This is a genomic window from Nocardia sp. NPDC050408 (assembly GCF_044458905.1).
Taxonomy (GTDB): Bacteria; Actinomycetota; Actinomycetes; order Mycobacteriales; family Mycobacteriaceae; genus Nocardia.
Genome location: NZ_JBITIL010000011.1, coordinates 63,042 through 178,384 on the forward strand (window position 1 = coordinate 63,042; position 115,343 = coordinate 178,384).

Genomic DNA, 115,343 nt, shown 5'->3' on the forward strand with positions numbered 1-115,343 from the left:
GCTCCCGGGCACAACACTCCCGAGCGCGCCATTCGCACCACCCGACAACGCGCCCTCGCGCGAAATATCGCCGCCAGGCAGCACGCTCCCGGGCACAACACTCCCGAGCGCGCCATTCGCACCACCCGACAACGCGCCCTCGCGCGAAATATCGCCGCCAGGCAGCACGCTCCCGGGCACGGCACTCTCAGGCGCGCCATTCGCACCACCGGACAACGCGCCCTCGGGGGATATGTTGCCTCCGGGCAGCACGCTTGAAGGCGCACCATTCGCGCCAGGCGGCGCCGCGCTTCCGGGTAGCACGCTTTCAGGTAAACCGCTCGCACCACCATCGGGCACAGCACTCTTGGGTGCGCTATTCGCGCCGGGCGGTGTGGCGCGCTCGTTGCTGCCCGGCGGGGCGGTGCTGCGCGGCTTGTCCTCACGTGTGTCCGGCACCAGCTGCATCAGCGTCGTGAAGTCGACGACCTGGGCGCCGAGCGTCGGCGTCGCGATGATGACGCCGTTGGTGAAAAGCCGGTAGGTGCCGGCGTTTTGGGGTAGGGCGAGCTCTGGGCCGAGTGGCTGGCCGACCGGACTGCTCGCGCCGCCGATCCGGCGGTATTCGGCATCGATCGGAGATTCGGCGACGAGAGATTGCTTGCGCGGATCCACGGGTGTTGCTGCGCCGACCACCGGGATGCCGAGCTCGGCGGGGGTCGGTCCGACATCGAAGGCGTAGATATCGGCAGGCTCTCCACCGTCCGGTGCACAGGAGTACTCCGAACGCAGAATTCGGCCGTCGCGCAATAGCACCGTTCCCGCGGTCGACGCGATGACAGCAGTCGCGCGCGGATCCTCCTTGGCGGTGCCGGGATACTCCTGGCAGTCGGTGCTATCACAGGTCTGCGCGTACGAGTAACGGTGTTCGGCAAGCGCATACGAACGTGCCGCGATCGCCTGTGCGCGAAGAGCTTCCGTCGCGCCCTTGTCGACCCAGTTGGCCTGCACCTCGGCCGGGACGACGCCGAGCAGATAGTCCTCGACATCGACGCGATTCACCGTGCGCGCCTTACCGTTTTCCATCGCGACACCGAGTGAGCCGCGATATGCCGAACCGCCGCACAGGGTCAGATGTTCGGCGGCGGGACGGTTCGGACGCGGGTTGAGCGGGTAGATCCACGGGTCGGCGGTCGCCCGCTGCCACAGCACCTCACCGTCACAGCCCGCCGTGACAACCACATTCGCGCCGCCGTCGGGCAGCGCGGTGAGATGCGCGACCTGGCCTCGCGGCAGCATTTGGCCCGCGACCCGCAATCCGGCGTCGGCATAGGCGTCCAGCGTCGAGTCGTCCTGGGCGAACAGCCGCACCCCGACGGTGGTCGCCGAGACTTTGCCGAGCGTCGCGCCCGGGTAGTAGTGATCGAGGATTCGCTCGGCGGCCCAGCCCTCGAGGGCGCTGTCGAACGCGCCGACCTGACTCATCCCGCGCCCGTGGCCCGGCCCCGCCATCGGCCGGACATGGGCGTCGCCCGGCCAGACCCAGAACGCGAGTACGGTGCCGACCAACACGGCCGCACCACCGGTGACCAGCGCCGGACGGATGGAAATCGGAGTTCCTGATATCCGCCGCCGACCAATTCGGTCGCGCGGCGCACTCGTTTTCAGTCGCAATTTTCGCTCCCCCCGCGTCGTGTCATTCCGGTGCCGTTTGCTTCGCATCCGTTCACTCCCACGGTTTCCGGGACCTGGTCGGTTCGATACCCGTCGGCATGTCGTTCCATCTGGTCGCAAATCGAGAGCTACATTCGAGCAATCAAATAATAATCCTCAACCAGAGGTTTAGATATGTGACAGTTGTGAACTAGTGTGGTTGTTGATGCATCAGGAAGCAACCCTGACATCCATGCAGATGATCGCTCGGTTCGACCTGATTGGAGATGCTCGTGCCGTACCGCAAACCGAAACGTTCCTACGTACTCCCGGTTGTCACCACACTTGCGGTAGCGGCCCCGCTCGCGACTTTCACGCTGAGCGACTCGACCGATTACCGTCCGACAACTGGTAGCGATCCCGCCGCAATCCCCGCGCAATTGGCCGAGGTGGTCCTGACCACGGTCCCCGACATCACCCTTCCGCTGCGCGAACTCACCGGTCTCGACCTGCCTGATCTGCATCTTTCGGATCTACGCATGCTGCCGATTCCGGAATCCATTCCGGTTCCCGAAGGTTTGCCGCTGCCACCCGGCGTCGAGCTACCGAAGGAAATTCCACTACCCAAGCTCGATTCCGGACAGAGCACACCGAGCCAATCGGTACCCGGCCAAAACGTTCCCGGCCAATCGCTACCCGGCCAAACAGTTCCGGGCGGAAGCACCCCCGGTCAATCGCTTCCCGGTCAAACCACGCCAGGTCAATCGACAACCGGCCAAACCATCCCGGGCCAAAACACCCCCACCCAGTCACTGCCCGGCCAAACAATTCCGGGCCAAGATACCCCCCGCCAATCGCTTCCCGGTCAATCCACACCTGGTCAATCGACAACCGACCAGATCATCCCGGGTCAATCGACTCCAGACCAGAGCATCCCAGCTCAGACCCCCTCACCAACTCAGGGCACCACTGGTCAACCACCCCAAAGCCGTTCCACAGCCGCTTTCATCGCCGATCCCACCCAGGTCGAGCCCGACGTCACCCCCGACACGCCGGCACTGGCACCCGGCGCCGTCCCGCCGGAACTCCTCAGCCAGGTCGGCGCACAGGTCAAGGAAGTCAGCCGCGATACCCCGTTCAGCGTGGTCGCACTGACCGCGCACGATCTGGTGAATACCAAGGCATTGGTGCGGGCCCGCCAGTCCGATGGCACCTGGGGTTCCTGGTACGACACCGAAGCCGTCGACACCCGTCGCAACGATCGGGCGACCGGCGGCTCCACCGGCACCGAACCGATCTACGTCGGCAATACCAAGTCCGTGCAGATCCTGGTGACCCGCAAGCCGGCCGTGGCGAACGTGCCTCATCCCCCCGTCGCGGGTGACGCGGAGGGCGCCGTGCCGATGCTGCCCACCCCGGCCGCCGGGCGCTCGGATGATCCGGCCCAGACCGCCGCCGAACTGACGGCCGTGCTGATCGATCCGGGCCGCGGCGCGATCGACGGAACGCTCAACAATGTCGCCGCGGCGCTGCCCGGCGGCGGACCCAATGTCATCAGCCGATCCCAGTGGGGCGCGGACGAATCCATCCGCTGCGAAGAACCCACCTACGACGACCAGCTCGGCGGCCTCACCGTGCACCACACCGCGGGCCGCAACGACTACACCCCGGCCGAATCGGCGGGCATCGTCCGCGCGATCTACACGTATCACGCAAAAACGTTGGGCTGGTGCGATATCGGCTACAACGCGCTGGTCGACAAGTACGGCCAGATCTTCGAGGGCCGTTTCGGCGGACTTGATCGCCCGGTGCAGGGCGCGCACGCGGGTGGATTCAACGAGAACACCGCAGGCGTCGCGCTGATGGGCAACTACGAGTCCGAGGAACCGTCGGAAGAGGCGATCAATGCGATCGGCCGGTTCATCGGGTGGCGGTCCAAGATCGCCGGGCTGGATCCCAAGGGGTACACCACGATGTATTCCGAGGGCACCGATTTCACCTCCTATGCGCAGGGTGAGGCGGTTCGGTTGCCGGTGGTGTTCGCGCACCGCGACGTCGGCAATACCAGCTGCCCCGGTGACTCCGCCTACGCGGATATGGACCGCATTCGGGATATCGCGGCGGGCATATCGGCATCATCCGGCACCGCCACCAAGCCACAACAGCAGGCACAAGCGCCGACCACCCAGCAGCCCCAAATGCAGATCGCCCCGCAGACCCAGACCGATATCGCCGCGCTGGCCGCACTCACGGCCAAGCTGCTCGGCATGGTGAATCAGAATCCGATCGCCAAGCACTGGGCCGATAAAGGCGGTCCGGATGGTCCGCTCGGCGCGGCCACCTCGGAGCCGATGCCCGCCGCGCAGGGGCAGCAGTACGCGAAGTTCGTCAACGGGTACGTCTATACCGCACCGAATGGTCAGATATTCGAGGTGCTCGGCGCGATCCTGGATCGCTTCCTCGCCCTCGGCGGGGATGCCGGGGTTCTCGGGGGGCCGATGAGCAACACCTACCCGGTACCGAACGGACTGCGCACCGATTTCCAGTACGGCTCACTGGTTCTCAACCAGCTGACCGGCATCGTCACCACCGTTTGGAAGACCTACAACGACACCTACCAGCATCAGGTCAACCGCAACTCGGTCGGCCACGTCGCGGCGCCAGCCCCCGCACCGGCGGGCTGACACAGACGATCGCGCGGTGCTGGTGGGCCACTCAGCGCCCTCGGCGGGAGGTACACACACTTACGTTGCGGAAATCCTTGGGATGCAGTGGGTTCGGTTCAGACCCACCAGCGCTCGAGAACCTGCGCGACACCGTCTTCGTTGTTAGCCGCCGTGATCTCGTCCGCAGCGGCGATCGCCTCCGGATGCGCGTTGGCCATCGCGACGCCGTGGCCGACCATGCTCAGCATCGGAACGTCGTTGGGCATATCGCCGAATGCGATGATCGCGGAATGCTCGACACCGAGGCGTTGAGCGACGATGGCCAGGCCGGAGGCCTTGGTGACACCGGGTGCGGAAACTTCGATCAGGCCGTGGTCGGTCGAGTAGGTGATGTCGGCGCGGTCGCCGATGAGCGGTGCGAGGACCGCGCGCATATCGGCGCTGAGGGCGCCGCGTAGTCGAACCAGCATCTTGATCGCGGGCGCATCGATGACCTCGGCGCGCGAGACCTCGGTGTCATCCGGATTCAGCCAGGCATGTTCGTATTCCGGCGAACTGACGAATTGTGGCGTCACGGCGTCATGGGCGCTCTCACCGACGCGTTCGGCGGCGAGGCCACAGCCGGGCAGTGCGCGTTCGGCCAGGTCGGCGATCCAGGCGAGGGTATCCACATCCAGGGTCCGGCTGGTGAGTACCCGGTCGGCGGCGCTGTCGTAGATCACCGCTCCATTGCCGCAGACGCACAGTGGCGCATAGCCGAGCCCCTCGACCACCGGATCGATCCAGCGCGGCGGCCGTCCGGTGGCGAGCACGAACGGCACCCCATCGGTGATCAGGGCTGCCACGGCCACCTTGGTTCGCGCGGTGACCCGCTCGTCGTGATCGATGAGGGTGCCGTCCACATCGGTGGCAACCATCTTCGGCTTGGGCAGGTGCAGGCGCGTCACCTATTCCATCCTGCCGGAAGACCATCTCGGCGCGATCGCGGCTATCACTGCGACGGCGGACGCCGCCACGGGGAGTCCTCGGCCTGCGTCGGATCGGACTGCCGTTTCACCAGATTCGACGGCGGGGAAACCGGCGCTGCCTGCGGATTCGCCCCCGACTGCGGCTGCACGTCCGCCTGATCGGTACCTGAATACCCCGCTTGGGGATACGGCTGCGCAGCCGGGACATCAGCTGAAGGACCGTAATGCGGATAGGGCGACGGCGGATACGGCGTCGGGCCGGATGAAGAGCCGGCCGGTGGCCCAGCAGCTCCAGACGGATACCCCGCGGGCGGCGCGACTGGTCCGTACGGATACGTCGCGACGGGCGGTGGCCACGCAGCTCCGGACGAAGAGCCGGCAGGTGGCCCAGCAGCTCCGGACGAATACCCCGTGGGCGGCGCGACTGGTCCGTACGGGTATGTCGCGACGGGCGGTGCGGCCACCGGACTGTAATTGAGCCAGCGCGTCGTCGGCGGCACGAGTGCGAGCACCGCGGTCGCGATCGGGAAGATCAGCCCGAACAGCCCGCCGATGCCGCCACTGATCTCGGCCGCGCTACCGCCCGAGGCGGTGTAGCGCAGAGTTATCGCATACCCCGCGATACCGGCGAACACCACCACCGCACATCCGGCCACCACGGGTACCCGACCGAGCGGCCGCCTGGTGAACATCATGACCGCGCCTGCACCGAGTAGGAACGCCGTGACCACGGCGATCGAACCGGTCACCAGCAGGTAGGTCTTGAACCAGCTCTGCGCGAACAAGCCGGTCGAGTCGTACTCCGCGAGATCACGGCCGAGGTCGCTCAGCCCGAGCACGATGTTGAAACCGCCGCCGAGCAATTGGCCAGCACTGCCGACACTCGCCAGCACCCCGGCCGTGATCGCGGTGCCACCGCCGGGTGCCGGTGCCGGGACCGATGGATAAGGCTCATATTGCGGATAACTCATTGAATCCCCCCTAAGAGCGCCGGGAAAAGCCTGGATGCACCGGTCTCCTCATAATCGAGGACATGCCGATCTCACGCGTGTCACACACGCTCGCACGCACGTCCTTATGATCAGGGGCTAATACTCGATGCTGGCCCGACCAGCCGTAGGACCAGAGGACTGATGACCGGCTTCCTGCTACGACGCGCGTTCAATTATGTCGTGCTGTTGCTGCTGGCTTCGTTCCTGACGTTCAGTCTGGCGTCGCTGACGTTCACGCCGCTGGACAGTCTCGAACAGCGCAATCCACGTCCGCCGCAGGCGGTGATCGATGCCAAGGCCGAACAGCTGCATCTCAACGAGCCGATCCCACAGCGCTATATCAGCTGGCTGAAGGGTATCCCGCAGGGTGACTTCGGCCAGACGCTGGCCGGTCAGCCGGTAAGTGAGGAGCTGCCGCGCCGGGTCCTGGTGAGTCTGCGGCTGCTGATCATCGGTTCGATCGTAGGCACGGTGCTCGGTGTTCTGATCGGTGCGGCCGGGGCGATCCGGCAATACAAATTCAGTGACTACTTCACAACGGTCGTATCCCTGCTGGTACTGAGCACGCCGGTGTTCCTGCTCGCCACCTTGTTGAAATACGGTGCGCTGGAAGTGAATACGCTGACCGGCTCGCAGATCTTCCTCTATACCGGCGAGACCTCGGCGAACAAGATCAACGGCTTCTTCCCGCAGTTGCTCGACCGCCTCCAGCATCTGGTGCTGCCGACGGCCGGTCTGGCCCTGGGGGCAATGGCCGGTTACAGCCGCTATCAGCGCAATGCCATGCTCGATGTGCTGCAGAGCGATTTCATCCGCACCGCCCGCGCCAAGGGCCTGACCCGCAACAAGGCGCTCTACAAGCACGGCCTGCGGACCGCACTGATCCCGATGGCGACGCTGTTCGCCTACAGCCTCGGCGGATTGATCACCGGCGCGACCTTCACCGAGAAGATCTTCGGCTGGCACGGCGTCGGCGAATGGCTGGTCAATTCGATCAACGCCCAGGATCTCTACGTCGTCGTCACGGTGACGGCGTTCGCCGGTCTTGTCGTACTGGTGTCGGGTCTGCTCTCCGATATCGTGTACGCGATTCTCGATCCCAGGGTGCGTGTGTCGTGAGTGAGCGCAGCGAACGAACCATCAACGTCGTGAGTGAGCGCAGCGAACGAACCATCAACACAGCACGGTCCGGCGTGACGGAGCCGAGCGCTAGCGAGGCGCAGTCATGACGGAAGCCGAAATCATCGTCCAGGGCGCGCCGGAGCCCGCTGCCGCCTCGGGTCGGCGCAGGCTGGTACTGCGGCGCTTCCTGCGCAATAAGGCCGCCGTCGCGGGCGTGATCATGCTGCTGATCCTGGTGCTGGTCGCCTATGTGCTGCCGTACTTCTGGACCTGGGACTATCAGGAACTCGACGGCACGGCACTGCGTAAACCGCCCTCTGCGAAGCATCCCTTCGGCACCGACGCCATCGGCCACGACGTACTCGCCCAAACCCTGCGCGGTATGCAGAAATCGCTGATCATCGGCTTCTGCGTCGCCCTCATCAGCACCACCATCGCGGCGCTGACCGGTTCGATCGCCGGACTCATCGGCGGTTTCACCGATAAGGCCATCATGTGGCTGGTCGACCTGCTGCTCGTGGTCCCGAGCTTCATCATCGTCGCGCTCTTCGCGCCGAAGACCAAGGGCAGCGGGTCCATCCTGCTGCTGATCCTGCTGCTGAGCGTCTTCGGCTGGATGATCAGCGCGCGCATCGTGCGCGGGCTGACCATGAGTCTGCGCGAACGCGAATTCGTCAAGGCCGCACGGTATATGGGCGCGCCGATCAGGACGGTGATCCTGAGCCATATCCTGCCGAATATCGCCTCGATCCTCATCATCGACACCACACTGTCGGTGGGCGCTTCGATCATGGCCGAAACCGGTTTGAGCTTCCTCGGATTCGGTGTGCAGTCGCCGGATGTCTCGCTCGGCACGCTCATCGCGTCGGGCACCGCATCGGCGCTCACCTTCCCCTGGCTGTTCATGTTCGCCGGTGGACTGCTGATCGTCATCGTGCTTTCGGCGAATCTGGTCGGTGACGGGTTGCGTGACGCATTCGACCCCAGTGCCAAACGGGCTCGCTCGCGCAAGAAGGCTGGGTCCGAAAAGAAGGCTGGGTCCGAAAAGAAGGCTGGGTCGGAAAAGAAGGTAGTCGCATGACGGGCGATAAAGTCGCCAGCGAGAAGAACTCCACCGCACCGCTGTTGGAGGTCTCCGATCTGCGGGTCTCCTTCCCCAGTGAAGAGGGCCGCATCGATGCGGTACGCGGGGTGAACTACACCGTCTCCGATGGTGAAGTGCTCGCGATCGTCGGCGAATCCGGATCCGGTAAGTCGGTGTCCTCGCTCGCGGTGATCGGATTGCTGCCGGAGCAGGCGCGGATCAACGGCTCCATCCGGCTGCGCGGGCGCGAACTGCTCGGCCTCGGCGATCGCCAATTGTCCAAGCTGCGTGGACGTTCCATCAGCATGGTGTTCCAGGACCCGCTCTCGGCGCTGACGCCGGTGTATCGGGTCGGCGATCAGGTCGCCGAAGCGCTGCTGGCACATACGGATATGACCAGTCGAGAGGCCTCGGCACGGGCCGTTGAACTGCTGGATCTGGTCGGTATTCCGGAACCGGCCTTGCGCGCCAAGGCATTTCCGCACGAGTTCTCCGGTGGTATGCGCCAGCGGGTGGTCATCGCCATGGCCATTGCCAATGATCCCGCGCTGATCATCTGCGATGAGCCGACCACCGCACTCGATGTGACGGTGCAGAAGCAGATCCTGAATCTGCTGCGCAAGGCGCGCGATATCACCGGCGCCGGTGTCATCATGATCACCCACGATATGGGCATCGCCGCCACGCTCGCCGATCGGGTCGCGGTGATGTATGCCGGAAAGATCGTCGAAACCGCACCGGCGGCAGAGCTTTTCGCCGCACCGCGGATGCCGTATACGGTCGGTCTGCTCGGCTCGATTCCGCGCATGGACGGTCCGTCCCGCAGCCCGCTGATCCCGATCGTCGGCGCACCGCCGGCCATGCACGCACTGCCGCCGGGTTGCTCCTTCGCACCGCGCTGCCCCATCGCGATCGATGACTGCCGTGCGGCCGAGCCGCCGCTGGAGAAGACCGGACCCGGCCACTCAGCCGCCTGCATCCGCACCGCCGAAGTCACCTCCGCCGATCTTTTCGAGGCCTACCGCCAGGAGATTTCGGAGCCGAGCGCCGAAGCTGATACCGATGAGCGTGTGGTGCTGCGGGTTTCGGATCTGGTGAAGACCTACCCGATCACCTCGGGTGTGGTGTTCAAGCGCCGCAAGGGTGAGGTCCGCGCCGTCGACGGCATCAGCTTCGAGGTGCGCGCCGGGCGCACATTGGCGCTGGTCGGCGAATCCGGATCCGGAAAATCCACCACACTCACCCAGATTCTCGACCTGGTGAAACCGCAAGCGGGCACCATCGAGATCATGGGCAGCGATATCGCTACCCTGACCAAGGCGCGCAAGCGGGAGATCCGCCGGAAGATGCAGATCGTCTTCCAGGATCCGACGGCCGCACTGGATCCGCGACTGCCGATCTTCGACGTGCTCGCCGAACCGATGCGCATCGATGGCCGTCCCCGCACCGAAATCGCCAAGCGGATACCGCAATTGCTCGAACAGGTCGGTCTGCGGCCCGAGCACGCGGACCGCTATCCGGCCGACTTCTCCGGTGGCCAGAAGCAACGGATCAGCATTGCCCGTGCGCTGGCCCTGGATCCGGAGATTCTCGTGCTGGACGAACCGGTGTCGTCACTGGATGTGTCGATCCAGGCGGGCGTGCTGAATCTGCTGCGCAACCTGCAGACCGAACACGGTCTGTCCTATCTGTTCGTCTCGCACGATCTTTCGGTGGTCCGCAATCTGGCCCACGATATCGCGGTGATGTATCGCGGGAAGATCGTCGAGGCCGGGCCCGCCGAACAGATCTTCGACCGCCCGAGCAACGAATACACCCGGGCGTTGATCGATGCGGTCCCGGTGCCGGTCGTCAGCCGATAGAGGGAGAGCGCGATGCGATCGAGAACCCGAACCAAATGGGCGGCACCGGTTGTCGCACTGGTTCTGATCGCGGCGGGTTGTGGTTCGGGCGGCGATTCGACGGCGGGGCTGTCGGATACGCTCGGCACCACCAATGACATCAATCCAAAGAGCGTCGACGAGGTCCGCGACGGTGGGAATCTGCGGCTGGCTACCACGTCGTATCCGGCCAACTGGAACACCCTGTCCAATGACGGTAACGACGGCGAGATAGCCGATATCGAACGGCCGCTGATGCCGCGCGCGTTCGACACGGACGCGGCGGGCGAATTGTCCATCAACAAGGACTATTTCACCGATGTCGCGCTGACCAACACCAACCCGCAGCAGGTCACCTACACCATCAACCCGAAGGCGGTCTGGTCCGACGGCAATCCGATCACCTGGGAAGACATCAAATCCGAGGCCAATGCGCTCAGCGGTAGGGACAAGCGGTTCCTGATCGCCATCACCAACGGTTTCGAATTCGTGGACAAGGTGGAGCGCGGCGTCGACGATCGCCAGGCCGTCCTGACCTTCAGCCATCCCTACGCCGAATGGCGCGGTCAATTCGCGGGTAATGCCTCGCTGTTCCCGAAATCCGTGACCACCGAACCGGATTCGTTCAACAACAGCCTGGCCGATGCGATGGGGCCCAGCGCCGGACCGTTCCAGGTCGTCGCCACCGACCGGTCGCAGGGCCGAATCGTGCTCGGCCACAACCCGAAATGGTGGGGCACCGAACCCAAACTCGACACCATCACCTACAGCGTGCTCGACCACACGGCCTGGACGACGGCGCTACAGAACAACGAACTCGACCTGGTGCAATTGACCACGGTCGACGACGTCCAGACGGTGCGCAATACCGGCGGCCTGGTGGTGCGCCGCGCGCCCGGCAATCGCTGGCGCCACATCACCTTCAATGGCGCGCCGGGGTCTATCCTGTCCGATGCCAAGGTGCGCGTTGCCATTTCGAAGGCCATCGATCGGCAGGCGATCGTCACCGCGATTCAGAACGGGCTGGTGGAGAATCCGAAGCCGCTGAACAATCACATCTTCCTGCAGGGTCAGGCGGGCTATCAGGACAATAGTCTCGGCTTCGATCCGACCGCCGCGGCGCGCGAACTCGACGAGGCGGGGTGGAAGCTCAACGGCGATGTGCGCGAGAAGGACGGGCGCAGGCTCGTCATCCGCGATGTCATGTACAACGATCCGACCTGGGTGCAGGTCGCCCAGATCATCCAGCAGAACCTCGCCGAAATCGGCGTGGGACTGACCATCGACACCAAGCCGGGGGCGGGCTACTTCACCGATGTCATCCAGCCCGGTGATTTCGATGCCGCTCAGTTCATCTGGGTGGGTGATGCGTTCGCGTTCGCCAGTATTCGACAGGCGTACTACTACGACCCGAACGATTTGCAGGGCAATTACGCCCGCGTCGGCTCGCCGGAACTCAATGCCCTGATCGATCGCACCCTCTCGGAACTGGATCCGGCGAAGGCGCTCGAGCTGGCCAACGAGGTGGATCGCAAGGTTTTCGAGGAGGGTCATTCGCTGCCACTGATGCAGAGCGACGGCAGCTTCGGCGTCCGCGCGAATCTCGCCAATATCGGTTCCCCCGGCCTCGCGTCCTACGACTACACCAAGATCGGATTCGTGAAATGACAACAGCACGCATCGCCCGGCAGCACCGGGTGGGAATTCGGATCGCGGCGCCCGCCGTCGCCATCGCGCTGATTCTGTCCGGGTGCGGGTCGGGCGATGACGTGACGGCGGGTTCCAGCTCGATCGGCACGGCCAATGACATCAATCCGAAGGACGCCGGCGAACTGCGCGAGGGCGGGAATCTGCGGCTGGCGCTGACGAACTTCCCGGCGACCTTCAATGCATCCCACGTCGACTCCGACGGTGAGGTTTCCGATCTGGTGGGGTGGGCGTTGCCGGGTTCGGTCAAATCCGATGCGGCGGGCAGTATCACCACCGACACCAACTATTTCACCGAGATCAAACTCACCAATACGAATCCGCAGACCATTATCTACACGATCAATCCCAAGGCGGTCTGGACCGATGGGACGCCGATCACCTGGGAAGATCTGAAATCTCAGGCCGAAGCGCTCAGTGGGCGCAACCCAGCTTTCCAGGTGGCGGCGACCCAGGGTTACGCCCAGATCGGCACGGTCGAACGCGGTGTCGACGACCGGCAGGCGATCGTCACCATGGCCCAGCACTATGCGGAATGGCAGGGCATCTTCAGCACGGTCTACCCCAAGGCCTCGACCGCGACCCCGCAGGCCTTCGACGACGTCAACCGCAACGGTCTGCCGGTTTCGGCGGGGCCGTTCACGATCACCTCGATCGATAAGGCGCAGCAGCGAATCGTATTGAGCCGCAATCCGAAATGGTGGGGCGATACGCCGAAGCTGGATACGGTCACCTACAGCGTGCTCGACTACTCGGCCCGGCTGAACGCGCTGCAGAACAACGAACTGGATTCGGCGTCGGTCTCGGGCATCGATGAGGTCAAGACCGCCTCGAACGCGCCCGGTATCAAGGTGCGCCGCGCGCCCGCGCCGCGGTTCTCGCACTTCACCTTCAATGGCGCGCCCGGCTCGATCCTCGCGGATCCGAAGCTGCGCGTCGCCATTTCGAAGGGTATCGATCGGCAGGCCATCGCGACCTCATCCCAACAGGGCGTCGTGGTCGATCCCAAGCCGCTCGACAACCACATCTTCATGGTCGGTCAGAAGGGCTACCAGGACAATGCGGCAGCGGTGGCCTACAACCCCGACCAAGCCGCCAAAGAACTCGATGACCTGGGGTGGAAGCTCAACGGTGACGTCCGCGAAAAGGACGGCCGCAAGTTGGAAATCCGCGATGTGATGTACCAGCAGGAGAGCTGGGTGCAGATGGCCCAGATCGCTCAGCAGAATCTGGCCAAGATCGGCGTCAAGCTGGTCATCCAGACCTACCCGGGCAATGGACTTTTCACCGATGTGGTCGATCCGGGCAACTTCGACATCGTCCAGTTCACCTGGAGCGGTGGCATTCTCCCGCTCGGTGCGCTGCCGCAGATCTACGCCTTCGACCCGGCGAATACGTTGAGCAATAAGGGCAAGATCGGCTCGCCCGAACTCAATGCGCTGATCGAGCGGACAATCGCCGAACTCGATCCCGATAAGGCCATCGAGTTGGCGAACGAATGCGACAAGATGATCTTCGAGGAGGGCTTCTCGCTGCCCATCGTGCAATCCGCGGGCACCGTCGCGGTGCGCGAGGGGCTGGCCAATTACGGCGCCTTCGGCCTCGCGTCGGCGGATTACACGAAAGTCGGGTTCGAGAAATGAGATTCGCAACCGCGGTGGCAGTGCCGGTTGTCGCGCTCGGCCTGATCGCGACCGGTTGTTCCGACAACAGCATCACCCCGGGCACGGTGGATATCGGCAGCACCAATGACATCAATCCGAAGGATCGCGGCGAACTGCGCGACGGCGGCAATCTTCGGCTGGCACTGAGCTCGTTCCCCGAGTCGTTCAACTATCTGCACGTCGACGGCAATACCGAAAGCACTGCCTCCGCTATCAATCCGACGCTGCCGTCGCCGTGGGTCAGCAACGCGGCGGGTGAGCTGACGGTCGACCACAATTACTTCACTGATATCAAGCTGACCAATACCAACCCCCAGCAGGTCACCTATACGATCAACCCGAAGGCCGTATGGTCCGATGGCAGCCCGATCACCTGGGAGGACCTGCGATCGGAGGCGGCCGCGCTCAGCGGCAAGGATCCCGGTTTCCTCATCTCGTCATCGAGTGGATTCGACCGGGTCGGGAAGGTCGAGCGCGGCGTCGATGATCTGCAGGCGATCGTCACTTTCGATAAGCCGTACGCCGAATGGCAGGGGCAGTTCTCACCGCTGTACCCCAAGGCGGTCACCGCGAATCCGGAGGCATTCAGCAATCTCGACCGCGACGGACTGCCGGTCAGTTCCGGGCCGTTCGTCGTTACCTCCATCGATCGCGCGCAGAACCGGATCACCCTGGGGCGCAATCCGAAATGGTGGGGCGATACGCCGAAGCTGGACACCATCACGCTGAGCGTGCTCGACGATTCCGCGGTGCTGCCCGGTATCCAGAACAACGAGATCGACTACGCGTACATGTCCGGGATCGAGAATGTGACCGGTGCGCGGAATTCGAAGAATGTGGTCATCCGGCGTACCCCCGAGCCGAGTTGGTCGCATCTGACCTTCAACGGCGCACCCGGCGGGCTGCTGTCGGATCCGCAACTGCGGATTGCCGTTTCGAAGGCGATCGATCGGCAGGCGCTGGTGAGCGCCGCCCAGAACGGTGTCGTCGACAACCCGACGCCGCTGAACAACCACATCTACATGAAGGGCCAGAAGGGCTACCAGGACAATTCGGCCCCCATCGCCTTCGATCCGGATGAGGCGGCGCGAATGCTCGACGCGCTCGGCTGGAAGCTCAATGGCGACGTTCGCGAAAAGGACGGCCGCAAACTCGAATTGCGCGATGTGATGTACCAGCAGGAAGCCTGGGTGCAGACCGCGCAGATCGTGCAGCAGAACCTGGCGCGGGTCGGGGTGAAGATGACCATCCAAACCGTCCCCGGCAGCGGTTTGTTCAAGAATGTGATCGATCCAGGCAACTTCGATATCGCCCAGTTCAGCTGGGGCGGTAGCGTTCTCCCCTTGGGTGCGCTGCCGCAGATCTACGCCTACGATCCGGCGAATCTGATGGGCAATAAGGCTCGCATCGGCTCCCCGGAACTGAACGCGCTGATCGAACAGACCATTGCCGAACTCGATCCGGCGAAGGCCATCGACTTGGCGAACAAATGCGATCAGATGATCTTCGCCGAGGGCTATTCGGTGCCACTGCAGCAGGCCTCGGGCACCTACGCGGTGCGCGATAACCTCGCCAACTACGGCGCCTTCGGCCTCGCCTCGCCCGACTACACCAAAGTCGGCTTCCTGAAGTGAAATTCGGGCCGGGCCACCCGCTGGCCTATCCGGTCTCCGTGACGATCGGCGCTCTGGTTGTTTGTCTGGCCTGGGCGCCGTTCGGCGACTTGGACCAAGTTGCGGCATTGGCAACGGTTGCGCTGGGCATTTTGGGCTATACGGGTTTTCAGCTCGCTACGGCGTTGGGCATGCTGCCGAATGGATTGGCGGACATCGGTCCACGCCGAACGGATTCATCTCGCGGCGATGGCGATGGCGATGGCGGCTCACACCTCGATGCCGGCAGCTGCACAGACTGCGGCACCGGAAGCTCAGGTAGTAGCAGCGCGGATCGCGAGGCGGCAGGCCGCAGCAGCGCCCGTAGCGATGCCGCGCGCACCGTGGAGATCAAGCGAGTGCGACAGCAGCATCGGCTCGTCAGCCGTAGCTGGCTCGAGATCACCGAGAACTATCGAACTCGCTGGCTGCCGGTATTTTTCGACTCGACGATGCTCGGCATGACCGAGTCCGAAGCCGAGGTGACCGACCGATCCGTCGATAGCGCCAACCTGCACTTCTACCCATCCGGAAAGGCTCGCAGCTCCGAACCGCCCGGCCGCCTGATCGACAACCCATCCCGTCCCGATCCCGATGCTCCGATCCTCGCCAGCGACTCGGCTCGGGTTCGTCGCCGGCTACTGCTCGACGCCCAATCCACCGTCGCCGCCCCCTTCGTAGCCCTCATGTGGGTCTACATATCCGCAGGAGGCTTCATTGCCTTCCTCGCTGCCACCTCGGTAGCCGCCGCCACCGCCATCTGGCTCGCCGCCATTCGCGGGTCTGACCCGAGCTGACGGTACGCAGGGATTTGTTGCCAGGAAGTCCATCAGCCGACCGCACCAGTCGTGGCCCGGCGCGCGTCGAGTCAACTGGTATGACCACTTGACCTCCTGACCTTTTCGGCGGAGAGTGACGGTATGGCGTTGCAACCTGTGGTCAAGCGGTCGGTATCGGGAGATGTATTCGAGCAGATCGCGGCGGATGTGCTCAGTGGCGAGCTGGCCCCCGGCGCGACACTGCCCAGTGAGCGACAGTTGGCGCAGGCATTAGGTGTTTCGCGGCCCGCGGTGCGCGAGGCACTACAACGGCTCGCGGCGGCCGGACTGGTAGCGGTGCGACAGGGAGACGCGACCACCGTGCTGGATTACCGGCGCGGGGCCGGGCTCGAGGTGCTACCGCGGTTGCTGGTTCAGGCCGGTGAGCTGGAACCGAAGGTCGCGCGCAGCATTCTGGAGGCGCGGCTGCACAACGGACCCAAGGTGGCCGAACTAGCGGCAGCCCGACTGGCACAGACCGACCCGGAAGCCGTCCGCGACGAATTGCATCGCACCGTCGAAGCCCTCGCCGCCGAACAGGATCCGATCGCACAGCAGCGCCATGCGATGGAGTTCTGGGATCACATTGTCGACGCTGCCGATTCCATCGTCTTCCGGCTGATGTTCAACATGTTGCGCGCCGCCTATGAACCCGCGCTCGCGGCGCTGGCCCCGATCATGTCCGCCGAGGTCGGCAATGTCGACGCTTATCGCGAATTGGCCGCCGCCATCGTGGCGGGTCGGCCAGAACAGGCCGCCACCACGGCCCGGGCACTACTCGAACCGGCGACCACCGCCCTGATCGAAGTATTGGGAGGGCGCTGACCGCATCTACCGCCGACGTTGCCGTGCGGCGTCGGCAATCCGGATCGTCCTCAGCGGTTCGGAACACCCTTCGCTCGGTGCGCCACGGCACCGACCAGCTCCACCGAGGAACGACCATGACGAAACCACAGTCATCCAGCAAGAATGAGGCCCATCAGGACGGACGGCCGCTGCGCCGCGGCCTAACCCTGGCCGCCGCCTTCCGCGAATTCATTCGGCATCCCTCGCCCTGGCTGATCGGCACCACCCTGGTAGCGGCACTGGTCGCCCGAATCATTGTGGGCGACTGGCAATTGACCGATGCGCTGGTGCCCGTGGTCATGCTCGCGGTTTTCCCGGTCTTCGAATGGATCGTGCACGTCACGGTATTGCATTGGCGGCCGAAGCAACTCGGCCCGATTCCGATCGATAGCGAACTGGCGCGCAAACATCGTGAGCACCACGTGGATCCGCGCAATATCCCGCTGATCTTCATTCCGACCAAGACGCTTTCGGTACTGGTGGTGGTCCTGATCGCGATCGCGGTCCTGGCCTTCCCCCGGCTCGGCTCGGGCTTGACGTTCCTGCTGATGATCACCGTCCTCGGCCTTGCCTACGAGTGGACGCACTACCTGATCCACACCGACTACAAGCCGAAAGGCTCGCTCTACCGGGCGGTTTGGCGCAATCACCGCCACCACCACTACAAGAATGAGCACTACTGGTTCACCGTGACCACCTCCGGCACCGCCGACCGTCTACTCGGCACCTATCCCGATCCGGCGACCACGGAAACTTCCCCGACAGCCCGCCACCTGCACTCGGCCTGAAGTCCGCGCGCTGCGGAAAACCAGATCGACGGTCGTGGCGATTCCGGCCTTCTCGCCGTCGTTCGGTCAGGCGAGATCGTTATTCGCCGACTCAGTTTGCCGCGAGCAGACGTTGGGCAATGGCTCGGGCGCGGTCGGCGGCGGCCGGACTCGCCTCGCGAACGGATGTGACGATCGCACCGTCGACGAGGAGAGCGAACTCGGCCGCCAGCTCGGGAGCGTCGCAGCGGCCCGCGGCGGTGAGTAATTCGGTGAGGTAGTCGATGACACGGCGTTTGTGCCGGTCAGCGGCCCGGTGGGCGGCGGAGGTCGGATCGGCCACTTCGACCATGGTGTTGATGAAGGCGCAGCCGCGGAAGTCCTTGCGGGCGAAGCGTTGTGAGAGTGCGTCGAAAACGGCCAGGGGGCGGTCGACCGGATCGTTCGCATTTGCCTCGACCGAGTCCTTCAGCCATTCCAGCCAGCGCAGATCGCGTTCCTCGAGCACCGCGACAACCAGGTCGTCCTTGCTCGCGAAGTGGCGGTAGAAGGAGGCGCGGCCGACGCCGGACTCCTGGAGCAGGCGGTCGATCCCGACCGCCCGGATGCCCTCGGCGTAGAAGAGCTCTTCGGCGGTGGTGAGCAGTCGCTGCTTGGCCTGTGTTGCCATGCACTCACCGTAGCAGAACGGAACTGATCAGTACCGTCTTGACCATTTCAGAACCAATCAGTACCGTTCCAGTTCGGTACCGATCAGTACCATCACGTTCGAGTTTGGAGTCACGATGTCTCGGCTACCGCTTGTATCGACCGAAACTGCCGACGCCGAGCAGGCCGACCTGCTCAGCGAGGTGCATCGCCAACTGGGCCGGGTTCCGAATCTCTACGCCGCCATGGCGAACAGTCCCGCGACACTGCGCGGATACCTGAACATGCGCGACGCACTGACTCGCGGCAAGCTCTCCGCCCGCGTCCGCGAGCAACTCGCCCTGCTGGTCGCGAGCGAAAACGGTTGCGATTACTGCGTTGCCGCGCACAGCATGCGAGCGGGCCGGATGGGCTTCACCGAGGAAGCCATCGCGGCCACCCGCGAGGCGCACGCCGATGATCCGCACGCGGATGCGGTGCTGCGGGTCGCACGCGAGGTGCTGCGGTCGCACGGCCGCGTCGAGGATCGCGTCATCCACTCGGCCCGCGAGCGCGGCGTGAGCGATGCCGAGTTGAGCGAGGTGGTCGGCCACATCGCGCTGAATATCTTGTCGAACTACTTCAACCACGTCGCCCAGCCGGAACTGGACTTCCCTCCCGCCGAACCCACGAAAGGCAACACGATGACCGCGAAATGGCGTAAGGCCACCAAAGTTGCTCTGGTCGACGGATATTCACTGCTCGACCGGGATGGACAGCCGGTGCGCGCGATCGATGATGTCGAGATATCGATAGAAGGCGGATTCCTGCACGTCAAGGTCGCGGAGTCGGCCGAGGTGCAGGTGGTTTCCGCGCCCGCGGTGGCTCTGGTCGCCTACCGTCCCGAAGCCTGAACAGCGATAGCCGAGAGCCCGGCCCGGTCAATTACCGAGCCGGGCTCTCGTCATATCGTCCACATACCCTCACCCCGTACCGGCTTGACAATGTACCCTAGGGGGGTATGGTAGAGCCGAGTTCGACGGGACGGCCCGCCGAATAATCCGAACGGAGTCTCCTGATGAACGCAGCAACCAAGTTCACCGGCTTCACCCTCGGTCTCGCGGCGGTCTTCGGGATCGCACTGGCCGTCGGTGCCACGCTCGGGCCGGAATCCACCGAGTCCGCGCACGACTCGCAGGGACATGCGGACATGGGCGAGTCCGATGAGCTGCCCGCGGGGCTCATGGCCAGCGAAAACGGCTACACCTTGCGCTTGGATACCCCGCAGACCACCGCGGCGGCGAATTTCGCGCTGCGGTTTCGCATCCTGAATCGCGACGGCGCACCCGTCACCAGCTACGTCCGCAGCCACGACAAGGATCTGCACCTCATCGTGGTCCGCCGCGATATGGCCGCATTCCAGCACGTGCATCCGGTACTAGACCAAGCCGGAACCTGGAGCGTTCCGCTTGACCTCACCCGGGCCGGCGATTATCGCGTTTTCGCCGACTTCACACCCGAGGGCGGTAAGAATCTGACGCTCGGGGCCGATCTGCGGGTCGCGGGCAACTACGACGCGCAGGCACTGCCCGCGCCGTCGGCTACCGCGCAGGTCGGTGCCTACACCGTCGCGATGAACGGCACGGTCACGCCGGGCCAGGCATCGAAGGTCGTGCTCTCGGTCAGCCGCAATGGCAAACCGGTCACCGATCTGCAGCCCTACCTCGGCGCCTACGGTCACCTCGTGGCATTGCGCGCCGCCGACCTCGCCTACCTACACGTCCATCCGGATGGCAACCCCGGCGACGGTGTGACCCCGGCCGGACCAGGTATTACCTTCTACGTCGACGCCCCGAGCACGGGCGATTACCGACTCTTCCTCGACTTCCAGCACGAAGGCGTGGTTCGCACCGCCGCATTCACCCTTTCGGTCGCCGGTTCCGCACCCGTCCCCGCGGCGGAACCTGCCGGCCACGGCCACTGATCACTACCCTGAGTCGCACAGAACGGAGCACACGATGACCACCGCGACACAACCATCCGCCGGACAGGTCGAATTGGTGATCGGTGGCATGACCTGCGCCTCCTGCGCCAATCGCATCGAGAAGAAGCTGAACAAGCTCGACGGCGTCACCGCGACGGTCAACTATGCGACCGAGAAGGCGCGGGTCGATTTCAGCGGTGATATCTCACCGGAGCAGCTGATCGCCACCGTCGAGCAGGCCGGTTACACCGCCGCGCTGCCGCAGATCGAGGAACCCGCGGAAACCGCCGACGACGACGATCCGACGGCGGCATTGCGAACCCGACTGCTGGTTTCGCTGCTGCTGACGGTTCCGGTCATCGCGCTGGCCATGGTGCCCGCGCTGCAGTTCGACAACTGGCAGTGGCTTTCGCTGACGCTGGCCGCGCCGGTCGTGGTGTGGGGTGCACTGCCCTTCCACCGGGCCGCGTGGGCCAACCTGCGCCACGGCACCGCCACCATGGACACCCTGGTGTCGATGGGCACGCTCGCGGCATTCGGCTGGTCGCTGTATGCGCTGTTCTGGGGCACGGCCGGTATGCCAGGTATGAAGCATCCGTTCGAGTTGACCATTGCGCGGATGGACGGCACCGGCAGCATCTACCTGGAGGCCGCGGCGGGCGTCACGACCTTCATCCTGGCCGGACGCTACTTCGAGGCGCGCTCCAAGCGGCGGGCCGGGGCGGCGCTGCGGGCGCTGCTCGAGCTCGGCGCGAAGGAAGTCTCGGTGCTGCGCGGTGGCGTTGAACAGCGGATTCCGGTCGAGCAGTTGAGCGTCGGCGACACCTTCGTGGTGCGGCCCGGCGAGAAGATCGCCACCGATGGTGTGGTCGTCGAGGGTTCCTCCGCGGTCGACGCCTCGATGCTCACCGGGGAATCAGTGCCGGTGGAGGTCGGTCCCGAGGACGCGGTGGTCGGCGCGACGGTCAATGTCGGCGGGCGGATCGTGGTGCGCGCCAATCGAATCGGTGCTGATACCCAGCTGGCTCAGATGGCGAAACTGGTCGAGGACGCGCAAACCGGTAAGGCGCAGGCACAGCGGTTGGCCGACCGGATCTCCGGGATCTTCGTGCCGATCGTGATCGCGCTGTCGGCAGCGACCCTCGGATTCTGGTTGGGCACCGGCGGATCGGTCGCCGCGGCCTTCACCGCCGCGGTCGCAGTGCTGATCATCGCCTGCCCGTGCGCCCTCGGGCTGGCCACGCCGACAGCGCTGCTGGTCGGCACCGGTCGCGGTGCGCAGCTCGGCATTCTGATCAAGGGGCCGGAGGTGCTGGAATCGACGCGTCGGGTGGATACCGTGGTGCTCGACAAGACCGGCACCGTCACCACCGGCAAGATGACCCTGCTCGATGTCATTGCCGCCGCGGGCGAGGACACCGCCGAGGTGCTAGCACTGGCCGGAGCGCTGGAGGATTCATCGGAACACCCGATTGCCCAGGCGATTGCCAAGGGTGCGCGGGATAAGGTCGGCACGCTGCGGCAGGTCGAGGATTTCGCGAATGTCGAGGGGCTCGGCGTGCAGGGTGTGGTGGACGGCCATGCGGTAGTCGTCGGGCGCGCAAGGCTGCTCGCGGACTGGTCGCAGCAGCTGGACGCCGACCTGGAGCGGGCCATGCAGACAGCGGAAAACGATGGCAAGACCGCCGTCGCGGTGGGTTGGGACGGTAGAGCACGCGGCGTGCTCGTGGTCGCGGATGCGGTGAAACCCACTTCCGCCGAAGCGATCTCGCAGCTGAAGGCGCTCGGTCTCACCCCGATCATGCTGACCGGCGATAACACCGCCGCCGCGAAAGCCATTGCGGCACAGGTCGGTATCGATGAGGTGATCGCGGAGGTGCTGCCCGCCGACAAGGTCGACACCGTCAAGCGGCTGCAGGCCGAAGGCAAGGTGGTGGCGATGGTCGGCGACGGCGTCAACGATGCCGCGGCGCTGGCCCAGGCCGACCTCGGTCTGGCGATGGGCACCGGAACCGATGTCGCCATCGAGGCCAGCGACCTGACCCTGGTCCGCGGTGACCTGCGCGCGGCCGCCGATGCGATCCGGCTGTCCCGCAGGACCCTCGGCACCATCAAGGGCAATCTGTTCTGGGCCTTCGCCTACAACGTCGCGGCGATTCCGCTCGCCATGGCCGGACTGCTGAACCCGATGCTCGCGGGCGCCGCAATGGCGTTCTCTTCGGTCTTCGTGGTCAGCAACAGCCTGCGCCTGCGCGGCTTCCGCTCCACCGCTCAATAGGAATCGGGCGGGACGGCACCCATGTCGTCCCGCCCGATCCTTTGGCTTACTGCAGAATGCCGCTATTTCCCAGTCCCATGGCGGCACTTCCGGTAGCCCATGCAGCGGCAGCACTTCCGGTCGCGGCCAAGAGGGAGAGCAGAATCATCGGTTCGACCTTTCGTAGAGCAACGATCAGCAATCGAAAGCTACTGCCGCCCAAAGGTTGTCCACAATCAGCTGCGCGATACTCTCGGCAACCTCTCGCGACATTGCCAGTCAATTCCCAGCAAGAAATTTCGCGTTTACATGAGCGAGGTCACGCCCTCGATGTCGCCCGAACCCGGTTTGCGGGGCGGACTATCACCTGGACACCTGCGCACCTGCCGAGGCAGTGTCGACAGGCCGGTCGCCGCACCCAGGAGCCGGCCGGTGCCCATCATGGACAACCCCGAATTCCCACCCGCCGTACACACTCGGATCGAGCGCGACGCCGATGCTATCCGCCCGATCGGTCCGCGCGAGGTGGCCGTCACTACCGTCGCTCACGTTGCGCATATAGCGAGGCTCCGGCACCGCTGAGTTGGTGCCAGGCGTGCCGGCGGCCGGTTGTGATCAGGAGCAGGGCGGCGACCGGGCCGGTGATAGTCGATCCGGCACCGGCGGACCAGTCGGTGTCGGTTGCGACGAGGCGGTAGCCGGTGAATTTCTTGCGGGCGCGGAATGGGGCGCCCATCGTCCATATTCGGTTGATTGCCAATCGCGCGGCGGCCACCGGCATGTCATGGGTGATGCCGAGTGGGACCGCGATGTCCTGGCCGTGCACCAGTAGGTCCATCAGGCGATCGGCCGGTGTCGTGCCGATCGCCGTGACCCGTGCGTCGATGCTGTCGCGCAACTCGCCGAGCAGTTGCTGGGTCGTGACGCGCTCTGCGTAGCGAATGGCGGTATCGCGAATTGCCCGGTCCAGGCTGCCGCGGGCGCGGATCACATTGATCAGGATCCAACCGATGGAGGCGCGGGCCGATAGCACCACATGCGCGACGACATCGCGCACGCGCCAGCCATCGCACAGCGAAGGACGGTCCCAGTCGGCTTCCGACAGCGCCTCCAATATCTCGACCAGACCGGCTCGCTCGGCGGCGACAGCCCGCCAGATCTGGTCGGCGCTCATCATCGTGTCCTCGGTCATTCGCGTAACTCCTTGTCCCGGTTGGTGTTCCAGTAGGGTAGGAACTCCACCGAGGTGGAGGTTCCAGCGAATGTGACCGAGAACACACGCTGCGGCGGCCTCGTGAGTATCGGAGAGCTGTCGCGAATCACCGGCGTACCGGTCCGCACGCTGCGCTTCTACTGCGATAACGGGGTTCTGGAATCGCGGCGCAGCAGTGGCGGGCATCGGCTGTTCGATCCACTGACCACGGTCGATCAGGTGCTGCTGGTGCGTCGACTCCGAATGCTCGGCCTGAGCTTGTCGGCGATCATCGAAGTTCTCACCGGCACCCTGACCACCGCCGATGCGATCGCCGCGGAACGCGCCGCACTCGACACCGAACTCGGCCTGCTGTCCTGGCGGCGCGCATCGCTACGCGCCGTCGAGGAAGCGCCACCCGCCGAACGTGCCCGACGGTTGGAACTGCTTGCGTCCGTACATGATCGGCACCGCGCGCACGACACGCTGGTGACGTTCTGGCGGACACTGCTCGCCCCGATCCCACCGGCACTGTTCGATGGATTCGTCACGATGAACATCCCGCACCTACCCGACGATCCGACTCCCCAGCACATCGTCGCCTTCGCCGAACTCACCACCCACATCGCCGATCCCGCATGCACCGCCGCGATGTCACGACAACTCTGGCGGACGAATCCGACCAGAATCCACGACAAACTCGCACTGGTCACCGGGGTCGCCGAAGCATGCGCGGCCGTGGACTCGCTCGGTACACAACCGCACACCGGCCCCGAACTCGACCGGTTCATCGACGCGCACGCCACCGCCCGCCGCGACCGCGACACCCCACGACTGCGTTACCGACTCCTCGACGACGCACCCGACAACGACCCGCGCATCCATCGCTACTGGAAACTAACCACCGAGATCACCGGAACCACCACCGCCGGAGCGGCTCTCGACTGGCTATACCGAGCACTCGCACAGTGGGCCGATGACGTCCATCCGCGGTAGGCGGTCGACGTGCGGCGATACACAGTCGCGGCCGCGCTCGGCACCCGCTGCGGTCGGCAAGCGCTCTATTCGAGAGGCCATTGGATCGTCGCGACCAACTGGTTGCACAATAGGATCAGTCTAGGTAGATTCCCAACCGATTGCACATTGCAATCAGAAGGGATTCCGATGACACAGCTGGTCCGAGTTCAGAACTTCAACGTCTCCAGCGACGGATACGGCGCGGGCGAGGGACAGAGCCGCGAGCACCCATTCGGCCACGCCGACCCGACAGCGCTCTTCTCCTGGGCGGGCGCCACCGCCCACTGGCCCAACCGAACCGATCCCGGCGGAACCTACGGCCTCGACGACTACTGCACCCGCGACTTCACCAACAACATCGGCGCCGAGATCATGGGACGCAACAAATTCGGTCCACAGCGGGGACCGTGGGAGAACTACGACTGGCAGGGCTGGTGGGGCGACGAACCCCCGTTCCACACACCGGTTTTCGTCCTCACTCACCATGTGCGCCCCTCGATCACCCTGGGGGAAACCACGTTTCACTTCCTCGATGCGTCTGCGAAAGACGCACTGGCGCTGGCATTCGACGCCGCCGATGGCAAGGATGTGCGAATCGGCGGCGGTGTCGCCACAGTCCGGGAATTTCTCGACGCCGATCTCATCGACAACATGCACATCGTCGTCGCACCAGTCGAACTCGGTCGCGGCGAAAGGTTATGGACAAGCCCCGACGAACTCGTCGACCGTTTTCATCTGGAGCAGATCCCGAGCCCGAGCGGTGTGATACATCACTTCTTCTGGCGGAGGTGACGCCACTCTCGGCCGCAACGCTCAGCAACCCCCAGGACTGGGGGCTTCCGGCGGCATCCGTCGTCCGATTCGATCTACGGTAGTGACGATTGCCCATTTGGCGGGTCAGCCAAACGGGTTCGAACGTTGCGCGGATGCGATTTTCAGGAGTGACGCGGTATGCGATTCAGAGATCTCGTTGCGGCGGCCGCCGCTGTGACGGTCGTCGGCACGGGAGTGAGCCTGATGGCGCCTACCGCCTCGGCCGCACCGATCAACAGCGCGGCCAAGGCACCGGACGGTTCCTACATCGAGAAAGTAGAGACCCGCGGCGACCGCAAGCTGCAGCTCGAGATTCACTCCACGGCCATGGATCGCACCTTCCCGGTCCTGGTGGATCTGCCTGCGGACAACTCGGTCCCGCGCCCGACGCTGTATCTGGTCAACGGAGGCGGCGGTGGTGTCGACGGTAACGCTTCTTGGGACCAGAAGACCGACGCCAAGGAATTCCTCGGCGACAAGAACATCAACGTCGTCGAGCTGATCGGCGGCCGGTGGAGCTACTTCGCCGACTGGCGCGCGTCCGATCCGGTGCTCGGCGTCAACAAATGGCAGACCTTCTACACCGAGGAGCTGCCTCCGATCATCGATGCGGCACTGGGCACCAACGGCAAGAACTCGATCGCGGGCTACTCGATGGCCGGGACATCGGTCCTGATGCTGGCGATCACCAAGCCTGGCCTGTTCCAGAATGTCGGCGCCTACAGCGGCTGTGCGCAGACCAGCGATCCGGTCGGCAAGAAGTTCGTGCAGACCACGGTCGAAACGTGGGGCGGCGGTAACCCGGACAATATGTGGGGACCTGCCGACAACCCGCTCTGGCAAGCCAACGATCCGGTCCTGCACGCCGATAAACTGCGCGGCACGAACCTCTGGGTCGCAGCAGGCGGCGGCCTGCCCGGTGCGCACGACGCGCCCGGCGACCCGTTCATCATGGGCGATGACAAGTACAACCCGATCAGCGTGGCCAACCACGTCGTCGTCGGCGGCATCATCGAGGCCGCGATGAGCGCCTGCTCGCGCAACCTCCAGAACCGGTTGAACGACTTGGGAATTCCGGCGACCTTCGACCTGCCCCCGACCGGCACCCACACCTGGGGCTACTGGCAGGACGACCTCAAGCAATCCTGGCCGGTGCTGTCCAAAGATCTCTACTGACCCAACCGCATTCCGGGCCCCGACCTGTGCCAGCCACAGGCCGGGGCCCGTTGCTATCGACACCCCCGCATCGGCCGCGACTCGCCGGTATCGACGCGTCGCGGGCGATCGGCTCGCAGTTACCCGACTGACATGGTCACGCCGGAGGACGACGGGGCACCATGTAGGACCAGCTGGCTCGGGGCGTCGTTCTTCTTGTCGTTTTTCTTTCCGTTCTTATCCTTGCCAGGTAGGTCGAAGGCCAGCCGGATCGTGCGGGAACTGCCGGGATCGATCGGGTCGACGGCATTGCTCAGTTCGGTGGTCGCCGTCGCGTCGGGGGTGAGGGTGCGGCCCGCGGCGGTGATCAGGCGCTGATCGGCGATGCGAAAGCCTTGGCCGTGTTGGGAGACGTTGGTGACCGTCAGCGTCACGATGGTGTAGGAACCGCCCGGGCTCGCCGACCCGGTGCGGCTCACGTTGGATACCACCCCGGTGATGGTGAAAGCGAAGTTCCCGTCGCGCACCGCACCGGCCGGAACCGGGGATTGTCCACCGGTCGAGGGCGGCAGCGAATTGGTCGAGGCAACAGCGGACGTCGTGGTGGCTGGAGCTGAGTCGGAGCCGAGGACGCCGCTCAGCAGCCACAGTGCCGCCGCGGCGACAAGTGCCAGCCCGGCGGCGATCGGTAACCACCAGCGCGCCAGCAGCTTTCGCCGAGGGTGCGCGGCCGCTGCAGGTGAGACTGTGCGGGGCTCGTGCGTTCGCGGCGCCGGCCGGGGCTCGGCCAAGGTCGGGGGCGGGCCGACGGCGGTCATGACGCGGGTCGGACCGCCCGATGTCACAGGGGCCGCGACCGGCGGGGCCGGGAGCTCCGATGCGGGCCCACCCAAGGCCGCACCTGCCGCGGCGGCGAATCCCCCCGCGCTGGCGTAGCGTTCCCCCGGTTCTTTGGCCATACCGCGGGCGATAACAGCATCCAGTGCTGGCGGGATACCTTCGACCGCCCGCGACGCACGCGGAGGTTCGGACATCAAATGCGCATGCATCTGCCGTGCCGGATCGCCGTCACCATATGGCAGCTTCCCGGTAAGGGTTTCATACAGCACACAAGCCAGCGAATAGACATCCGAGCGGGCATCGGCCGTACCAGTGAACCGTTCCGGCGCCATATAGCCCAAGGTCCCCACCACTAAGCCGGTGGCCGTGAGAGCGCTGCCGTCGGCGGCGCGGGCGATACCGAAGTCGATCAGATACACGAAACCGCTGGTGTCTTCGAGGATATTGCCCGGCTTGACATCCCGATGAACAAGCCCGGCCGCATGTGCGGCATCCAGCGCCTCCGCGGCCTGGGCGATGACCTCGACCGCCCGAGTCGGCACCAGTGCACCCGACCGCAGCCGCGTGGCCAGATCGATGCCCTCGATGTAGACCATCTCCAAAAACAGATGACCATCGACCTCGCCGAAGGCGCGGATCGGCACGATGTGCGGGTTGCGCACCTGGGCGCCCAGCCGGGCCTCCCGCTCGAAACGGCGTCGATAGGCCGGATCGGCGGAATACGCCGCGGACAACACCTTCAACGCGACGATGCTGCCGGTGCGGTCGCGCGCCAACCACACCTCACCCATACCGCCACGACCCACCAAGTGTTCGAGGTGGTAGTTCCCGAACGAGCCGCCAGCGCTCTGCACCGACACACCCTGACCGTATCGCTGCGTAGCGCTGCCCCGGCAGCCGGGGAGACCCGGTGCGCTCGTGCCCTCAGGGCGGGGATCCGCCGGATCCCCGCCCTGAGCAGCTCGGCCGACGATTTTACCGGGCAGTCCAGGTGACCGGCAGTTCGTGGACGCCGTAGATATTCATGTCGGTCCTGAGTTTCACCTCGTCGGCGGGGATGGCGAGGGCGAGGGTCGGGAAGCGACGCAGCAGCCCGGCGAAACCGGCGCGCATTTCGATGCGGGCCAGTTGCTGGCCGAGGCACTGGTGGATGCCGTGGCCGAAGGACACGAGACCGCGGGCCTTACGGTGCACGTCCAGCGTGTCGGGCTCGGCGAAGCGCTGGGGGTCACGGTTGGCGGCCAGCAGCGAGACGACGACGGTCGATCCCTTGCCGATTGTTTCGCCGCCGAGTTCGATGTCGTCGGTGGCGTAGCGATAGAAGATGTCGGCGACGGACAGGTAGCGCATGAGTTCCTCGACGGCATCGGGGACCAGATCCGGGTCGGCACGCAATTCGGCCAGCTGGTCCGGATGTTCCAGGAGCGCGAAGGTGCCGAGCGCCAACATATTCGCGGTGGTCTCGTGGCCCGCGAGCAGCAGCAGGAAGGCGATGCCTACCAGCTCCTCGATGCTGAGGTCGTCATGGCGGGCCAGATCCGACAGTAGGTCGTCGCCGGGTTCGGCGCGTTTACGCGTGACCAGTTCGGCAAGGTAGGTGTTCATCGCGCCGAACGCGGCCATCTTCTCCTCCAGCGTCTGGTCCTTGACCAAGAACTGGGCGGAGTTGACCTGGAAAGTTTCCCGGTCCGCGTACGGGACACCGAGCAGTTCGCAGATCACCAGCGAGGGCACCGGCAGTGCGAATGCCTTGACCAGGTCGACCGGCGGGGTCAGGCGCGCCATCTCGTCCAGTTGCCGCTCGGTAATCTCGATGATGTGCTCTTCGAGCTGCTTCATCCGTTTGACGGTGAAGGCGCCGGTGAGCTTGCGCCGCAGGCGGGTGTGGTCCGGCGGGTCCATGGCGATGAACAAGCCGGGGATCTGCGGGGACGGTTCGGTGGCGGCGGGCATGCCGGGGGTTTCGTACGGCACGTGGACAATGCCGATGTCCTGGCGGGAGCTGAACCGGGTGTCGGCCATGAGCTTGCGGACCGCGTCGTAGCCGGTGACGAGCCAGCCCTCGTGACCATCGGGGAAGAGCATGGGGCTGACCGGGCGAGCCTCGCGCAGCCGGGTGATCTCGCGGGGCGGGGCGAAGGGGCCCGCATTGCGTTCCATGGGGAGGCCGTGCGGGACGGGAACCGTTTGAGTCATCGGGTTTTCCTGATCAGGTAATAGGGATGAATTGGCAGGGTCTAGTCGCCGGAGACGATGGTGATCGCGCCGGACGGGCAGATCTGGGCGACCTCGCGGACGGCCGACTCCCACTCGGGTGCGGGTGTGGTGTCCAGTGGCACCACTCGGCCGTCCTCGTCGTTCTGGTCGAATACTCCGGGCGCGGTCAGTACGCACATGCCGGCGCCGATGCAGCGTTCCCGGTCCACCCTGAGTTCCATCGGTTACCCCTTCTTCGAAATGACCGGGCCGCTGATGAGCGCGTACGTGCCCAGCCCGATACCGTCGAGGATCGTCTTGTCGCCGTATGCCTTCCGCAGCCCGGAAGCTGAAATTGCTGAACTATTCACATGAACACTGTCGCCAGGCCGCCTGATATCGAGCTGACATCGGCCTGACACGGCGTTCGACCTGGTCACACCGGACGTCGCGGATGCCCGTTGGCCGTGATGACGGCCGCGCTCGGGCAATGGCTGTGTGTCGTGCAACCCGCCACGCGCTTGGCGCCGGCTGTCCGCGGCGCGATGTCCGCGGACGGTGTGCCATTCGATGCCCGCGCACCGTGGGGCCATGGGTGCACCGCCCTCCGGCTGTACACCGCGCTGAGATCATTTCGGATAGGGAGTTGCCGTCGCCGAGGCGACCGGGAAGTTCGCACGCGAGCTGGCGTGCACTGGCCGCGACTCAACCTGCGACCGCAGGAAAGCCGACCGATCCCGGCGCACGACGCCGAGGTGGCATCGTGCCGCCGGTCAAGTGTCGACAGAGCCGGGTACATTACGCCGCGATGGCGTGCCGAATGATGATGTTGCCGTAGGAGTTACGCGCGTACACCTGCACCGTGTCCTCGTTGTGCTCACGCCGGTCGACCGGTTGCATCTGGTTCTGCACGGTGCCGTGCTGGGCATTGGTCTCCACCCGGACCGCGCTGCTCGGGCTGATACCTACCTCCAATTCGCCCATGGACGTCTCCAGCCGCACCACGCCGCGCGATGCTTCGCCGATGCGGATATTGCCCTTGGCGGTTTTCGCGGTCACCGAATCGCGCGGACGCTCGATGATGATGTCGCCGGCGGCGATCTCGAGGTCGCACTGTCCGAGTTCACCGGTGCCCAGCAATCGACCGACACCGGCGGTGCCCTCGAGCCGGGAGCCGGTGGGCACCTCGATGATCACCTCGATCGACGGGTTGCCGCCGAACGGGGTGTAGGTGCGCCAGTCCTTCGGCGTCTTGACGGTCAGGGTGCCATCACTGAAATCGACCTGGGTTTGTTCGGCGGCGCGCACGTCTCCCTTCTTGGATGCATCGGCCGGCCGGACCTCGACAATGGTGTCGGTACGGTCGGATGCGTTGACCGTGACATTGCCCGAGAGCACATCAACGGTGACGGCGATCGGTTCGGCGGTCTGGAATGCGTACATGGCTGTTCTCCTTCAGCGTGTGAATCGGTTGGTGTGAACCCGCGTTTGCTGTGCTGTTCACGGGACCTACTGTCGCCAGCGCCGCTGATACCGACCTGACGCCGACCTGACACGCCAACCGGCACGGTGTTCGGCCTGGTCAGAGCGGTCGAATTTCTTGCTGGGCAAGTTGTGCGCAGGGTGCGCTACCGCTGATCGTCCGGCCGTGGAACCGGTGGAAAATCGTTGGCGCCTACTTTTGCGGGCTGGTGGTCCCAGCGGCGGCAATCCGAGGGCAGGGACGACTTGCGGTGCACGGCAGAATGGTCCAAGTGCAGATCGGGATGCTTGGACCGCTCGAGATTCGAGTAGATGACGGGGGATTGTTAGAGGTACCAGGTACTCGGTTGCGGGCGCTGTTGATCGCTCTCGCGCTCGAACCCGGTCGTGCGGTCCCGAAAGCCAAGCTGATCGACTGGATTTGGGGTGAGCAGCCACCGTCCGACGCGGCGAATGCCTTGCAAGCACTGGTTTCCCGGCTGCGGCGAGCGCTGCCGGACGGGGCACTCGACGTGCAGGCGGGCGGATACCGGCTGACGGTGGATTCCGACGCGGTCGATGCCGTGCGTTTCGAACAGCTTCTCGACCAAGCCCGCGGCGCTGGCGACACGCACCAGGCCGAGGTGCTGCGCGAGGCCCTCGACCTGTGGCGCGGAGCGCTGATGCAGGACGTCGGTGTGCAGGACAGTGCGGCCGTCGACGCGGTGATCAACCGACTCGAGGGGCTGCGCCTAGCCGCCATGGAGGATCTGTACGAAACGGAGATCCGCCTCGGCCGAGGTACGGAGCTGGTTGCCGAGCTGACCGAGCTGGTAGCCCGGCATCCGGTGCGGGAACGGCTAGTCGCCGCGCTGATGCGTGCGCTCGCCGCCGCGGGCCGTGGCGCCGAGGCGCTGATCGTGTACCAGCGTGCCCGGGAAGCCCTCGCCGATGAGCTGGGCGTGGATCCCGCACCGGAGCTTTCCGCACTGCACGTCGCGCTGCTACGTGGCGAGATCGGAGCGCGGGACAACGACCGCAACACGAACCTGCGGGCCGAGTTGACCAGCTTCGTCGGCAAGAACGGGGACATTGCCGCGGTGCGCGAACTCATTGCGGCAAACCGGCTCACCACGGTGACCGGGCCCGGTGGCTCGGGGAAAACCAGGCTGGCCCTGGAAACCGCACGGACTCTGCTCGACGACCTACCGGACGGGGCCTGGCTGGTCGAACTGGCGTCCGTCGGTACGAGTGGTGACGTCGCGCAATCGGCGCTCGCCGCACTCGGGCTCCGAGATGCGCTGCTCGGCGCCGCACCGAATGCAGAACCGATGGACCGGCTCATCGCGGCGCTCCGCGAGCGCGAGACGTTGTTGATCCTGGACAACTGTGAACACGTGATCGACGCCGCGGCGGCATTCGCCCACCGGCTGCTCGGCGAGTGTCAGCGGCTGCGGATCCTCGCGACGAGCAGGGAACCGCTGGGCATCACGGGTGAGGCGTTATGGCAGGTCGTGCCCCTGGCGTTGCCCGCCGAGGACGCGAACCCCGGCGAGATCGAGTCCTCCGCCGCCGTTCAGCTGTTGCGGGACCGGGCCGGCGTCGTGCACAAGGATCTCGCGGCCGATGCCCGCACACTGTCGACCATGGCGCGCGTCTGCCGGGCGCTCGATGGGATACCGCTGGCGATCGAACTGGCCGCGGCCAGACTGCGCACCATGTCCCTCGATCAGCTCGCCAACCGCCTCGACGATCGGTTCCGGCTGCTGACCGGTGGCAGCCGTACCGCGATCCCGCAGCACCGGACGTTGCGAGCGGTGGTCGACTGGAGCTGGGAGCTGCTCACCGACGCCGAACGGATGGTGCTGCGCAGGCTCGCGGTGTTCTCCGGCGGCGCGAGTTTGGAGGCGGCCGAGCAGGTCTGCGCGGATACGGGCGGCGGACCCGAAGAGCAGGGGGGCGAGAAAAACACGGGGGGCGGGCCCGAAGGGCAGGGGGGTGGGAAAAGCACAGCGGTCGAGCGGTGGGAGGTGCTGGAGCTGCTGACCGCGCTGACCGAGAAATCGCTGCTGCTCTCTGTGGCGGACAGTGCTCCTCCCGCCGGCTCGCCCGGTGGGCCGCGCTATCGGATGCTCGACACGATCAAGCAGTACGCCCGGGACCGGCTCGTGGCGTCGGGGGAATCGGATCTTGTACGCCGAGAGCATCTTTCGTACTTCACCGAACTCGCCGCGACCGCGGAGCCGCACCTGCGCCGCGCCGACCAGTTGGAGTGGCTCGCCACGCTCGAGGCCGAGCACGACAACATCGCCGTCGCGATGCGCGGCGCGCTCGCGGCCGGGGACGCGCCGGGGGCGATGCGGCTCGCGGCAGCAGCGGGCTGGTACTGGTGGCTCAGCGGGCACAAGGCCGAGGGCATGGAGCTGATCACCGCGGCCGTCGACCTGCCCGGCGAGGTGGATGATGAGACCCTGGCCATCGTGTACGGGCTGATCGTGCACTTCATGTCCTCCGGCCCCAATGACGAGCGCCAAGTCGACGAATGGATCCACAAGGCGTACCGGTTCAGCCAGCGCAGTCGGTCCCGCTACCCGCTGCTGGCATTCACCGCCGCGCTGGAACACATGTTGCAGGGGCCGGACCAGTATCTGTCCGCGTTCGAACCGCTGCTCACCGACGAAGACCCCTGGGTGCGTGCACTGGCCCGGCTGCTCCTGGGCAGGATGCGGATCGTGCTCGGTCAGGACGGGCGGGAGGCGGAGGAGTATCTCGAGACCGCGCTAGCCGAATTCCGGGCCATCGGCGAGCGCTGGGGGATTTCGTTCGCGCTGACCGAGCTGGCGGATCGAATCGCCGTGCGTGGCGAATTCGCCACTGCCTGCAAGTATTTCGATCAGGCGATCGCGGTGGTCACCGAGGTGGGCACCATCGACGATGTCGTCCGGATGCGCTCGCGGCAGGCGCAGCTGTACTGGCTACTGGGTGATGCGGAGGCGAGCGCGGCGGCGATGGCCGAGGCGCAGCGGTGCGCGGATCAGTCCGCCTGGCCGAACACACTGGCTGTTTTGGCCCTGGAGCAGGCGGAGCTGGCCCGTTGGAACGGCGACACCGAGCAGACATACCGGCAGATCGCCGTCGCGACAACCGCGCTGGGCAGCGATGCGGAGCAGGCGCAGATCAGGGCGGTGATACACAACCAGCTCGGCTACCTCGCAGACGGTCTCGACGAAGCCCGCGAAGAATACGCAGCGGCCTTCCGGGCGGCGTCCGAGGCGGGATACGCGCCCCTGCTCGCCCAGGTACTCGTCGGAATCGCGGACCTGGCGGTGCGTGCCGACCAAATCGAGCAGGCCGTACGGCTGCTCGCGGCGAGTGCCGCAGTACGCGGACTGACCGATCGTTCCCAACCGGATGTGGCCCGCATCGAACAGACAGCACGACATCGCCTCGGTGAGCCGCGCTTCACCGAGGCGATGACCGAGGGCGCCCAGGCGGACTGGCGTGGGCTGGTCGCAACTACGCTCGCTTGTTGAACGTGGCACGTGACCACACGTATCCGACAAGGGCGAAACCGGCACACCAAGCCAGCGCCGCGGCTGTGTAGCCGCCGGACGGATGACCGGTAAGAAACCCACGCAGTGATTCGATGATCGGCGTGAAGGGCTGATACTGCGCGAACTGCCGCACGCCCTGTCCCATCTTGTCGGCGGGCACGACCGCACTGCTCACAAACGGCAGCATGATCAGCGGCACCACGCCCATACCCGCGGATTCCGGAGTTTTCGCAGCCATTCCCAGCGCGACCGTGAGCCAGGAGGCCGCGAAAGATGTCGCCGCCATGATGCCGATCGCGCCGAGCCAGTCGAGTGCGGTCGCCGGCGGCCGGAACCCCAGCGCGAAGGCCACACCGATAACGGCCGCGATGGCTACCGCATTGGTCAGTATGGTGGCCACGACGTGACCGGTCAGTACGGCGCTACGGGAGACATCCATAACCTTGAACCGGTTGATAATGCCCTTCGCCATATCGGAGCTCACCGATACCGCGGTACCCGACAACCCGTAGCTGATGGCCAGCAGGATCATGCCCGGTGTCGCGTAATCGATGTAGTGTTCGCCGACATCGAAGGCGCTGCCGAACACGTACACGAAGATCAGCATCATCACGACCGGCATCAGAGCCGCGTTGAATACCGTGACCGGAGTTCGGGCGATGTGTTTGAAGTTGCGCCGCAGCATGATCGACGAATCGGCCAGCGGTGCGGAAATGGTGCTCATTGTGCGTTGGCCCCCGTAGTTGCGTGACCGGTCAGGGAAAGGAAAACATCATCGAGGTCGGGGGTGTGGACGGAGACTTCGTCGGCGTCGATCGAGATTTCGGCGAGCCGATCCAGCAGGTGGCGCAATGATTTCGTCCCGCCGTCGCCCGGTACCCGCAAAGTCAGCGCCTCGTCGTCCCGGGTGGAGCCGGGCAGGATCCGCGCCGCCGCATCCAGTTCCGTGACCGTGGTGAACCGAAGCCGGATGTGGCTGCCGGGCAGCTGGCGCTTGAGGTCGTCGGGAGTGCCCTCGGCGACTATGCGGCCCTGGTCGAGCACCGCGATCCGGTCGGCCAACTGATCGGCTTCCTCGAGATACTGGGTGGTGAGGAAGATCGTCACGCCATCGGACGTCAGATCCCGCACGATTTCCCACATCGTGCGGCGGCTACGCGGATCCAGCCCCGTGGTCGGCTCGTCAAGGAACACGATTTCCGGCCGGGTGACCAGCGTCATCGCCAGGTCGAGCTTGCGGCGCATACCCCCGGAATAGGTCACCGCCCGCTTGCGTGCCGACTCCACCAGATCGAACCGTTCCAGCAACTCGGTAATCACCCGCTTGCCCTCGGCGCCCCGCAGACGGTGGATATCCGCCATCAACCGCAGGTTCTCCTCGCCCGTCAGCAGATCATCCACCGCCGCGAACTGACCGGTGACCCCGATCGCCGCGCGCACCGCCTTGGTCTCGGACGCGATATCGTGCCCGGCAACACTCGCTGTGCCGCTATCGGCCTTCAACAGCGTGGTCAGCACATTCACTGTCGTTGTCTTACCGGCCCCATTCGGACCGAGTAGAGAAAAAATCGTCCCGGCACCGATATCCAAATCAATGCCATCGAGGACGACTTTGTCCCCGTACGCCTTTCGCAGCCCAGTCGCCGCAATCGCTGAAGTTGTCATGGCGACTACTGTCATCGGCGGGCCTGATACCGACCTGACACCGAGCTGACATGGTGTTTGCCCTGGTCACAGCGAATGGCCAGCGGATACGGCGCGGTCAGCGATCCAGCGTGGCTTCCCTGCTGTCCAGCGGCTCCACCCACGAGGGTGCCCCAGTCATCAGCCCGTGGTGGCGTGGACTCTCGCAGCGTCGAATGTCCTTGCGGCGGCGATGGTTCCGATGCGATGGGCGATCGACCGGAGGGCTCCGAATGGGGCGCAAACGCGCATCCCCCACATCGCAGAGACGCTGACGATGGTCGAAGCTGACGCAAGCGGCGAGGCAGCGGGTGCTTTCACCATCATGGATTCCGTTCCATTCATCGCAATTCATTTCGACGGCAGCGCAGCATCCGGCATGAGCGCGTGTCGCGGAGAACTTCCGATCGGTCGCAAGCTGTGCGTTGATCAGCGCGTGTCGCGGAGAACGTCCGATCGGTCGCAGGCTGCGCGTTGATCAGCGTGTGTCGCGGTGAACTTCCGATCGGTCGCAGGCTGCGCGTTGATCAGCGTGTTTCGGATACTGCGGCGAAAGGGGTTGACCCTGACCCTGCGTCAGGGTTGGAGCCTTGTCGCATGACGAATGACATCACTTCCTCGACTCGGCTCGCTCCGCCGATCGGCGGATTCCAAAAAATCGACGGCCGCCGGGTTTTCGTACATCGGTCGGGCCGCGGCGGACCGGCCGTCGTGTTCCTACCCGGTGCGAGCGCGGTCGGCCTGGACTATTTCGGTGTCCAGCAACACGTTTCGCAATTCACCACGGCTGTGGTCTACGACCGTGGCGGCACGGGCTACAGCGATCCCCTGCCGCTGCCGCGCACCGCCGCCGCGGTGGCCACGGAACTGCGCGAGTTGCTGCGCGCCGAAAACATCAGCGCTCCCTATGTTCTCGCGGCACACTCCCTCGGCGGCTTCTACGCGCATCGGTTCGCGCAGTTGTACCCGCGGGACGTGGCGGGACTGGTCTGGATGGACGCGCTGCACCGCGACTGGGACGACTTCATGCCGCCCACAGCGAGTCTGGCCGCGGCCGAGCAGATGGCAGCTGATCCGGAGCAACTCCGGCAGATGCGCCCGGCGCTGCGCGCGCTGCGCGCCGAGTTGCTCGCGGACTATCCCGAGCACATACGGCAACCGCTGATCGATGCCAAGGCGAGCGACGAATGGATGCGGATCGGCATCGCCGAACGTGCCGGCTTGACCGATCTCGCCACCGAACTGCGAACGGGACCGAACATCCCCGATGTCCCGGTGGTCGCGCTCACCGTCGTGGGCAACGACCCCGCCCAGCAGGCGCTGACCTCGCAGGAGATGAACGACGCCAAGACGAGAATGGACGCGGCCCTGGTGCGCGCGGTCTCGCACGGGGAACAACGCATCCTTTCCGACACCCTCCACCACCGGCTCTGCTTCGACCGCCCCGATGCCGTGGTCCAGGCAATCCGCGACATCGTGGACCAGGCGGCGCTCACCCACCCCGCCAGCGTGCCATCCCCCTGAACTCGGCACGACCATGCCCGACGACGGACGAGAGTGGACGCGGCATGGGCGCGGTCTCGCACGGGAAACAACGCATCCTCTCCAACACCCTTCACACCGACTCTCGTTCGACCGCCCCGACGCCGTGGTCCAGGCAATCCGCGACGTCGTCGACCGGGCTGCGCTCACCCACCCCGCCAGCGTGCCATCGGCCTAGACTCGGCCCGACCATGCCCGACGACGACAGGACAGCGGTGCTGACCATCGGCCGGCTCGCGGCGACCGCAGGCGTGAGCGTGCGCGCCGTTCGCCACTACCACCACGTCGGCCTGCTACCCGAGCCCGAGCGCGATGCCTCCGGCTACCGCCGCTACAGCGCGCAAGCCGCGGTGGATCTGATCCGGATCAGGACCCTCGCCGACGCCGGTGTTCCGCTGGCCCGTATCGACGCGCTGCTGCATGCCCAGCCGACCGAATTCGCCGCGGCCATCACCGACATCGACGCCGAATTGCAGCGCAAGATCGACCAACTCACCGAATACCGCAGCCGCATCGCCGACCTGGCAAGCGGTGAAAGCCTCGTCCTACCCCCCGAGGTGGTCGCCATCCTGAACCGGATGCGCAGTCTCGGCGTCGGCGAACGAAGAGTACGAGCCGAGCGCGACTCGTGGATCCTGCTGCAGGCGCTGGACCCGCAGGCCATGCCGCAGCGGATACGGGAAAAGACCGCGGACCTCGACGACCCCGAGACGACGCGGCTGTATCTCGCCTGCGATCAAGCAGTCGACTGGGAGCCGCACGATCCACGCCTGGACCAACTCATCGACGACCTGGACGCATGGGAAATCCGACACGAACGAGACGGCAGTCGACCAGAAAGCCTGCAGCTGATCTCTTCCCGGATCTCCGAAGCGTCACCGGCATGGCAACGCATCATCGAGGCGCTCACCCACCGCGCCGAGCGCCGCCGAACCACCAAGCACCACAGCTGAAACCGACACCGAGGTCATCTCCGACAGTAGATGCAGGATTTCAACGAACGCCAACTCAGCGCGCCCACCGGGCATGTCCAGGTGCAGCAGGTTGACCAGACCGTTGTCGGCATCCCTACACAGCACCGCCCCGTAGTCGGTGGTCCTACAGCACGCTCGATATTCCCAAGGGCCGCAAGATGACCCGGAAGAAGTTCCAGCGTCATCGGTGACAGGTCGAGTTCCGTCGCAACTTCCTCGACGGCGGCCCCGTCACCACACAGTCGGTCCGGCAGCCCCAGGGTAACCGCGACCCGCAGAGCCATCGGTGTGGCCGAACCCGCCAGATTCCGGATCGCGGCGACGTTGTCTTCGTTCACGAACGGTGGCACAACCGGAATCAGATCCCGCACGACCCGGGCCCTGGACACACCTCCGCCGCGTCAGGCCGCAACGCGCCGCGGTGCACCCAGACAGCGGACTACACCAGACCCGCCCCAGTCGCCGATGCATGCGGTTCCTCGCCAGGCTGACCGTCGCGGGTGGGCAAGGTACCGACCGGGAAGGGCCTCAAATCGGTTCGATGACGCTCTTGCGCAGGTGCCCGTAGACCACCGACGTGCGTACGTCCGCGAGTTCCTGCCGCACGGTCAGCTTGTCCAGGACCACCGCGTGCAGATGGTCGGTGTCGCGAACCGCCACATGGAGCAGGAAGTCTTCGGTGCCGGTAAGCACGAAGACTCCGATCACCTCGGGCATCCGCGCCACGAAGGCCTGGAACTGCTCGATGATCGCGCGCGTCGGCGGCCGCACCCGCACGGCGATGATCGCCTGCAGGCCCCGGCCGATCGAGGGTAGGTCCACCTCGGCGTGGAATCCGAGCAGCACACCGCGCTCACGCAGGGAGCGCACCCGTTCCAGGCACGTGGAGGGCGCGATGCCCAACTCCTGTGCCAGGTCCCGGTTGGTTCGCCGACCGTCTTGCTGCAGAAGCCGCAGCAACGCCGAATCTAGTTCGTCCATATTCCGTATCATTCCCAGGGTGCCGAACTTAGTTTGGTCAGCGTCCCATTTTCCCGGACTAATTGCTAGCTTGCTCGCAGTATTCCGTTCATGATGCGCTTCCCGCGATGCGGTCGGGCGGCGATGAAGTAAGGGGTTTCAGTGGTGGACGAGCGCAGGACCAAGGTCTTGGCGATCAGTTCCGTCGTGGCGGCCGCGCTGTTGTGGAGCAGTTCGTACGCGGTGACCAAGCAGGTGCTGGCCGACGTCGGGCCGTTGACCATCGGGGCCATCCGCTTCACGCTCGCCGCCATGCTGCTCGGGATTATGGCGCGCATGCGCCGCAACCCGGTCGCGCGGCCGGATGCCCGTCAGCGGCGGATGATCTACCTGAGCGGCGTGCTCGGCATCACGGTCTACTTCGTACTGGAGAACATCGGCGTCGAAATGTCGACCGCCGCCGACGCGTCTCTGATCGTGGCCACCTACCCGCTGATGACCATGCTCATGGAGCTAGTGGTCTTCCGGGCCAGGATGCCGCTGCTGCGGGTCGGCGGTGTGCTGCTCGCCACGGCGGGAGCCTTCCTGGTCGTGCGCAACGGGGCGGAAGTCGGAGGCAGCGCGCGCTGGTTCGGCGATGCCCTGCTGCTGCTCGGCGGGCTGGTGTGGGCCGGGTACAACGTGCTCGGCAAGTACGCGGGACGCGGGCAGGACGCGGTGAACCTCACCTACTACCAGACCGTCGCGGGTGCCGCCGGCTTCCTACTCGCCTCGCTCCTGGAGATCGGGGACTGGCGGGTACCGGATGCCACGGTCTCAACGCTGCTCGCTTACCTGGCCGTGGCATGTTCCGTCGGCGGCTTCCTTCTCTACAACTACGGCCTGCGTCGGATGACCTCGAGCGTCGCGGTCAACATTCTCAACCTGGTACCCGTATTCGGTGTGCTCGGTGCCGTGGCGGTCAACGGCGAGACGGTCCAGCTGGGGCAGGTCTTCGGCGGCGTGATCATCATCGCCGGTGTGACAGTCGGGTTGATCGAGCGCCGAACGATGCTCGAGAAAGCCGTGGTTTCCGAGGCGACCTTGGTCGGCGAGTGCACATGAAGGTGTATGGCGGGAGAGGATGACGGGATTCTGTTGCGGCGCTACAAGATTGGCGTGGTCAGCAGCCTGAGTTAACCCAAATGTTGAGCTTCAACAGACCTTTCAGTACGTTGCGGGAACCAAGCACCACCGTTCTGATGACATGGTCACCGGGACCCTTGTCCGCCGTGAGCTTCGGGGTTGGGGACGGCGTCACCACCCCTCACCGGGTCACGAAAAGTCTCCCGCGTCGAGTCACGAGACTGCTCGGCGGTCTTCGCCGCCCGCATTTCGTCGCGGTAGCGAGAGCGCGCGGTACCCGGAATCCGTGGCATGACAAGCCCTTTCGGACCGCGGGTTGGTGTAGTCAGTCACAGCGGTCGCACTCGTGCCCGGCCTCACCGGTTGTAGCGGCCAGGCCAGTGGGCGTGGGGCAACAGGTGTCGCCGTGCCAGGCGTTGACGCCTTCCTTGACGGCGATGGCGGCGATGAACAGGGCGGCGATCGGGTCTGCCCACGACCAGCCCAGTAGCAGGTTCGCCAACAGCCCAACAAGCAGGACCGCCGACAAGTAGGTGCAGAGCAGGGTCTGTTTGGAATCGGCGACCGCGGAGGCGGAGCCTAATTCGCGGCCGGCGCGGCGCTGCCCCCACGACAGCACCGGCATAATCACCAAACTGACTGCGGCGAGAGTGATTCCGATCGGCGAGTGCTCGGCTTCGCCGAGACCCAGCAAACCGCGGATCGAGTCGACAGTGACATAGGCCGCGAGAGCGACGAAGGACAACGCGATGATCCGTAGCGCGATCTTCTCCCGCTTCTCCGGATCGGATCCGGCGAACTGCCAAGCGACCGCCGCCGCGGAGGACACCTCGATGACCGAGTCGAGACCGAACCCGATCAGCGCCGTCGAGGAGACGCGAGCGCCTTCGGTGAGGGCGATGATCGCCTCGATCACGTTGTAGGAGATCGTTGCGGCCACGAACCAGCGGATCCGTCGCGCCAGCAGCCCCCGCCGCTGGGGCGACGGGCCCGACAACGCGAGGGCCGACGGTAGCGACGGCATGCCCAACGGCGCCGACATCAGCAGCACCCCTGGTCGTCGGCGGCCGAGCAGTAGGCCGGATCGACGGCCAGCACCAGCCCGAGCAGATCCTCCAGCGCTGCCGCGATGCGTGAGTCGGCCAACTCGTAACGACTGCGCCGCCCCTCCGGCACCGCCACCACCAGACCACAACCGCGAAGACAGGCCAGATGATTGGACAAGATCTGACGAGTCACCCCGATCCGTTCAGCCATGTCCGAGGGATAGGCAGGTCCGGTGCGCAAGCTCAACAGAATCTGGGTGCGGGTTGGGTCCGACAGCGCGTGCCCGAAACGGGCGAGCGCGTCACCGTGCAGAAGAGTCTTCACAACCGGATAGTACAGATTTCCATGTATTCATTTCAATCTGAACTTTTGCCGCCGACGCGAGCTTGGCGTATGACGGTCGGCGAGTTTTCACCTAGGGGCTTGACCTTGCCCCGGGGGCAGAGTTCGAGCATGGTGGCATGAACGAGATAACCCAGGAACTTTCGGAATTCGTTGCGGCCTCGGCCGAGAAGTTGGGCGTGCCGGGTGTCGCCGTCGGGGTGTTGGCCGGTGGTCGAGAAGACTTCGCGTGCCACGGAGTGACGAGCGTGGACAATCCGCTTCCGGTGGACCGGGACACAATGTTCGTGGTCGGATCTGTGAGTAAGACATTCACCGCGACCGCGTTGATGCAGTTGGTCGCCGACGGCCGGGTGGAGTTGGACGCGCCGGTGCGGCGGTATGTCCCGGAATTCGCCGCCGCTGATGCGGCCACGGACGAGATCACCGTAATGCGGCTGCTCAACCATACGGCGGGGTTGGAATGGCGCCTCAGTGACGACACCGGCGAAGGAGACGACGCCTTAGCCCGGCACGCGGTGAAACTGGCCGAGTCGCAGCTGATCGGAAAACCGGGAGCGCGCGCGTCGTACAGCCAGGCGGGCTTCAACCTGGCCGGCCGGATCGTCGAGAACGTCACCGGATCGAGCTTCGAACGGGCCATCGCGTCGCTGTTGTTCGAACCGCTCGGGCTGGCACACAGCTGCTACGCGGTCAACGACGTCATGACCCGGCGGTTCGCGGTGGGCCACAACGTCGATGCGAACGGTGCGCTCGCGGTCGCCAGGCAGTGGAAGGACAACCGCGCCAACAACCCCGGTGGCGGCGTGGTGACGTCCGTAGGTGATTTGCTTCGTTGGGCGCGGTTCCATCTGGGTGACGGCCGGACCGAGGGCGGCGAGCGCATTCTGCCCACCGAACTGCTGCACCGGATGCGGGAGCAGACGGTGCAACTGCGTGGGAGCACACTGGGTGACGCGTTCGGCATCTGCTGGTTCCTGCGCGAGGCGGACGGTGTCGCGACCATCGGGCATGGCGGGTCGGCCAATGGCCAGTTCGCCGACTTGCTCGTCGTGCCGGAGCGGAATTTCGCCGTCGCCGTGATGTCGAACGCGGGCCCGGACGCGGGCCTCGCCTTCAACCGAGCCGTGGTGAAGTGGGTGCTCGAACACTACCTCGGCGTAGTTGAACGCGACCCGGAACCGCTGCCCTACGAGAGGGCACGGGCAACGGAGATCCTCGGACATTATGACAACGAGATGATGCGGCTCACCCTCGCCACCGACGGGACCGGCTTGACGATCGAATGCGCCATCAAACCGGAGATACGTGCCGCCGCGGACACCCAACTGCCGCCCGACCTGCCACCCGCTACTCTCGGCCTGCTGCCCGGTGACGCCGACGAGTACATCGTCACTGGCGGCGGTCTGCAAGGACAACGCGGCTTCTTCACCCGTGACGAATCCGGCGCCGTGGCCGGAATTGATCTCGCCGGTCGGCTGTTCGCCCGGGTGCGATGACAGCCACGGATAGGTGACACACCCTCGAAGGAGACGCGCATGATCACAATCGGCCAGCTCGCGCGGTATGCGGGCGTGACGATCAAGGCCGTGCGCGTCTACCACGAGCGCGACCTGCTCCCCGAGCCGCCGCGCGACTCCTCCGGCTATCGCCGCTACCGTGCCGAAGACGCCATCGATCTGGTCAAGATCAAGACACTGGCGCAGGCCGGCGTGCCCTTGGCGCGTGTCAAGGAATTGCTCACCGCGAACTCCGACGAGTTCGCGGCGGCGATCGCCGAGATCGACCGCATGCTCGCCGAACGCGCCGAGGAGATCCACCGAACCCGTGAGCGGATCGCCGAATTGAGTTCCGGCGACCGACTGTTCGTGTCCACCGAAGTCGCCGAGTACCTCGATCGCCTGCAACAACTCGGGGTCAGCGACCGGGCAGTCCGGATGGAGCGCGACCTCTGGATTTTGCTGCAATCGGTCGCCCCGAAACAGGCGGCCGGCTGGATCGCCGACAAACTCGACGCCATCAACGACACGGAATTCGCAGCCATCTACCTCGACTACGACGCAGCATTCGACTGGTCCCCCGACGACCCGCGCCTGGCGAACCTGGCCGACCGCACCCGACGGTGGCTGACCGGCAGACGCACCGGAGCAGGCCGGACAACCCCGACGTTGGATCCGAAGCTGATCCGCCTGGTGAACGAATCCGTAGGAATCACCTCGCCCGCCTGGGAACGGCTAGCGCAGATCACCCAGAATTCCACTACCGCGTAACGCTCGCGTTTCAGCGTCAGATCCGCCCGGATATCCCTCAATCCCCGATCCGCGCTCGATCCTCTCACTTGCTCGTGTTCACCGCTTTTCTGCTGCAGCACCGTCATCCCCACCCGACAGCGCGAAAGCCAGGCGATCGACCCGTTATCCCGCGCCTCGGGAACAAGCCCGTGGGTCCAATGGGAAAAGGCATCGAGAACACGTTGCCGCTCGCTTACCAGCCGCCCTCGATCCGCATGATTCTGCGGCAAAAACCCAGGTATTACGATCTCCTATGGTGAAGACGAAGCCAGACGCCGCTCGGTAGCGTAACTGAGATTACAACTTTGAAATTGGAGCAGATTCGTGCCGAGTACGTCGTTCCACGGAAGTATCGAAACCGGTAATCCAGAAATTGTCGAGCAGATATTAAGGTCGTGGATTTCGAACGACGAGCTACGTATGCAGCCTCGCCGAGGATGGGAAACGCATTACGAAACAGACGACTTCGAACTGCTCTGCTATGAGGCATCGCCGCAGAATCCGCCTAATTACTTCCTCCTCGAAGGCCATATCGATGGCGATGTCGAAGCCGCCGTTTCCCGGCTACATGAGCTTGCCGAACAGTGCCGAAACGCGAAACTCGAATTCGGCGTCGACTATGCGGAAGTCGATGCGGCCGGTAACCCGTTGAGCGAGGAACACACCCTCAGCTGATCCAGTGGCCCGAGATGGATCCAGATGCTCAACCAGGCCTCTGCCAATGACCCCGCCTCTACGCCAGCAGCTAACACATTTCCCTAGCCCCGGTCACCCGGAAAGACACTGACCAGATTCCACGCCACTCTCAAATCGACCAAACATGTACAGTCGCGCCGAGTTCGGTATGGTTCCGCAGTCGTAGATACTCGTCATGCACGCGGTCCTCGCGGTAACAACGCGTGAGCGTGACGAGCCAGTCGATTTCGGCGGCCATGACCGTGACATCGATCGGGTTGGCGATTGTCGGATCTCCGGTCTTCACGTAGTACCGGCCGTCCGATCCGGCGATATATAAGGAGAATCCATGACGGGATGGCGTGCGCTGACCGATGGCGAGATAGTCGAATTGGCTACGGGCTTGCGGTCGTTGGACTGGTCGTGGCAGTTGCAAGAGGTGCCCGCGATAGCGGCAAGGTTCGACTGGAAGGTATTGATGACCCGAGCGGATTGGGTCATGCTCGACTGCGGTTTCGGGCTGAGCAGCGGTGTGGTGACAGGCCGCGATGGAGTAGCTGAGTCTATCGAGTTGATGGTGACAGACTCCGCGAGCGAGGACCCGACCGGCCGAGCAATGGTGCGTGACGCGTTCGTCAGGATGTCCGACGCTATAACCGGCGCTCTCGGCGAACCGACCGCCCGCATGCCGGGGGAAGCCGCAGAAATACGTTGGGCTTTTTCGGAAACAACACTGCGCCTGAAGAATCTGAGTCTCGCACATACCGTCCAGCTGATGTATCAAACGAATGCCTCGCTGGCCGCTCTCGATAGATCCATCGAATTCGAACAGCAGCAGGACCTGACATGACAGATTGGACGGAATTCGCCGAGCGACTGGCCGAGCAGTTAGCGCTACTGCCCGCAGGCGCGATTGTGAAGATCGTCGAAGCGGGACTTCCTCCAGGCCACCAGCGGTTCGCGCAGTTCGCGCAGACCGACAGCGAGCTACTGGCCGAATTGGTGGGCGATGAGTTCCTCGAACCCACCGCACGGCCTGACGAAACGGGATACCACCTGATCACCGAGTCAGGCTGGCAGGAACCCGATGAAGACCATGGCCCCTACTGGTGGATCGAGCTGCCGTGGCCGGTCAATTCCGCCATATACCGCCAGTTGGCGGCAATGGTGGTGACCGGACTCCGTGACGCGTTCCGAATCAGCGGCCCGGGGTCGTTGACCTACACCGCGTGGAACAAGAACGCGGACGAACGCGACCTCAACCTGCCACTGCTCGGGCTGGCGCGTCAGGATTGATCGATTGTCATCCGAGCTTTAAGGACTCGCGATGATCGCGCCGATGAGCGCAGTCAGGGATCGGTGTCCAGGCCGACTCGGCGGTCTCGCCGTTGGGCTCGGGCTGCAGCCGGCCGCCGATGATGCGGACCCGATAGAAAACGCCCACATTTTTTAGTGCGGCGGCGGGCCAAAGCCGACAGCGCAGCAGGGAACCGCACGGTCTCGAGGCGACAGCCAGGTGTTGCCCTGCACCTGCGTCCTGAGCCAGTGATTCGTCCTCGAGGCAAGCGCCTGACCTGGGTGCGGAATGTCGAGTGGCGAACTGGTCATTTGAGATGTTTGCTGCTGACCCCGGATTCGAGGTTTCTCGCCATTGGATCTTGCCGAGTGAGGATCCGTGGAACGCGGTCCCGCTTCAGCCGATTGGCGTGCCGATCTGGTCGCGTTGCAAGACGGAACGCAGCTCCGAAAGGGTCTGCGCGGCAGCGGTTATCGGGGCATCCGCGAGTGCGTCTGCGATCAGCTCGGTCAACCGCTCGGAAAAGGTCGCTTCTGCCGCGTCCGCCAGCTGCAGGCCGTTGTCGGTCAGGGTCAGCAGTGAGGACCGGCGATCGGACGGATTCGGTTGGCGGGCAACCCATCCCTGCCTTTCCAGGCGGTCGATGCCCTTGCTGATGGCACCGATGCCTGCGGCGAACTCGGCGGCCAGGTCTGCCACCCTGGCCCCGGGGTGGTCGCGCAGGTAGCGCAGGGACTCGAACTGTGAGGTGACGATTCCGTGTCGCTCGCGGAGACGATCGTTGAGGGCGTTGTACAGACGCGTCTCGCATCGAACGAGGTCGGCGAAGAACCTCGGGAGGTCGACCGTCTGACTGCTCGCTTTGGATGCCACGGCATGTAGTCTAGCATTACATGCCGTGGCATATAGTGCCGTGGAAGGTACTTTCGGTAGGAGTAAACGCGTGAGCAAGCAACAGCGGACACAGGTCGACACGATGCTGCGGCAGCCCCGGCCCGAGGGTCCACAGTCGGTCGAGGCGATCCGAGCCGGATTCAAGGCACTGATGGCGCAGATGATCGTCCCCGACGGCTTGCGCACAACGAAGACGATGCTCGGCGGCCGACCCGCGTTGCACATCGAGCCGGGCAACGGCGCGCGCAGCAGGACGATCCTGTACTTCCATGGCGGCGGCTTCGTATTCGGCTCGCCCGAGACCGCGCTGTCGCTGACGGGAAACCTCGTGTCCAAGACTGGGTTCCGAGCATTCTCGCCGGACTACCGGCTCGCCCCCGAACACCCGTTCCCCGCCGCGATCGAAGACACACTCAGCGCCTACCGCGCCCTCCTCGACAGGGGCGAGGACCCGTCGACCATCGCGTTCGCCGGGGACTCCGCCGGCGGCGGCCTCGCCGTCACCACCTGCCTCGCCGCCCGCGACGCCGGTCTCCCGATGCCCGCCGCGATCGTGGCGTTCTCCCCCGGCCTCGACGCCACCCGCACGGGCGAGAGCATCGAGACCAAGGCGGGCATCGACCCGATCTTCACCCGCGAGGCACTAGATCACACCGGAGCCATGTACCTCGCGGGAGCGGATCCGCACCAGCACATGCTCAGCCCGGCCATCCTCGCGGACCTGACCGGCTTCCCGCCGATGCTCCTGCAGGCGGGCACCAACGAAATGCTCCTGGACGACTCGACCCGCATGGCCGCCCGCGCCCGCGCAGCCGGAGTGGACGTAATCCTGGACATCACCGCCGACGTCCCCCACGTATTCCAGTCCTTCGCCGGCATTCTCGACGAGGCCGACCGGGCACTGGACCGCGCGGCCCACTTCCTCACCCAACACATCCACACAGACGAGACAGCGGCCGTGTCAGCCCAGTAAGACCAGGTGTCGTCCGTCTGGCCATAGAGCAGACCGAGCGGCTTTCGCAGGGGAACACTCGCGCTGCACCCCGATCCATCCGCCGACGTCCCGAGCAAACCGTACTGACAGAAGTTGGGCATGAGCAAGATTCAGCCGCAACGCATCTGTCCGCTGCCAGTTGACCTGGTGTGTGGTCCCGCCGATGAGCTGCGTTACGTCAGGTACGGGCAGATTGTCGCGGTCGGTTTCCGCCGGATTGGTGACCGCGACCCGAGGTGCAACGCCCTCATTTCGAGGGAGCTAGGTCAGCAGGAAGGGAGTGGATCGGTGCCGGGATTCGAGCCCATGACGCGGATGACGGTGTCGGCGAACGTGCTACGACTTCTTCAATCCGTCCAACGCCCTGCGGGCTTGGTTTTCGGCGATCGTGGCGAGCTCGTCCCGGTTCACCGGGGGTTCGCCCTTCGCGCGCAGGACAGCGACTTCCACTCGTATCGAGACATTGCTGTCCTGCACGCCCACGATGTAGGTCATTCCGTTGCTGGTGTCCGTGGTCGCGGTATGCCAGTAACCCTGGGCGCCGATTCCGGTGATCTCGCCCGAGGCCCGCCCCGATCCGGTGGCGGCGGTGTCGGTCTGTTTCCAACGGTCGTAGGCGAGGGCGGCCGCGGCGCCGGTGAGCTGGGCCTGGAGGCCGATGCCGGCTTCGTCGACGGTGGCATCGTCGGGGACGGTCGAGGGGCTGGTGTAGCGGATGGCGCAGTTCAGGTTGCCGCCGTCGGAGTTATTCGGCGGGAATTCCTGATGCACAGGGGCTTGTCTCGGGGTGGACGACCACCTGTGCAACGGCGTGGGATCGACAAGATCGCACGCGTTGGTGATCCCACTCATCGAATAGATCCCCGGCGCCGGTTCCTGGCGGGATGTCGTGGCCGGAGCCGCACTGGACGAGGCCGCGGTGCTGGACGGGGCCGGGGCAGCGGCGGACTCGCTGTCTGTGTCGCCGACGAAGACACCGATCACCACACCGAGACCCAGCACCACCGCCAGCCCGAGAACACCGACAACGATCAGACCCGCTCTGCCGCTGCCGGTCGGCGGCGGGTACGACGGCAGTGGCCCGTACCCCCGACCAGGTGGGCCGTATCCGGTAACGGGCTGACCGGGGGCGGCCCCATACACGCCCGAGTCCGGGGCACCCCAGCCGCCAACTGGCGGATCGGTTTGTCGCACAGCAGGATCCGGCGTCGACCGATCGTCAGGTCCGCGCTGGGAATCGTTCATCCCCATAGCCCCTCCGGTTCCGCAACGGCTCCCCGTCGATCTCAACTCCGACCCGATCGTAATCCAGCCACCCGTCCGCACCGTTCCACTCGAGTCGCCGGTCTACTTCTCCCGCAGACCGTCCAACGTCCTGCGGACCTGGGACCTGGCGATCGAATCGAGTTCCTCCCGCCGCACCGCGGGAGAACCCTGCTCACGCGTGAGGGAGATCTTCACCCGCACCGAGACATTGCCGTCCTGCACACAGACGATGTAGGCCATGTTCGCGACGAGGTTTCCTCTGACTTCGGAGTACCAGTAGCCCTGATTGCCGATTCCGGTGACCTCACCGGAAGCCGACTCCGCTTCGGGTGTGGCGACGTCGGCGTGTTTCCAATGGTCGTAGAAGGGCGGCGCCGCACCGTTGGTGAATTCGGCCTCGACGCTCATGCCGGCCTTGTTCATGGGGAACTCGCCGGCGGTCGCGCTGGTGTATCCGGCATCGCACTTCAGGCTGCCGCTCTCGTAGGCGGTTGGCCGCCTTTCCCTATGCTCGGGCGCACCTTTCGGCGTGGGCGACCACTTGGTCAACGGCGTGGGATCGACAAGGTCGCAGGCGTTGGTGATCGCATTCATCGAATAGGTCCCCGTTTCCCACCGGGCAGTAGCCGAGGCGCCGGCGGACTCACTGCTACTGTCGCCACCGCCGACGACGATGCCGATCACAACACCGAGCCCCAGCACCACCACCAGACCGAGAACACCGGCGACGATCAAAGCCGTTCTGCTGCCGGTCGATGGTGGCGGATACGACAGTGTCGGCCCATATCCTTGGCCAGGTGGCCCGTAGGGCATGCCCCAGCCGCCTGCCGGCGGATCCGGTTGCCGCGCAGCGGGATCGACGCCACCCAGCATAGGAGGCCGACCACCAGGTCCGCGCTCGGAATCGGTCATCCCCGTAGCCCTTCGATTCCGCAACGGGCTCCCCCGTCGCCCCGCAACTCGAACCGATCGTATTCCCGCAACCATCGTCACGGGCAGCAACGGTCGCTGTCGCTCCCGGCACGTCGGCTTCCTGGGCAGACTTTCGTGGATGACGCGCCTGGTCGGCATCCACCGCTGGCAGGCACAGCCCCAAATTGCCTCCAGACCGACGCGAGCGGCCGGAGCCGCGCGCACTCGTCGAAAGTGCCCGCGCGCTGCTTTGGGGGCATGATCGTCTCCGCCGCCATGCCGGTCTGGCCTGGCGAGGTAGGCATAGAAATCGAACGGTGGACCGCGGCCCGCACCGTCGATCAGAGCCTCACCAAGCACAGGCAACTGGGTCTCACGATTCTTCGAACAGCCGCAACGCCGAACGGACAACATCGCTGGCCGACCGGGTAGTGGCTCGAAGTGACCTCGCCGTCGATGAACACGCTGCAAAGGTCACCGAGCGCATCAGGTTAATGGCAGAAGACCCCAACTTGCGCCACAACGGTGGCAATACGTCGGATCAACTGGCAGAGGACAGCATCGAGCGAAAGGTTTGCGAGCCCGCTCGGCCAAGTGGCTCTGTCCATGAGCTATGACGGCAGCTATTCGCGAATCCCGGTGGCATGCCGCCACATGTATACACCGAAGACATTCGCGAATGGACGAACAGGATCAGGTCAGCGTCTCGCGCTCGGCCGAGCATCTACCCCTCTCGATCATCCGAAATGCCGATGTGCGGATGCCAATTCGCCACATAACGGCGCTATTCGCGCGAGCGCACCAGTGCTGTCCCCTGACCCGATGGAACCCGGCTGTCCGCTCAGATCTCCAGTAATCATTTTGTGATGCCGATAATGTGCGAATTCGCATGTAGCGCAGTATCGTCGGGCGCGGTGCGCAGTAGTGGCCGCTCGATTGCTGTCAATTCATCAGAGCAGCAAAAGGCAGTCTTCCCTGATGAAGTAGTGGAACTCGGTTGTTCCGAGGGCCCGAAAGGTTAGGAAAACAATGATCCGTTCTGCCCTGATCAAGACGAGTCGCGTCCTTGCGGTGAGTGCCCTGCCATTGGCTGCGGCCGTCGTATTCGCGGGCGCGTCTTCCGCCTCCGCGGATCAGGCTGCTGCTCCGACGGCACCGGTTGTTGCCCAGCCGATCGCCGGGCTCCCACTGGAGGATGTCACCACCAACCCCGACGCGCAGTACCCGGATCCAGTGCTGAACGGCGCGGCTGCGGGCGCTGCGATCGGCTCCGCCACCGGTTCCTTCATCGATCCCGTGCCCACCCTTATCGGCGCCGTGATCGGCGGGATCGTCGGCTCGATCAACCCGGGCGTCATCCCCCAGGTGCTGCCCTGATCCCCTAGAACACCCCCCTTTTGGGCGTGGCCGCGCCGCCCCCGGGGCGCGCCCTCGACTCGTTCACCGCCCCTGCACTCACCTTGTGGTGCGGATAGACAACTGCGTTCCACTCGCACTAAACGGTGAACCGGCTGTCTTCGTTTGGTTACTCGATGTGGCGGAACGGTCATGGGGCGTGGGCCGGTTTCGGCGAAGTGGCCACTTCGCGCGCCTTGGAAGAACCGCGGCAGCATGTGGGTCATGCGCTCGGGTGTGCCAGTCGCGATCTGGTCGGCAAGCCGCTGTTCGTCATCGACGACGATTCGCTCGATGTGGCGGGCACGAACGCAGCGGCCCGACTATCGCTGTGTAGTTGCGGAGCTGCCGAAGTCGTTGTCCTATGGCAGGGTCCGTCAATAGTCGAGGGCATGTTCCGGTTGACAGACGTGCATAGGCGACGGCAGATACCGGACTATGGCGTCCAGGACCGGGGCGATGTCGTCATTCCATGTCGCCGCATCACAAAGGACGGGCACAGCGTCGCCGATGCGCGTGAGGCAGCGGATGCGCTCGTGCAAGTGTTCAGGTGGGATCTGTCGCAGGCCGAGAATGGCGTCCGAATCTGCCGCGTCCTGTTCTATCACCGTGGCCACCAGGTTGCGGTACCACTGCTCGGCGACTTTCCAATGGCTGCCATAGAATTCGACGGCCATCGGTTCGAGCGCCCACATCGGGACCAGATCGATAACGCCTTCGAAATCGGTGCCGATGCCGATAGGAATCTGCAACGTCAACGGCACCGCCCCGCGCGTCTCGGCGATCGTGCGGACGCAGCGGTCGAAGTCGGCGGCGGGATGACCGAGTCCGGTCACCAGACACAGCCGTGCGACCTGATGGTCGTCGGCAAGCCGCAGTATCGTCTCGAGTCGCGGCGTGCTCTTCCCTGCAGCGTTCACGACCGCGATCACCCCGTCGGCTACCCGGATGGACCGCTCCAGGTCCGCGATCGGCGCGTGGCTCGACAGCTCGGCGATATGGACAGTGTGATCGACGCGGCCCGTCACCCAATGGACCGTGGTTGCCATCCTGGCGAAACCGCGGAACAGGCGGTGGACGACTCGCGTCGTCTCGTCGGGGTCCCCGATGATCGTGACGTTGCGGATCGACTGCGGGTCAATGGCTTTGGTGCCCATCGGCGTTGTGGTACTCCAAGTCGACTCGAGGATCGCATCGCGTCCTCAATCCGCAGTCACCGTACCTCCGCGCTTACATCGCCGGAGCAGATTTCAGCCCCAAAATAGAACATGTTCCTATACCGTCGGGTTTGTGCAGAAAGAACAACGCCCCGCAGTGGCAGGCTGGTTCACTGCGGACGACGGCGCGGTACGTCTCGTGGGAAGTCGCTGCGATGTGTGCGGCACACCCTATTTCCCGCGGAACACGCTGGCCTGTCGCAACCCGCAGTGTGCAAGCCCGAAGGACGGCTCCGAGCTGGTCGAGTACCTGTTCTCCACGCGTGGCCGGATCTGGTCATACGCGGATGCCAGGTACAAGCCGCCCCCGCCCTATGTCTCGCCCGATCCGTTCGAGCCGTATGTCGTCGCGGCGGTGGAGCTCGAGGTCGAGCAGATGGTGATTCTCGGGCAGGTCCAGCGCGGCCTCACGGTGGACGACCTGGCCGTCGGCATGCCGGTCGAACTGACCATCGGCGTGCTGTACGAGGACGAGGAAGCGGAGCACACGGTGTGGATGTGGAGGCCGGTCGATGCCTGACACGAATAATCGCGACATCGCCGTCCTCGGTGCGGGCATGCACCAGTGGGGCAAGTGGGGGCGCAATTTCGTCGAATACGGGCTGGTCGCGGCGCGCGCGGCGCTGGCCGATGCCGGGGTGGACCACCTTGACGTCGGCTACATCGCCGGTGCGGACACGATCCGCAACGGATACCCCGGTTTCGTCTCCGGTGCGACATTCGCCCAGGCGTTGGGCTGGTCGGGTGCGCGGATCTCGAGCAGCTACGCCGCCTGCGCCTCCGGTGCGCAGGCCATCGCCAACGCGCGCGCCCAGATCCTGGCCGGGTTGACCGATGTAGCGCTGGTGATCGGCGCGGATGCCGCCCCGAAGGGCTTCTTCCAGCCGGTCGGCGGTGAACGCCGCGACGATCCGGACTGGTTGCGCTTCCACCTGCTCGGTGCCACCAACCCCATCTATTTCGCGCTCTATGCCCGCCGCCGGATGGCGCTGCACGGCGCCACGCTCGACGATTTCGCCGCGGTCAAGGTGAAGAACGCCAAGCACGGCCTGAACAACCCGTACGCCCGCTACCGCAAGGAGGTTTCGGCCGAGGAGGTCGCGGACTCGGCGATCGTCTCTGACCCGCTGCGGCTGCTCGACATCTGCGCGACCAGCGACGGCGGTGCGGCACTGGTGCTGACGTCGATGGAGTACGCCCGCCGCCACGGCGTCACCGACCCGGTCCGCATCCGGGCGCTGTCGACGGTCACACCCACGTTCCCGAAAACCGTCCTCGACCTGCCGGATTTCGCGACGGACTCCGCCGTGGCCGTCGAGCCCCCGCCGCACACGTTCCGTTCCGCTATCGCGCACGCCGCGTACGAAGAGGCCGGGCTCGGACCCTCCGACCTGTCCTTCGCGGAGGTCTACGACCTCTCCACCGCTCTGGAGTTGGACTGGTACGAGGACATCGGGCTCTGCGACACCGGCGGCGCCGAGGACCTGCTGCGCAGCGGCGCAACGACTTTGGGTGGACGCGTGCCGGTGAACCCCAGCGGTGGACTGGCCTGCTTCGGTGAGGCGATACCCGCGCAGGCGATCGCCCAGATCTGCGAACTCACGTGGCAATTGCGCGGCCAGGCCGACAGCCGCCAAGTGGAGAACGCCCGCGCAGGCATCGCGGTGAATCAGGGCCTCTTCGGTCACGGCTCAGCAATCATCGCCACCCGCTGAACCGAGGCCGATCCACGCTGCGAAACCCCGGGCCACGCCCGGGTTTTCGTATATCGCGACCGCGACGAAGCCGTGGTCGCTGGATGGTGAATCGGCCCCCGCCAATGCACTCGACGCCGAGATGACCGAGGCTCCAGCTCGCCATAGGTCGGCGAGCGCTTCGCGGTCGATGAGGATCAACCTCGACCTGGCGCGGGAATCTATTGCGATGCAGGCAGTAGGGGTTCCGGACTGGCAGGATCGCGTATTCAACAGTCGCAAGTTCGTCATTCCAAACCAGCCCGCGAAGCCGAGTGCGCCGCACGAACTGCACCCACAGTGCAACCAGCGCAGGCGCAAGATTGACCAGCACCATCGCCACCCAACCGGAACCCGGGCCACCGCAACAAAGAAACTCACAAGCGGGCGAAGTGCCGCCACTACCTTCGGTACCAGTCGGCCAATCCCGTTGGTGGACTGGTCATCACAGCCCCAGCGCATCAGCGGATGCGGCACTAGGCTGAGTATATGGCTGTAGTCATCGTCGGCGCAGGATTCGGTGGGGTGGCGATGGCGTTGGAGCTCGTGCGCTCCGGTCACCATGATTTCGTCATCCTGGAAAAGGCATCCGAGGCAGGGGGAGTCTGGCGGGAGAACACCTATCCGGGTGCGGCATGCGACGTTCCGTCGCCGTACTACTCGTTCTCATTCGCCCCGAATCCCAGTTGGCCGAGACGGTATTCGGAGCAGCGCGATATCAAGGACTACCTGAACCGGCTGATAGACGACTACGGTCTGCGCCCGCACATCCGGTTCAACACAGAGGTAACCGGCGCGGACTTCGATGCGGCAACGCGACGGTGGCGAATCGAGACGAACACTGGCGAGACTTTGGATGCTGACGTGTTCGTGCCCGCCACCGGCCAGCTGTGCCGACCGGCAATTCCGGCTATTTCGGGCCGGGAGTCATTTGCGGGCGTCAGCTTCCATTCCGCGGAGTGGAATCACGACTACGAACTCGCCGGCAAGCGGGTGGCGGTCATCGGAACCGGTGCGAGCGCCGTCCAGTTCGTGCCGCGGATCCAACCGGTGGTCGCCGATCTGACGGTCTTTCAGCGATCGGCTCCTTACATCCTGCCGAAGCCGGACACCGCGTACGGTCGTCTGCACCAGTGGACTTTTCGGCGGAGGCCACTGCTGCAAAGCGTGGAGCGGCTGCTGTGCTGGTTTGGCGGGGAACTTGGCGCCTTGGGCCTTGTGAGGAATCGAAGCATCGCACGCTTTGTCGGCTGGATCGCGAAATGGAATCTGCGCATACAAGTTCCGGACGAGAAACTGCGGGCGGCGCTGACGCCGGACTATCCGATCGGGTGCAAGTGTGTGCTATTCGGCAACAACTTCTATTCCGCGCTCACCGAAACCAATGTGCATGTAGTGACCGAGGCCATCACCGAGATCACCCCCCGAGGACTCCGGACTGCTGACGGTGTTGAGCACGACGTCGACGCCATTATCTACGGGACAGGTTTCCTGGCGCAGGAACTGTTGGCGCCGATGAAGATCCGAGATCACAACGGTCGCGACCTGCACGATGTGTGGGCCGCAGGCGCGCGGGCCTACCTAGGCATCGCGGTTCCCGGTTTTCCGAATCTGTTCATCATGTATGGCCCGAACACCAATCTCGGCTCCGGGTCGATCATCTACATGCTCGAACGCCAAGCGCGCTACATCCGCCAACTCATCGAGCATCTCGACACTCGTCCGGGAACCGCGCTCGACGTTCGCGCCGACGTCGAACGACACTACGATACCGAGGTGCAGCGCAGGCTCGCCTCGACCGTATGGGCTTCCTGTGCGAGCTGGTATCGCTCCGAAACCGGCCGGATCTCGGCGAACTGGCCCGGACTGGTCAGTGAATACGACCGACGCACCCGCCGAGTAGAGATCGCGGACTACCGGCTCATGTCGTAGGCAGAAGTTACGTGCGGTCCAGGGGATAGGCAGCATCTGCCGGAAATCCGGCGGTAGCGGCATGGAGCGCCGTCCAACTGGTAGTTCGTACCGCTTCGAATGCGATCCGATTGCGTTGTACGGCAGATAGATTCCCGAGTCACCTCGAATCAGTCGGACCAGACATTGCAGATATTGATGCGACTCTGACGACACTGGATACGGGGTTCCGCGCGGTCCGGTCTACCACTCGCTGCGAGCTCTCCCGATCCGTCGCGCCCACAGGTGCATCAACTTCTGCGCGTCGCATCCACTACACAGGCATCCACGGCTCGTACCCGCTCGTCTGCCGGCGAAATACTCAGCGGTGACGACGAGGCTTTCGGGAATTGCGAGTTGATGCGTGCGCCACCGGTGGAGGCGAAGACGACGTGGTCGCGCAGGATCCACACGTCCGAACGCTCTTCCATCTGTCCGGATGCGTCGAGGGTCGTCGCGCCGAAGAACGTGAGACGACCATCGATGATCACCGTGGCATTGGTGAGCCGGTAGCCATCCATGGTGAGGCCCGCTTGCACCTGCGCGACGACATTCTCCGCCGCTGGCGCGCATCGCGGATCCGACAGCGACACCGGCGCAGCGGCCGGTGTGGTTAGCAGAGCGGTAGGGGCTGAGCTGCTCGTTGTACTCGCCGCAGTCGATTCCGACTCTTCCTCACCCAGGCCGAGCGCCTTCGAGACGAGCACGACGACGACTAACAGTGCGAACACACCGACAACGCTGGTGATCAGGGCGCGCACCACAGCATTAGCTTGCCCGCGTATGCCGAGGCGTTCGTCTGGTTCGATGGACATGGGAATCCCTTTGTGCGATTGACGGATTGACCGCGCCGCGAGCACCTATTGCCCCTGCGCACGAGGCGCAGGAATCAGCCTTTTCACGGCAGGCCGTGGCTAGGTTAGCGCCATGGGAACCCGAGCCGCTCGCTGATCTCACTCATGAGAATCGTTCCACGGCGCGACCAGCAACGAAGTGTTACAACACGTTTAGCCGTCAGTCGGCTGCCAGTGGAAGGTTATGCGTGTCGCGGTTGTGGCCCGAGCATCCAATGACTGGTACGCCAACCTGCTGTTTTTCAACCGCCGCAGATGCCTCCTGCTGATTCGTCATCGTCGACGGATGCCACCACATCGCCGCATCCGCCTTCACCGAAGTCCTCAACCAACCCGCACGATACTGGCTCGGACTCACGGCCCCCTACCGGCGCGATCAGCTCAACGACCTGATCTACCACCAACTCGGCTCACGCACCCACACTGTCGACAGTCCCGCGGCAGGACAACTACCGACCAACGGTGAAACGCCTGCACCCCACCCCGTACCCGAGATCCATCCGACGCAATTCGCCTACAACGGCGACGCCGATCCGTCTCAACCGGGCGAAATGGCCGAGATCCTTCGGACGCTGGTCGCCGACGAAGGACAGCCGCCAAACACGCTGTAGATTGCATCTACATAGATCCTGTCTACATGGATTTGGATTACACAAGGGGCTCCGCTGGCAGCATCAGGTTTCGTCGGCCGAAATACCGAGTACTCGAAGCGATCGGAAGCGGGGAACGCACCCACGCCACCATCGCGGCTTCGGCGGGCAGCCGCAGTGGCTTCCGGGACGTTATCGCCTCTACTCCATCGACTCTCGGTAGAAAAGCAGGTGCTCTCGGTAGACCAGCCACTGTCGATCAAACCCGGGAAACCGGCACTCTACCGAGGCCATGCAATTCGGTTCCCGTGAGCTCGGCGCCGGCGGGGATGCCTCGGTGCTGGCCAAGCTGTGGCGCGACGGTGAAAACCGGTGGTCCATCAGCGTCGAAATCATGCCCGATGCCCTGATAGACAGCACCGACGTAGACCAGTGGCAGGAAATGTTCGAAACCGCCGCCCGGTCCGTCGGCTTCGACGTTGTCGAAGTCCGTGAATTTCCATGATCCGTTGCGCCTGCTGACGGTCACACTGTCGCACGGGCAAGGGCTGTCAGGGGTTTCGGGTGTGGCTGGATGCAGTTTGTGCCGCCCGCATGCGCAATGATGGTGTCCCGTGGGTGATTACACGCTGGTCTTCGACCGAGTCCGGGGCTCACTGCTGGGCGGGGCGATTGGTGACGCGCTCGGGTGGCCTATCGAATTCTTACAGCTGGCCCAGATTCACCAGCGATATGGAACCGAGGGCGTGCAGGGCTTTCTGCCGCAGCACGACGCGGGTGCGCCGCAGCAGATAACCGATGACACCCAGATGACGCTGTTCACTGCCGAGGGCCTGTTGCGGTCCGTTCCGGGTGTCGACCCAGTGCCGGCGCTGCGGAAGGCGTATCTGCGCTGGTTGCAGACCCAAAGACAGGATGCTCCCGCACCAGACAGTGATGGCTGGCTGGCGAGTCAGCCGTTTCTGTACGCGGCGCGAGCGCCAGGCAATGCCTGTATGTCCGGACTGAACAAGCAGGCACTGGGGTATCTCGCCCCAGGCACGCTCGACGAACCCGGTCCGGTGAATCCGGGCTCGAAAGGTTGCGGCACCGTAATGCGGTCGGCACCGTTCGGACTGGCCGGAGCAGGCGGTGATCTCGCATTCACCACGGCCGCTCGCAGCGCGCAACTGACCCACGGGCATCCCACGGGATACCTCGCCGCAGGTGCGTTCGCGGCACTGATCGATCGTGTTGTCAGCGGTATCGAACTGCCGATTGCCGTGCAGCAAACCATTACTCAACTCGCGGCGTTTCCCGCAGGTGCGGAAACCATGGCGGCGCTGACCCGCGCTGTCGAGCTGTCCGAGGGCGTGGCGACCGCTGAAAAGGTCGAGCAGGTCGGCGCGGGGTGGATCGCAGAAGAGTGCCTGGCCATCGCGGTGTACTGCGCCCTGTACGCGGTCCGGACCGGCGATGCGCGCGCAGCACTGCTGTTGTCGGTGAACCATTCCGGTGACTCCGATTCCACCGGTGCGGTCGCCGGCAACCTGATCGGCGCCGCCCATGGTGTGTCCGGACTGCCGATGGAGTGGGCATCCGTAGTCGAGGGCCGCGATGTGCTGGTCCAAGTCGCTGACGACCTAGTCCTGAACTACTTTGTCGGCGACCGATCCGCGTTACACGACCGGTACCCGTTCGACGAGGGACTGTAAGAGGTCAGTCGTTGGTTCGCGTGACTGGTCTGCTGGATCTCGGAGATCGCGGCGGCGGTCCAACGCGATCGGCCGCTGACCGTGGATGACAACATTGGGTAGAGCGGCACGAGTACGGCCAACTGGGTACCGCCCTGTTGCGGGAGTTGCGCGATACACGCGGCGGCACAGCAGCTAAACAAACACTTGAACAGACTCCCTGCGGTCGGCCTATTCGAGGAGTTCCTGCGTTTCACGCAGAAGCCAGACGAATTCCGATTCGGACGGCAAGACGACCTGTTCGACGACAGGCGGTCGTCGCTGATGATCACCGCTTCGTCGATTGCCGTCGAGTGGTGAGAGGCGTTTGCTGAGCCTATGACCGCTGAGGTCGCCGTAGCCGCGACTTTGGCGTGCAGAGTGATCTCTACACCTCGATCGAGGAACTCTCGCAAGGCGTCGGAAGAGGTGGCGTGTGCGCGGAGGGGTCGCCGGTCATGTCGACCAGGTTGTTGTCACCGGCATGAAAGAGATGCGTTCTGACTCCGCCCGCAGCGATTCGACGTGAGACCGCTCAGAATCAGTGCGCCGCTCCGTCTACATCCACATGAAGCTCACCGTTCAGACGTTCCTGACCCTCGACGGCGTGATGCAGGCCCCCGGCGGGCCCGAGGAAGATCCCAGCGACGCCTTCACCCACGGCGGCTGGCAGGCCCCCTTCCCGGACCAAGCCGTCGGCGAGTTCGTCACCGAACTCAACAGCCACGCCAGCGCATTCCTGTTCGGTCGCAGAACATTCGACATCTTCCGCGGCTACTGGCCTGATCAGACCGACCCCGGCAACCCCATTGCCACCGCGATCAACTCACTGCCCAAATACGTCGTGTCCAACTCGCTCAGCCAGGCCGATGCCACGTGGCGCGGCGAGCACCCCGACACCGCTCGTCTCCTCACCGGCGACGTCGTCGCGGCCGTGCAGGCGCTGAAGGACGAACCCGGCGACGAGCTGCAGATCTGGGGAAGCGGCAAACTGCTCCAGACACTGTTGCAGCACGAGCTTGTCGACCGCTTCCGCCTGATGACGTTTCCGCTGGTGCTCGGCTCCGGTCGCCGCTTGTTCAACGACGGCATCCTCCCGGCGACGATGCGCCCAGTCGAGCTCACCGTGACCGATCTCGGCATCGTCCTCGGTACCTACGAACCAGCCGGCCAGGTCCGCCACGGCCAGATGTAACCGGCTGGGGAATGCCGTCACATCACGGCTGGCTATCACCGTGGCGATCACGGCGACACGCACCGGTCTGATGTCGTCTTGATTCGGGACCTCGGTCAGCCGGTTGATCGACAACCCCGAGCACCCGTCCTCGATCGACACCAATCGCGCTGTATCCAAGCCTTGAAGCTCGACGTGCGCGATCTCGCGCACGAGTCCGGGATCGCACTCGAACTCGACGAGGCATACACCCCGCCAACCGGAAGCAGCTCTGCTGGGCACGAGTAACGCAAACACGTCACCGAGCTCATCCGCGCACTTACGGCGACGAACCGACATCCACTGCCACCGTTGAAGATTCAGACACTGTCGACAGACACACATTCGCCATCCGCGTAGATCGTCTTCCCTTTGGCTATCATCAGACGCAATGCATGTCGAGTTGATGCTTGATTCTTTGGATGGACTGTCCGCGGGGGACGCTTTGGGGCAACAGTTCCCGATCATGCGCCGATCCATCGCAGATCTTCGGGCAGACAATCTTCCCGCCGGACCGTGGGGGTGGACCGACGACACCGAAATGGCCTGCTCCGTGGTTACCGAGCTGTCCAGTCGCGGCGAGATCGACCAGGATCGGCTTGCCACCGCCTTCGCGCGACGCTTCGACCCGAGCCGTGACTACGGCTTCGCCACAGTCGGCACCTTGGGGCGAGTCCGCGATGGCGTGCATTGGCGCAAGGCGGCCGCAGCCGCGTTCGGTGACGAAGGTTCCTGCGGCAACGGTGCGGCCATGCGGGTTGCCCCCTTGGGTGCCTTTTACGCCGGCGACCCGGAAAAGGTTGTCACCGAAGCGGTCCGGTCGGCGCAGGTGACCCATCTACATCCCGAAGGGATCACCGGCGCCGTCGCGGTCGCACTCGCCGCAGCCCACGCCGCGCATGCCCGCCTCAACGGGACACGGCCCACACCAACCGAATTCATCACCAGCATCCTGGACCGCCTCGACCACGGTGACACGACCCGGCTGATCCGCCGCGCCCGCACCCTACTCGGATCCCCCGCCGCCGAAGCCGCGAACGAACTCGGCAACGGATCTCTGGTCACCGCGCAGAACACCGTGCCGTTCACGATGTGGGTCGCAGCCACACATCTGGACAACTACCCGGCCGCAATCACCACATGCATTGCCGCAGACGGAGATATCGACACCACCAGCGCCATCGTCGGCGGAATCGTCGCCGCCTACACCGGCAACCGCCCGGCCCCGATCGTTGGGATACCCCAAACATGGCTTGCCGCACGAGAGGAGTTGCCCCACTGGTGCAACTCCATCGATCGAACACACAGGCGCAAGAATTCTGTATACGACCGCGCACGACGATGGCTGCCCGGCGCACCGTCGAGATAACCAGATTGACTGGCTAGCATCCGCCGCCTGTCGTCGCGTTCGTGCCCAGGCGCCCCGGGATCGGCCTCGGCATGCGCGGCCCGGAATCCTTCAGCCCTCTTCTGTGGCTGGTCTCCACCGTCCTCGGCAATCTTTCGCAAACGCACGGCCAGTTCGCGCAAGTTGCTGGTTGCCCGGGAATCACGACACCAGGTGTCGAGCTGGTCGGTGAGGTAAGCCAGGGACATCCCGGTCTGCTGCCATGCGAGCTCCGCCTCCATCGCGGCGAATCATCTGTTCTGTTTCTTCGACTTGATCGGCTTCTTCTTTGTCTTCGGCTTGTCGTGGTCTGGCTCCCACTCATAGCCCGCCAGGTTCTGCTCGCAGTGCCAGTTTTCGACCAAAACATCGCCTTGGTCTCGTTCGCACCAGCGTTCCGTCTTGCCACACGCAGTGAGGCCGAATCCAGCGGCTACCGCGATGGCTACGGTGATCACGGTGGCGCGGAATCGGGTGTTACGCATTGGGGTTTCTCCGATCTCGGTAATTGAGTTCAGACGCCAGTCCTCGTCGACGATCTCGGCGACCGACTGCACGTGCGTCGGTGAAGGAATCGTGGTCACCCTCACCCGATGACACAGCAACTTCGGCCAGGGTGGCCGGAACCCGGGCCACCACCGAATCCATCAGTCACAGCAACGAAGGAGGCTGAGTCGAGTATCTGCTGGTCAGCATCAGAGTCAGAACGCATATGAAATCCATTGATAGATCGCCGGTTTGGGCACCATCATCGCCAGTGGGCCTTGCAGGAACCTTAACGATTGATGAGTGAGTACCGGACGTCCAGTTCTCTTGGGATACCGAACCAACCGACGGCGCCCACATCCGCAGGGAGTACGCGTTCAGGTCAGCGACCGCCACGCTGCCCATCACACCGTCGGCCGGTGCCTGGTAACCATCACGCTGTCCAGTCGGCGAATATGCCCGGCGTTCAGCGGAGAGGGTTCGGGGCGCCTGCTGCTAATCCGCGGCCAGCATTCGCTCGAGCTCATTCCATCCTTCGGCGGTGGACTGGCGACGGACTTGCACAGCGCGCGTACTCGACAGCCAGGCAACCCATCCGCAGTGCCAGTGGAATTCATGTGGCGCAACGCTGTCCAACGTTGTTCGTCGTCCAGCATGACGAACCGGGTCAGTGTCTTGCCCGCCGCTACCGCACCCGCCAATGCGTGCGCGGCGAGCTAACGCAGGTGGGCCAGCAGAGTGTTCATCTGGTGCTCGCATTGTTGCTTTACCTCGTCGCTGGTGAGGTGACCGGCGCGATCGCGCACAGTGAAGGTCGTAGTCGCGAACAGGTTTCCGTCAGCGACGTCGATCTCGATGCTGAATTTGTGAGACTCCGAATTCGAATCTCGATCCCGCAGCACGGCAAGGGCTTGCACTTCCGAACCCATATCGTCGAGGTTTTCGGTCCTCACTGCGGCACCGACCGCGGCGCGTTTGATTTTGTCGAACTCGGCGTTCCCACCGGCGGGGTCGAGCGTGTAATCGACCCACATCTGCAACGTAGCTGAGGCATCGACCCCGGCGAAATCGGCTCGACATTCCAGTCGGCTGTCCGCCACATCACCAGCGATGAGCTCTGCACCCGTCGGGGGCTCCGTCTGCCGCATGCCCTGCTGGTCGATCGCGGACAGGTCCAACGCCGCACAGGCGTGTAAAATCTTGCCCGGCCGATATTTCACAGCTGCCGTCGGCTGTACCGGTACGACAGGGTTGGGTCGAAAGGGACCGCCGGGATGGTAGCCGGTAATGACAAATACGGCGGTCACCACAGACACGACGAAAACCGAGGCGGCTGCGCCGACCTTGTACCAGGGCTGTGCGCTTCGTGTGGGAACCGGCACGTCGCGTGAACCATCGGTAGTCATCGCAACCGCCCTGCGGCGGTTCGAAGCTGCTGCTCGCACAGGTCGGCCAGATCGTAGGCACTGATCTCCGGCGATCTGAACAAGTCGAATCGGATCTCAACGGAAACGTTGCGCTGGATCAGCCCTGCATCGCATCCGTGCATCGCGATGCCCGAGTCTTCAACCGAAGCCGACAGATACGCGTCCTCACCGATACCGGGTACCGTTCGTGTGACGATATCGGTCCCGGAGCGCCCCAACACCAGAGTGCGTGCCCTGTCGTACTCCGGGCGCAGATCGGTCGTCTCGGTGCGCCGGTCGGATACCTCCACCTTCAGATTCACCATGGCGTGGTCCAACTCGACATTGTCACAGTAGAGCGCCACCGGGGGTGCGATATCGATCTTTCCGGACACGGGCGTCTGTTTCGCCGGGCCCGCGACCCGCTCGAAAAGGGACAGATCGATCATGGCGCAAGGGTTTCCGAGACCATCGACGGTGTACAGCGCGGGCTGATCGGCAGTCCTCACCCAGGCCGTTACCCCCGTGAAGACGAATACGACAACTCCGGTGATCACGAACCCCGCCGTGATCACCCTTAGCAGCCGGTTGCCCGAATCGGTACGCCGCACTAGCGATTGCGGCATCACCGGGTCGGGATCGGACGAGCCGTCGGATTCGGCGGATTCACCCGATAGAGCGGGCATCCCCACCGCCTTCTGATCGCCGCGTCACGCGCCAGATCATCATGTTCCTCCCTGTCCCGGTAGCCTGGCTCGCCCAGCAGCACTTCGGGCGCCGAGCGGTCGACCAAACGATGAGAGTCGGACGTCCACGTCCGACGCCAAACCTTCACTGTCGCTTCGCTACTACCGCATCCGATTGTTCGCCGACGGTCTTAACCGGCACTTGTAATCTCCATAAAGCTCCCCGATCATCGGCCCCGGTCGGAAATACCACCGGCCACGACCTCCGCACCCGATCTACGAAGGATCCAACGGGGTCCGGCGATACAAGGGCCGGTACCGTCGACCGAACCGGTGAACCTGCCAGGACCGCCCGGCGGCCGCGACGGCGAGAGGAGTGATCCCATCCGATGAGGTACCCAACGCCTGGAATCCGGCAGGTGACGCTGGCCTGTGTCGTCGCCGGCCTCATGGCCGTGACGGTCGGCATGACTGGCTGCAGCAGCGAAACGCATAACGGCGACCGACGGCCGGAGCCGACTCCCCAGGCCGCGAACGACACCGACATCGCCAGGGAGGCTTCCGAATTCGGCGGAATCGTCATCCCGGAGAATGTCTCTCTGCTCAGCGCCCGATCCGAGCGCGGTATCGACACGCTCTACCAGCTCGCGCTATCGACCGATCCCCAGGGCCTTACCCTGGTGCTGACCACGTCGAAATTCTCCGCGCCGCTGACCAAAGTCTTCGGCGTGGCTCAGACCGCCATCGCGGGGCCTTCCCTGGAGACTTCACCGTCGATCCTGAAGGCCCAGGACCTCTACCGACGCCCTGATGGAAAGTCGGTCAACCGGATCGTCATCGTGGACGAGCGGGACGCATCGAGCCGCTTCGTCCACATCCAGCTGTTCGACACATGATCGGCGTGCTCGGCCAGGGTTGAGGATCAGGTAGCCCACCAGCGCGGCGACGAACACGAGCAGCGGGAGCACGGCCGCAGTGCGTTTCTGCCAGTTGACCATCCCTGGCATCACCCAGGTCGTGCTCGCCGTCGGCGTCGATGCCGGCCTGCGACCGCACACCCTGCGCCACACCTACAGCACCCGGCCTGCGCCTCCATCGAAACCAGCGCCCGCTACTTCCGCCGGTACTGCCGAACAGGCCGCTGTCATCGAAACCGTCTTCGAGCAGCAGATCGGAAGAACCCATAAACGACGATTCCCCACACCGGAACCCTCGAGATCGACGCGGCCGACCTCGAACGTTGCGAGGGCTGGAGCCTCGCGGCAGTCGCCGCCACCGAAGGCACGGTCGCCGACGCCCGCCAAACGATCTCGCCGAACAACAAAGGTCCGAGGCGACCCACGCACCTGCTGCACGCGTTCACCAACCCTCGACGTCGCCGATCGCACCGCTGCGGTGACAGTCGCGCTTGAACGGAGGCCGCTGCGGATGAACCGGCCTCAGTCGGCGAGGTAGCGCAGCATCACCACAGTGTTGAAGTGCCTCGTCTCGGCCAATCGGAGCTGGATGCGCTTGTCCAGTGAAGGGAACAGCGGTGTGCCGCCGCCGAGCACCACGGGCGAGACGAACAGCTGGTACTCGTCGATGAGCCCGTGTGGCATCAGCGAGGCCGCGAGACTCGCACCACCGACCTCCATGACGCCATCGCCTCCGGCCTTGAGCCTGCGGACCTCCTCGACCGCGTTCTCACTGACCAGGGTGCTGTTCCAATGGACCTCGGTGAGCGTCCGGGAGAAGACGACCTTGGGCTTCTGCGTCCAGAGCCCGCCGAACTCACGCTCGATTCGCGGCGCGTCCTCGGGCACGTGCGGCCAGTACTCGGCCATCAGCTCATACAGGCGACGACCGTGCAGCGAGACCTCGATGCCGCGGTAGCGGTCGTTGTGGAACTGGTGCAGCTCCTCGTCCGGGGCAGTCCAGTCGATGCTGCCGTCGCGATCGTTGACGTAGCCGTCCAGAGACACACCGAACCCGTAGATCAGTTTCCTCATAACCGGGCAGACCTCCTACACGCTCGAAACTCATCGGACCTCACCATGGGTTAAGCCATATCCATTGGTTTTTCGGAGATCTCACCAGTCGGCGACCCCATGTCCGACAGCCGGGTACGGCAGATTCCGGCGAGGTCGTCGGCCCCGGCGAAGCCCGTCCTGTGCCAGCTCGCAACAGTGCAGGACCCGCCGGAAGCCACCAAGGCGCGCGTGACACATGGCGGCGCCCAGCACCGCGTCACCCCATTCCGCTGCCACCTCACAGGATGCCGCAGCCCACGGCTCGCCCCGCGCACCAGACTCAGACTCCGCACGGGCACGCAGTCTGACCGCCACAGCGGGCCCATGCCCCCAGAACCCACAACGTATATCCCAACTCCGCAACCTAGCCCCGCACACCGCAACCAATCCCTAAACAGAACAAATATTGTCCGTTCCAATTGCGGACCGCGACTAGCTGACCTGCTCCCGAAAGGTTGCCGAACAGTTCGGCGGCGCGAGTGTTCGGAAATCTACTTTGCGGATCGGGGGACCTCCGCCGGTCAGACCGAGTGATCCGGGGACGCAGGCAACGGGAACGATCGGGTTCCCGCTGGTCACCACCAGCACGCCGAAACCTATGTCCACCGAACCCACCCACGAAAGCCAACCCGAACACCCAAATGCCGGCCCGAACAGGAGCGGACGGGTTTCCAGACGATGCGGGATTGCAGCGAAGCTAGTGGTGCCTCCGTGCGGAAACGCCGCTGACGCGACTCCTGTGCGGGTGACAGGTGAGACTCATACTTCTCCGGCGCCCGGCGTACGATAGCGGTGGCTGATCCGGGGTCGGTGGCCCCGCCGGTCGGCGACCGAGGTGGATGCGAGGAAGTGGCTCACAAGGGAGCTGAGTATGCGCATCGTAGTGGATCTGAACAAGTGTCTGGGATACGCGCAGTGTGTCCCGCTGGCGCCGGATGTGCTGAAGCTGCTCGGTGACGAGGCGCTCGCCTACGATCCCAACCCTGACGAATCCCAACGCCAGCGGGTACTGAGGGCGGCGGCGGCCTGTCCGGTTCAGGCGATCATCGTGGAGACCTACACTCCCGCTGCGGATGACCCGATGTGAGCGCGGCATCACTGGTCGCCGAGCTGGTGGCAGCGTTTCGCGCGGAAGGCCGCATCGTGATCGTGGGCGCCTCGCTGGCCGGGTTGCGCGCCGCGGAAGCGTTGCGAGAGCACGGTTTCCGCGGCAAGCTCACGGTGATCGGCGACGAGCCGCACGAGCCCTACGATCGTCCGCCGCTGTCGAAGCAGGTGCTCGAGGGATGGGTACACCCCGATCACACCAGGCTCCCGCGGCGGCGGGCCGTCGACGCCGACTGGCGGCTGGGGGTCGCCGCCACCGGCCTGGACCGGGTCAACCGCCAGGTGCTGCTGGCCAACGGGGACAAGGTCGACTACGACCGGCTGCTGATCGCCACCGGGGTGCGGGCGCGGCAGTGGATCAATCCTCGAGAAGCCGCGCTCGACGGCGTTTTCACAGTGCGTACCTGCGATGACGCGGCACGCCTGCAGGCCGCGCTGCACGCCGCCCCTCGACGGGTCCTCATCATCGGGTCAGGATTCATCGGATCGGAGATGGCCTCGGTGTGTCGCAAGCTGGGCCTGCCGGTGACCGTCACCGAACGCGCCGACGGGCCGCTGGTCGGCGCACTGGGCGGGGTGATCGGTGATATCGCCGCCAGGATGCACCGCGATGCGGGCGTCGACCTGCGCACCGGGGTCGCGGTCGAGGCGCTGGAGGCAGATGACGGCGGCCACGTGCGGCGGGCTCGGCTTTCCGACGGAGCCACCCTCGATGTCGACGTCGTGGTCGCGTCACTGGGCTCGATCCGCAACGTCGAGTGGCTCGAGGGCGCCGGGCTGGCCAGCGGCTTCTGGGGGGTGGGTTGCGACGCCGGCTGCCGCGCGTTCGACATCAACGGCGTGGTGACCGACAACATCTTCGTCGCCGGCGACATCGCGCGCGCCCCGCACGTGCTCTACGAATACCAGTTCATCTCCATGGAGCACTGGGACAACGCGGTGTCCGGAGCTCAGGTAGCTGCCAACAACATGATCAACCTGGAGACCGAGCGGTGCCCGCACCTTCCGCTGCCGATGTTCTGGTCGGCCCAGTTCGGCGTCAACATCAAGGGTGTGGGGGTGTGCTCGTTCGGCGACGAGATCGTGTTCACCCAAGGTTCGCCTGACGAGCGCCGCTTCGCCGCCGTGTACGGCCGTCGGGGGCGCATCGTCGGCGCCGTCACGTTCGACCACGGCAAGTGGCTGGACTATTACGGCGCTCTCATCGAGCGGTCGGCGCCGTTCCCGCCGCCACCACCGGGCTACGACCGCCCCGGGGACATGACCCCGATCCCGGCGCGCTTCCCGGATCCGCGCGTGCCCACCGAGATTCCCACCGTCGTGCTCACCGGCCATGACCCGACCACGCGGGGAGCCGAGTTTCGTCGGCGGAGCTGACATCGCACGCCACTGCCCGCCGAATCAAGGAGGGATTATGACCGCAGAGACTGCCTGGGCGGAGGCGATGACCTACGACAACCGCGCCGATCCATACCCGTTCTTCGCCGAGCTTCGCAAAACTCCCGTCGTGCAGGTGGCCGACAACCTCTATGTCGTCACCGGCTACCGCGAACTGCTCGCGCTCGCGCACGACCCCCGGATCAGTTCCGACATCCGCCGCAGCCCGCTGGCAGCCCACCTAGCCGGCGACGCCGAACCACCCGCGGGCGTCGAAGACTTGCAGGCGCACGGCGGCCGCAAACCGAGCATCATCGTGTCCGATCCGCCGAATCACGACCGAGCCCGCCGGCAGGTGATGCGCCACTTCGGGCCGCCACACTCGCCCGACCTGATCCCGAGCATGGAGCCCAGCATCGTCGGACTGTGCAACAAGCTGCTCGACGACATCAAAGCCCGAGAATCAACCAGGTTCGACGTGGTCGACGACTACGCCTATCCCGTACCAATGACAATGATCTGCAAAATCCTCGGGGTCCCCCGCGCCGACGAACCAACCTTTCACATCTGGATCCGTGACCTATTGACCGGCCTGGATCTAGGCCCGGACGCCACCACCGACGAAGGACGTGCCCGCGCAGCCCAAGGCCGAGCCGCCGGTGCGGCACTGCGGCACTACCTCGCCGAGCTGATCGAGCAATACCGTCACCAGCCCGGAGATGGACTGCTGTCGGACCTGGTCAACGACACCGACGGGCCGGACGGTCCGATGTCACCGCAAGAGGCGGTATCCAACGCGCAGTTGTTGCTCGTCGCCGGCCACGACTCCACGGTCAACACCATCGCCAACTGTGTGATGACCCTGCTACGCAACCCCGGCTCGTTCGAACTGCTGCGGCAGCGCCCGGAACTAATTCCACGCGCCATCGAAGAAGTCCAGCGACTGCAGTCGGCCGTGCAGTTCTTCCCCAGCCGCAGCGCCACCGACGACATCGAGATCGCCGACACCGTCATCCCGAAGGGCGCGGCGGTGCACCTGATGTACAGCGCCGCCAACCGCGACCCCACCCGCTTCGCCAACCCCGACCAGTACGACCCCGAACGCCCCGACAACGAGCACCTCGGCTGGGGCAGCGGAATCCACACCTGCATCGGCGGCCCGCTAGCGCGGCTCGAAGTCAACCTCACACTGGAAACCTTCCTGCGCCGCGTGCAGAGCCCCCGCCTGGTTGACGACCCACCGCCATATCGCCGAAGCCATATCTTCCGCGGACCCCTACACCTCATGATCGACGTCGACCACATCACCGACTGACGACACATCATCAAGTCGTCGCCCACCCCTTGCTCACCCGACCACCGACATCAGGCGATCCGCTGGGAGAACATGGTCCAGATTCGTTATGCCGACCGATCATGGCGACGGCAAACTGAACGTCCGGGAAATGCCTATGAGCGTGCATATCTCGGGCGGCATGTGCGGACCCGGCACTACGGCTGTTCCGCCGATCGAGTTGCCCGCGCATGTCTTCGGCAATGTTCATCAGGGTCGGGCGGTGTGAGCGGAGTACCGCCATGCACCTTCACGCTCTAGCCAGGTGGTGAAATCCAGCAGTTCCGGATGGTATCGCCGCAGCGCCACGATATCGGCATTCCAGCCTCCACCCTGGTTGGCGAACCGGTAGCCGGCGAGGGCGTCGGGGTCCTTGTCCAACAACGCTTCTCGTGGGATCGCTCGGTATTCGATCGATTGTCCGAGGGACCGGCTCATGGCCTCGGCGATCTCGGTCATGGTCAGCTCGTCGCCCGCCAGTTCCACCGCGGCTCCGATGTATTCGTCCGGGTGGGTGAAAGCCCGTACAGCGAAGACACCGATGTCGGTACCCGCGATCAGCTGCACGGGAACGTCCGGATGAATGACATCGGTGAGTACTCCCTCGCGCAAGCCGAAGCGGGGGTCGAGCTGGTTCTCCATGAAGCGCACCGGGCGTAATGCGGTGGTCGGCAGGCCGAGCCGAGTCGAGTAGCTCTCCAACTCCGCCTTGCTCTGCCAGCGGCGAATGCCGTGATCGGCGTCCGCAGCGCCGACCGAGGCGTAAACGAAGTGAGCAACACCCGCTGCCGCGGCCGCATCCGCGACATTGCGGCCGAGCCTCAGTTCATCGTCGACGGTGAAGCCGGGAGGTGTGCCAGGGTATCCCACGGTCGGTTGCACGCTGAACACCCCGTGAACACCCGCCGCCGCCGTATCCAGCGTGGTTCGGTCGCCCATATCGCCACGCGCCAGTTCCGCACCCGCCCCTGCCAACATCCGAGCACCCGCCGTGTCCGGGTCACGCACCAGCGCACGCACCCGCCAACCCGCCGCCAGCAGTGCGCGAGCCGTTGCGCCACCTTGGGTGCCCGTCGCTCCGGTAACCAAAACGATGTCCGACATCGCATCCTCCTCGAATAGCGCTGTTCGCCTGTATCGGCAATAAGTGGGGATTGTCCCCGTTTAACCGTCGGCTACGATACGGGGACTATCCCCGTTTTGCAATCGGAGTGTAATGACACCAGCCCCGAGCAGACCGGCTCGCGCCGACGCGCTGCGCAATTACGAGCGGCTCATCACCGCCGCCACCAATGCCTTCGCCGAACACGGCCCGCAGGTGCCGCTGGACGACATCGCACGCGCCGCCGGGGTCGGCAATGCCACGCTCTACCGCCATTTCCCGACCAGACAGGCACTACTGGAAGCGGTCCACCACGACCACATAGAGGCACTGGTCCACCGAGCCGGCGACTTGGCCACAGCACACGCCCCCGCCGAGGCGCTCAGGTTGTGGCTCGACACCGTTGTCGCACAGGGCAGCGCCACCCGCGGCCTCGCGGCCTCGCTGCTCGCAGTCATAGGCACATCGACCGAATCTTGGTGCCGGAAAGAAATATTCGCCACGGCAACCGGCCTTTTGCAGCGCGCTCAGGATGCGGGCGAGATCCGTTCCGGGCTGACCGCACCCCAGTTACTGAAGCTCGTCAACGCGATAGCCCTTGCCACTGAAGGAGATCCGGACCGAACGCAGCAAGCCCATACGCTGCTGGACTTCCTCTTCGACGGCCTTCGCATCCAAGCGTGACACTGTGCACGCGACAGACCTTGTGCACAGCTCGAACGGGCCGATCCACCCTCCCGGCAACAATCGGCTTCCACCCGGTGCAGGACTCTCGGCCAGGATCGTGTTTTAGCGCTTCACTTCCAGGTGTGGCGTGGGCCCGCCTCTTCGATGATTCGACCTGCTGGTGTGAGTCGAGTCGCGGTCGCGAATGCAGCTGGGACGACCGGAAGCTGGGCGCGCCCGCCAGCCTATGGCAATTCCACTGCGAAGCCCGGCCCGTCCTGACCGCACCGGCGCTATCGTGGAGGTACCTGTGGGGAGGAATACGATGGTATCGGTGACGCTGTACCGCTATTCGTTCAATTTCCGCTATGCCCTGAACGACCGGCAGATGGCGGGTTTCGACCCGGGCCGGGCATTCGTCGAGATCTATGCCGTCGACACGCCCGAAGGCCGGGACGAGCGCGGGTGGACCTGTCTCGACCGGAGGACGGCGACGCGGAGTATCCGAGTCGAGGCCACCGACGGGGAATCCGCCGCGTGGGCCCGGGCCCAGACCGAGGCGCTGGATGCACTGTGGACCGCCGAACAGCAGCTCGTCCACGATCTCGGCATGCGGATCGAGGTCGGCTTCTCACCCGGACTGCGGCGTGGTTCCGGCTGGTCGGCGGCCCGCCGCCGCAGCCGGACCGCGTCACGGCAGGCATTCGACAGACTCGAACAGCGGCTGCACGACATCGCCGAGCGCTATCGCCCCGTCCGCAAGCAGATCGAGCCCCGCGTGGACGAGGCCGACGCACGCGCACAGGAAGAACAGGCACGACTCTGGAAAGCCCAGCGCGAGCGGGAAAAACGCGATGACCGCTTCACCGAGCTGGCGGCCCAGACCCGATGGAGCTACCGCGTCACCGAATCCGACCGAACCGTCCACGTCTTCCGCGCCGACGACTCGACCCTGACCACCGGCGCACTGATCGACGAGCTCCAGCGCCCCACCCACCACCTCACCGGCTACACCGTGCACTGGGCCGCCGCCGATCGCGCCGAGATCGAGCACGTCAGCGGCGCGGACTTCGCAACCTGGTGGGCCGTAGTAGCTCCCGGCCACTGGAACGATTCCCGGCGCATCCCGTCCCGCCCGCCGACCCGTTCCGGCCCATACATCGGCGGCCACTCCAGCTACGGCGGCCACTCCTCCTCCTGCGGTGGCGGCTTCTCCTCCTGCGGTGGCGGCTTCTCCTCCTGCGGTGGCGGCTTCTGACGCGACGGCGTGCAGCCGGGCTGATACACAACGTCCAGGCGGTCGCGGACCTGTGCTTAGCGCCGGATTGGGCGGATCTGCTCCCCGACCCCCGACGGCCGCCCGTCGATGCCGGCGAGGGCGAGGACGTCGTGCTGGTCGATTTCCGAACACGACTCGGGAGTAGCGGTGTATCCGCCCCAGATCCGGCGATAGCGTCGAAAGACGTTGTGAACACGGTAGTTCGAGTTCACCTGAACACTGGCCCGAGATCCGGCTGACGATCTCGGGCATCTGCACCACTACCCCCTGGCCCTACATGTGGGATCTGTCAGCTCTGTGTCAGCGGTCGTGTCAGCACGGGATCAGTCCGGTGTCAGGACAGCGGGCGATTGTTGCTTCCGTAATCAGTTCGGCGAGCACGACATACGCCGACCCGGACAGAACAGATTCAAGGGAGCAACCACCATGTCCATCACCATCACCCTCACCGACCAGGACAAGGCCACCCTGCGGACCGCCGCGTACGGCGCCGTCTCGCTGATCGCCGCCGCTGATGCCACCGGCACGCCCCACAAGGCCGCCACCAACGGCAGCAACGCCCTGTACGCCGCGACCGGCCTGGTCGGGCACGTGCTCGCCGCGAAGTCCAAGGACATCAAGCTGAAGGGCAAGAACGTCGCCGAACTCGCCGACCAGGTACTGCCGGCACTCACCGCAGCCATGGGCCTTCTCGGGCAGCAGGATCCGGCCGAGGCCGAGAACTTCCGTAGCACCGTCCTCGTCGCTATCGACGCGGCGAGCCGGACCCACCAGAGCCAGCCCAGCCCCACCGTGGTCGCGATGATCAGCAAGATCACCGGAGCCCTGTACGCCGTGTGACGGGATGGGCCGGGGCCTCTGAAAGTCGGCGGCGTCGCTGAACGTCGCCGTGTGGGATGTCGGCTTTTCATCCGGTGCCAGGCAGACCCGTAGGCCGAATGACCGCGCCGATAACGCGCGGCCTTCGGGGAGCGCCGTCGAAGCCATGGGCGCCACACCGGGACGGGTCCCGCAGATCGAACACTATAAGCAGGAGATTGATGATGGAACACAACAACAGCGGCTTCTCCGAGGCAGGGCTGCGCAGAGTACGCGACGTGCTGGACCGGCATGTCGAGTCCGGAAAGATTCCCGGGGTCGTCGCCCTGGTCAGCCGGGGCGGCCAGACGCATGTCGAAGCGATCGGGACGATGCGCGCCGACGGTGACGCTCCGATGCGCCGGGACACGATCTTCCGGATGGCGTCCACGTCCAAGCCGGTCACGATGGCGGCGGCGGTGATCCTGCTCGACGAATGTCGTCTGCGGCTGGACGACCCGGTAGATCCGTGGCTGCCCGAACTGGCCGACCGTCAGGTGCTGCGCCGGGCCGATGGGCCGCTGGAGGACACCGTGCCCGCGCAGCGACCGATCACCGTACGGGACCTGCTGACCTCCACATTCGGGCTCGGAGTGGATCTCACGCTCATGGGATCCCCGATCATGGACGCGGTTCTCGACCGGGCCAACTACAGCGGGGAAGCCGCATCGGCGCCCGAGCCGGACAAGTGGATGAGCCGCTTGGGCGAGCTGCCGCTGTCGTACCAGCCCGGCGAGCGGTGGCAGTACGAACTCAGCCACGATGTCCTCGCCGTGCTCGTCGCCCGGGTCTCGGGTCAGTCGTTCGAAACGTTTCTGCGCGAACGCGTCTTCGAGCCGCTGGGGATGACCGACACCGGCTTCCACGTGCCCGCCGGCAAGATCGACCGGCTGCCGCCCAGCTACGCCCCCGACCCGCAGACCGGCGAGTTCATCGTGTGGGACGAGGCCGCGGGCGGAAGGTTCAGCGAGCCTCCGGTATTCCAGCACGGCGGCGGCGGGCTGGTCTCCACCGTCGACGACTACCACGCCTACTTCCAGATGCTGCTCAACCACGGGATGCACGGGACCGAACGGATCCTGTCCCGGCCCGCCGTCGAGCTGATGACCACCAACCGCCTCACGCCCGAACAGAATGCCGCCCGAAATGCGCTGGCCAAGAACAACGTCCATGTGTCGTTCGGTCAAGGACAGCACGGTGGCTGGGGCTTCGGAATGGCGGTGCGCACCTACCGCGGCGACTACGCTCCCATCGGCCAGTTCGGTTGGGACGGCGGCACCGGCACATCCGCCTACGCCGACCCGAGCAACCAGCTCACCGGAATTCTGTTGACCCAGGTCGGGTTGTCGACCCCGGATCCGGCGTGGCTCATCCACGACTTCTGGACCACGCTCTACCAGGCACTCGATTCCTGACGAGGCCGGTCTCGACCCCGTCTGCCTCAGGCCGGGTCGCCCGAGGGCGAGATCACCTCAGGCGACCCGACCTGAGCAATCCAGACAACAGATTCATCAGCTGACGAGCTGAGCACCTGGCACCTGTACACGGGGGTAGTGGTGTATACCCCAGCTCCGGTGCCAGCATTGAAAGACGTTGTGGAACATGGTAGTTCGGAGTTCGCCGGAACATTAGCGCCGGATCTCGGGCATCCGCAACCCCGATTTCTCGCAGATGCTCCTCAACCCCGACCAGTTGGCCGCTACCTCCTTGCCCGTGATCACGGCTGGCCGGTGGCGAACGCCTGTACAGCGTCGCCGAACTCCGGGCCGCCCACGACGTATCCGCCGACGGTTCCACCGATCAGCACACCCGCGGGGATGCTGATCCCCCATATCAGGGGCAGACACGCCCCGAGGAGGCCGCCCACGATGGCACCGCCGACGACGCCAGGCAGGTTCTTGTTGATCTGCTCCTCGAGCCGGTCGTAGGAGCTGATGTCCTTCAGTTGCGCAATATCTTCTGCCGTCGGGGTCGGTGTCACCGCCAGAGTGCGACCGTCCGCACCGACGTGCTGCGCAATCGCGATCGAACGCCCGTCGACGGCGAACCACTGCGGTATTTCGGTCACCGCCGCTCCGTCGCCGGACTCGAGCACCACCGCACCGTTCTGCGCGATCGCGAACTTGCCATTCTCGACGGTGGCGATAATCACCCTGTCGACTGGCGAAACCGTGATCTGGTAGTTGATTCCGTGATCCACACCGGAAGTCGTGTCCCCCACACTCACCGCAGTCGGCTGCTCCGTGACGGCCAGCTCCGCATGGGCGGTTGCCGCCGTGACACCCACGGCCGAGATGGCGATGAAAACAGCAGCAGTGATCTTCTCGAACTTCATTCTTCGAATCCCTCCACTCAGCTGCCCCGGGATGGGCGGACCGAGTCAGACCTTAGGCGTCGAATCCAGCGGTGTGTGGTACGCCACACACAGTTTCGAAGTCGAGAGCTGACCTCGAACGTTCGATAGAGGGCCAGGGGGTCGGGAGCCCGGGGCGATGACACCCGTTGGTGGCCTCGGGCTCGATTGGCAAACCTGCTCGAACGATGCCAGGGTTCCCGCAGAACTCGCCGATTTGGGGCGGATTTGAAGATCCCCTACCCAAATAGATTGCGGTAGACCGCCGATTCCATTCCCTTATCGGCGGTCAGAACTTTGCAAGGATGGATATGCCCCGGACGAAACCGCGCGCATGCCACCATGCCGTGGCGCTGTAGTTCACAGCGTGGAAGGCGAAACGCCGTGCCCGGTCCATCTTCAGTCCTCGGCAGACGGCCGATGTTGTAGGCCGACCAGATCGGCGGCAGCCGGGTTTTGTTCGAGCTGGTGTTCGGTGTGCATCGGACTGATCTGCCCGCGGTATGTCCGCAGGATCTCGGTGACTTGGTCGCGGTGTTCGCGGGCGGCGCGGTCGGCCATGGCGTGGGCGGCGGTAATCGCGCGGGAGTACTCCATATCGCGTTGTTCGAGTTGATGGTGGTGTTCGGTGGCCTGATCGTCGAGCCGCTGTCGCAGAGTCGCGTTCTCCTCAGCTGACGCCTCAGCGTTGGTGACCGCGGCATCTCGTTCGCCTTCGGCGTGGGCCTGTGCTGCGCGGGCGGCGTCGAGGTGTCCGCGCATTTCCCTCAAGACCGCTTCGGCCTCCTCGTACACCCGGTCGCGATCCACTTCTACCTCGCCAATGCGCTCTTGTGCGTCGATAGAAGCTTGTGCTGCAAGGTCTTTGGCCTGCTGTGCTTCCTCAGCGGCTTCGTCGGCGGCGACCAGGGCCAGCTCCTCGAGTTCGACCGCGCGTTCCAGCCGACATGCCATGACCGTGGCCGATTTCTCCGCATCGGCGCGAGCCTGTTCGGCGGCGGCGATGCGGACGGTCGCGTCCCGTCGCACCTCGGCGATCTCGCGGTCGATGACCACGGGATCGGTGACCTCGGCGATCAATTCACCGGCGTCTACCAGCATGGCTGCCAGTTCCGCGCGCGTCAGCTCGATGCGGTCGACAAGATCGGCGAGCGCATTCATGCCGTCGGTGACCGGACACAACGGGCGCTGCTCCACGCGCTTGCCGGCCTGGTCATCGGCTTTGCGCTTGCGGCGCAGCGCTTTCTGGGCGGTGTGCTCGGGGTTGTCGCAGTATTTGCGCGGTGCGCCCGGTCTACCGCTGTTCGGGACGGAGGCGTCGCAGGTGCCCCCGCTGTCCAAAGGGAACTGGCATCGTGGCGGGGTGTCGGTGGCTGTGGTGCGGGTGTCGACGGCTTTCAGCATCGTGGAATTCCGTTTCATTCCATTTCATTTCATTCCGACACTGCGGTCATGAAATGAATCCTGGTAGGCAGATGGAGTACTCGGAGCAGTTCAGGCGACGGTGCGCAGCATCGCGGCGCGGGCGCGAGGAAGCCGGTTGGCGATGATTTGGGCGGCTGCGGCGCTGGCGCGGCGGTCGTTGTGGCCGTAACGGGCGTCGGTGGTGTTGACCGACTTGTGCCCGGCGTCGCGGGACACGACGAACAGGGGGACACCGTCCTGGAGCTTCCAGGAGATGCCGGTGTGGCGCAGCGTGTAGGGCGTCAGTCGCTTGCCGCGCATCGAGGCGATCGCATCGGCGAAACGCTCCAGCAGATCCTCCGGATCCGCGCCCTTCCATTGGGCGTTCGGGCCGAACGGGTCGAGGTTGCCGTCGGCGAGCGCACGAAGACGGCGTATGGCGGGCACCCAGGCTTTGGCGTAGAAGTAGCCCGCGCTGATCGGGGTGTCGTTGCTGGTGTGGACCAGCAACTCGTCACCCGGACGGTCGAGGTCGAAGCGCTCGAGGGTTTCCAGCGGGACCGTGACGGTGCGAATACCGCGCGAGGACTTCGGCTTTCCCAACTTCATCTCACCGCCGAGGTACTTCCACGCCTTGTTGATGCGCACGTCGCCGGTCCGCTTGTCGATGTCGCGGATCTGGATGGCGGTGACCTCGCTGGGCCGCGCCATCGAGACCAGGTTGAACTCGGCGTGCGGACGCCACCGCGGCGGCATCAACTGTTCGAACAACTCCCATTCGTCGTTGTCGAAGATGTCGAGCTCCGGCGCGTCGTGGCGCGGCAGCCGGATACCCAGGCACGGGTTATACGGGATCAACGGCGACGGGCGTTCGGCCACAGCCGCATTCAAACCAGCGGAGAGGAATCCGTGTTTGTTGTGGATTGTTTTCGCGCCGTTGCCCTTGTCCTGCTCGAGGTGCACGATCCAGGCGGCGTCCAGATCCTGGTTGAACGCGGTGATCGGCAGGTTCTCGCCCATGAACGGTGCGATGTCGCGGTCGATGTAGCGGATGTAGCCGGCTCGGGTGCGTTCCTCGATACCGGTCAGCCGCGCGGTGTACTGGCGCAACCACTCCACCAGCGTCGTATACCGCACTCCGGATCCGAGCTGAATCTCCCGGATCCTGCGTGCCTCGCCGACACCGACCACCTCCGCCAGCTCAAACCAGCGCACAGCCGCCTCGAAATCGTCGAAGGTCTCCGACGTCGACCGTCGACGCCCGGTCTCGTCGTAGAAGTGGAACGGAACCTGCCAGGCGATCGACCCGTTACTACGGGGTCGCGGGCGGGGTGTGAGCATGAAGCCTCCAGAGCCGGTAGGTGCCCTGAGAAGCTGCCGTGACCGCAAGTGGTGACATGTGTGGTGACATACACGTCTGCACCAGGGTAGCTCACGCTACTGACCTGGTGTTTTCGTGGAGCGGATGACGGGATTCGAACCCGCGACCCTCACCTTGGCAAGGTGATGCGCTACCAGCTGCGCTACATCCGCGTGCGCTTCGTTGTGGTCCGGGAGGGCCGCGACGTCGTGCGCCCAAAACTGTAGTCCGTCATCACGTCCAAAGGAAAATCGGATATTCGCCGGGGCCGGTCAGGTGGCGTTTTGGTCGGCAACGCTCGGGGTGAAGGAGGAGGCGTGGTCGGCCGCCCATTCGGCGTAGCTGCGGGGGGCGCGGGCCAGGACTTGGCGGACATCGTCGGTGACCGTGGCGTTGCCTCCGGCTCGGACGTAGGCCTGGCCTGCTAGTGCCCCGTCGGCGAACTCCGGAGACATCCCTGCCGAGATCATGTGGTCGCGCGCAACGTGTTCCGGCACGTCGACCACGTCCAGGGGGTGGCCGAGGAGCGTTGCCAGTGTGGCGACCTGATCCGCGCAGGTGAGCAGCGCCGGGCCGGTGAGAGTGTAGATACGGCCGGAGTGGCCCGGCATAACCAGAGCCTCGGCGGCAACCGCAGCGACGTCACGTGGATCGATGACACCCTGGCTGCCGGTGCCGGTCAGATTCGGCACAGGTTGGCCGGACCGGACGGCATCGGCCCAGCTCAATGTGTTGGAGGCAAAGCTGGTCGGACGCAGGATCGTCCATTCGAGCCCGCTTTCCCTGGCCGCCTCTTCGCCGGGAATATGCCAGGTGCCGACGCGGCCGAGTTCCGGATTGCCGGTGCCGATGGCGGAAAGTTTGACGATCCGGCGGACGCCCGCGTCGCGCGCCGTGCGGACCAGCGCGCGATCGGTCTCGGCGTCGTCGGGGCCGAGGACACCGACGATGAAGGCCGCGGCCGCGCCGGTCATCGCGACGGCCATCGAGTCGAGGTCGTGGTAATCGCCACGCACCACCTCGACCCCGGCGGGCACCCGCGCTTGCTCCGGATTCCGCGTCACCGCCCGGACCCGCACACCGCGCGCGGCGAGCTGACGGATGAGTTCACTACCGATGGTGCCCGTGGCACCGGTGACGACGATCATGAGTAGAGCGTGCCGCCCATCCCACCCGGTTCGATAGGAAATTTCGGCACGGCTTCGGGCGCTGTATTCGGCCGTGAGCTGCTTACAGTGGGTCGGGTGAGCATGCAGGTAGACCTGATCGAACCAACGGTGCCCGCCCCCGAATCGCTGCGTGCGTGGATCACCGAGCTGGGACGCTTCCCCACCGACACCGATGCCTCCCTACCGCTCACGCATGTACCGCACGCCGGGACGACGATCGTGCTCCGCACCGCAGACCGCCCTGACGCACTCGTCCTCGGCCCGCAGACCCGCGCCTCCTACTCCACAGCCGATAAGCCCGCCGGCTGCGTCCGCCTGCGCCTGGCTCCCGGCGCGACCCGGCAACTGCTCGGCGTCCCGGCCACCGATATCGCCGATCGCGTTGTCCGCCTCGCCGACCTTCCCGGCGTTGCCGCCGAGCTGGCGAACGAACTCGCCACGCTGCCAACGGATGAGGTCCTGCCTTTTCTGGAAGAGGTCCTCCCGCAACGCATCTCCGAAGACGCGACGCAGCGCACCCACCGCGAACTACTCCGCGATGCGGTTGCCGCCATATCCGCAACGCCAACGGTTCACGAACTCGCCACCGATCTGGCCGTCAGCGAACGCCAGCTTCGCAACCTGTTCACCACTGGAATCGGTATCTCCCCAAAGCATTTCGCCCGGATCGGGCGTGTGCGCCAGATCCTCGTCGATGCGAGCAACACCCCTGGAGTCGAGCTGGCCCACATTGCGGCCGTCCACGGCTACTACGACCAATCGCACATGTCGGCGGACTTCAAAGCTCTGATGGGCGTTCCACCGGCCAAGTTCTTCCAGGGGCGGGTGCCCGCGCCAACCCGGTGCCAGTCGTCCTGACGAGTTCAGCGAGTTTGCCGCTGTGCCGCACGAGCGCGACGGCGGGCCATCTCTTCCCGCTCCAGAACCGCGGCCTCGGCAAGCGTAGGCGCGCCGCCGCCGAGGCGGGCCGGGACCCAAGGCGCGCCTTCGGGCATCGGGTAGCCGGTTTGCGCCTGTTCGAGCAATTCGCCCATCCGCGTGCGGGTTTCGGCGGTCAGGTCATCGGTCGGTTCGGCGGGCGGGATCGGATCGCCGATGCGAATATTGATCGGAAAACGATGGCGACCGAGTTGTTTCGGGAAACCCTTGGTCCAGATGCGGTGCGCGCCCCAGATGACGATGGGGATGATCGGCACATCCGCGTCGATCGCCATGCGGGCCGCGCCGGATTTGAATTCCTCGAGCTCGAAGCTGCGGCTGATCGTCGCTTCCGGATAGACCACGACCAGTTCGCCGTCCCGCAACGCCTCGACGGCGCGTCGGTATGACGCCGCTCCGGCCGCGCGGTCGACACCGATTGCCTTGCAGTGCTTCATGAGAAAGCCGACGATGCCGTGCTCGAGTTCGGCCTTCATCATGTATCGGACATTGCGTCGCGATTTGCGCCCGACCAGCCCGACCTCCATGAAGTCGAGGTAGGCGGTGTGATTCACGGCGAGTACGGCGCCGCCGGTGCGCGGGATCCGGTCCTGTCCGCTGATGTCGATGCGCAGCCCTTGCACCGCGAATATCGTGCGAACCAAGCCGGTGAGAATGTCATAGACCGGTTCCCGCGACATAGCTTCCCCTACAACGAATCCTCGGCCGCCCGGCGCGCCGCCTTCTCCTTGGCTTCGGCGGCATCCATGGCATCGGCTTCTTCGAGGGTAGGCGCACTGCCGCCCAAGCGTGCCGGTACCCAGTACGCGCCGGGTTCGTGCACGTAGTCCTGCTGCAGATCCAGCAGCATGGCCTGCATGGTGCTGCGGAGTTGGGCGGTGAGTTCGGCGGCCGGCTCATAGGGCTGGATCGGTGCGCCGACGGCAATCGAGATCGGAGTGTTGGTGCGGCCCAGACGCTTCGGGAAGCCCTTGGTCCACACGCGCTGAGCACCCCAGATGACGATCGGGATGATCGGCACCTCCGCCTCGATCGCCATGCGCGCGGCACCGGACTTGAAGGCCTTGATCTCGAAGCTGCGGCTGATCGTCGCCTCGGGATAGACGCCGACCAACTCGCCCTTGCGGAGATATTCGAGTGCCGCCTGGTACGAGTCGGCCCCTGCGGACCGATCGACCGGAATATGCTTGAGCGCCCGCATGATCGGGCCGGAGATGTTGTTGTCGAACACCTCTCTTTTGGCCATGAAACGGATGTACCGCTTGGGGGTGCGCACCGGCAGACCCGCGTAGGTGAAGTCCATGTAGCCGGTGTGGTTCACCGCAAGGACGGCACCACCGCGCGCCGGAATATGTTCAGCGCCCTTGACGCTGAACTTCAAACCTTCGACGAAGAAGACGGTCCGGGCAAGCCCGATTATCGTCTGGTAGACGGGTTCCACAATTCCGCTAGCGTAGTCGCTGACTGTCCCATCCGGCAGAGCCGCCGCGACTGCGCGCGTCTGACCCGTCGCTCAACGTCTAGAAAGAGGACCCCCGAAGTGGAACGCGCCCGCCCGATCCCGCGTGAACGCGACTGGAAGGACCCGCGCGAACGCGACCGGAGAGGGCTGGCGGCCATCATGGGTGGTCTGCTGACCGGCGCCGTGCTGCTCACCGGCTGCGATTCGGTATCCGGCATTCCCGGCGACGAGCCGAAGCAAACATCGACTCCGACTGCCAGCACGAAATCGGCCGCGATTGCGACCACAACTCCTACGGACGTGGCGCGAGCGTTCGCGGTGCCGGTCGGCGCGGTCCCCGGCCTGCCCGGCGCGACAGATGTCGCGGCGCGCTTCGGGGCCGTATTGGCTGGTTCGACACCTGCCGAATTGCGCGCCAAGTGCTGGATGCTGGCTCCGGGCAATGTGGCCGATATGGCCACCGAGCAGACGGCGATCCTCAAAGCCCTAGCGCAGCCCGCGACCACCACACAGAACACCGTCACCTGGCAGAACGCGGGCACGTCCGTCACCTTCGATCGAAACGAAGTGGTGGCGGCCACGAAGAATTCGTCTCAGATCGTCTGCCCGTGGGTGGCCCAGGACGGCGAAGCTGGACCCAATGAGGCCGATGCCAGGCATACCGTGCGACGCTATCTGTCCCGCTTCGTCGGCACCCCCCTCGACCCTTCCGATAAAGAAGGAACGTATCCGCTGGTCTGCAAAGCCAGCCCGGCGAACTGGGACCCCAACGGAACCGGCAGTCCGACAGCCCCGCCACTGGCCAACAACCCGGGCAAGCTGACCGGGACCACGAAATTCACCGATCAGGAGATCCGCTCGGAGCGGCTGCGTGCGGACTACGTCACTGTGCAGGTTCCGGTCACGAACTCCTCGGGTGTGACCCAGACCCACACCTTCACCCTGACCGCGGACGCCGAGGGCTACTGCATCGGCGACGTTTCTGCCTAACCACTACCCTGGATGGCTGGTAACGGTCAGGAGGAGCAGCTCGTGCAGATCACCAGCGTCGGACACGCCGGATTCCACATCCGCACCGCGGCCGGGTCGATCCTTTGCGATCCCTGGGTCAATCCCGCGTACTTCGGGTCGTGGTTCCCGTTTCCGGACAACACCCAGTTGGACTGGGACGAGCTGGGCAATTGCGATTTCCTGTACGTCTCGCATTTGCACCGCGACCACTTCGACGCGGCGCATATCGCGAAGCACGTCAACAAGGACGCGACCGTACTGCTGCCGGACTATCCGGTGCCGGATCTCAAGCGCGAACTCGAGAAGCTCGGCTTCCACAAGTTCTTCGAGACCGAAGATTCGGTCAAGCATCGGGTGAGCGGACCCGGCGGCGAGATCGACATCATGATCATCGCGCTGCGCGCACCCGCCGACGGACCGATCGGCGACTCCGGGCTGGTCGTCGCCGACGGCGAGACCACCTGTTTCAATATGAACGACGCCCGTCCGGTGGATATGGATGTGCTGCACGACGCATTCGGGCATATCGATATCCACCTGCTGCAGTACTCGGGCGCGATCTGGTATCCGATGGTCTACGACATTCCTTCGCGGACCAAGTCGAATTTCGGTAAGCAGAAGCGTCAGCGCGGAATGGATCGTGCGCGCAGCTATATCGAGCAGGTCGACGCCACCTGGGTAGTGCCCTCGGCCGGCCCGCCGGTATTTCTCGACGACGAGTTGCGCTACCTCAATGACGATCGCGGCGACGAGGGCAATATCTTCCCGGATCAGATGGTGTTCCTGGAACAGATGAAAATCCACGGCAACGAGGGCGGGATCCTGATGATCCCGGGTTCGGTCGCCGACGTGCGCGGTGCCGAACTCGCGCTGACCCATCCGTTCGAGCCGGGCCTGATCTATGACAACAAGGCCGAATACATCGAGCTGATGGCACAGCGTCTCGCTCCGGTGCTGGCGGCCGAAAAGGCTTCGTGGGCAACGGGTGACGAGCGGCTACTGGAACCGCTGAAGGCGCTGTTCGAGCCGATCATGAAGCAGAGCGATCTGATCTGCGACGGGATCGGCTATCCGGTCGGACTGGTCATGGGTGACGAAACCGTGGTGCTGGACTTCCCCAAGCGCGTAGTGCGCGAGCCGATCGAGGGTGAAGGCAAGTATCGCTACGGCTTCCGTATCCCGCCGGAACTGGTGCGCACCGTGCTGCGCGACGACGAGCCGGACTGGGTGAACACCATTTTCCTGTCCACTCGATTCCAGGCCTGGCGCATCGGCGGCTACAACGAATTCCTCTACACCTTCTTCAAATGCCTCACCGATGAGCGGATCGCGTACGCGGACGGCTGGTTCGCCGAGGCGCACGATGATTCCGCCTCAACGGAATTGGCCGGCTGGGAAGTCCAGCGCCGCTGCCCACACCTGAAGGCGGATCTGTCGAAATTCGGCGTGATCGAAGGAAATACCCTCACCTGCAATTTGCACGGGTGGCAGTGGGATCTGGAATCCGGGCGGTGCAAGACCTCCAAGGGACATGAGTTGCGCTCGCACAAGCTCGTCTGAATTCTGGTCCCCCGGGTGCCTTTTGCCGACTGTCGGTCGGTTCTGAAATTCGGTGCGATTCGGTCGCTCACGTGCTGGTGGCGACTACCTGGGGCTCCTACAATCAGGGGCGTCGGGGAATATCGAACGAACTCGACGATCGGCGAGTCCCGTACGCGGGACGATTCGCCGGAAGAAGGCACCATGATCATCAACAAGGCGCGCGGCAGCACCGCGCGCCGACTGCTCGCAAAGGTCGCGCTCGTTGGAGCGGCGGTGGCGGTTCCGATGACGGCAGTGGCGGTTCACGCCACGGCGATGCCGACACCCGGACCAGGTGTTGTGCAGACAGATAATCCGCACTGCCCGGGCTACGGCCCCGGGTGCAATGGCGGCGGTTGGGGCGGGGGCGGCGGCGGCTGGGGTGGCGGCGGTTGGGGCGGCAACGGCGGCTGGGGTGGCAACGGCGGCTGGGGCGGCGGTTGGGGCGGCAACGGCGGTTGGGGTGGCAACGGCGGCTGGGGCCAGTGGTTCCCACCGGGCTGGTTCGGCAGCAGCTAACCGAACAAATCCGAGCACCGCAAGATAGGTCTCCCGGCGATGTCGACCATTACGGTGGGGTCGCTGGGCGGCCCATGTCCAGGCGCATGCCCTCGAGCAAGGTCGGCCCCGAACACCAAGTGCAATGACTGACACATCGGTGAGTCGCTGCCCCGCAATGCCGGAAGTTCGGCGCTGGGGTCAGGTTCGTGAGCGGGTGGCGACGAGGACGGCGAGGAAGGTGAGGGCGCAGCCGATTACGGCGGTTGGGGAGAGTCCGGCACCGGTTGGGGTGAGCAGGTCCAGGGTGATCGAGGCCAGGAGTTGGCCGGCAACCGAGGTAAGGCCGAGGAGCAGGACGCCGATCCAGCGGACGGTGATTGCGGCCAAGGCGATGAAGGCGACGCCGATGAGGCCGCCCAGATAGAGCCATGGCTCGCTGGGGAATCCACCAGGCCAGCCGGTGCCGACCAGGATGCAGGCCTCGATGGCGAAAAGGGCCGCGGTGCCGATGCCGAAGTTCACCAGGGTGGCGGAGAACGGACCGCCGACCGCGCCGACGCGACCGTTGACCGCCTGCTGCCAGGCCAGTCCGATTCCGGCCAGCGCGGGCAACAGGATCAGCACAGCGGTCGGGCTGTTGCGCAGCCATTCGGGCACCGCCGCGGAACCGACCGGCGCGCCGGACCCTCCCGCCACAGCGAGGACCACCGCGACCATGGCCAGCGCCGCACCGCCGACGCGCGAAACCGTGACCGGAGTGCGGCCATTCGGCGCCAACCCGAGCCGGTCCACCACCAGACTGCTCAGCAATTGCCCGCCGACTGTGGCGACGGTGAAGGCCGTGACGCCGATCGCCGCAACGGTAAGTCCTTGGCACGCAACGAAGAACGCGCCGCAGAGCCCACCGAACAACTGCACCGGCCGCAGCTCACCATCGGCCACCGCCCGCCGCACCCGCACCAGCCCGTCCCGCAACCGCCGACTCACCGCGAACGCGATCACCAACACCACTAGACCGATGCCGAAACTGATACAGGCAGCCGCGATCCCATCCCGCAACCGCACCCCCAACGCCCCATTGATCCGGCCCTGCACCGCCACCCCGGCCCCGATGCAGAACCCGAAGGCCAACCCCACCTTCGCCCGCGCCACCATCCCCGCACCGTACCGCCACCCCCCGCATCCCCCGACCGCGCCACAACCCACCGCGCCCGAGCGCACCTCACACCAGCCCGATCAGACACCCTTCGCTGGCGCCGAATTCGCACGGAATGGCCGGTCACCCTTGATGCAAGTCGGCCGAAGGATGTTCGTCAGATGTGTGTCTGGCGGCTGCACCATCGACCGAGTCGACCAGCCATGCGAGACCGTCATCGGCTGTATCGCCGTATGTGGAGTTGCTTCGAGCGCCCTTGCAGCGCCGCCACTTTCAGCGTCGACTCGTGACCAAGCACTGACTGCGGCCATTCGCCGAACGTCATCGCGGTGATGCCATGGCGGCATCGGTCGGAACGGGCCGTTGCCGACCGCCCGGCGCGCAGGGGCAGCACGGTTACCCGGCGCGCAGGGTGGTGCGGGCAGCGTAGGTGTCGTGACGAGCGTAGGTGCGGTCGCCGCCGTTGCGGGCGATGGAGCCGCGGACCAGGCGGGCGCGGATTCGGGCACCGAGCCGTTCTTGGAAGCGGGTGGCGCCGGGGATGAGTTGGCGGGGTACTTCCAATGCGCCGTTGACTACAGCAGTGGCCATGACGGCGCTCTGGAAGAACTTGCTGTTCTCCAGGCCGAGGAAATCAGAGTTGGTCGGGCCGAGGACGATTCGGCTGTAGGCGACCATATAACTGGTGATCACGCGGCGGATCAGGCGCTGACCTGTGGTGTCGGTGCCGATGAACAGGCCGCCCGCGGCCGGGACCAGGGCCTGGGCCAGGCGTCGGGAGTCCTCGTCCGGGATGAATTCGGTATCGGCGAGGATCCAGAAAGCGCGCCAGGTATCGGTTTCATTGGTCGGCAGGATTTCGGCGTCGATGCCGAGCAGGAAGCCGACATAGCGCCAGAGTTGGAATACCGAATCCTTCTCCTGGGCCGAAAAGCGCAGGCCGAGCGCCTGTGCGCCAACCAGATTCGCCATCGAGAACAGGCCGAGTGTGCCGACGGTGAGCACCTGGTTCACCGGATGGTCCCAGGCTTCGTAATCCCAATCGGGGCGTCGATTCATGCCCGCGCGCACCAGCGCGTGCATCAGCCGCACCCGCAGCACACTCTGGTAGCCGACCTGATTGCGTTGCAGGCCACCGGGAGTCGTGACGTCCAGCCACCACTGGGTGGTTTCGGCCAGGCGGCGCGGCGCCATGGCGTCGAGGTCACCGGTGCCGATCAGGGCCTTATCCGCGCGGGAGGCCAGATAGCCGCCCATCAGCGCGAACATCCCCATCGCGATCCCACCCCAGACACTGGTGCGTTCCACGACCCGGGCACCGCGGTCGATTTTGGTGCGGTCCAGCCAGTACGGGTCCGTCTCGACCTGACCGAAGAATGCCGTCAATTCGGCGGGTGCATGCGGCACCGCATCGATTCCGCGCTCCACGGCGACTTCGAACATCCGCCGGCCCTCGCCGACCGGCAGCCGCTTGAACATGGCGACCACACCGTCCGCGAGCGGATCCCCGACCTGCGCGAACCGGCGGAACGAATCCCGCTGCGCCGCGGTACAGCGCAGATCGCCCGGTGCCAGCACCGGCACCGCGTACCGGAAGGGGAACTCCGTGAACAGTGGCGGAGTGGGCAGCAGTTGGTTGTCATGCGTCATTGCATTTCACCCATCGGAAGAGAGGTTCGCGCCCAAGCCGAGCACATCTGACAAGACCGTCTCACAAATTCGAATATCTGGCAAGGATCCATGCCAGAATGGAGCGGCGAACCATCTCATCGAAGCGACCCACAGCTGACAGCCCATTGCCTCACCGATCGGACGTGCGGCGCGGTAGCGAGGACGGAATCAGCAGGGCGATAGCGAGCATCGAAGCGCCCAGCAACGCGACCGTCGTCGACATCGACAGCCACAACGTGGCGATGGCGGCGAACCCGAAGACCGCCAGTGCGACAACCTCCGCAGCGAGACCCGACACCGAGGTGACCGTCGCCCGCGCCGGACCTTCGATCGCGTCCTGCAACCGAGCCCCCGCCACCACACTGGCGTTGTAGACGATGCCGTAGGAAACACCGATCGCCGTAAATCCCACACCCGCGAGCACATACACCGCACCCGGCCAGCGGACGGCGAGACCGGCGATCACCGCACCGCCGACGAACAGCACACCACCCAGCCCCACCGCGATCGCCATGACACGCGCCGACATGCCCTCGGTGCGCCCCGCCAACACCGAACCCACCAGCGAACCGACAACCGTGATACCGACCAAAACCGGCACCACCGCCGTCTCCACCCCAACCTCCTGAGCGAGCAATGCGAAGTACTCATCGAAGGCCGTAACCCCCGACAGCAGCGCCCCCAATGCCACGACATTACGCACGGCACGCACCCGAATCGCCTCCCCCACACCGGTTCGCAGCATGTTCAGATACGTCGCGAACGGCCGCGACTCCGTCGAGATCGACGCCTGCGCGATCACCGACTCGCCACTCAGGGCGACTGCTCCTCGCGATATCTCGGATGACCCAGCCGAATCCTCGTCTTCCAGCTCCTCCACTGCCACCGCCGACACAGCCTTCGGCGCGCTCGGCAAGGACAGACCGACCAGCGTGTGCACCGCCGCGAACGCCACACTGCACCAGCCGAGCAACGGATAGCCGCCCCAGATATACAACGGCGTCGCACCGAGGATGGCGATCACGATCGCGGCTTCCGACGCTGCCCTCGCATAACCGATGACGCGCGGATACGCCCGCTGCTCATTGCGGGCGACGAGTTCGTCGTAGAGCAATGCCTCGAACGTCCCGGACATCAACGCGCCCGAAGTACCCCACAGTACGAAGCCGACCGCGAATCCCAGGTAGGTCGGCAGCAGTGTCCAGCACGCGAAACCGGCGGTCAGCAGCACACCGCCCGTGACGAGCAGCCCACGCCGTGACACCGTATCGGCCCAGGCACCCGATGGCACCTCGAGCAGGAACGCGGTCGCCGACCACATTGCCAGCAGAGAAGAGATCTGCCCGGTGCTCAGTCCATGATCGGCGAACAGCACCGCGTACAGCGCATACAGCGGAATCAGATCACCGATGCCCTTGAAGAGCACCGCCCGCACCGTAAGCCCGCGCAGACCGATCCCGCGGGTCAACGACCTATCGAATCAATAGCCGTAGATAAGCAAACGCATACCGTCAGCCTGCCGATCTGTCCCCCAGCCCGTCAAGCGATTTTCAGCCGAGCGGTAGCCATCCGTTGGCGGTATGCAGGTCCCCGTCACCGAGTTTCCGATCATTGAGCCCAGGACCGACTCGACCCTGATGCTCGTTCAGATCGGTGATCAGCTCCGAGACCGGATGTGAATCGCTGTAGTGATAGCCCTGGGCGAGCGCGAAACCGAGTTCGGTGAGCACCGCCGCCTGGTATTCGGTCTCCACGCCTTCGGCGATCACCTGCAGGTCCAGTGCACTGCTCAGTGCTGCGATCACACCGAGCAGCGGCGGTGCGGGTGAGTCCGAACGGATCGCGGCGACGAAGGACTGGTCGACCTTGAGGATGTCGCTGGGCAGGGTGGCCAGGCGACTCAGCGACGAATAGCCCGTGCCGAAGTCATCGATCGCGATGCGCACGCCGCGCTCGCGCAGAATATGCAGATTGCCGATGGCCGTTTGGGATTCGGCCGCCAACTCGCTCTCGGTCACCTCGAGCACCAGTTGGTCGGCGGGCCAGCCGGTGCTGGCCAGGATATTGGCGACGCGGTCCGCGTAACCGGTCTCGGCCAGTTCCAGGCCGCTGACATTGACATTCAGCGTCAGATCGAGTTGCGCGAAGGTTTCCTGCAAACGAGCCGCGTCCGCACACGCCCGGCGCAATACCAGCTCGTCCAGATCGGAGATGAGGTCGTATTCCTCGGCAACCCGGATCAGCCCCTCGGTGGTGACATCCGGCTGCGCACTCGACGACCAGCGCAGCAGCGCCTCGACACCGACCGCCTTACCGCCGCCCTCGGTCAGGCTGACGATCGGCTGGTAGTGCACATCGAGCGCGCCACGGTCGATCGCCTCGCGCAACTCGACCGCCAGCGGCAACTGTCGCGACGACTCCAGCACCGTCCGATTGCGCCCCGCCTGCTTGGCCCGGTACAGACCGACATCGGCCCGACTCACCAGCAGCGAACCCGACTCACCCGGCTGCCATGAGGTGACTCCGGCCGAACACCCGGTGGTCACCGATGCCCGCAACTGCTCGGTCAGCAGAATCGCCGCCTGCTCGGTGGTATTCGGCAACAGCAGCGCGAAGGCGTCACCGCCGTAGCGAGCCAGTCGCTGGTCCGGCGCGAGCAATTTCGACCAGGTATCGGCGACCCGCTGCAGCACCGCATCGCCCGCGCGATGGCCGAGGTGATCGTTGATCTTCTGGAAGCGGTCGAGGTCGACGAGCACCAAGGCCAGGCCCTGGCCGGTGCGGGTGGCGGTTTCGATCGCGGCGTTCAACGCACGGTCGAAACCGCGCCGGTTGAGCAGTCCGGTGAGCACATCGATATCGGCCTCGGAGGCCATTCGGGTCAGGATGCCGACTACCACGCCGACTCCGAAGGTCACACCCGCCGGAATCAACCCGGACCACCATGGCAGTGTGGGATGCACCGGCCGCGTCGGCATCACCCACAGGCACATGACCATAGCGAAGGCTATGTGCGCGAATGCCTGTGGCCATGCGAAGAACAATGCGGCATCACAGGCAATGAATACATAGAACGAGGCGAGACTGATCGCGCCGACGGTATTCGGGAACGCGTATACCGCGATCGTCACCAATACCGTCGCTATCGCGACATAACCATGGTGAATCCCATGCGGCAACCGCGGACCCCAGCCGAGCAGGCTGAGTCCGAGCAGCAGCGCCACCGCGGCGGCGGTACCCACCAGTGCTCGGTTGCCCTCGCTGCCCGGGGCAATTCCCGTGATCAGCAGGCCGAGCGCGCCCCCCATTACATAGAAGGCTCCGGTGGTCCGGGACATGACCATCGCCGTCGCCAACGCAGACGCGGCCCGCACCCGGGTTCGGGTATCGCCGCGAGACCCGATTCCTCGCACGGGGAATAGCCTAGACATAGAAATTACCTACAGTTGCCACATCCTGTGAATCCGGCATGGCGAACCCCTAGCTATTTACCTGTAGGCAATGTCGGACGGGCTATTTCGAGGTGTTTATCGCGGCGGTGTCAGCACCTCGGTACCGACGAACGGTACCAGCGCGGCGGGCACCCGGACAGAACCGTCGGCCTGCTGATGGTTTTCCAGAATCGCCACAATCCAGCGGGTAGTCGCGAGCGTACCGTTCAAAGTGGCTGCGATCTGCGGCTTTCCATTCTCGTCGCGATAGCGCACAGCGAGGCGGCGGGCCTGGAAGGTGGTGCAGTTCGAGGTCGAGGTGAGCTCGCGATAGGTCTGCTGGGTTGGCACCCAAGCCTCGCAGTCGAATTTGCGCGCTGCCGAACTGCCCAGATCGCCCGCGGCGACATCGATGATTCGATAAGGCACCTCGACGGCCGCGAGCATGTCCTGCTCCCAGGCGAGCAGGCGCTTATGTTCGGCCGCGGCCTCCTCGGGCGTGGTGAACACGAACATTTCGACCTTGTCGAATTGGTGCACCCGGATGATGCCGCGGGTGTCCTTGCCGTAGCTGCCCGCCTCGCGCCGGAAACACGACGACCAGCCCGCATAGCGCTTCGGACCGGCGCTCAGGTCCAGGATCTCGTCCGAGTGGTAGCCCGCCAGCGGCACCTCCGACGTGCCGACCAGGTACAGCTCGTCCTCCTCGAGGTGGTAGACCTCGGCACTGTGCTGACCCAGGAATCCGGTACCGGCCATGATCTCCGGACGCACCAGCACCGGCGGAATCATCATGGTGAACCCGTTGGCCACCGCCTGCCGCGCGGCGAGTTGCAAAAGACCCAGCTGCAGCAGCGCACCGTAACCGGTCATGAAGTAGAAACGCGCGCCCGAAACCTTGGCGCCGCGTTCCATATCGAACAACCCGAGTGACTCGCCGAGCTCCACGTGGTCCTTGGGCTCGAAGTCGAATTCCCTTGGTGTACCGATGGTCTCCAGCACGATGTAATCGTCCTCGCCGCCCGCGGGGGCGCCTTCCTGGACCACATTCGAGATGGCCCGGTGCGCGGCGTCCATATCGGCATCGGCGGCGTGCTGGGCGACCTCGGCCTCCTTGACCTTCGCCGACATCTCCTGCGCCTGTTCCAGCAGGACGGACCGTTCCTCCGGCTTCGCCTTGCCGATCAGCTTGCCCATCGCCTTGTGCTCGGCGCGCAGGTTATCGGCGTTGGCCACCGCCGCACGGCGCGCCGCGTCCGCCTCGAGCAGGGCGTCGACGAGGGCGGGGTCTTCGCCGCGGGCGCGTTGCGAGGCGCGGACCGCGTCGGGGTTGTCCCGCAGGAATCGGAGGTCGATCATGGGTGACCAGCCTAATGGTCGCGATATTGCGGTTTCACGCCGATATCCCAGGATGCGGACCGGCGGGCGGGGTCCGCGCGCATAGTTGGCTTGTGGGCACGCCTTTCGACGAAACCGCTATTGATAATGCAGTTGCCGATCTGGTCGCGGGTGAGAGAACGTGGGCACACACCCCGCTGCGGCGCCGCCGCGAACTTCGCGACGATATCCACACGCGCACCGGCCGCTTCTCCCACGAATGGGTGCGCGCGGCGCGCACCATCTAGGGTCTGGATCCGGACTCGCCGCTGGTCGGCGAGGAGTGGATGTCGGGTCCGATGACGCTGCTGCAGGCCACCACCGCGCTGTCGGCCACGCTCTCGGCGTTGGAGCAGGGGCGTAGTCCGCTCGACGGGGTCGAACTCGCCGAGGCGCCGGGCCAGCGGGTCGCGGTGCCGATTCTGCCGCTCGATTTCTACGACAGATTGCTGCTCAGCGGTTTTCACGGCGAAGTGTGGCTGCGTCCCGGCATCGACGCCGATACCGCGCGCCGGCGCGCCGGACTCGCCCAACTCGATCCCACCGCGACCGGCGGCGTCGGCGCGGTTCTCGGCGCGTGCAATATCACCTCCAACGCAAGCTGACCGAGTTCTACGCGAGCGCCGATCCGGCGCGGTTGCCCGGCCTATTCCTGTCCACATTCCGCGGCTGACGCGCCTGGCATGGGTACGACCGGGGCGCTTCGGATCGATTCGTCCAGGTCGTAGCACCAGCGAACAGACGCTGACATGATGGACCGCGATGTCTGCTGATGATGTGACCAAGGACGCGTACGAATCCGACCTGCCCTCGGGCGAGTCGTCGCGCGCGGAATCGTTCCCGCAGTCGGTGATCATCGACCGCGACGCCGTCGCCGACGGCAAGCTGCATCTGTCCGCGCCGAAGTTGCGTTGGGTATTGCTCGCCGCGGCGACGGGCGCCGTAATCATCTCGTTGGTCGGTCTGTTCATCACCGGCTACGACAACGACAAGCGGCTCGAGGCACACAACCCTGGTTCGCCCGGCCAGACCGCCTTGGACAAGGAGTTCGGCACCGCGGCCCGGGGCGACTGCCTCAGCTGGACCAAACAGGACCGTGGCGATCTGGTGAAGGTCGCCTGCTCCAACAAGCACCTGTTCGAGGTCGCGGCCGATGTCGATATGGCCAAATATCCCGGCGTGGAATTCGGTCCGGGCTCCCGCTTTCCGGACTCGTTGCGACTGACCGAACTCAAGGAAGAGCACTGCACCCCCGCCGTCGAGCAGTATCTGAACGGCAAGTTCGATCCGCGCGGTCGCTATGTGGTCGGCCTGATGTACCCCAGTCCGGACGGGTGGAAGCACGGCGACCGAACGCTGCGCTGCGGACTCCAGTTCTCCGGTAGCACCGGTACCCCGCTGCCGACCAGCGGCGCGGCCACCGAACACGATCAGTCGAAGATCTTCGAGCCGGGCACCTGCCTCGGCATCAATCAGAATCTGCCCTCCGATCCGGTGGATTGCGCACAGGCGCACGCCGTCGAGATCGTGTCCACCGTCGACCTCGGCCAGCACTTTTCCGGCGGTCCGCCCACCAAGGACGACCAGGACAAGTTCATGGAGGACGAGTGCGGCCGGGCAACCAACGACTATCTCGGCTCACCTGATGCGGTGCGCAATAAGACGCTGACGGTGTTCTTCGACTACCTCGACGCACGCAGCTGGCTGGCGGGCAGCCACAAATTGGACTGCATGATCGGAAAGGGCACCGACCGTGAGGGTTTCGCGCCGGTCACCGGATCGGCGAAGGGCGACATCCTGATCAACGGCCAGGCTCCGGTGCCGCCGCCGAACTCTGGTCGCTCGACTCCTGCCCCACTACCCGGCGCCGCGCCGCTGCCACCACAGCCACAACCGCGCTGATGGCGGTGACCATGTCCGCGGACCGGTTCGAGGAGCTGGTCGGCGATGCGCTCGATCTCATTCCGCCCGAATTGGCCCGCGCCATCCACAATGTGGTCGTGCTGATCGAACCGCGCAATCCGGAGGATCCACATCTGCTCGGGCTGTATCACGGAATCGCGTTGACCGAGCGAGATAGTCACTACGGCGGCTCGCTACCCGACACCGTAACCGTCTATCGCGAGGCGATTCTCGATATCTGCGGCGATGAGCGCGAGGTCGTCGAGGAGGTCGCAATCACTGTGATCCATGAGATTGCACACTATTTCGGCATTGACGAAGACCGGTTGCATGAGCTGGGATGGGGCTAGTCTTATCCAAGTTGTGTTCGGGCTCGGCTCGACGAGCGCGAAACCAGCACGGATGACCGGAAGAAACTTGGGGATTCGATGGAACCGATCGCGTTGCTGTCGCGTCCTATCACTCGAAGGGGGAATTCTCGTGGTTCCGCCCCACAGCCACTAGAAGGAGTCGAGTCATGGTTGGACATGTACTGATCTCGCCCGAGGCCATTCTCGCCGCGGCGGCCGAACTCGATCTGGTCGCCGAGCGGCTTTCCGCAGCGTCCATGATCACCGCACCGGCGACGCACGTGATCCCGTCCGGCACCGAAGAGGTGTCGCTCGTGGCCGCCAGCCACTTCAACCAGGGCGCGGTGACCCACGATCATTCCGTCGCCCAGGGCATTCTCGAACTGCACCATGCTGCACAGACACTGCGCATGCAGCTGGCGCAGCATATCGCCGGCGATGTCGTGCGCGCCGCTGGAGTCAACGCCATACAGGTCTAGCCGGCACGGCTGTCCTCAACCACCATTCAGACATTCAGGGGAGTTATCAGCATGGTTGCAGGAGTCACCGGGGTCGTGTGGATCGCCCGGCCATCCGAAATCAATTCCGCCACCCTTCACGCGGGCGCACACGCGATCCCGATTTCAGCCGCCGCTACCGCGTGGGGCGCGCTCACCGCCGCCTGGGTCGATGCGACGACCACCGTTGCCCGCGTCATGGCCGAGCTCGGCGTCGGCATGCAGGGCATCAACGGTATCGCCGCGCTCGGCAAGCTGACCGGCTTCCTCGGCTGGTCCGAACAGCAGGGTGTGCAGGCAGCGGCGATGGGCGGCAAGGCAGCGGCGAACGTCATCGCTTACGGCGTTGCCGCGCTCGCTATGCCGAGCCCGCCCGAAATCGCGGCCGTCAATGCCGCGCTGGTCGCTTCGACGAACCCGGCCGGCGCCGTCAGCGGCGCCATGGAGGCCGCCGAGGTCGCCAGGCACGCCATGGATATCCGCGCGGCGTTGGTGATGGACACCTACGAGGCTGCGACCTCGGCGATGGTGGCCACACCCGCCGACTTCTTGATGCCGCCGCCGATCGCCGCGGGCGCGGGCCAGGCCAACCCGAGCGGGACCGCCGATGCCGCGTTCGAAGCCCCCACCGACCCGATCTCGGCGGCGGTGGCCGCCGTGCAGGCGTTCGTATCGAACCCGGGTGTGGCCAGTGCCGCCACGCAGGCCGCGCAGGCAGTCGGATCGGTAGTCAGCACCGGTGTGTCAACGGTCGGCAGTGTGGCGAGCAATGCGGTCGCCGCCGCGACTACGAGCACGCCGATGGCGACCATGGCACCGATGGCGATGGGTGGCACGATGGCCGCGGCGGGCACTGCGGCCGCGACCCGTGCGGTCTCGTTCTCCGGCACCTCGGTCGGTGCGGGCAGCGCCCAGCTCAAACTGCCGGAAGGCTGGGGTACGGGCAGCGTGATCGGCGGTAACACCGCGACAGCGGCACCTCAGACGGTCGCATCTATCGAAGCCGCACCGGCCCGGTCGATCAGCAACAGCGGCGCCGGCAACCCGCTGATGGGGAACCAGGCCCGTGACGGCGAGGACGAGTCCGAGCACGACAGCAAGGTCGACCTGCGGGCCGATCACTTCACCGATGGCCGCTTCGCCGCCGACGGGGTGATCGGCGCCAACGCCGGGACGGTTGGGTGACCGTCCTCGGTTCTATCGGTGGCCCGTCCGCACTCGAGGCGGTTGTGCTGTCACCCGACGAGATCCAGTTTCTCCGCGAGAAGCTGGATCTCGATGACCTTCCGGTTGTGCTGAACGCGTACGCCCGCTTCGATAGTGTGCCCGCGCATCAGGCGGCAATGGCCGCCGCGGCCGCGTCGCTCGAACAACGGGACCTGCTGATCGACGGCGGGATTCAGCCCGACTTGGAGGACCGACTTCGGGTGCTGAACCGGCCGCACTGGATCATCACCATGCGGCTGATCGTCGACGGGTACGTGAGTCGTTTCTGTCTGGCGAAGGGCGACGATCTTTCGGTCGTGGCCCTTCGCGGGCAGGACTCGTATGTGATCGATGAAGTGGGAATCGACCTGGCGGGCACCGTAATAGCGGCGCTCGGCACGGCCCCGCCACTCGAGCTCTACGGGATGAACGCACCGACCGAGGAACTTGCGACGATCTTCGAGGATGTCGGCGATGCCACTGCCACCGCGCAACGACTTGCGAAGGTCGGCAATCCCGCGCAGGACGCGCAAACCATCGCCTCGGCCGTCGTCGAAATCCATTCGCACGCGCAGATCACGGCCGTGCTGTACGGGGACGGCACCCGTGACATCGTCGAGAACCACATCGCCGTATTCAACACTCGCAACGGGCGATTCATCTCGACGGCGAGCGTGGCCGACGACGGCACCAAGTGGTCGTCGCTGGCCAGCGGCACTCCCGCCCGACTGCGCGCCGCCGTGGAGGATCTGATCCATTCGTTGCCGGAGCGCGAAGAGTTTCCGAGGAATCCAAGGTTGGCCTGAGGGCGCATCCGCCGGGAAGAAATGCCCGCTATGCCGCTTCCTGATCTCGAGCCGATTGCGCGCGCTGCGCCAGATCGGCGCCGATCCGGTATGCCTGGTCGAGCAACTGTTCGTGAACCCGCGGTTCGTCGGTCTCGGTGCCGTAGAGAAACTTGATGGATGACTCGGCTATCCCACAGTAGCCGGCAATGCCGTGCACCATCTGGGTCATCATCGCCTCCTTGTATCGGCGCCGGTCGTAAGTGCCTTCATCGAGACCGGCAACTGCGATGAAATGCAAAGCTCTTACGGCACTCTGACCGCTTTCCGAGCTGGTCTCGTAGGCCCAGCCTCTGGCGAATACGCGGTCTATCCATCCTTTGGCCAAGGCAGGCATCGACCACCAGTGCACCGGGAAGAGGAGAGCGATTGCATCGGCCGAGTCGAGCAATTCCTGCTCACGCCTGACATCGGCGGGAACCTCGCCCCGCAGCCGGTGCACCGCCAGATCCTGCTTGCCGAAGATGGGATCGAATCCCGACTTTGTCAGATCATGTGTTGTGGCAGTGGTGTTTCCATCCGCCTGGATGCCTTGTTCAACTTCTCTGGCAATAGCCCAGGTAGCGGAGTCGTGGTCCGGGTGCGCAACCACTAGTACGACGTTCGGCCGACCGTCTTCGTTCGTCATATGGCCAAGCTAAAGTATGACACTAACGTCAATGTCAAGGAGTTTGCCGGGTGCGGATCAGCGATCTGAGTCGTATCACCGGCGCGAGCCCTCGGATGCTCCGTCATTACGAGGCCGCCGGTGTCCTCTCGCCTCGGCGGGATCCCAACGGCTATCGGCATTACCGCCCCGAGGATGTCAAGATCGTGAAGGATATTCGCTGCTTGCTGGCATCGGGACTGTCGCTGACCGAGTCCTACACGATGTTGCACATTGCGTGCACCGCCCCGTCCAGTGCATCCGAGGACGATCGCGATGCCGTGCTGCAGCAAATCGATGAGCGCACACGCCAATTGGACACCGCCATCGAACGACTCGTCGCCGAGAAGGCCAATCTGCTCGAGCTCCGCTCGGATATCGAGGCGGGCGGATAACACGAAGGCGAGCGGGGAGCATTGTGCCCCAAGGGGATTCAGCCCATGGGATCGTCGGCGGTGGGGGAAACCTCGTAGGCGAAGGGTGGAGTGAAGCGGCCCCAGCGGATGCATTCCCAGCCGCCGACGGGACGGGGGACGAGTTCGATGGTTTCGGTGTTGTCGAGATGGTTATTGGTGGTGAAGGGCGGTGCCACGCCGCTGAGGTTGCGGGAAACCAGGCGCATGGCGGCGCCGTGGCTGACCACCAGGATGTCGCCGTCGCCGCCATTGGCCAGGTATTTGGTGCGCAGGTCCTCGACGACCGGTAGGAAGCGGGCCAGGACGTCGTATCCGGATTCGCCGCCCGGTGGGCGTTCGGCGAGATCGCCTTCGTGCCAGGCTCGGTAGATCCGCTGGAAATACGAATGAGCTGCCTCGGTATTGAGGCCCTCCAGTTCGCCGACCTGCACTTCGTGGATGTCATCGAGCACCTCGACCGGTACGCCGGTCGCCGCCTCGATGTAGCCGGCGGTCTGTCTGGCGCGCAGCGCGGCCGAGCAGAACAGTGCCTTCGGCGGTCTCAGCAGACTCGAGCCGAATGTCTTCGCTTGGGCCGCACCGCGTTCGGTGAGCGGAAGGCCTGGGACACGGGTGTCCAAGATTTTGGCTACGTTGCCTTCGGTCTCGCCGTGGCGAACGAGTACCAGTCTGCCGGTCATAGGTCGGCCACCCCCTTACGCAATTGGGTCAGCCACTCGGCGGCCGGTTCATCCGAGGGCGGTGGGGTTCCAGTCGCCGAGGTCGCGGGCCAGGAACCGAGGAAACGGATCCGCGCCGTGCGGTGCAATGCCTTGAGTGCCTCGGCGACCGCGGTGTCGTCGATATGGCCGACGCAGTCGAGGTAGAAGCGGTAGGTGCCCATACCTGTTCGAGTCGGCCGGGATTCGATTCTGGTGAGATCGATACCGCGGGTGGCGAATTCGGCGAACGCGCGCATGAGTGAGCCCGGTTTGTTGAGCAGCTCGAGCACGATCGAGGTGCGATCCGCCCCGGTTGCGGGCGGCGCGACTCGGGGGCGGGTCACCAGCACGAAGCGGGTGATCGCCTGGTCGTGGTCGGCGACACCCGAAGCCAGTGCCGTCAAACCGAGGCGTTCACCGGCCAGCGCGGTGGAGACCGCGGCGTCGGCGCGACCCGCTGCGACATCCTCGGCGGCAGCCGCATTCGACGCCGAGGTGTACATCTCGACATCCGGCAGCGTGTGCGATACCCACAGCCGCACCTGCGCCCCGGCGACGGGATAGGCGGCCAGGGTGCGAACATCCGCGAACTCCGTCCCTGGCCTGGCCAGAATCGCGAAGCTCACCTCGAGTTCGGTTTCGGCGATAATCTGCAGCCGCGGTCCGATGGCCAGCGAATCAAGGGTCGCCGAAATGGAGCCCTCCACCGAACTCTCGATCGGCACGACGGCACCCTCGACATCACCGGATCGGATCAGGTCCAGCGCCGCACCTTGACTGGGCGCGGCAATCCGCTCGACCGGTCCGTCGAAAGCTTGCGAGGACTCGAGTTCGGCGAGGGCCATCTCGGTAAAGGTTCCGGACGGCCCGAAGTACGCGATTCGCGGCACGGTTACGAGATTACTTGCGTGCGCTGAGGATGCTCAGAGTTCCAGCTAGATCGTCGGGCGCATCGGTTTCGATCGCCAGCAACACGCTGCGCGCCGCCTCAACGGCGGGCGGCTTCAACGAGGTCAGGAAGGTGATATCGGGCTGGGCCAGCGCCGCTCGAATATCCTCACCGCACAGCGCCGCAACCGTTCCCGCGACGATAGCCAGCGCCCGCTTCCCATCGGAGGTCCGCGCAATGAACCCGCCATCCGAGTGCGCGATCTCGACCAGGAATTCGGCGACCTCCCCATCGGTCACATCCGCGTCGAGAATCCGAATATCCGCCGCCGCGGTCCCCACCGCCCGCACCAGCCCGTCATCCAAACTCCGCCGAGCCGCCGACGGCGCCACCAACGAAAGCAACACCGGCTCCCCCGCCACCCCGTGCGCCGCCTGCACTCCATCCGCCATGCCTCCACCGTAGCCACGCCCACCGACGCACCTGGGGCCACCTGCGCACATCCAGCTGCTCGCCACCCGGCCGCCCCTCGACATGTATCGACCTTGCTCGCGCGGGTGGAGTCGCCGTGTGCGGCCCTTCGTCCAGCAGGCCGAAGGTTCTTCTCGTGGAGGGCGATCTCGGACGGCCGGGCGATAGTGAGTTCGGCGCTCACGGTCCAGCCCGGCTGACCGACGCCGACGGAAACGTCACTGCGAATACCGGGGCGTCCGGCTACGGGCTGCCCCATCGAATCGGAGTTGAACCGATGAGGCACCACGACCGTCGACCATCCCATACGCCAGGCCGCCGCTGAACCTCCCGCGGCCGATCGCGAGTTTGCAGAACAGCTGAACCGGGGGCCGTCTCAGCGAAATGACGTCGTCAGCTGAACGCGGACGTGCGGTCTACGCGCTCTCTTCTGCCCGCTCGCGAAGGACTCCCGCAAGGGCTGGGACGCACACCGTCGGTGCGGCGACAGGTCGAGATCGAGGGGGATTCGAGGCTGGAGCGCTTGCGGAAAGCGGGAGCCTGACTTAGCTTAGGGTAACCTAATTACACCGCGTGACTCGGAGGTCTGCATGCTGAAGCCGACTGTTGCACCGTCTACCGCTGAGCGGGTTCGCAGTGCATGTGCCCATGCGGAGCAGGCGGTGTTGGCGATGCCGGGCATCGACCCGACGCCGATTTCGGTGCATCACGTGCGGCAGTGCGGAGATGCGGTGATCGCGGTGTCGACCGCGTCCATGGCGGCGGTATTGGCCGGGAATTCGGGGGAGAGCGGTGCACCGGCGGTGCTGGAGCTCACTGATCACGCGCCACTGCCGCTGCGGGAACCGGTGCGGGCGCTGGTGTGGCTGCGCGGGTCGGTGCGGGCGGTGCCGACACAGGCGCTGCGGGCGCTGGCCTCCGAGGTCGCCAGAGATTATCCGCATCCCGACCTGCTCGATGTCGGCTACAGCTCGACCCTGTTACGCGTGATGATCAACTCCGCGGTGCTGGCCGATTCGACCGGCGCCGAATCCGTCTGCGTCGACGAACTCCGACTGGCCCAACCGGACCCCTTCTGCGCACTGGAATCGGCCTGGCTGCAGCATATGGACACCGACCACGCCGACATCATCGCCCAACTCGCCCGCCACCTCCCGCCCCGCCTGCAGACCGGCGCCGTGCACCCACTGGCCATCGACCGCTACGGCGTGACCCTGCGCATCGAAGGCCACGATGGCGACCACGACTTCCGCCTCCCGTTCAACTCCCCCGCCGACGACATCGAATCCCTCAGCCGCGCTGTACGCACCCTCGCAGGCTGTCCCTTCCTGAACGGCCTGCGCCGAATCTGATGCGGACCGCCGGCCTGCGCCAGGTACCGAAACCCGGTGCACCGCAACCCGCCCCGCAGGTACACCGCAGCGAAGATCACCCGCCTCGACCGTCAGCAGCGACGCACCTCACCGAGCAGACGCGTACCAACCCAACCGGCAGCACCGGACAGGGCCACCATCTCGGGCGGCCACGCTTCGCCGGTGAGGCGAGACCCAGCAAGCGACCCGGTGGCCAGTGCAACCGATCTTGAACCAGCAACGATGCGGTCTGCAACCCGGATTCGCTGCGCCACCCCGAACCGCTGATCGAACACCACCACCATCCCCGACGGCGGCCACAGCGGCCACGCCTCGCCAGTGAGGCGACACCCAGCAAGCGACCCGGTGGCCAGTGCAACCGATCTTGAACCAGCAACAATGCCGTCCGCAACGCGAATTCGTTGCGCCATACCTGTTGGTCGCAGGCTGCGGCGGTGCGGCGACTCCGCGCCCGCCCGGCATGGTGGTGGTGTTCGATCAGCGGATCGGGGGTGACCGCGATCGCGATGACAAAACCACTGATCAACCCGACGCGTCCCGCACAGCACACGCCGGAACGGTGCGGGCAATAGATTCGGACGCATGCGTGCTGAGACCGGTGCCGGGGACGAGCCCGAGCTGACCGATCGGGAGCGGATTGGGATTCGGCTCGAAATCCTGGTCGTGCTGGTGGTGACGTTCGGGCTGAGTGGTTTGAATGCGGCGCTGTCGTTGCTCGAGAGTGCGCTGTCGCCGGGCGGGGTGGGCGGGCAGACGGTCGCGCTGAATCCGACGCGGGCGGCGCAATCGACCATCGACCTGCTGTTCCAGCTGCTCAGTGCCTTGCGGCTGGCCGGGTGGGGGGCGCTCGGGCTGTATCTGTTGTGGCGCAGCGGGAGCGGGCCGCGGATGGTCGGGTTGGCCAGGGTCCGCTGGCGTTCCGATGTGCTGCCGGGGCTGATCCTCGCGGCGATCATCGGGCTGCCCGGGCTCGGGCTGTATTTGACCGCACATGCGCTGGGATTCAGCGTGACGATCGTGCCGAGTTCACTCGGTGACCATTGGTGGCGCTTGCCCGCACTCATTGTTTCCGCCTGTGCGAATGCGGCGGCCGAGGAGCTCCTGGTGGTGGCCTATCTCATTACCCGATTGCGCAGGCTCGGCTGGTCGGAGAACCGGTCGCTGCTGGCCTCGGCACTGCTGCGTGGGAGCTATCACCTGTATCAGGGCTTGGGCGGCGGGCTCGGCAATCTGGCCATGGGGGTGATTTTCGGCCGGTTCTGGCAGCGCACCAACCGGCTGTGGCCGCTGGTGCTGGCCCACGCGACGATCGACGCGGTCGCCTATATCGGCTATACATTGCTACGCGGTCACGTTTCCTGGTTGCCGTAACATCCGCGGGTCCGCGCGACGAATTTATCGACGAGCGCTCACCCCGAGCGCACCCACTTCCGGCCGCTCGTCAAGCCCCCCGACGGCCCTCGAACAGTAGAGTCTGTGTGATGAACGGCGACGACCCCCAGCGCTACGACCGGACGCGCCGGGTGCCGCAACCCTTCGGAAATCCCGGTGCGCCGTCCATGCCGCCGCAGCGGCGCGAACCACATCCGCCGGGTCGTCGCGGACCAGGTCCGGATCCGAGGCATGTCGACCCCACCAAGGTCATCCGCCGCGACGGATCGGATTCCGCACAGCCACTGGCATATTCGCAGGTACCGCCCGAAACGCGAATGCCGCTACGCAGGCCGCCCCATGCGCCGACGCAGCAGCCGCAGCCGTACCGGGAGCCTCGTGGCGTCCCCGGCTATGCGCCGCCCCAGCAGCCGGTTCCTTACCAGGCCCCGCAGAACTTGCGTCCGCGCCGCGAGGTCCCCCCGCCGCCACCCTCCTTGCCGCCGTCGCGCCGGGAACGCGAACCCGGCCCACCGCGCCGCCGTCGCAAACTGCACCTGTTCCGCTGGTTTCTCGTGCTGTTGGTGGTGCTGGTCCTCGCGGTGGTCGGCGCGGTAATCAAACTCGACGGCTCGCTCAATCGGATCGATGCACTCGCAAATTACTCCGACCGCGTCGGCGATACCCCGGGCACGAACTGGCTGCTCGTCGGCTCCGACGGCCGGGCTGGGCTCACTCCCGATCAGGAACAGGAACTCGCCACCGGCGGTGAGGTCGGACCCGAGCGCACCGACACGATCATGCTCGTGCATATCCCGAAGTCGGGTTCGACCACGCTGGTCAGCCTGCCGCGCGACTCGTATGTGGGCATTCCGGGCCACGGCAAGGACAAACTCAACGCCGCCTTCGCCTTCGGCGGTGCGCCGCTGCTGGTGCAGACCGTCGAAACCGCCACCGGCGTGCACATCGATCACTACGTGCAGATCGGGTTCGGCGGCTTCGCGGGCATCGTCGATACCCTCGGCGGCATCGATGTCTGTGTGCCTAAGGCCATCGACGATCCGCTCGCGGGCATCAATTTGGCGGCTGGGTGCCAAACCCTGGACGGTCCGCAGGCCCTGGGCTTCGTTCGCAGCCGTGCGACCGCCCTCGCGGATATCGACCGGATGAACAACCAGCGCCTGTTCATGGCCGCCCTGCTGAAAAAGGCGACCAGCGCGGGCACGCTGGCCAATCCGTTCACGCTGTGGCCGCTCACCAGCGATACCGCGAAATCGTTGAAGGTCGATAAGGGCGATCACATCTGGAATCTGGGCCAGCTCGGCTGGGCGATGCGCGGCGATACCGTGGCGACCACCGTCCCGATCGGCGGCTTCACCGATACCGATAGCGGAAATGTATTGCTGTGGGATAAGCAACGTGCGGGTCAATTCTTCGATGACCTCGCCAAGGACCAACCGATCCCGGACGATCTGCTGACGAGGTAGCGTCGGGCGTATGCCAGATACCGATGCCGACGAGCCGTTCCCGGACCTGCTGCGCGACCAGATCCGTCGTGGCTTCACCGCCTCGCAGCAGTATCTGGCGGCCGCGGTCTACTTCGATTCGAAGCGCCTTCCGCAGTTGGCCGGGCACAGCTACGGCAAGTCCGCCGAGCACCGCTCGCATGCCCTGCGCATGGTGCAGTACCTGCTGGACCGCAATCTGGAAGTGCAGGTCGGCGGCTTGGACGACGTGCGATCCAGTTTCGAATCACCGCGCGGCGCCGTCGTTTTCCTGCTGGAATCCGAGCGCGCCCGCAATGCGCAGATCACCGAGTTGGCCAGCACCGCGCGGGCGGCGGGCGACTACCTCGGCGAGCAGTTCATCCAGTGGTTCCTCAAGGAACAGGTGGAGGACGTCGCCGGGATGACCACCCTGCTGACGGTCATCGACCGTGCCGCGGGCGATCTGTTCGACGTCGAGGACTTCATCTCGCGCGAGCTGCGCACCACACCGCGCGCCGATATTTCCGCCCCGAGAATGGCGGGTGCGGCCAAAAATTAATTAGGCAATACTAGCCTCAATAAGGCTGCACTTGGATGACACGCGGCTTGACCAGCGCTAATGTCGCAACCATGTCCAGCCATCCGGAGTCCCCACGCAGCAAATTCCACGGCCTGCTCCACGATCAGATCCGGCACGAATTCAATGCCGAGCATCAATACATCGCGATCGCGGTCTGGTTCGACAATGCAGATCTGCCGCAGCTGGCCAAGCGTTTCTATGCGCAGGCGGTCGAAGAGCGTAATCACGCGATGATGATCGTGCGGTACTTCTTGGACCGGGATATCAGCGTCGAACTTTCCGGTATCGACGCCGCGAAATCGCATTTCGAGAATGCTCGCGAACCGATCGCACTGGCCCTCGCGCAGGAAAAGAACGTCACCGACCAGATCATCCAGTTGGCGAGCACGGCTCGCGAAGAGGGCGATTACCTGGGCGAACAGTTCATGCAGTGGTTCCTGAAGGAGCAGGTGGAGGAGGTCGCCAATATGACGACCCTGCTCACCATCGCCGATCGCGCCGGGGCGAATCTGTTCGACCTCGAGGATTTCGTCGCTCGGGAAATGAGTGGTCCCAGCGACGCTTCCGGCGCTCCTTCTGCCGCGGGCGGCAGCGTTTAAATTCGCGATTCATCGGGGCCGGCTCGTCGCGACGAGCCGGCCCTGTCGCTATGAATCGAGCGGGGTCGCAACCCCGCGGTCCGCATTACGGTTTATGCGGCACTCAATGAGCTGAGCAGCGTCTTGAGCAGCGTCAGAATGACTTCCATGATGGTCCTACTTTCCTCATCTTTCGGTGAGACTTCGCTCACCACCACCAGCTTTCGGTGATGCAGAGAACCTAACCGAGCAACGATCAGAAAGGAGGATGTTTCACAAAATTCTTCGTGGCTTTTTCGAAATCACCGCAGAGTGATCTGACGCGACCGCAGCCCGTCTCGGGAACGGCGCTCGTCCGCCGAGAGCGGAGCCTCATCGGCCAGCGCTGCCGCCAGGCGCTCCCCGAATTCGATCGCCGGTTTGGTCCACTCGCTGGCGTGCAGTTCCGGATCCAGGTCGAAGACCGGCACCAGCAGGCCGTGCGTGCGGAAGGAGCCCGCGAACCGGGAACCCTCGCCGAGATGCAGTCCGCCCGACGCGTGCAGCCGCGCCAGCGCCAGCATCAGCTCGTCCTCGTTCTCCGGGCGCACCCAGCGCAGATGTGCCTTATCACCGGCATCGACCCACCAGCCCGCACCGATCGAATCGCCGAGATCCAGTCGCGCGGACGGCATTATCGCCTGCTTGGCCTGTTCGATGGTCGCGGCGACCTGCGGATCAGGTTGCACACCCTCGGGGACCCACCAGTCGAAGTCCTGGTGCACGGTCAGTTCCAACTGCGCGTCCGCATCGATCACATCGGCCAAACGCGGTCCGCCCTCGACACTTTCGGCCGCGGTCAGCGATTCGCCGGGTTCGGCGGACTGTGTCCACAGAATCGTCGCCGCGATATCGGCGGCCGGATCCGGACCCTGGAATTGCACCTGCGTGGCGACGTATCCGGTCGGCGGCTCGCCCGCCCGCACCATTCCGGCGACCGCGCCCGGCAATACCGTGGCCAGCACGACGGAACGCTCCGCCGCGATATCGGACGACAGCGGCAGCGTCGCGGTCGCCGACGGCACGAATTCGCGCAGCGCGACCAGATCGCACTCCGCTGCCAGCCCCTCGAACGGACGCGCACCGGACTGCGCCGCCTGCAGTTCCAGAGCCGCCCGCCGCTCGGCGAGACGCTGGGCCCGGTTCCCTCCGGGCTTCGGACTATTGCGCTTGCTTTTACCCACGGCAGGTCAAACTACAGTGGCTGTGTTCGATTTGCCGCGCCTGCCGGCGCGGCGTGTTCGCGGCCCCCTGGCGTCTCGCGAACGGCCACTCGTAAGACTCGCTCCGTCGTGGTCGCCCGAGCGGTTCGTTCGTCCTCGGCTATGCGCTCGCCCAGCGGTGGAAACCGATTCGACTCAGGCAGCCGCGAGCAGGGCCTTCGTGCGGGCCGGGTGGTTGGTGGCTACCCAGCTGACGCCCAGGTCGGCGCACAGGCGCACATCGTCGGGATCGTCCACCGTCCAGCAGTAGGTGGCGCGGCCCGCGGCGGCGGCCTTGTCGACGAGGTCCGGATGGTCGCGCAGAGTTTTCACCGAGGGACCGACGGCGGTGGCGCCGACCGTGGTCGCGGCACTGCCGCCCAGGTAGCGCGATGATTCGCCGAGCAGGACCGTTGGCAGCAGCGGTGCCGAACGCCGGATCCGCCAAACCGCGGTGGCCGCGAACGACATGACGACCGCGCGGGAGTGATCAGCGGAGGCGGGGGTGGCGATGCCGTAGCGCTGGAGTTCGGCGAGCAGCTTGTTCTCCACCAGCGCGCCGTAGCGCACCGGATGTTTGGTCTCGATGAACAGCTTGGTCGGCCTACTGCGCCAATCGAGTACCAGCTCGATCAGCTCGCTGAGGGTCAGTACCGATGCGGGTGCGCCATCGGACCCGAAATCGAGTCCCCCGAGTTCGTCCAGGGTCATTTCGCTGACCAGTCCGGTGCCCGAGGAAGTCCGGTCCACGGTGCGGTCGTGCACGCAGACCAGATGGCCGTCCCTGGTCAGCCGGACATCACACTCCACGCCATCGGCGCCCTCCTGCAGCGCCAGCTCATACGCGGCGAGCGTGTGTTCCGGGCGCGCCGCCGACGCTCCCCGGTGCGCGACGACGAACGGTGCGCGACTGCCCTGGCTCACTTGGCCAAAACCTCCTCATGCTCACGGTGCGGTGTACTTGTTTCGAGCGCGACCGGCTCGGGCTGCTTCGACGCGCCGCCACCGGGCTGCACCGGTTCGATGACGGGCACCGCCGGATCGACGGCGATCACCCACCGGCGCGCGATCCTGGTGCGGCCGAACAGATCACGACCGCTCATCGACCGCTGCACCCAGAGGGTCAGCACCGCGACCCCGGCCGCGACCAGATCGGTGAACCCTGTGAACAGCACACTGTCCGCCTTGGCCTGCAGGGTATCCGCGGTCCGCCACAACAGGGCCGCCACCGTGCAGCCCGCGCCGAGCACCCAGCCCACCCACCAGATGCGCACGGCCCGCAGTGTCCGCGGAGCCGGACGCACAGCGACCGTCTCGGTGAGAAAAACACCGGGCCACAATAGATTCACCCCCGGTATCAGACAGCCGAGCGCGAGCGTCCGGGCCAACCGTGGGTCGCGGCGGCCGACCGCGGCGAAGGCGGCCCGACGCGTTTCGATCAACCAGCCGAGCATCGCGATCGCGGTGATCAACCCGAGTGTGAGCCCGAGCAATGCGGAAAGCCACACCATGGCATCGGAGATGTGTAGCAGCCATGACGGGATCAACCGGGTGCGGTTGCGCAGGAGGATCAGATAGCGCCCGAGTTCGGCGCAGGCGGCGACCGCGAAAACCGCCGCGGTCGCGATGAGTAGCACACCGGCCCGATTGGTCAGCCGGTCCAGCGGACGTTGTGGCGCAGGCGCGGACTCGACCGGCGGATCCAGCAGGCCCCAGCGTGGAATCTGCTGGTAGCGCGGTGTTTCCACCGGTGGTCGCGGCCGACCCGAGCTCAGCTTGCGGCCGCGCTGATCGGGGCGGCGCGCCACCCATCGGTAATTGCGCCGCTCGGCGGGGGCATCGATGGGCGCCGGTGACAACAGCACGCCACGGCAGCGCGGGCACCAGTGCATCGGCGTTGTCTGCACCGCCCAGCGCGCGCCACAGCGCGCACAAGGTTGTACCGCCGTACTCACGGTGTCTCCTTTGCGGCACGCCCGGGCCCTCCGTGGTTACGCAGGCTGCCACCTCCGGGCCTGACGTTCATGCCGCGTGTCTCCTTTGCGGCACGCCCGGGCCCTCCGTGGTTACGCAGGCTGCCACCTCCGGGCCTGACGTTCATGCCGCGTGCCTCGCTCTCTTGCCTCAGTAGATCTTCGCCTGGTGATCGCCGTCGGCAACCAATGGTCGACCCACCCGCTGCCATGCCACCATGCCACCGCTGACATTGACCGCGTCGTATCCGATGTGCGCCAGGTACTTGACCACCTCGATGGATCGGCCGCCCTGTCGGCAGATCACATACAGCTGGGCGTCGTAATCGAGCTCGTCGACCCGGGCGGGCACGTCGGCCATCGGAATGTGGATCGCGCCCGGCGCGTGGCCGAGCTGCCATTCGTCGTCCTCGCGCACGTCGAGCAGAATCGCCGCCGGGGCGTCCGCGGCGACACGGTCGGTCTTATCGAATTCGTCCGGTACGGCTTCCACCGGCACCGACGACACTTCAGGGCTCGTCACGCTTCGATCCTGCCATGGGTGGCGCACCACGGGGCAGTTCCGGCCCCGCTAGGCCGGTGCCCCACGGGTACTTCACGGCCTCGACATCGGCACGTTACCTCGGGTATGTTCTGTGCTTCTGGTTCCCGTCCGATGCCCCGCTCCGGGGCCGCTTGTGCATACCTCGGTCAAAGTTATCCACATAATCCACAACTTGATCCACAGGCCACAGCTATCGAACAGCACACCGATCACAGGCGTTGACTACCAACCAGCTGTCGATCTACAAGGGATAATGCACTGAATCCGGCATCAGGCGGGCGATCCCGGAAGATTGCTGGATCGGGTCGCGGTACGAACGACCGATCCGGGACTCCCCTCCTTGCCATCCCGGAGCGGTCATTCGCCGCTGCTTCGGGATCTGAGGCTGTGCAGGTCCCGATATCTACTTGGACGCCGCCCATCACCGATCGGTTCCAAGAAAAATCGAGAACACCAGCGAATAACTGAAATACCGGGTTCCCGCAGGTGCTGTCGGTAGCCTGGGCGCATGGACGTGAGCAGGGGGCTACTCGACAAAATGGAAACAACATCACTCAACACCGCACTGTCCGAGGCCACATGCCTAGGCGTGCAGGTCGATACCGCGAACGCGCAACTGAGCCTCGACCTGGAGGTATTGACGCTTCCGGCCGAAGGACCCGCGCCCGAGGACTACCGCGTGAAGTTGACCTTCACCGGTGTCAGTCGAGTCGCGGCCTCGCTGCGCGTTCAGGAGTGGGACGATGTGGCGGCCAGGGTGCTGCCGCTACAGCTGGACAATCTGGACGCGGCAATCAGCAGCTTCGGCGGCGGACGACTGCACGGCTGGGAATTCATCGATGTGGACGACAGCAGCTGGGTGCACTGGGGTGAACTACTCAGCTTCGATACCCAGATCGCCTCGCACGCCGCAGCGCACGTACTCGAGTTCTCCCAGGAGGAAGGCATCGACCCGCGCGAACTAGACGTGCGGGTGTGGTTCGACGGCATCACGATTCACGATGCCAAGGGCACCGAAATCCCGCTGAAGGAATTCATCGCGGGCGGGGTGCGCTGGTGGAAGGCGCATGACGAGGGCGACCCGCGGACTATGCGCGCCGGAATCGTGCCGCAGCTGTAAGCATCCGCCAACCGCACACCCGGTCACCGGGTGTGCGGTTGTGTGGTTCAGGCGCCCAGTCCGACCGGACAGCTGACGCCGGTGGCGTGCACCGGGCAATAGCCGCCGGGATTCTTGGCCAGATACTGCTGGTGGTAGCTCTCGGCGTAGAAGAACTCGGGCAGCGCCCGCAGCGGATCCGTGCCGCCCTGTCCCGGCAATTCGGTGATCCCCGTGGTGATCTCGCCGTAGCCCGCCGCGGCCAGCCGTTCGCCGAAGGCCTGCGCGGTGCTGTGTGCGAGCCGCGCCTGCGCCGGGTCGACGGTGAAGATCGCCGAGCGGTACTGGGTGCCGCGATCGTTGCCCTGGCGCATGCCCTGGGTCGGATCGTGGTTCTCCCAGAAATGGCGCAGCACACCGGCGTAGTCGATGACTTTCGGATCGAAGACGATCAGCACGGCTTCGGTATGGCCGGTGCGCCCGCTACAGACCTCTTCATAGGTCGGGTTCCGGGTGTATCCCCCGACGTACCCGACCGCAGTGGTGAAGACACCGTCGAGTTGCCAGAACTCCTGCTCGGCACCCCAGAAACAACCCATGGCCAGCACCGCGACCTGCAGACCTTCCGGAAACGGCGGCTGGATCGGCCGACCGTTCACATAATGGGTACCCGAGACCAGTATCGGGTCGGGACGACCGGGCAGCGCTCGCTCCGGCGTCACCATCTCTGGCTCGGGAAGATGGACCCGTCCGACTAGTTCGTCGTACCAGGACATGGTGCTCATCCGCCTCTCCGCGTATTCAGGCCATACGAGTCGAGTGCCACGTGGCCTGGTCTCAGGTCCTGCGTGCGGTGCCTGGTTGACTTTTAGGCGTACCCGGCGAGTTACCCATGTATTTATGAAATCAGTCGTTCCGTCGAGCGTCCAGCGCGCGGACCGGGAAAGTTACGCGACGGAATGTGGGGGCAAGGAGCGCGGTTGCAAACCAGCGGGTGTACGAATGATGGTTGAGTGTGCTCGAGACGAGGGCACACACGGCCCAGACACTAGGAAGGGACATCGTGGCTGAGTACACGTTGCCAGATCTGGATTACGACTACAGCGCCCTGGAGCCCCATATCTCCGGGCAGATCAACGAGATTCATCATTCCAAGCACCACGCTGCCTATGTCGCCGGCGTCAACACCGCCCTGGAGAAGCTCGAAGCCGCACGCGAGGCGGGCGACCACGGCGCGATCTTCTTGAACGAGAAGAACCTGGCCTTCCACCTGGGCGGCCACGTCAACCACTCGATCTGGTGGAAGAACCTCTCCCCCAACGGTGGCGACAAGCCGGTCGGCGAGCTGGCCGCCGCGATCGACGACCAGTTCGGTTCGTTCGACAAGTTCCGCGCCCAGTTCACCGCCGCGGCCAACGGCCTGCAGGGCTCCGGCTGGGCGGTGCTCGGCTATGACACCCTCGGCCAGAAACTGCTGACCTTCCAGCTCTACGACCAGCAGGCCAATGTGCCGCTCGGCATCATCCCGCTGCTGCAGGTCGACATGTGGGAGCACGCCTTCTACCTGCAGTACAAGAACGTCAAGGCGGACTACGTGACCGCGTTCTGGAACGTCGTCAACTGGGAGGACGTGCAGGAGCGCTTCGCGCGCGCTGTCGGCCAGGCCAAGGGCCTCATCTTCGGCTGAGCTGAGTCCAATTGCGGCGCCTCCGGCGCTGCGTGTTCGCGGCCCCCTTGTGGCTGCGTCCGAGCCGTCGAGACTCGCGACTGCGTCGCATGTGCTTCGACGACTCGGACGCAAGCCGGGCCGCGAACGTCGCATGCTCGATCTCGTTTCGCTCGAAACACCAATGCCCTCGCCTGCGACATGCTTCGTTTTGTCCGCTTAGCACTCTTTGGTACTTGTGTGCCAACTGAGTTGTGGCGCATCCTCGAGAATCCACAGTTCGAGGACGGGCAAAGCCGCCCCCGGTTAGCTCACGGGAGGCATCATGCAAACGAACGGACCCATCGGCATCACGCCGTTCCAGGCCCGCGGATCGCTGCGAGGGTTCGTCATCTCCGGACGCTGGCCCGACACCACCAAGGAATGGGCACAGGTACTTGTGCTCGCCGTGCGGGTCGCCTCGTATCCGGGACTGCTGACCACCTCGACCGTCTTCGGTGTGCGCGAAGAGCTACCGGATGATCCGGCACCGGGCACCGTCGGACTGGTCCTCGCCGAGGGGCCGGTGCTCGGTGATCAGGCGCTCGAGCCCGGCCGGTTCGCCGATCATGTGCCAGCGGCGCTGTTGATGCTGCATCCGCCCTCGGAGACCCGGCCGTCGCTGCCGGAATGCGTCGGAGTGGCGTCGGGTTGCGTGCTCCTGCCGGGCGTCCCGCATCTGGGATTGGAGCATCGGGCAGCCTGGGCCGAGGCCGAATCCGACGGCACCGTCACCTCTTTGGTGAGCCGGGTTGGCCTGGACCCGATCAGCGATCCCGACACCGCCGTACTGGC

107 protein-coding genes and 1 tRNA gene (1 of these 108 only partly in view) are annotated in these 115,343 nt (G+C 65.1%); 63 read left to right on the forward strand and 45 right to left on the reverse strand.

Annotated elements, in window-relative coordinates; translation table 11 throughout:
* Positions 1–1,653: SpoIID/LytB domain-containing protein (locus ACIBJI_RS27480; RefSeq protein ID WP_397086517.1), on the reverse strand; the 1,653-nt coding region annotated here is incomplete at its 3' end.
* Positions 1,654–1,919: 266 nt separating this feature from the next.
* Between ACIBJI_RS27480 and ACIBJI_RS27485 the strand changes: the two genes are divergently transcribed.
* Complete coding sequence (locus ACIBJI_RS27485) at positions 1,920–4,316, forward strand: N-acetylmuramoyl-L-alanine amidase (protein ID WP_397086519.1); 2,397 nt, start codon at positions 1,920–1,922, stop codon at positions 4,314–4,316.
* A 98-nt stretch (positions 4,317–4,414) separates the two neighbouring features.
* Here ACIBJI_RS27485 and ACIBJI_RS27490 read toward each other — a convergent pair whose 3' ends face one another.
* Both ACIBJI_RS27490 and ACIBJI_RS27495 read right to left on the reverse strand, forming a co-directional pair.
* Positions 4,415–5,215, reverse strand: a complete 801-nt coding sequence (locus ACIBJI_RS27490; RefSeq protein WP_397086653.1) for an HAD family hydrolase — start codon at positions 5,213–5,215, stop codon at positions 4,415–4,417.
* A gap of 74 nt (positions 5,216–5,289) precedes the next feature.
* Positions 5,290–6,237 (reverse strand): hypothetical protein, encoded by a 948-nt coding sequence (locus ACIBJI_RS27495; RefSeq protein ID WP_397086521.1) that lies wholly within the window; start codon positions 6,235–6,237, stop codon positions 5,290–5,292.
* Between the two features lie 162 nt (positions 6,238–6,399).
* Here ACIBJI_RS27495 and ACIBJI_RS27500 point away from each other — a divergent pair, with 162 nt between their 5' ends.
* The 9 genes from ACIBJI_RS27500 (at position 6,400) to ACIBJI_RS27540 (ending at position 17,819) form a co-directional block, all read left to right on the forward strand.
* The gene (locus ACIBJI_RS27500) at positions 6,400–7,377 is read left to right on the forward strand and encodes an ABC transporter permease (protein WP_364349416.1); all 978 of its coding nucleotides are present in this window, start codon (positions 6,400–6,402) and stop codon (positions 7,375–7,377) included.
* A 106-nt stretch (positions 7,378–7,483) separates the two neighbouring features.
* Positions 7,484–8,461 carry an ABC transporter permease gene (locus ACIBJI_RS27505; RefSeq protein ID WP_364349413.1) on the forward strand — a complete coding sequence of 326 codons (978 nt, stop codon included), beginning with the start codon at positions 7,484–7,486 and terminating at the stop codon, positions 8,459–8,461.
* On the forward strand, positions 8,458–10,326 hold the full coding sequence (locus ACIBJI_RS27510; protein ID WP_364349410.1) for an ABC transporter ATP-binding protein: 1,869 nt from the start codon (positions 8,458–8,460) through the stop codon (positions 10,324–10,326). Before ACIBJI_RS27505 ends, ACIBJI_RS27510 begins: the two co-directional genes overlap by 4 nt.
* Before the next feature lie 12 nt (positions 10,327–10,338).
* Positions 10,339–12,012 carry an ABC transporter family substrate-binding protein gene (locus ACIBJI_RS27515; RefSeq protein ID WP_397086524.1) on the forward strand — a complete coding sequence of 558 codons (1,674 nt, stop codon included), beginning with the start codon at positions 10,339–10,341 and terminating at the stop codon, positions 12,010–12,012.
* On the forward strand, positions 12,009–13,694 hold the full coding sequence (locus ACIBJI_RS27520) for an ABC transporter family substrate-binding protein (RefSeq protein ID WP_397086526.1): 1,686 nt from the start codon (positions 12,009–12,011) through the stop codon (positions 13,692–13,694). Before ACIBJI_RS27515 ends, ACIBJI_RS27520 begins: the two co-directional genes overlap by 4 nt.
* Positions 13,691–15,349 (forward strand): ABC transporter family substrate-binding protein, encoded by a 1,659-nt coding sequence (locus tag ACIBJI_RS27525; protein ID WP_364349401.1) that lies wholly within the window; start codon positions 13,691–13,693, stop codon positions 15,347–15,349. The genes ACIBJI_RS27520 and ACIBJI_RS27525 overlap by 4 nt, the downstream gene beginning before the upstream one ends.
* On the forward strand, positions 15,346–16,164 hold the full coding sequence (locus tag ACIBJI_RS27530; protein WP_397086528.1) for a hypothetical protein: 819 nt from the start codon (positions 15,346–15,348) through the stop codon (positions 16,162–16,164). Before ACIBJI_RS27525 ends, ACIBJI_RS27530 begins: the two co-directional genes overlap by 4 nt.
* Before the next feature lie 123 nt (positions 16,165–16,287).
* A complete protein-coding gene (locus ACIBJI_RS27535) occupies positions 16,288–17,010 on the forward strand; it encodes a GntR family transcriptional regulator (protein WP_364349395.1) in 723 nt (240 codons plus the stop codon).
* A gap of 116 nt (positions 17,011–17,126) precedes the next feature.
* Positions 17,127–17,819 (forward strand): sterol desaturase family protein, encoded by a 693-nt coding sequence (locus ACIBJI_RS27540; protein WP_397086530.1) that lies wholly within the window; start codon positions 17,127–17,129, stop codon positions 17,817–17,819.
* 91 nt (positions 17,820–17,910) lie between these two features.
* Here the strand turns inward: ACIBJI_RS27540 and ACIBJI_RS27545 are convergent, their stop codons facing one another.
* Entirely contained in the window at positions 17,911–18,468 is a 558-nt protein-coding gene (locus tag ACIBJI_RS27545) for a TetR/AcrR family transcriptional regulator (RefSeq protein WP_364349389.1), read from the reverse strand.
* Positions 18,469–18,583: 115 nt separating this feature from the next.
* Here ACIBJI_RS27545 and ACIBJI_RS27550 point away from each other — a divergent pair, with 115 nt between their 5' ends.
* The 3 genes from ACIBJI_RS27550 to ACIBJI_RS27560 all read left to right on the forward strand — a co-directional run bounded on the left by ACIBJI_RS27550 (position 18,584) and on the right by ACIBJI_RS27560 (position 22,687).
* Positions 18,584–19,339 (forward strand): carboxymuconolactone decarboxylase family protein, encoded by a 756-nt coding sequence (locus ACIBJI_RS27550; RefSeq protein ID WP_397086532.1) that lies wholly within the window; start codon positions 18,584–18,586, stop codon positions 19,337–19,339.
* A gap of 164 nt (positions 19,340–19,503) precedes the next feature.
* Positions 19,504–20,409: a hypothetical protein gene (locus tag ACIBJI_RS27555; protein ID WP_397086534.1), complete on the forward strand. Its 906-nt coding sequence runs from the start codon at positions 19,504–19,506 to the stop codon at positions 20,407–20,409.
* Between the two features lie 34 nt (positions 20,410–20,443).
* Complete coding sequence (locus ACIBJI_RS27560) at positions 20,444–22,687, forward strand: heavy metal translocating P-type ATPase (RefSeq protein ID WP_364349380.1); 2,244 nt, start codon at positions 20,444–20,446, stop codon at positions 22,685–22,687.
* Positions 22,688–23,201: 514 nt separating this feature from the next.
* Here ACIBJI_RS27560 and ACIBJI_RS27565 read toward each other — a convergent pair.
* Positions 23,202–23,858, reverse strand: a complete 657-nt coding sequence (locus ACIBJI_RS27565) for a maleylpyruvate isomerase family mycothiol-dependent enzyme (protein WP_364349377.1) — start codon at positions 23,856–23,858, stop codon at positions 23,202–23,204.
* Positions 23,859–23,930: 72 nt separating this feature from the next.
* Between ACIBJI_RS27565 and ACIBJI_RS27570 the strand changes: the two genes are divergently transcribed.
* The 3 genes from ACIBJI_RS27570 (at position 23,931) to ACIBJI_RS27580 (ending at position 26,864) form a co-directional block, all read left to right on the forward strand.
* Positions 23,931–24,854, forward strand: a complete 924-nt coding sequence (locus ACIBJI_RS27570) for a MerR family transcriptional regulator (RefSeq protein WP_397086537.1) — start codon at positions 23,931–23,933, stop codon at positions 24,852–24,854.
* 168 nt (positions 24,855–25,022) lie between these two features.
* Positions 25,023–25,667 (forward strand): dihydrofolate reductase family protein, encoded by a 645-nt coding sequence (locus ACIBJI_RS27575; RefSeq protein ID WP_396958375.1) that lies wholly within the window; start codon positions 25,023–25,025, stop codon positions 25,665–25,667.
* 159 nt (positions 25,668–25,826) lie between these two features.
* The gene (locus ACIBJI_RS27580) at positions 25,827–26,864 is read left to right on the forward strand and encodes an alpha/beta hydrolase family protein (protein WP_364349368.1); all 1,038 of its coding nucleotides are present in this window, start codon (positions 25,827–25,829) and stop codon (positions 26,862–26,864) included.
* A 119-nt stretch (positions 26,865–26,983) separates the two neighbouring features.
* On the opposite strand, the gene ACIBJI_RS27585 is transcribed toward ACIBJI_RS27580, so the two are convergent.
* The 5 genes from ACIBJI_RS27585 to ACIBJI_RS27605 form a co-directional block, all read right to left on the reverse strand.
* A complete protein-coding gene (locus ACIBJI_RS27585) occupies positions 26,984–28,543 on the reverse strand; it encodes a protein kinase (protein WP_364349365.1) in 1,560 nt (519 codons plus the stop codon).
* 115 nt (positions 28,544–28,658) lie between these two features.
* Positions 28,659–29,879, reverse strand: coding sequence for a cytochrome P450 (locus ACIBJI_RS27590; protein ID WP_397086545.1), 1,221 nt, complete (start codon positions 29,877–29,879; stop codon positions 28,659–28,661).
* A 41-nt stretch (positions 29,880–29,920) separates the two neighbouring features.
* Entirely contained in the window at positions 29,921–30,121 is a 201-nt protein-coding gene (locus ACIBJI_RS27595; protein WP_364349359.1) for a ferredoxin, read from the reverse strand.
* Positions 30,122–30,124: 3 nt separating this feature from the next.
* Complete coding sequence (locus tag ACIBJI_RS27600) at positions 30,125–30,250, reverse strand: hypothetical protein (protein ID WP_364349356.1); 126 nt, start codon at positions 30,248–30,250, stop codon at positions 30,125–30,127.
* Positions 30,251–30,677: 427 nt separating this feature from the next.
* Positions 30,678–31,322: a hypothetical protein gene (locus ACIBJI_RS27605; protein WP_364349353.1), complete on the reverse strand. Its 645-nt coding sequence runs from the start codon at positions 31,320–31,322 to the stop codon at positions 30,678–30,680.
* A 386-nt stretch (positions 31,323–31,708) separates the two neighbouring features.
* On the opposite strand from ACIBJI_RS27605, the gene ACIBJI_RS27610 reads away from it, so the two are divergent.
* Positions 31,709–34,873, forward strand: a complete 3,165-nt coding sequence (locus ACIBJI_RS27610) for a BTAD domain-containing putative transcriptional regulator (protein WP_397086547.1) — start codon at positions 31,709–31,711, stop codon at positions 34,871–34,873.
* On the opposite strand, the gene ACIBJI_RS27615 is transcribed toward ACIBJI_RS27610, so the two are convergent.
* Together ACIBJI_RS27615 and ACIBJI_RS27620 are read right to left on the reverse strand one after the other, a co-directional pair.
* Positions 34,857–35,618, reverse strand: a complete 762-nt coding sequence (locus ACIBJI_RS27615; RefSeq protein WP_364349347.1) for an ABC transporter permease — start codon at positions 35,616–35,618, stop codon at positions 34,857–34,859. The two genes, ACIBJI_RS27610 and ACIBJI_RS27615, sit on opposite strands and share 17 nt — an antisense overlap.
* Entirely contained in the window at positions 35,615–36,559 is a 945-nt protein-coding gene (locus tag ACIBJI_RS27620) for an ATP-binding cassette domain-containing protein (protein WP_397086550.1), read from the reverse strand. The genes ACIBJI_RS27615 and ACIBJI_RS27620 overlap by 4 nt, the downstream gene beginning before the upstream one ends.
* Positions 36,560–37,174: 615 nt before the next feature.
* On the opposite strand from ACIBJI_RS27620, the gene ACIBJI_RS27625 reads away from it, so the two are divergent.
* The gene (locus tag ACIBJI_RS27625; RefSeq protein WP_397086552.1) at positions 37,175–38,101 is read left to right on the forward strand and encodes an alpha/beta fold hydrolase; all 927 of its coding nucleotides are present in this window, start codon (positions 37,175–37,177) and stop codon (positions 38,099–38,101) included.
* A 209-nt stretch (positions 38,102–38,310) separates the two neighbouring features.
* Complete coding sequence (locus ACIBJI_RS27630) at positions 38,311–39,072, forward strand: MerR family transcriptional regulator (RefSeq protein WP_397086554.1); 762 nt, start codon at positions 38,311–38,313, stop codon at positions 39,070–39,072.
* Between the two features lie 549 nt (positions 39,073–39,621).
* Here the strand turns inward: ACIBJI_RS27630 and ACIBJI_RS27635 are convergent.
* On the reverse strand, positions 39,622–40,074 hold the full coding sequence (locus ACIBJI_RS27635) for an Lrp/AsnC family transcriptional regulator (protein ID WP_063040920.1): 453 nt from the start codon (positions 40,072–40,074) through the stop codon (positions 39,622–39,624).
* Positions 40,075–40,218: 144 nt separating this feature from the next.
* On the opposite strand from ACIBJI_RS27635, the gene ACIBJI_RS27640 reads away from it, so the two are divergent.
* Positions 40,219–41,157, forward strand: coding sequence for a DMT family transporter (locus ACIBJI_RS27640; RefSeq protein ID WP_397086556.1), 939 nt, complete (start codon positions 40,219–40,221; stop codon positions 41,155–41,157).
* A 346-nt stretch (positions 41,158–41,503) separates the two neighbouring features.
* On the opposite strand, the gene ACIBJI_RS27645 is transcribed toward ACIBJI_RS27640, so the two are convergent.
* Entirely contained in the window at positions 41,504–42,220 is a 717-nt protein-coding gene (locus ACIBJI_RS27645; protein WP_397086558.1) for a cation transporter, read from the reverse strand.
* Positions 42,220–42,549 (reverse strand): metalloregulator ArsR/SmtB family transcription factor, encoded by a 330-nt coding sequence (locus tag ACIBJI_RS27650; RefSeq protein WP_364349329.1) that lies wholly within the window; start codon positions 42,547–42,549, stop codon positions 42,220–42,222. The genes ACIBJI_RS27645 and ACIBJI_RS27650 overlap by 1 nt, the downstream gene beginning before the upstream one ends.
* Before the next feature lie 137 nt (positions 42,550–42,686).
* Here ACIBJI_RS27650 and ACIBJI_RS27655 point away from each other — a divergent pair, with 137 nt between their 5' ends.
* From ACIBJI_RS27655 to ACIBJI_RS27675, 5 genes are all read left to right on the forward strand, one after another.
* The gene (locus ACIBJI_RS27655; protein WP_396958385.1) at positions 42,687–44,066 is read left to right on the forward strand and encodes a serine hydrolase domain-containing protein; all 1,380 of its coding nucleotides are present in this window, start codon (positions 42,687–42,689) and stop codon (positions 44,064–44,066) included.
* Positions 44,067–44,105: 39 nt separating this feature from the next.
* The gene (locus ACIBJI_RS27660) at positions 44,106–44,837 is read left to right on the forward strand and encodes a MerR family transcriptional regulator (protein WP_396958386.1); all 732 of its coding nucleotides are present in this window, start codon (positions 44,106–44,108) and stop codon (positions 44,835–44,837) included.
* A 441-nt stretch (positions 44,838–45,278) separates the two neighbouring features.
* Positions 45,279–45,533: a hypothetical protein gene (locus tag ACIBJI_RS27665; RefSeq protein ID WP_364349320.1), complete on the forward strand. Its 255-nt coding sequence runs from the start codon at positions 45,279–45,281 to the stop codon at positions 45,531–45,533.
* Between the two features lie 349 nt (positions 45,534–45,882).
* Complete coding sequence (locus tag ACIBJI_RS27670) at positions 45,883–46,383, forward strand: DUF6301 family protein (protein ID WP_397086561.1); 501 nt, start codon at positions 45,883–45,885, stop codon at positions 46,381–46,383.
* Positions 46,380–46,829, forward strand: coding sequence for a TY-Chap domain-containing protein (locus ACIBJI_RS27675; protein ID WP_397086563.1), 450 nt, complete (start codon positions 46,380–46,382; stop codon positions 46,827–46,829). The genes ACIBJI_RS27670 and ACIBJI_RS27675 overlap by 4 nt, the downstream gene beginning before the upstream one ends.
* Before the next feature lie 397 nt (positions 46,830–47,226).
* Here ACIBJI_RS27675 and ACIBJI_RS27680 read toward each other — a convergent pair whose 3' ends face one another.
* Entirely contained in the window at positions 47,227–47,703 is a 477-nt protein-coding gene (locus ACIBJI_RS27680; RefSeq protein ID WP_396958390.1) for a MarR family winged helix-turn-helix transcriptional regulator, read from the reverse strand.
* 70 nt (positions 47,704–47,773) lie between these two features.
* On the opposite strand from ACIBJI_RS27680, the gene ACIBJI_RS27685 reads away from it, so the two are divergent.
* Positions 47,774–48,697, forward strand: coding sequence for an alpha/beta hydrolase (locus ACIBJI_RS27685; protein WP_396958391.1), 924 nt, complete (start codon positions 47,774–47,776; stop codon positions 48,695–48,697).
* Between the two features lie 357 nt (positions 48,698–49,054).
* Here the strand turns inward: ACIBJI_RS27685 and ACIBJI_RS27690 are convergent, their stop codons facing one another.
* A complete protein-coding gene (locus ACIBJI_RS27690) occupies positions 49,055–49,912 on the reverse strand; it encodes a hypothetical protein (RefSeq protein WP_396958392.1) in 858 nt (285 codons plus the stop codon).
* Positions 49,913–50,065: 153 nt separating this feature from the next.
* Entirely contained in the window at positions 50,066–50,896 is an 831-nt protein-coding gene (locus tag ACIBJI_RS27695) for a hypothetical protein (RefSeq protein WP_397086565.1), read from the reverse strand.
* 1,029 nt (positions 50,897–51,925) lie between these two features.
* Between ACIBJI_RS27695 and ACIBJI_RS27700 the strand changes: the two genes are divergently transcribed.
* Positions 51,926–52,273 (forward strand): glycine zipper domain-containing protein, encoded by a 348-nt coding sequence (locus ACIBJI_RS27700; protein WP_364349299.1) that lies wholly within the window; start codon positions 51,926–51,928, stop codon positions 52,271–52,273.
* A 395-nt stretch (positions 52,274–52,668) separates the two neighbouring features.
* Here ACIBJI_RS27700 and ACIBJI_RS27705 read toward each other — a convergent pair whose 3' ends face one another.
* On the reverse strand, positions 52,669–53,448 hold the full coding sequence (locus ACIBJI_RS27705; protein WP_397086567.1) for a GTP-binding protein: 780 nt from the start codon (positions 53,446–53,448) through the stop codon (positions 52,669–52,671).
* 157 nt (positions 53,449–53,605) lie between these two features.
* Between ACIBJI_RS27705 and ACIBJI_RS27710 the strand changes: the two genes are divergently transcribed.
* From ACIBJI_RS27710 to ACIBJI_RS27720, 3 genes are all read left to right on the forward strand, one after another.
* Complete coding sequence (locus ACIBJI_RS27710) at positions 53,606–54,028, forward strand: OB-fold domain-containing protein (RefSeq protein ID WP_364349551.1); 423 nt, start codon at positions 53,606–53,608, stop codon at positions 54,026–54,028.
* On the forward strand, positions 54,021–55,223 hold the full coding sequence (locus ACIBJI_RS27715) for a lipid-transfer protein (protein ID WP_364349293.1): 1,203 nt from the start codon (positions 54,021–54,023) through the stop codon (positions 55,221–55,223). The genes ACIBJI_RS27710 and ACIBJI_RS27715 overlap by 8 nt, the downstream gene beginning before the upstream one ends.
* A 507-nt stretch (positions 55,224–55,730) precedes the next feature.
* Positions 55,731–57,173, forward strand: a complete 1,443-nt coding sequence (locus ACIBJI_RS27720; RefSeq protein WP_397086570.1) for a flavin-containing monooxygenase — start codon at positions 55,731–55,733, stop codon at positions 57,171–57,173.
* 269 nt (positions 57,174–57,442) lie between these two features.
* Here ACIBJI_RS27720 and ACIBJI_RS27725 read toward each other — a convergent pair whose 3' ends face one another.
* The gene (locus ACIBJI_RS27725) at positions 57,443–58,006 is read right to left on the reverse strand and encodes a hypothetical protein (protein WP_397086572.1); all 564 of its coding nucleotides are present in this window, start codon (positions 58,004–58,006) and stop codon (positions 57,443–57,445) included.
* Between the two features lie 966 nt (positions 58,007–58,972).
* Here ACIBJI_RS27725 and ACIBJI_RS27730 point away from each other — a divergent pair.
* The 4 genes from ACIBJI_RS27730 (at position 58,973) to ACIBJI_RS27745 (ending at position 62,929) form a co-directional block, all read left to right on the forward strand.
* Complete coding sequence (locus ACIBJI_RS27730) at positions 58,973–59,140, forward strand: hypothetical protein (RefSeq protein WP_397086574.1); 168 nt, start codon at positions 58,973–58,975, stop codon at positions 59,138–59,140.
* Positions 59,141–59,249: 109 nt separating this feature from the next.
* On the forward strand, positions 59,250–60,329 hold the full coding sequence (locus ACIBJI_RS27735; protein WP_397086576.1) for an ADP-ribosylglycohydrolase family protein: 1,080 nt from the start codon (positions 59,250–59,252) through the stop codon (positions 60,327–60,329).
* Between the two features lie 562 nt (positions 60,330–60,891).
* Positions 60,892–61,542, forward strand: coding sequence for a dihydrofolate reductase family protein (locus tag ACIBJI_RS27740; RefSeq protein ID WP_364349134.1), 651 nt, complete (start codon positions 60,892–60,894; stop codon positions 61,540–61,542).
* 409 nt (positions 61,543–61,951) lie between these two features.
* Positions 61,952–62,929, forward strand: coding sequence for an ADP-ribosylglycohydrolase family protein (locus tag ACIBJI_RS27745; RefSeq protein ID WP_397086578.1), 978 nt, complete (start codon positions 61,952–61,954; stop codon positions 62,927–62,929).
* Between the two features lie 269 nt (positions 62,930–63,198).
* Here ACIBJI_RS27745 and ACIBJI_RS27750 read toward each other — a convergent pair whose 3' ends face one another.
* Complete coding sequence (locus tag ACIBJI_RS27750) at positions 63,199–63,531, reverse strand: hypothetical protein (RefSeq protein WP_364351106.1); 333 nt, start codon at positions 63,529–63,531, stop codon at positions 63,199–63,201.
* A gap of 540 nt (positions 63,532–64,071) precedes the next feature.
* Between ACIBJI_RS27750 and ACIBJI_RS27755 the strand changes: the two genes are divergently transcribed.
* Positions 64,072–64,482, forward strand: a complete 411-nt coding sequence (locus ACIBJI_RS27755; RefSeq protein WP_364351103.1) for a hypothetical protein — start codon at positions 64,072–64,074, stop codon at positions 64,480–64,482.
* A gap of 353 nt (positions 64,483–64,835) precedes the next feature.
* Here the strand turns inward: ACIBJI_RS27755 and ACIBJI_RS27760 are convergent, their stop codons facing one another.
* Positions 64,836–65,525: a hypothetical protein gene (locus ACIBJI_RS27760; RefSeq protein WP_364351100.1), complete on the reverse strand. Its 690-nt coding sequence runs from the start codon at positions 65,523–65,525 to the stop codon at positions 64,836–64,838.
* Between the two features lie 449 nt (positions 65,526–65,974).
* Between ACIBJI_RS27760 and ACIBJI_RS27765 the strand changes: the two genes are divergently transcribed.
* Entirely contained in the window at positions 65,975–66,421 is a 447-nt protein-coding gene (locus tag ACIBJI_RS27765) for a hypothetical protein (protein WP_397086581.1), read from the forward strand.
* A 543-nt stretch (positions 66,422–66,964) separates the two neighbouring features.
* On the opposite strand, the gene ACIBJI_RS27770 is transcribed toward ACIBJI_RS27765, so the two are convergent.
* Positions 66,965–67,516 carry a dihydrofolate reductase family protein gene (locus tag ACIBJI_RS27770; protein ID WP_364351094.1) on the reverse strand — a complete coding sequence of 184 codons (552 nt, stop codon included), beginning with the start codon at positions 67,514–67,516 and terminating at the stop codon, positions 66,965–66,967.
* A gap of 892 nt (positions 67,517–68,408) precedes the next feature.
* On the opposite strand from ACIBJI_RS27770, the gene ACIBJI_RS27775 reads away from it, so the two are divergent.
* From ACIBJI_RS27775 to ACIBJI_RS27785, 3 genes are read left to right on the forward strand one after another with little or no spacing between them, the layout of a single operon-like run.
* Positions 68,409–68,624, forward strand: coding sequence for a ferredoxin (locus ACIBJI_RS27775; protein ID WP_397086583.1), 216 nt, complete (start codon positions 68,409–68,411; stop codon positions 68,622–68,624).
* The gene (locus ACIBJI_RS27780) at positions 68,621–70,021 is read left to right on the forward strand and encodes an NAD(P)/FAD-dependent oxidoreductase (RefSeq protein WP_397086585.1); all 1,401 of its coding nucleotides are present in this window, start codon (positions 68,621–68,623) and stop codon (positions 70,019–70,021) included. The genes ACIBJI_RS27775 and ACIBJI_RS27780 overlap by 4 nt, the downstream gene beginning before the upstream one ends.
* Positions 70,022–70,058: 37 nt before the next feature.
* Positions 70,059–71,336, forward strand: coding sequence for a cytochrome P450 (locus ACIBJI_RS27785; RefSeq protein WP_397086587.1), 1,278 nt, complete (start codon positions 70,059–70,061; stop codon positions 71,334–71,336).
* A 228-nt stretch (positions 71,337–71,564) separates the two neighbouring features.
* Here the strand turns inward: ACIBJI_RS27785 and ACIBJI_RS27790 are convergent, their stop codons facing one another.
* Entirely contained in the window at positions 71,565–72,458 is an 894-nt protein-coding gene (locus ACIBJI_RS27790; RefSeq protein ID WP_397086589.1) for an NmrA/HSCARG family protein, read from the reverse strand.
* 112 nt (positions 72,459–72,570) lie between these two features.
* On the opposite strand from ACIBJI_RS27790, the gene ACIBJI_RS27795 reads away from it, so the two are divergent.
* From ACIBJI_RS27795 to ACIBJI_RS27810, 4 genes are all read left to right on the forward strand, one after another.
* Positions 72,571–73,140, forward strand: a complete 570-nt coding sequence (locus ACIBJI_RS27795; RefSeq protein ID WP_327097738.1) for a helix-turn-helix domain-containing protein — start codon at positions 72,571–72,573, stop codon at positions 73,138–73,140.
* 316 nt (positions 73,141–73,456) lie between these two features.
* Complete coding sequence (locus tag ACIBJI_RS27800; RefSeq protein ID WP_397086591.1) at positions 73,457–74,380, forward strand: hypothetical protein; 924 nt, start codon at positions 73,457–73,459, stop codon at positions 74,378–74,380.
* A 447-nt stretch (positions 74,381–74,827) separates the two neighbouring features.
* Positions 74,828–75,241 (forward strand): hypothetical protein, encoded by a 414-nt coding sequence (locus tag ACIBJI_RS27805; protein WP_397086593.1) that lies wholly within the window; start codon positions 74,828–74,830, stop codon positions 75,239–75,241.
* Between the two features lie 203 nt (positions 75,242–75,444).
* A complete protein-coding gene (locus ACIBJI_RS27810; RefSeq protein ID WP_364351075.1) occupies positions 75,445–76,674 on the forward strand; it encodes a serine hydrolase domain-containing protein in 1,230 nt (409 codons plus the stop codon).
* 302 nt (positions 76,675–76,976) lie between these two features.
* On the opposite strand, the gene ACIBJI_RS27815 is transcribed toward ACIBJI_RS27810, so the two are convergent.
* The 5 genes from ACIBJI_RS27815 to ACIBJI_RS27835 form a co-directional block, all read right to left on the reverse strand.
* The gene (locus tag ACIBJI_RS27815; protein ID WP_397086596.1) at positions 76,977–77,594 is read right to left on the reverse strand and encodes a hypothetical protein; all 618 of its coding nucleotides are present in this window, start codon (positions 77,592–77,594) and stop codon (positions 76,977–76,979) included.
* Positions 77,595–78,011: 417 nt separating this feature from the next.
* Complete coding sequence (locus ACIBJI_RS27820) at positions 78,012–79,034, reverse strand: hypothetical protein (RefSeq protein WP_397086598.1); 1,023 nt, start codon at positions 79,032–79,034, stop codon at positions 78,012–78,014.
* A 72-nt stretch (positions 79,035–79,106) separates the two neighbouring features.
* On the reverse strand, positions 79,107–80,357 hold the full coding sequence (locus ACIBJI_RS27825; protein WP_397086600.1) for a tyrosine-type recombinase/integrase: 1,251 nt from the start codon (positions 80,355–80,357) through the stop codon (positions 79,107–79,109).
* Between the two features lie 116 nt (positions 80,358–80,473).
* Positions 80,474–80,549, reverse strand: a tRNA-Gly gene (locus ACIBJI_RS27830).
* A 99-nt stretch (positions 80,550–80,648) separates the two neighbouring features.
* The gene (locus tag ACIBJI_RS27835; RefSeq protein ID WP_397086602.1) at positions 80,649–81,524 is read right to left on the reverse strand and encodes an NAD(P)H-binding protein; all 876 of its coding nucleotides are present in this window, start codon (positions 81,522–81,524) and stop codon (positions 80,649–80,651) included.
* A gap of 102 nt (positions 81,525–81,626) precedes the next feature.
* On the opposite strand from ACIBJI_RS27835, the gene ACIBJI_RS27840 reads away from it, so the two are divergent.
* Complete coding sequence (locus ACIBJI_RS27840; RefSeq protein ID WP_364351154.1) at positions 81,627–82,403, forward strand: helix-turn-helix domain-containing protein; 777 nt, start codon at positions 81,627–81,629, stop codon at positions 82,401–82,403.
* Between the two features lie 5 nt (positions 82,404–82,408).
* Here ACIBJI_RS27840 and ACIBJI_RS27845 read toward each other — a convergent pair whose 3' ends face one another.
* Positions 82,409–83,164, reverse strand: coding sequence for a lysophospholipid acyltransferase family protein (locus tag ACIBJI_RS27845; protein ID WP_364351066.1), 756 nt, complete (start codon positions 83,162–83,164; stop codon positions 82,409–82,411).
* Positions 83,165–83,172: 8 nt separating this feature from the next.
* The gene (locus ACIBJI_RS27850; protein WP_396958433.1) at positions 83,173–83,925 is read right to left on the reverse strand and encodes a lysophospholipid acyltransferase family protein; all 753 of its coding nucleotides are present in this window, start codon (positions 83,923–83,925) and stop codon (positions 83,173–83,175) included.
* Between the two features lie 99 nt (positions 83,926–84,024).
* Here ACIBJI_RS27850 and ACIBJI_RS27855 point away from each other — a divergent pair, with 99 nt between their 5' ends.
* The 3 genes from ACIBJI_RS27855 to ACIBJI_RS27865 all read left to right on the forward strand — a co-directional run bounded on the left by ACIBJI_RS27855 (position 84,025) and on the right by ACIBJI_RS27865 (position 87,057).
* Positions 84,025–84,936, forward strand: a complete 912-nt coding sequence (locus ACIBJI_RS27855; RefSeq protein WP_396958434.1) for a hypothetical protein — start codon at positions 84,025–84,027, stop codon at positions 84,934–84,936.
* A gap of 42 nt (positions 84,937–84,978) precedes the next feature.
* Positions 84,979–86,517, forward strand: coding sequence for a Rieske 2Fe-2S domain-containing protein (locus ACIBJI_RS27860; protein ID WP_364351057.1), 1,539 nt, complete (start codon positions 84,979–84,981; stop codon positions 86,515–86,517).
* A gap of 183 nt (positions 86,518–86,700) precedes the next feature.
* Complete coding sequence (locus ACIBJI_RS27865; protein ID WP_397086604.1) at positions 86,701–87,057, forward strand: hypothetical protein; 357 nt, start codon at positions 86,701–86,703, stop codon at positions 87,055–87,057.
* Between the two features lie 180 nt (positions 87,058–87,237).
* On the opposite strand, the gene ACIBJI_RS27870 is transcribed toward ACIBJI_RS27865, so the two are convergent.
* The 5 genes from ACIBJI_RS27870 to serS all read right to left on the reverse strand — a co-directional run bounded on the left by ACIBJI_RS27870 (position 87,238) and on the right by serS (position 94,656).
* A complete protein-coding gene (locus ACIBJI_RS27870) occupies positions 87,238–88,194 on the reverse strand; it encodes a DMT family transporter (RefSeq protein WP_397086606.1) in 957 nt (318 codons plus the stop codon).
* 397 nt (positions 88,195–88,591) lie between these two features.
* Positions 88,592–89,845 (reverse strand): oxygenase MpaB family protein, encoded by a 1,254-nt coding sequence (locus ACIBJI_RS27875; RefSeq protein WP_397086608.1) that lies wholly within the window; start codon positions 89,843–89,845, stop codon positions 88,592–88,594.
* Positions 89,846–89,996: 151 nt separating this feature from the next.
* Positions 89,997–91,334 (reverse strand): MFS transporter, encoded by a 1,338-nt coding sequence (locus ACIBJI_RS27880; RefSeq protein WP_397086610.1) that lies wholly within the window; start codon positions 91,332–91,334, stop codon positions 89,997–89,999.
* Positions 91,335–91,416: 82 nt separating this feature from the next.
* Positions 91,417–93,279 carry a putative bifunctional diguanylate cyclase/phosphodiesterase gene (locus ACIBJI_RS27885; RefSeq protein WP_397086612.1) on the reverse strand — a complete coding sequence of 621 codons (1,863 nt, stop codon included), beginning with the start codon at positions 93,277–93,279 and terminating at the stop codon, positions 91,417–91,419.
* 114 nt (positions 93,280–93,393) lie between these two features.
* Positions 93,394–94,656: a serine--tRNA ligase gene (gene serS, locus ACIBJI_RS27890; protein WP_364351043.1), complete on the reverse strand. Its 1,263-nt coding sequence runs from the start codon at positions 94,654–94,656 to the stop codon at positions 93,394–93,396.
* Between the two features lie 92 nt (positions 94,657–94,748).
* Between serS and ACIBJI_RS27895 the strand changes: the two genes are divergently transcribed.
* The 7 genes from ACIBJI_RS27895 to ACIBJI_RS27925 all read left to right on the forward strand — a co-directional run bounded on the left by ACIBJI_RS27895 (position 94,749) and on the right by ACIBJI_RS27925 (position 99,435).
* Positions 94,749–94,922: a hypothetical protein gene (locus ACIBJI_RS27895; protein WP_364351040.1), complete on the forward strand. Its 174-nt coding sequence runs from the start codon at positions 94,749–94,751 to the stop codon at positions 94,920–94,922.
* Between the two features lie 39 nt (positions 94,923–94,961).
* Positions 94,962–95,279, forward strand: coding sequence for a hypothetical protein (locus ACIBJI_RS27900; protein WP_364351037.1), 318 nt, complete (start codon positions 94,962–94,964; stop codon positions 95,277–95,279).
* A gap of 199 nt (positions 95,280–95,478) precedes the next feature.
* The gene (locus ACIBJI_RS27905) at positions 95,479–96,576 is read left to right on the forward strand and encodes a septum formation family protein (RefSeq protein WP_396958525.1); all 1,098 of its coding nucleotides are present in this window, start codon (positions 95,479–95,481) and stop codon (positions 96,574–96,576) included.
* Entirely contained in the window at positions 96,576–96,926 is a 351-nt protein-coding gene (locus ACIBJI_RS27910) for a metallopeptidase family protein (RefSeq protein WP_364351031.1), read from the forward strand. Before ACIBJI_RS27905 ends, ACIBJI_RS27910 begins: the two co-directional genes overlap by 1 nt.
* A 167-nt stretch (positions 96,927–97,093) precedes the next feature.
* Positions 97,094–97,405: a PE family protein gene (locus ACIBJI_RS27915; protein ID WP_364351028.1), complete on the forward strand. Its 312-nt coding sequence runs from the start codon at positions 97,094–97,096 to the stop codon at positions 97,403–97,405.
* 51 nt (positions 97,406–97,456) lie between these two features.
* On the forward strand, positions 97,457–98,608 hold the full coding sequence (locus ACIBJI_RS27920) for a PPE family protein (protein ID WP_364351025.1): 1,152 nt from the start codon (positions 97,457–97,459) through the stop codon (positions 98,606–98,608).
* Positions 98,605–99,435 carry an ESX secretion-associated protein EspG gene (locus ACIBJI_RS27925; RefSeq protein WP_396958444.1) on the forward strand — a complete coding sequence of 277 codons (831 nt, stop codon included), beginning with the start codon at positions 98,605–98,607 and terminating at the stop codon, positions 99,433–99,435. Before ACIBJI_RS27920 ends, ACIBJI_RS27925 begins: the two co-directional genes overlap by 4 nt.
* A 28-nt stretch (positions 99,436–99,463) precedes the next feature.
* Here ACIBJI_RS27925 and ACIBJI_RS27930 read toward each other — a convergent pair whose 3' ends face one another.
* The gene (locus ACIBJI_RS27930) at positions 99,464–100,102 is read right to left on the reverse strand and encodes an NAD(P)H-dependent oxidoreductase (RefSeq protein ID WP_396958445.1); all 639 of its coding nucleotides are present in this window, start codon (positions 100,100–100,102) and stop codon (positions 99,464–99,466) included.
* A 50-nt stretch (positions 100,103–100,152) separates the two neighbouring features.
* Between ACIBJI_RS27930 and ACIBJI_RS27935 the strand changes: the two genes are divergently transcribed.
* Positions 100,153–100,515, forward strand: coding sequence for a MerR family transcriptional regulator (locus ACIBJI_RS27935; RefSeq protein ID WP_364351014.1), 363 nt, complete (start codon positions 100,153–100,155; stop codon positions 100,513–100,515).
* Between the two features lie 38 nt (positions 100,516–100,553).
* Here ACIBJI_RS27935 and ACIBJI_RS27940 read toward each other — a convergent pair whose 3' ends face one another.
* Genes ACIBJI_RS27940 through ACIBJI_RS27950 form a run of 3 tightly spaced genes read right to left on the reverse strand, consistent with a single transcriptional unit; the run spans position 100,554 to position 102,578 of the window.
* The gene (locus ACIBJI_RS27940) at positions 100,554–101,216 is read right to left on the reverse strand and encodes a histidine phosphatase family protein (protein ID WP_397086615.1); all 663 of its coding nucleotides are present in this window, start codon (positions 101,214–101,216) and stop codon (positions 100,554–100,556) included.
* Positions 101,213–102,127 carry a prephenate dehydratase gene (gene pheA, locus ACIBJI_RS27945; RefSeq protein ID WP_364351008.1) on the reverse strand — a complete coding sequence of 305 codons (915 nt, stop codon included), beginning with the start codon at positions 102,125–102,127 and terminating at the stop codon, positions 101,213–101,215. The genes ACIBJI_RS27940 and pheA overlap by 4 nt, the downstream gene beginning before the upstream one ends.
* Positions 102,128–102,137: 10 nt before the next feature.
* Positions 102,138–102,578 (reverse strand): hypothetical protein, encoded by a 441-nt coding sequence (locus ACIBJI_RS27950; protein WP_396958446.1) that lies wholly within the window; start codon positions 102,576–102,578, stop codon positions 102,138–102,140.
* A gap of 609 nt (positions 102,579–103,187) precedes the next feature.
* On the opposite strand from ACIBJI_RS27950, the gene ACIBJI_RS27955 reads away from it, so the two are divergent.
* From ACIBJI_RS27955 to ACIBJI_RS27975, 5 genes are all read left to right on the forward strand, one after another.
* On the forward strand, positions 103,188–103,949 hold the full coding sequence (locus tag ACIBJI_RS27955) for a DUF2470 domain-containing protein (RefSeq protein ID WP_364351002.1): 762 nt from the start codon (positions 103,188–103,190) through the stop codon (positions 103,947–103,949).
* Positions 103,950–104,552: 603 nt separating this feature from the next.
* Positions 104,553–105,341: a CPBP family intramembrane glutamic endopeptidase gene (locus ACIBJI_RS27960; RefSeq protein WP_364350999.1), complete on the forward strand. Its 789-nt coding sequence runs from the start codon at positions 104,553–104,555 to the stop codon at positions 105,339–105,341.
* A 110-nt stretch (positions 105,342–105,451) separates the two neighbouring features.
* Positions 105,452–106,828, forward strand: coding sequence for an LCP family protein (locus ACIBJI_RS27965; protein WP_397086618.1), 1,377 nt, complete (start codon positions 105,452–105,454; stop codon positions 106,826–106,828).
* Between the two features lie 10 nt (positions 106,829–106,838).
* On the forward strand, positions 106,839–107,387 hold the full coding sequence (locus ACIBJI_RS27970; protein ID WP_396958449.1) for a ferritin: 549 nt from the start codon (positions 106,839–106,841) through the stop codon (positions 107,385–107,387).
* A gap of 71 nt (positions 107,388–107,458) precedes the next feature.
* Complete coding sequence (locus tag ACIBJI_RS27975; protein ID WP_364350990.1) at positions 107,459–108,007, forward strand: ferritin; 549 nt, start codon at positions 107,459–107,461, stop codon at positions 108,005–108,007.
* Between the two features lie 281 nt (positions 108,008–108,288).
* On the opposite strand, the gene ACIBJI_RS27980 is transcribed toward ACIBJI_RS27975, so the two are convergent.
* The 4 genes from ACIBJI_RS27980 to ACIBJI_RS27995 form a co-directional block, all read right to left on the reverse strand.
* Positions 108,289–109,209: a DUF5926 family protein gene (locus ACIBJI_RS27980; protein ID WP_364350987.1), complete on the reverse strand. Its 921-nt coding sequence runs from the start codon at positions 109,207–109,209 to the stop codon at positions 108,289–108,291.
* A 174-nt stretch (positions 109,210–109,383) separates the two neighbouring features.
* The gene (locus tag ACIBJI_RS27985) at positions 109,384–110,151 is read right to left on the reverse strand and encodes a glycerophosphodiester phosphodiesterase (protein WP_364350984.1); all 768 of its coding nucleotides are present in this window, start codon (positions 110,149–110,151) and stop codon (positions 109,384–109,386) included.
* Positions 110,148–111,182, reverse strand: a complete 1,035-nt coding sequence (locus ACIBJI_RS27990; protein WP_396958451.1) for a DUF4328 domain-containing protein — start codon at positions 111,180–111,182, stop codon at positions 110,148–110,150. The genes ACIBJI_RS27985 and ACIBJI_RS27990 overlap by 4 nt, the downstream gene beginning before the upstream one ends.
* Before the next feature lie 169 nt (positions 111,183–111,351).
* Positions 111,352–111,723 carry a rhodanese-like domain-containing protein gene (locus tag ACIBJI_RS27995; RefSeq protein ID WP_364350978.1) on the reverse strand — a complete coding sequence of 124 codons (372 nt, stop codon included), beginning with the start codon at positions 111,721–111,723 and terminating at the stop codon, positions 111,352–111,354.
* Positions 111,724–112,252: 529 nt separating this feature from the next.
* Between ACIBJI_RS27995 and ACIBJI_RS28000 the strand changes: the two genes are divergently transcribed.
* Positions 112,253–112,864: a hypothetical protein gene (locus ACIBJI_RS28000; protein ID WP_364350975.1), complete on the forward strand. Its 612-nt coding sequence runs from the start codon at positions 112,253–112,255 to the stop codon at positions 112,862–112,864.
* 47 nt (positions 112,865–112,911) lie between these two features.
* On the opposite strand, the gene msrA is transcribed toward ACIBJI_RS28000, so the two are convergent.
* Entirely contained in the window at positions 112,912–113,619 is a 708-nt protein-coding gene (gene msrA / locus ACIBJI_RS28005) for a peptide-methionine (S)-S-oxide reductase MsrA (protein WP_364351148.1), read from the reverse strand.
* Between the two features lie 287 nt (positions 113,620–113,906).
* Between msrA and ACIBJI_RS28010 the strand changes: the two genes are divergently transcribed.
* Positions 113,907–114,530, forward strand: a complete 624-nt coding sequence (locus ACIBJI_RS28010) for a superoxide dismutase (protein ID WP_040685719.1) — start codon at positions 113,907–113,909, stop codon at positions 114,528–114,530.
* A gap of 304 nt (positions 114,531–114,834) precedes the next feature.
* Positions 114,835–115,343: the 5' portion of a peptidase gene (locus tag ACIBJI_RS28015; protein WP_364350971.1), read on the forward strand. 19 nt of this gene lie beyond the right edge of the window; only the first 509 of its 528 coding nucleotides appear in the window; it begins with the start codon at positions 114,835–114,837; its stop codon lies off the right edge, out of view.

Coding starts and splice junctions, on each gene's coding strand:
- ACIBJI_RS27525 (WP_364349401.1), top strand. CDS start 13,691: ATGAGATTCGCAACCGCGGTGGCAGTGCCGGTTGTCGCGCTCGGCCTG.
- ACIBJI_RS27665 (WP_364349320.1), top strand. CDS start 45,279: ATGCAGCCTCGCCGAGGATGGGAAACGCATTACGAAACAGACGACTTC.
- ACIBJI_RS27760 (WP_364351100.1), bottom strand. CDS start 65,525: ATGCCCGCTCTATCGGGTGAATCCGCCGAATCCGACGGCTCGTCCGAT.
- ACIBJI_RS27875 (WP_397086608.1), bottom strand. CDS start 89,845: ATGACGCATGACAACCAACTGCTGCCCACTCCGCCACTGTTCACGGAG.
- ACIBJI_RS27500 (WP_364349416.1), top strand. CDS start 6,400: ATGACCGGCTTCCTGCTACGACGCGCGTTCAATTATGTCGTGCTGTTG.
- ACIBJI_RS27695 (WP_397086565.1), bottom strand. CDS start 50,896: ATGACCGATTCCGAGCGCGGACCTGGTGGTCGGCCTCCTATGCTGGGT.
- ACIBJI_RS27645 (WP_397086558.1), bottom strand. CDS start 42,220: ATGTCGGCGCCGTTGGGCATGCCGTCGCTACCGTCGGCCCTCGCGTTG.
- ACIBJI_RS27575 (WP_396958375.1), top strand. CDS start 25,023: ATGACACAGCTGGTCCGAGTTCAGAACTTCAACGTCTCCAGCGACGGA.
- msrA (WP_364351148.1), bottom strand. CDS start 113,619: ATGTCCTGGTACGACGAACTAGTCGGACGGGTCCATCTTCCCGAGCCA.
- ACIBJI_RS27965 (WP_397086618.1), top strand. CDS start 105,452: ATGAACGGCGACGACCCCCAGCGCTACGACCGGACGCGCCGGGTGCCG.
- ACIBJI_RS27510 (WP_364349410.1), top strand. CDS start 8,458: ATGACGGGCGATAAAGTCGCCAGCGAGAAGAACTCCACCGCACCGCTG.
- ACIBJI_RS28000 (WP_364350975.1), top strand. CDS start 112,253: ATGGACGTGAGCAGGGGGCTACTCGACAAAATGGAAACAACATCACTC.
- ACIBJI_RS27700 (WP_364349299.1), top strand. CDS start 51,926: ATGATCCGTTCTGCCCTGATCAAGACGAGTCGCGTCCTTGCGGTGAGT.
- ACIBJI_RS27675 (WP_397086563.1), top strand. CDS start 46,380: ATGACAGATTGGACGGAATTCGCCGAGCGACTGGCCGAGCAGTTAGCG.
- ACIBJI_RS27620 (WP_397086550.1), bottom strand. CDS start 36,559: ATGACAACTTCAGCGATTGCGGCGACTGGGCTGCGAAAGGCGTACGGG.
- ACIBJI_RS27580 (WP_364349368.1), top strand. CDS start 25,827: ATGCGATTCAGAGATCTCGTTGCGGCGGCCGCCGCTGTGACGGTCGTC.
- ACIBJI_RS27560 (WP_364349380.1), top strand. CDS start 20,444: ATGACCACCGCGACACAACCATCCGCCGGACAGGTCGAATTGGTGATC.
- ACIBJI_RS27655 (WP_396958385.1), top strand. CDS start 42,687: ATGAACGAGATAACCCAGGAACTTTCGGAATTCGTTGCGGCCTCGGCC.
- ACIBJI_RS27955 (WP_364351002.1), top strand. CDS start 103,188: ATGCTGAAGCCGACTGTTGCACCGTCTACCGCTGAGCGGGTTCGCAGT.
- ACIBJI_RS27820 (WP_397086598.1), bottom strand. CDS start 79,034: ATGAAACGGAATTCCACGATGCTGAAAGCCGTCGACACCCGCACCACA.
- ACIBJI_RS27815 (WP_397086596.1), bottom strand. CDS start 77,594: ATGAAGTTCGAGAAGATCACTGCTGCTGTTTTCATCGCCATCTCGGCC.
- ACIBJI_RS27625 (WP_397086552.1), top strand. CDS start 37,175: ATGACGAATGACATCACTTCCTCGACTCGGCTCGCTCCGCCGATCGGC.
- ACIBJI_RS27940 (WP_397086615.1), bottom strand. CDS start 101,216: ATGACCGGCAGACTGGTACTCGTTCGCCACGGCGAGACCGAAGGCAAC.
- ACIBJI_RS27670 (WP_397086561.1), top strand. CDS start 45,883: ATGACGGGATGGCGTGCGCTGACCGATGGCGAGATAGTCGAATTGGCT.
- ACIBJI_RS27865 (WP_397086604.1), top strand. CDS start 86,701: ATGATCATCAACAAGGCGCGCGGCAGCACCGCGCGCCGACTGCTCGCA.
- ACIBJI_RS27630 (WP_397086554.1), top strand. CDS start 38,311: ATGCCCGACGACGACAGGACAGCGGTGCTGACCATCGGCCGGCTCGCG.
- ACIBJI_RS27520 (WP_397086526.1), top strand. CDS start 12,009: ATGACAACAGCACGCATCGCCCGGCAGCACCGGGTGGGAATTCGGATC.
- ACIBJI_RS27825 (WP_397086600.1), bottom strand. CDS start 80,357: ATGCTCACACCCCGCCCGCGACCCCGTAGTAACGGGTCGATCGCCTGG.
- ACIBJI_RS27705 (WP_397086567.1), bottom strand. CDS start 53,448: ATGGGCACCAAAGCCATTGACCCGCAGTCGATCCGCAACGTCACGATC.
- ACIBJI_RS27870 (WP_397086606.1), bottom strand. CDS start 88,194: ATGGTGGCGCGGGCGAAGGTGGGGTTGGCCTTCGGGTTCTGCATCGGG.
- ACIBJI_RS27550 (WP_397086532.1), top strand. CDS start 18,584: ATGTCTCGGCTACCGCTTGTATCGACCGAAACTGCCGACGCCGAGCAG.
- ACIBJI_RS27785 (WP_397086587.1), top strand. CDS start 70,059: ATGACCGCAGAGACTGCCTGGGCGGAGGCGATGACCTACGACAACCGC.
- ACIBJI_RS27490 (WP_397086653.1), bottom strand. CDS start 5,215: ATGGTTGCCACCGATGTGGACGGCACCCTCATCGATCACGACGAGCGG.
- ACIBJI_RS27970 (WP_396958449.1), top strand. CDS start 106,839: ATGCCAGATACCGATGCCGACGAGCCGTTCCCGGACCTGCTGCGCGAC.
- ACIBJI_RS27515 (WP_397086524.1), top strand. CDS start 10,339: ATGCGATCGAGAACCCGAACCAAATGGGCGGCACCGGTTGTCGCACTG.
- ACIBJI_RS27950 (WP_396958446.1), bottom strand. CDS start 102,578: ATGGCGGATGGAGTGCAGGCGGCGCACGGGGTGGCGGGGGAGCCGGTG.
- ACIBJI_RS27845 (WP_364351066.1), bottom strand. CDS start 83,164: ATGTCGCGGGAACCGGTCTATGACATTCTCACCGGCTTGGTTCGCACG.
- ACIBJI_RS27605 (WP_364349353.1), bottom strand. CDS start 31,322: ATGTACGCATTCCAGACCGCCGAACCGATCGCCGTCACCGTTGATGTG.
- ACIBJI_RS27540 (WP_397086530.1), top strand. CDS start 17,127: ATGACGAAACCACAGTCATCCAGCAAGAATGAGGCCCATCAGGACGGA.
- ACIBJI_RS27635 (WP_063040920.1), bottom strand. CDS start 40,074: ATGGACGAACTAGATTCGGCGTTGCTGCGGCTTCTGCAGCAAGACGGT.
- serS (WP_364351043.1), bottom strand. CDS start 94,656: ATGATCGACCTCCGATTCCTGCGGGACAACCCCGACGCGGTCCGCGCC.
- ACIBJI_RS27535 (WP_364349395.1), top strand. CDS start 16,288: ATGGCGTTGCAACCTGTGGTCAAGCGGTCGGTATCGGGAGATGTATTC.
- ACIBJI_RS27615 (WP_364349347.1), bottom strand. CDS start 35,618: ATGAGCACCATTTCCGCACCGCTGGCCGATTCGTCGATCATGCTGCGG.
- ACIBJI_RS27660 (WP_396958386.1), top strand. CDS start 44,106: ATGATCACAATCGGCCAGCTCGCGCGGTATGCGGGCGTGACGATCAAG.
- ACIBJI_RS27505 (WP_364349413.1), top strand. CDS start 7,484: ATGACGGAAGCCGAAATCATCGTCCAGGGCGCGCCGGAGCCCGCTGCC.
- ACIBJI_RS27775 (WP_397086583.1), top strand. CDS start 68,409: ATGCGCATCGTAGTGGATCTGAACAAGTGTCTGGGATACGCGCAGTGT.
- ACIBJI_RS27545 (WP_364349389.1), bottom strand. CDS start 18,468: ATGGCAACACAGGCCAAGCAGCGACTGCTCACCACCGCCGAAGAGCTC.
- ACIBJI_RS27920 (WP_364351025.1), top strand. CDS start 97,457: ATGGTTGCAGGAGTCACCGGGGTCGTGTGGATCGCCCGGCCATCCGAA.
- ACIBJI_RS27565 (WP_364349377.1), bottom strand. CDS start 23,858: ATGACCGAGGACACGATGATGAGCGCCGACCAGATCTGGCGGGCTGTC.
- ACIBJI_RS27915 (WP_364351028.1), top strand. CDS start 97,094: ATGGTTGGACATGTACTGATCTCGCCCGAGGCCATTCTCGCCGCGGCG.
- ACIBJI_RS27745 (WP_397086578.1), top strand. CDS start 61,952: ATGCATGTCGAGTTGATGCTTGATTCTTTGGATGGACTGTCCGCGGGG.
- ACIBJI_RS27770 (WP_364351094.1), bottom strand. CDS start 67,516: ATGAGGAAACTGATCTACGGGTTCGGTGTGTCTCTGGACGGCTACGTC.
- ACIBJI_RS27795 (WP_327097738.1), top strand. CDS start 72,571: ATGACACCAGCCCCGAGCAGACCGGCTCGCGCCGACGCGCTGCGCAAT.
- ACIBJI_RS27555 (WP_397086534.1), top strand. CDS start 19,504: ATGAACGCAGCAACCAAGTTCACCGGCTTCACCCTCGGTCTCGCGGCG.
- ACIBJI_RS27910 (WP_364351031.1), top strand. CDS start 96,576: ATGGCGGTGACCATGTCCGCGGACCGGTTCGAGGAGCTGGTCGGCGAT.
- ACIBJI_RS27805 (WP_397086593.1), top strand. CDS start 74,828: ATGTCCATCACCATCACCCTCACCGACCAGGACAAGGCCACCCTGCGG.
- ACIBJI_RS27715 (WP_364349293.1), top strand. CDS start 54,021: ATGCCTGACACGAATAATCGCGACATCGCCGTCCTCGGTGCGGGCATG.
- ACIBJI_RS27840 (WP_364351154.1), top strand. CDS start 81,627: ATGCAGGTAGACCTGATCGAACCAACGGTGCCCGCCCCCGAATCGCTG.
- ACIBJI_RS27590 (WP_397086545.1), bottom strand. CDS start 29,879: ATGACTCAAACGGTTCCCGTCCCGCACGGCCTCCCCATGGAACGCAAT.
- ACIBJI_RS27720 (WP_397086570.1), top strand. CDS start 55,731: ATGGCTGTAGTCATCGTCGGCGCAGGATTCGGTGGGGTGGCGATGGCG.
- ACIBJI_RS27790 (WP_397086589.1), bottom strand. CDS start 72,458: ATGTCGGACATCGTTTTGGTTACCGGAGCGACGGGCACCCAAGGTGGC.
- ACIBJI_RS27485 (WP_397086519.1), top strand. CDS start 1,920: ATGCTCGTGCCGTACCGCAAACCGAAACGTTCCTACGTACTCCCGGTT.
- ACIBJI_RS27725 (WP_397086572.1), bottom strand. CDS start 58,006: ATGTCCATCGAACCAGACGAACGCCTCGGCATACGCGGGCAAGCTAAT.
- ACIBJI_RS27765 (WP_397086581.1), top strand. CDS start 65,975: ATGGCCGTGACGGTCGGCATGACTGGCTGCAGCAGCGAAACGCATAAC.
- ACIBJI_RS27810 (WP_364351075.1), top strand. CDS start 75,445: ATGGAACACAACAACAGCGGCTTCTCCGAGGCAGGGCTGCGCAGAGTA.
- ACIBJI_RS27595 (WP_364349359.1), bottom strand. CDS start 30,121: ATGGAACTCAGGGTGGACCGGGAACGCTGCATCGGCGCCGGCATGTGC.
- ACIBJI_RS27960 (WP_364350999.1), top strand. CDS start 104,553: ATGCGTGCTGAGACCGGTGCCGGGGACGAGCCCGAGCTGACCGATCGG.
- ACIBJI_RS27835 (WP_397086602.1), bottom strand. CDS start 81,524: ATGATCGTCGTCACCGGTGCCACGGGCACCATCGGTAGTGAACTCATC.
- ACIBJI_RS27975 (WP_364350990.1), top strand. CDS start 107,459: ATGTCCAGCCATCCGGAGTCCCCACGCAGCAAATTCCACGGCCTGCTC.
- ACIBJI_RS27930 (WP_396958445.1), bottom strand. CDS start 100,102: ATGACGAACGAAGACGGTCGGCCGAACGTCGTACTAGTGGTTGCGCAC.
- ACIBJI_RS27900 (WP_364351037.1), top strand. CDS start 94,962: ATGTCGGGTCCGATGACGCTGCTGCAGGCCACCACCGCGCTGTCGGCC.
- ACIBJI_RS27495 (WP_397086521.1), bottom strand. CDS start 6,237: ATGAGTTATCCGCAATATGAGCCTTATCCATCGGTCCCGGCACCGGCA.